The organism is Sphingomonas pollutisoli (genome assembly GCF_029167165.1).
Taxonomy (GTDB): domain Bacteria; phylum Pseudomonadota; class Alphaproteobacteria; order Sphingomonadales; family Sphingomonadaceae; genus Sphingomonas; species Sphingomonas pollutisoli.
Genome location: NZ_JARFNJ010000013.1, coordinates 1 through 98,816 on the forward strand (window position 1 = coordinate 1; position 98,816 = coordinate 98,816).

122 protein-coding genes and 2 pseudogenes are annotated in these 98,816 nt (G+C 64.9%); 73 read left to right on the plus strand and 51 right to left on the minus strand.

Features of this window, described 5'->3' with window-relative positions; all coding sequences use genetic code 11:
• The 3 genes and pseudogenes from PX554_RS21500 to PX554_RS21510 all read left to right on the plus strand — a co-directional run.
• Window positions 1-396, plus strand: a pseudogene (locus tag PX554_RS21500) (hypothetical protein); the annotation flags it as partial.
• Window positions 397-830: 434 nt separating this feature from the next.
• Entirely contained in the window at window positions 831-1,364 is a 534-nt protein-coding gene (locus PX554_RS21505) for a transposase (RefSeq protein WP_275504523.1), read from the plus strand.
• Between the two features lie 30 nt (window positions 1,365-1,394).
• On the plus strand, window positions 1,395-2,264 hold the full coding sequence (locus PX554_RS21510) for a transposase (protein ID WP_275504524.1): 870 nt from the start codon (window positions 1,395-1,397) through the stop codon (window positions 2,262-2,264).
• A gap of 23 nt (window positions 2,265-2,287) precedes the next feature.
• Here the strand turns inward: PX554_RS21510 and PX554_RS21515 are convergent, their stop codons facing one another.
• The 6 genes from PX554_RS21515 to PX554_RS21540 all read right to left on the minus strand — a co-directional run bounded on the left by PX554_RS21515 (window position 2,288) and on the right by PX554_RS21540 (window position 7,042).
• Window positions 2,288-2,932 (minus strand): recombinase family protein, encoded by a 645-nt coding sequence (locus PX554_RS21515; RefSeq protein WP_037477107.1) that lies wholly within the window; start codon window positions 2,930-2,932, stop codon window positions 2,288-2,290.
• Between the two features lie 351 nt (window positions 2,933-3,283).
• On the minus strand, window positions 3,284-3,994 hold the full coding sequence (locus PX554_RS21520) for a VIT1/CCC1 transporter family protein (RefSeq protein WP_066707260.1): 711 nt from the start codon (window positions 3,992-3,994) through the stop codon (window positions 3,284-3,286).
• A 173-nt stretch (window positions 3,995-4,167) separates the two neighbouring features.
• Window positions 4,168-5,487: a sensor histidine kinase gene (locus tag PX554_RS21525; RefSeq protein WP_211250653.1), complete on the minus strand. Its 1,320-nt coding sequence runs from the start codon at window positions 5,485-5,487 to the stop codon at window positions 4,168-4,170.
• 1 nt (window position 5,488) lies between these two features.
• Window positions 5,489-6,175, minus strand: coding sequence for a response regulator (locus PX554_RS21530; protein ID WP_066707257.1), 687 nt, complete (start codon window positions 6,173-6,175; stop codon window positions 5,489-5,491).
• Window positions 6,156-6,758, minus strand: a complete 603-nt coding sequence (locus PX554_RS21535; RefSeq protein WP_066707281.1) for a cytochrome b/b6 domain-containing protein — start codon at window positions 6,756-6,758, stop codon at window positions 6,156-6,158. The genes PX554_RS21530 and PX554_RS21535 overlap by 20 nt, the downstream gene beginning before the upstream one ends.
• A 2-nt stretch (window positions 6,759-6,760) precedes the next feature.
• Window positions 6,761-7,042: a PepSY domain-containing protein gene (locus tag PX554_RS21540; RefSeq protein ID WP_066707254.1), complete on the minus strand. Its 282-nt coding sequence runs from the start codon at window positions 7,040-7,042 to the stop codon at window positions 6,761-6,763.
• Window positions 7,043-7,235: 193 nt separating this feature from the next.
• On the opposite strand from PX554_RS21540, the gene PX554_RS21545 reads away from it, so the two are divergent.
• Window positions 7,236-7,715: an acyl-ACP desaturase gene (locus PX554_RS21545; protein ID WP_051693705.1), complete on the plus strand. Its 480-nt coding sequence runs from the start codon at window positions 7,236-7,238 to the stop codon at window positions 7,713-7,715.
• Window positions 7,716-7,942: 227 nt separating this feature from the next.
• Here the strand turns inward: PX554_RS21545 and PX554_RS21550 are convergent, their stop codons facing one another.
• From PX554_RS21550 to PX554_RS21560, 3 genes are read right to left on the minus strand one after another with little or no spacing between them, the layout of a single operon-like run.
• On the minus strand, window positions 7,943-8,488 hold the full coding sequence (locus PX554_RS21550) for a DsrE family protein (protein WP_476712853.1): 546 nt from the start codon (window positions 8,486-8,488) through the stop codon (window positions 7,943-7,945).
• Window positions 8,489-8,515: 27 nt separating this feature from the next.
• The gene (locus PX554_RS21555) at window positions 8,516-8,926 is read right to left on the minus strand and encodes an ArsR/SmtB family transcription factor (protein ID WP_454887961.1); all 411 of its coding nucleotides are present in this window, start codon (window positions 8,924-8,926) and stop codon (window positions 8,516-8,518) included.
• Complete coding sequence (locus tag PX554_RS21560; RefSeq protein ID WP_275504526.1) at window positions 8,923-9,546, minus strand: peroxiredoxin; 624 nt, start codon at window positions 9,544-9,546, stop codon at window positions 8,923-8,925. The genes PX554_RS21555 and PX554_RS21560 overlap by 4 nt, the downstream gene beginning before the upstream one ends.
• A gap of 85 nt (window positions 9,547-9,631) precedes the next feature.
• Between PX554_RS21560 and PX554_RS21565 the strand changes: the two genes are divergently transcribed.
• The 12 genes from PX554_RS21565 (at window position 9,632) to PX554_RS21620 (ending at window position 20,235) form a co-directional block, all read left to right on the plus strand.
• A complete protein-coding gene (locus PX554_RS21565; protein ID WP_275504527.1) occupies window positions 9,632-10,549 on the plus strand; it encodes an MBL fold metallo-hydrolase in 918 nt (305 codons plus the stop codon).
• Window positions 10,549-10,986 (plus strand): YeeE/YedE family protein, encoded by a 438-nt coding sequence (locus PX554_RS21570; RefSeq protein WP_275504528.1) that lies wholly within the window; start codon window positions 10,549-10,551, stop codon window positions 10,984-10,986. The genes PX554_RS21565 and PX554_RS21570 overlap by 1 nt, the downstream gene beginning before the upstream one ends.
• Window positions 10,986-11,411, plus strand: a complete 426-nt coding sequence (locus PX554_RS21575; RefSeq protein ID WP_008830449.1) for a DUF6691 family protein — start codon at window positions 10,986-10,988, stop codon at window positions 11,409-11,411. The genes PX554_RS21570 and PX554_RS21575 overlap by 1 nt, the downstream gene beginning before the upstream one ends.
• An 18-nt stretch (window positions 11,412-11,429) precedes the next feature.
• Window positions 11,430-11,864 (plus strand): protein tyrosine phosphatase family protein, encoded by a 435-nt coding sequence (locus PX554_RS21580; RefSeq protein ID WP_275504529.1) that lies wholly within the window; start codon window positions 11,430-11,432, stop codon window positions 11,862-11,864.
• A complete protein-coding gene (locus tag PX554_RS21585; RefSeq protein ID WP_275504530.1) occupies window positions 11,861-13,093 on the plus strand; it encodes an NAD(P)/FAD-dependent oxidoreductase in 1,233 nt (410 codons plus the stop codon). The genes PX554_RS21580 and PX554_RS21585 overlap by 4 nt, the downstream gene beginning before the upstream one ends.
• Complete coding sequence (locus PX554_RS21590) at window positions 13,090-13,872, plus strand: sulfite exporter TauE/SafE family protein (RefSeq protein ID WP_008830452.1); 783 nt, start codon at window positions 13,090-13,092, stop codon at window positions 13,870-13,872. Before PX554_RS21585 ends, PX554_RS21590 begins: the two co-directional genes overlap by 4 nt.
• Window positions 13,872-14,681: a TlpA disulfide reductase family protein gene (locus tag PX554_RS21595; RefSeq protein WP_275504531.1), complete on the plus strand. Its 810-nt coding sequence runs from the start codon at window positions 13,872-13,874 to the stop codon at window positions 14,679-14,681. Before PX554_RS21590 ends, PX554_RS21595 begins: the two co-directional genes overlap by 1 nt.
• On the plus strand, window positions 14,678-15,307 hold the full coding sequence (locus PX554_RS21600; protein WP_275504532.1) for a DsbA family protein: 630 nt from the start codon (window positions 14,678-14,680) through the stop codon (window positions 15,305-15,307). The genes PX554_RS21595 and PX554_RS21600 overlap by 4 nt, the downstream gene beginning before the upstream one ends.
• A 77-nt stretch (window positions 15,308-15,384) precedes the next feature.
• A complete protein-coding gene (locus PX554_RS21605) occupies window positions 15,385-15,951 on the plus strand; it encodes a DsbA family protein (protein WP_275504533.1) in 567 nt (188 codons plus the stop codon).
• Window positions 15,952-15,995: 44 nt separating this feature from the next.
• Complete coding sequence (locus PX554_RS21610) at window positions 15,996-16,862, plus strand: MBL fold metallo-hydrolase (RefSeq protein ID WP_338061618.1); 867 nt, start codon at window positions 15,996-15,998, stop codon at window positions 16,860-16,862.
• Window positions 16,863-17,279: 417 nt separating this feature from the next.
• On the plus strand, window positions 17,280-18,422 hold the full coding sequence (locus tag PX554_RS21615; protein ID WP_275504535.1) for a tyrosine-type recombinase/integrase: 1,143 nt from the start codon (window positions 17,280-17,282) through the stop codon (window positions 18,420-18,422).
• Window positions 18,423-18,456: 34 nt separating this feature from the next.
• Window positions 18,457-20,235, plus strand: coding sequence for a site-specific integrase (locus tag PX554_RS21620; RefSeq protein ID WP_275504536.1), 1,779 nt, complete (start codon window positions 18,457-18,459; stop codon window positions 20,233-20,235).
• A 19-nt stretch (window positions 20,236-20,254) separates the two neighbouring features.
• Here the strand turns inward: PX554_RS21620 and PX554_RS21625 are convergent, their stop codons facing one another.
• Window positions 20,255-20,632 (minus strand): hypothetical protein, encoded by a 378-nt coding sequence (locus tag PX554_RS21625; RefSeq protein ID WP_275504537.1) that lies wholly within the window; start codon window positions 20,630-20,632, stop codon window positions 20,255-20,257.
• Here PX554_RS21625 and PX554_RS21630 point away from each other — a divergent pair.
• The 6 genes and pseudogenes from PX554_RS21630 (at window position 20,603) to PX554_RS21655 (ending at window position 25,507) form a co-directional block, all read left to right on the plus strand.
• Window positions 20,603-22,048 carry a site-specific integrase gene (locus PX554_RS21630; RefSeq protein ID WP_275504538.1) on the plus strand — a complete coding sequence of 482 codons (1,446 nt, stop codon included), beginning with the start codon at window positions 20,603-20,605 and terminating at the stop codon, window positions 22,046-22,048. The genes PX554_RS21625 and PX554_RS21630 overlap by 30 nt on opposite strands.
• Window positions 22,026-22,490, plus strand: coding sequence for a hypothetical protein (locus PX554_RS21635; RefSeq protein WP_275504539.1), 465 nt, complete (start codon window positions 22,026-22,028; stop codon window positions 22,488-22,490). Before PX554_RS21630 ends, PX554_RS21635 begins: the two co-directional genes overlap by 23 nt.
• Window positions 22,491-22,592: 102 nt before the next feature.
• A pseudogene (locus tag PX554_RS21640) lies at window positions 22,593-23,222 on the plus strand (hypothetical protein); the annotation flags it as partial.
• Window positions 23,223-23,265: 43 nt separating this feature from the next.
• Window positions 23,266-23,625: a DUF3768 domain-containing protein gene (locus tag PX554_RS21645; RefSeq protein WP_242201752.1), complete on the plus strand. Its 360-nt coding sequence runs from the start codon at window positions 23,266-23,268 to the stop codon at window positions 23,623-23,625.
• A gap of 50 nt (window positions 23,626-23,675) precedes the next feature.
• Window positions 23,676-24,680, plus strand: coding sequence for a deazapurine DNA modification protein DpdA family protein (locus PX554_RS21650; RefSeq protein WP_275504540.1), 1,005 nt, complete (start codon window positions 23,676-23,678; stop codon window positions 24,678-24,680).
• The gene (locus tag PX554_RS21655) at window positions 24,677-25,507 is read left to right on the plus strand and encodes a Mom family adenine methylcarbamoylation protein (protein ID WP_338061619.1); all 831 of its coding nucleotides are present in this window, start codon (window positions 24,677-24,679) and stop codon (window positions 25,505-25,507) included. Before PX554_RS21650 ends, PX554_RS21655 begins: the two co-directional genes overlap by 4 nt.
• Here PX554_RS21655 and PX554_RS21660 read toward each other — a convergent pair.
• A complete protein-coding gene (locus PX554_RS21660; RefSeq protein WP_035386549.1) occupies window positions 25,495-25,743 on the minus strand; it encodes a hypothetical protein in 249 nt (82 codons plus the stop codon). The two genes, PX554_RS21655 and PX554_RS21660, sit on opposite strands and share 13 nt — an antisense overlap.
• A 127-nt stretch (window positions 25,744-25,870) precedes the next feature.
• Here PX554_RS21660 and PX554_RS21665 point away from each other — a divergent pair, with 127 nt between their 5' ends.
• The 21 genes from PX554_RS21665 to PX554_RS21765 all read left to right on the plus strand — a co-directional run bounded on the left by PX554_RS21665 (window position 25,871) and on the right by PX554_RS21765 (window position 41,926).
• On the plus strand, window positions 25,871-26,164 hold the full coding sequence (locus tag PX554_RS21665; RefSeq protein WP_275504541.1) for a hypothetical protein: 294 nt from the start codon (window positions 25,871-25,873) through the stop codon (window positions 26,162-26,164).
• Window positions 26,165-26,180: 16 nt separating this feature from the next.
• Window positions 26,181-26,495, plus strand: coding sequence for a hypothetical protein (locus PX554_RS21670; protein WP_024310662.1), 315 nt, complete (start codon window positions 26,181-26,183; stop codon window positions 26,493-26,495).
• Between the two features lie 64 nt (window positions 26,496-26,559).
• On the plus strand, window positions 26,560-27,069 hold the full coding sequence (locus PX554_RS21675) for a hypothetical protein (protein ID WP_275504542.1): 510 nt from the start codon (window positions 26,560-26,562) through the stop codon (window positions 27,067-27,069).
• A 45-nt stretch (window positions 27,070-27,114) separates the two neighbouring features.
• Window positions 27,115-27,831 (plus strand): hypothetical protein, encoded by a 717-nt coding sequence (locus PX554_RS21680; protein ID WP_016510269.1) that lies wholly within the window; start codon window positions 27,115-27,117, stop codon window positions 27,829-27,831.
• A 6-nt stretch (window positions 27,832-27,837) separates the two neighbouring features.
• Window positions 27,838-28,959, plus strand: a complete 1,122-nt coding sequence (locus tag PX554_RS21685; RefSeq protein WP_016510250.1) for a phosphoadenosine phosphosulfate reductase domain-containing protein — start codon at window positions 27,838-27,840, stop codon at window positions 28,957-28,959.
• Window positions 28,960-28,981: 22 nt separating this feature from the next.
• On the plus strand, window positions 28,982-29,530 hold the full coding sequence (locus PX554_RS21690) for a hypothetical protein (RefSeq protein ID WP_035386550.1): 549 nt from the start codon (window positions 28,982-28,984) through the stop codon (window positions 29,528-29,530).
• Window positions 29,527-29,721: a hypothetical protein gene (locus tag PX554_RS21695; protein WP_010409103.1), complete on the plus strand. Its 195-nt coding sequence runs from the start codon at window positions 29,527-29,529 to the stop codon at window positions 29,719-29,721. The genes PX554_RS21690 and PX554_RS21695 overlap by 4 nt, the downstream gene beginning before the upstream one ends.
• Window positions 29,722-30,548: 827 nt before the next feature.
• On the plus strand, window positions 30,549-32,369 hold the full coding sequence (locus PX554_RS21700) for a reverse transcriptase domain-containing protein (RefSeq protein WP_231729953.1): 1,821 nt from the start codon (window positions 30,549-30,551) through the stop codon (window positions 32,367-32,369).
• Between the two features lie 29 nt (window positions 32,370-32,398).
• Complete coding sequence (locus PX554_RS21705) at window positions 32,399-32,656, plus strand: hypothetical protein (protein WP_275504543.1); 258 nt, start codon at window positions 32,399-32,401, stop codon at window positions 32,654-32,656.
• 22 nt (window positions 32,657-32,678) lie between these two features.
• Window positions 32,679-33,197, plus strand: coding sequence for a hypothetical protein (locus tag PX554_RS21710; protein ID WP_016510723.1), 519 nt, complete (start codon window positions 32,679-32,681; stop codon window positions 33,195-33,197).
• 113 nt (window positions 33,198-33,310) lie between these two features.
• Entirely contained in the window at window positions 33,311-33,838 is a 528-nt protein-coding gene (locus PX554_RS21715) for a hypothetical protein (protein WP_275504544.1), read from the plus strand.
• Between the two features lie 165 nt (window positions 33,839-34,003).
• On the plus strand, window positions 34,004-34,525 hold the full coding sequence (locus PX554_RS21720) for a DUF736 domain-containing protein (RefSeq protein WP_275504545.1): 522 nt from the start codon (window positions 34,004-34,006) through the stop codon (window positions 34,523-34,525).
• A 321-nt stretch (window positions 34,526-34,846) separates the two neighbouring features.
• Window positions 34,847-35,299 carry a hypothetical protein gene (locus tag PX554_RS21725; RefSeq protein WP_275504546.1) on the plus strand — a complete coding sequence of 151 codons (453 nt, stop codon included), beginning with the start codon at window positions 34,847-34,849 and terminating at the stop codon, window positions 35,297-35,299.
• Between the two features lie 180 nt (window positions 35,300-35,479).
• Window positions 35,480-35,956 (plus strand): DUF736 domain-containing protein, encoded by a 477-nt coding sequence (locus PX554_RS21730; RefSeq protein ID WP_037447318.1) that lies wholly within the window; start codon window positions 35,480-35,482, stop codon window positions 35,954-35,956.
• Between the two features lie 139 nt (window positions 35,957-36,095).
• Window positions 36,096-36,407 carry a prevent-host-death family protein gene (locus PX554_RS21735; RefSeq protein ID WP_016510718.1) on the plus strand — a complete coding sequence of 104 codons (312 nt, stop codon included), beginning with the start codon at window positions 36,096-36,098 and terminating at the stop codon, window positions 36,405-36,407.
• Window positions 36,382-36,789, plus strand: coding sequence for a hypothetical protein (locus PX554_RS21740; RefSeq protein WP_035386729.1), 408 nt, complete (start codon window positions 36,382-36,384; stop codon window positions 36,787-36,789). The genes PX554_RS21735 and PX554_RS21740 overlap by 26 nt, the downstream gene beginning before the upstream one ends.
• A 688-nt stretch (window positions 36,790-37,477) precedes the next feature.
• Window positions 37,478-37,816, plus strand: a complete 339-nt coding sequence (locus tag PX554_RS21745; RefSeq protein WP_010409121.1) for a single-stranded DNA-binding protein — start codon at window positions 37,478-37,480, stop codon at window positions 37,814-37,816.
• A 138-nt stretch (window positions 37,817-37,954) separates the two neighbouring features.
• Entirely contained in the window at window positions 37,955-38,428 is a 474-nt protein-coding gene (locus tag PX554_RS21750) for a hypothetical protein (protein WP_275504547.1), read from the plus strand.
• A gap of 572 nt (window positions 38,429-39,000) precedes the next feature.
• Entirely contained in the window at window positions 39,001-39,993 is a 993-nt protein-coding gene (locus tag PX554_RS21755; protein ID WP_037447491.1) for an SLOG family protein, read from the plus strand.
• 585 nt (window positions 39,994-40,578) lie between these two features.
• The gene (locus PX554_RS21760) at window positions 40,579-40,746 is read left to right on the plus strand and encodes a hypothetical protein (RefSeq protein WP_275504548.1); all 168 of its coding nucleotides are present in this window, start codon (window positions 40,579-40,581) and stop codon (window positions 40,744-40,746) included.
• Between the two features lie 556 nt (window positions 40,747-41,302).
• Window positions 41,303-41,926, plus strand: a complete 624-nt coding sequence (locus tag PX554_RS21765; RefSeq protein WP_275504549.1) for a hypothetical protein — start codon at window positions 41,303-41,305, stop codon at window positions 41,924-41,926.
• Between the two features lie 177 nt (window positions 41,927-42,103).
• Here the strand turns inward: PX554_RS21765 and PX554_RS21770 are convergent, their stop codons facing one another.
• A complete protein-coding gene (locus tag PX554_RS21770; protein WP_037447303.1) occupies window positions 42,104-42,322 on the minus strand; it encodes a hypothetical protein in 219 nt (72 codons plus the stop codon).
• A gap of 524 nt (window positions 42,323-42,846) precedes the next feature.
• Here PX554_RS21770 and PX554_RS21775 point away from each other — a divergent pair.
• From PX554_RS21775 to PX554_RS21840, 14 genes are all read left to right on the plus strand, one after another.
• A complete protein-coding gene (locus PX554_RS21775) occupies window positions 42,847-43,137 on the plus strand; it encodes a hypothetical protein (RefSeq protein ID WP_016509826.1) in 291 nt (96 codons plus the stop codon).
• The gene (locus tag PX554_RS21780) at window positions 43,124-45,613 is read left to right on the plus strand and encodes a type IV secretion system DNA-binding domain-containing protein (RefSeq protein ID WP_035386410.1); all 2,490 of its coding nucleotides are present in this window, start codon (window positions 43,124-43,126) and stop codon (window positions 45,611-45,613) included. The genes PX554_RS21775 and PX554_RS21780 overlap by 14 nt, the downstream gene beginning before the upstream one ends.
• Window positions 45,614-45,616: 3 nt before the next feature.
• Entirely contained in the window at window positions 45,617-48,691 is a 3,075-nt protein-coding gene (gene mobF, locus PX554_RS21785; RefSeq protein ID WP_016509811.1) for a MobF family relaxase, read from the plus strand.
• A gap of 2 nt (window positions 48,692-48,693) precedes the next feature.
• Entirely contained in the window at window positions 48,694-48,930 is a 237-nt protein-coding gene (locus PX554_RS21790) for a hypothetical protein (protein WP_037447296.1), read from the plus strand.
• Window positions 48,927-49,253 (plus strand): hypothetical protein, encoded by a 327-nt coding sequence (locus PX554_RS21795; RefSeq protein WP_035386408.1) that lies wholly within the window; start codon window positions 48,927-48,929, stop codon window positions 49,251-49,253. Before PX554_RS21790 ends, PX554_RS21795 begins: the two co-directional genes overlap by 4 nt.
• Entirely contained in the window at window positions 49,243-49,974 is a 732-nt protein-coding gene (locus PX554_RS21800) for a type IV secretion protein (protein ID WP_275504550.1), read from the plus strand. Before PX554_RS21795 ends, PX554_RS21800 begins: the two co-directional genes overlap by 11 nt.
• Entirely contained in the window at window positions 49,961-50,722 is a 762-nt protein-coding gene (locus PX554_RS21805; protein WP_010409145.1) for a hypothetical protein, read from the plus strand. Before PX554_RS21800 ends, PX554_RS21805 begins: the two co-directional genes overlap by 14 nt.
• Before the next feature lie 91 nt (window positions 50,723-50,813).
• A complete protein-coding gene (locus tag PX554_RS21810) occupies window positions 50,814-51,023 on the plus strand; it encodes a hypothetical protein (RefSeq protein ID WP_010409146.1) in 210 nt (69 codons plus the stop codon).
• Between the two features lie 38 nt (window positions 51,024-51,061).
• Complete coding sequence (locus tag PX554_RS21815) at window positions 51,062-51,379, plus strand: hypothetical protein (protein ID WP_131818623.1); 318 nt, start codon at window positions 51,062-51,064, stop codon at window positions 51,377-51,379.
• Window positions 51,372-52,229 (plus strand): CsgG/HfaB family protein, encoded by an 858-nt coding sequence (locus tag PX554_RS21820; RefSeq protein ID WP_010409149.1) that lies wholly within the window; start codon window positions 51,372-51,374, stop codon window positions 52,227-52,229. The genes PX554_RS21815 and PX554_RS21820 overlap by 8 nt, the downstream gene beginning before the upstream one ends.
• Entirely contained in the window at window positions 52,226-53,380 is a 1,155-nt protein-coding gene (locus tag PX554_RS21825) for a nuclease-related domain-containing protein (RefSeq protein ID WP_010409151.1), read from the plus strand. Before PX554_RS21820 ends, PX554_RS21825 begins: the two co-directional genes overlap by 4 nt.
• A complete protein-coding gene (locus tag PX554_RS21830) occupies window positions 53,377-53,874 on the plus strand; it encodes a hypothetical protein (RefSeq protein ID WP_010409153.1) in 498 nt (165 codons plus the stop codon). The genes PX554_RS21825 and PX554_RS21830 overlap by 4 nt, the downstream gene beginning before the upstream one ends.
• Window positions 53,871-54,362: a hypothetical protein gene (locus PX554_RS21835; protein ID WP_010409155.1), complete on the plus strand. Its 492-nt coding sequence runs from the start codon at window positions 53,871-53,873 to the stop codon at window positions 54,360-54,362. The genes PX554_RS21830 and PX554_RS21835 overlap by 4 nt, the downstream gene beginning before the upstream one ends.
• Before the next feature lie 96 nt (window positions 54,363-54,458).
• A complete protein-coding gene (locus PX554_RS21840; protein ID WP_010409157.1) occupies window positions 54,459-54,863 on the plus strand; it encodes a hypothetical protein in 405 nt (134 codons plus the stop codon).
• Here the strand turns inward: PX554_RS21840 and PX554_RS21845 are convergent.
• Window positions 54,848-54,988, minus strand: coding sequence for a hypothetical protein (locus PX554_RS21845; RefSeq protein ID WP_231372554.1), 141 nt, complete (start codon window positions 54,986-54,988; stop codon window positions 54,848-54,850). The genes PX554_RS21840 and PX554_RS21845 overlap by 16 nt on opposite strands.
• A 465-nt stretch (window positions 54,989-55,453) precedes the next feature.
• Between PX554_RS21845 and PX554_RS21850 the strand changes: the two genes are divergently transcribed.
• Genes PX554_RS21850 through PX554_RS21865 form a run of 4 tightly spaced genes read left to right on the plus strand, consistent with a single transcriptional unit; the run spans window position 55,454 to window position 58,538 of the window.
• Complete coding sequence (locus tag PX554_RS21850; protein ID WP_082898374.1) at window positions 55,454-55,819, plus strand: DUF305 domain-containing protein; 366 nt, start codon at window positions 55,454-55,456, stop codon at window positions 55,817-55,819.
• A gap of 1 nt (window position 55,820) precedes the next feature.
• Window positions 55,821-57,260 carry a YncE family protein gene (locus PX554_RS21855; RefSeq protein WP_058733715.1) on the plus strand — a complete coding sequence of 480 codons (1,440 nt, stop codon included), beginning with the start codon at window positions 55,821-55,823 and terminating at the stop codon, window positions 57,258-57,260.
• Window position 57,261: 1 nt separating this feature from the next.
• Entirely contained in the window at window positions 57,262-57,771 is a 510-nt protein-coding gene (locus PX554_RS21860; protein ID WP_058733714.1) for an RNA polymerase sigma factor, read from the plus strand.
• Entirely contained in the window at window positions 57,768-58,538 is a 771-nt protein-coding gene (locus PX554_RS21865; protein ID WP_058733713.1) for an anti-sigma factor family protein, read from the plus strand. The genes PX554_RS21860 and PX554_RS21865 overlap by 4 nt, the downstream gene beginning before the upstream one ends.
• Window positions 58,539-58,589: 51 nt before the next feature.
• Here the strand turns inward: PX554_RS21865 and PX554_RS21870 are convergent, their stop codons facing one another.
• The gene (locus PX554_RS21870) at window positions 58,590-59,102 is read right to left on the minus strand and encodes an MgtC/SapB family protein (RefSeq protein WP_058733712.1); all 513 of its coding nucleotides are present in this window, start codon (window positions 59,100-59,102) and stop codon (window positions 58,590-58,592) included.
• The gene (locus PX554_RS21875) at window positions 59,099-60,166 is read right to left on the minus strand and encodes a molybdopterin-dependent oxidoreductase (RefSeq protein ID WP_275504551.1); all 1,068 of its coding nucleotides are present in this window, start codon (window positions 60,164-60,166) and stop codon (window positions 59,099-59,101) included. Before PX554_RS21875 ends, PX554_RS21870 begins: the two co-directional genes overlap by 4 nt.
• Before the next feature lie 146 nt (window positions 60,167-60,312).
• Between PX554_RS21875 and PX554_RS21880 the strand changes: the two genes are divergently transcribed.
• The 4 genes from PX554_RS21880 to PX554_RS21895 all read left to right on the plus strand — a co-directional run bounded on the left by PX554_RS21880 (window position 60,313) and on the right by PX554_RS21895 (window position 64,153).
• Entirely contained in the window at window positions 60,313-61,185 is an 873-nt protein-coding gene (locus tag PX554_RS21880) for a LysR family transcriptional regulator (protein WP_058733710.1), read from the plus strand.
• Window positions 61,182-62,333: a TDT family transporter gene (locus tag PX554_RS21885; protein WP_093008091.1), complete on the plus strand. Its 1,152-nt coding sequence runs from the start codon at window positions 61,182-61,184 to the stop codon at window positions 62,331-62,333. Before PX554_RS21880 ends, PX554_RS21885 begins: the two co-directional genes overlap by 4 nt.
• A gap of 89 nt (window positions 62,334-62,422) precedes the next feature.
• Window positions 62,423-63,658, plus strand: a complete 1,236-nt coding sequence (locus PX554_RS21890; protein WP_275504552.1) for a molybdopterin-dependent oxidoreductase — start codon at window positions 62,423-62,425, stop codon at window positions 63,656-63,658.
• A gap of 12 nt (window positions 63,659-63,670) precedes the next feature.
• Window positions 63,671-64,153, plus strand: a complete 483-nt coding sequence (locus tag PX554_RS21895; protein WP_058734567.1) for a c-type cytochrome — start codon at window positions 63,671-63,673, stop codon at window positions 64,151-64,153.
• Window positions 64,154-64,502: 349 nt separating this feature from the next.
• Here the strand turns inward: PX554_RS21895 and PX554_RS21900 are convergent, their stop codons facing one another.
• The 5 genes from PX554_RS21900 to PX554_RS21920 all read right to left on the minus strand — a co-directional run bounded on the left by PX554_RS21900 (window position 64,503) and on the right by PX554_RS21920 (window position 67,060).
• A complete protein-coding gene (locus tag PX554_RS21900) occupies window positions 64,503-65,213 on the minus strand; it encodes a S1 family peptidase (protein ID WP_156444654.1) in 711 nt (236 codons plus the stop codon).
• Between the two features lie 99 nt (window positions 65,214-65,312).
• On the minus strand, window positions 65,313-65,723 hold the full coding sequence (locus PX554_RS21905) for a hypothetical protein (RefSeq protein ID WP_037447418.1): 411 nt from the start codon (window positions 65,721-65,723) through the stop codon (window positions 65,313-65,315).
• Window positions 65,723-66,139 carry a hypothetical protein gene (locus tag PX554_RS21910; protein ID WP_125962616.1) on the minus strand — a complete coding sequence of 139 codons (417 nt, stop codon included), beginning with the start codon at window positions 66,137-66,139 and terminating at the stop codon, window positions 65,723-65,725. Before PX554_RS21910 ends, PX554_RS21905 begins: the two co-directional genes overlap by 1 nt.
• Before the next feature lie 3 nt (window positions 66,140-66,142).
• On the minus strand, window positions 66,143-66,724 hold the full coding sequence (locus tag PX554_RS21915) for a hypothetical protein (RefSeq protein ID WP_137787967.1): 582 nt from the start codon (window positions 66,722-66,724) through the stop codon (window positions 66,143-66,145).
• An 81-nt stretch (window positions 66,725-66,805) separates the two neighbouring features.
• Complete coding sequence (locus tag PX554_RS21920; RefSeq protein ID WP_275504553.1) at window positions 66,806-67,060, minus strand: hypothetical protein; 255 nt, start codon at window positions 67,058-67,060, stop codon at window positions 66,806-66,808.
• 91 nt (window positions 67,061-67,151) lie between these two features.
• Here PX554_RS21920 and PX554_RS21925 point away from each other — a divergent pair, with 91 nt between their 5' ends.
• Together PX554_RS21925 and PX554_RS21930 are read left to right on the plus strand one after the other, a co-directional pair.
• Window positions 67,152-67,658, plus strand: coding sequence for a zinc metalloprotease (locus tag PX554_RS21925; protein ID WP_066282988.1), 507 nt, complete (start codon window positions 67,152-67,154; stop codon window positions 67,656-67,658).
• A gap of 1 nt (window position 67,659) precedes the next feature.
• Window positions 67,660-68,139: a hypothetical protein gene (locus PX554_RS21930; protein ID WP_231376736.1), complete on the plus strand. Its 480-nt coding sequence runs from the start codon at window positions 67,660-67,662 to the stop codon at window positions 68,137-68,139.
• 324 nt (window positions 68,140-68,463) lie between these two features.
• On the opposite strand, the gene istB is transcribed toward PX554_RS21930, so the two are convergent.
• The 3 genes from istB to PX554_RS21945 form a co-directional block, all read right to left on the minus strand.
• A complete protein-coding gene (gene istB, locus PX554_RS21935) occupies window positions 68,464-69,300 on the minus strand; it encodes an IS21-like element helper ATPase IstB (protein WP_066278471.1) in 837 nt (278 codons plus the stop codon).
• 11 nt (window positions 69,301-69,311) lie between these two features.
• Window positions 69,312-70,799 (minus strand): IS21 family transposase, encoded by a 1,488-nt coding sequence (istA, locus tag PX554_RS21940; protein WP_066278423.1) that lies wholly within the window; start codon window positions 70,797-70,799, stop codon window positions 69,312-69,314.
• Window positions 70,800-71,355: 556 nt separating this feature from the next.
• The gene (locus tag PX554_RS21945) at window positions 71,356-71,649 is read right to left on the minus strand and encodes a response regulator (RefSeq protein ID WP_231738481.1); all 294 of its coding nucleotides are present in this window, start codon (window positions 71,647-71,649) and stop codon (window positions 71,356-71,358) included.
• A gap of 100 nt (window positions 71,650-71,749) precedes the next feature.
• Here PX554_RS21945 and PX554_RS21950 point away from each other — a divergent pair, with 100 nt between their 5' ends.
• The gene (locus PX554_RS21950; protein WP_275504554.1) at window positions 71,750-72,058 is read left to right on the plus strand and encodes a hypothetical protein; all 309 of its coding nucleotides are present in this window, start codon (window positions 71,750-71,752) and stop codon (window positions 72,056-72,058) included.
• Window positions 72,059-72,060: 2 nt separating this feature from the next.
• Here the strand turns inward: PX554_RS21950 and PX554_RS21955 are convergent, their stop codons facing one another.
• Window positions 72,061-73,320, minus strand: coding sequence for a Y-family DNA polymerase (locus tag PX554_RS21955; protein ID WP_007406368.1), 1,260 nt, complete (start codon window positions 73,318-73,320; stop codon window positions 72,061-72,063).
• A 5-nt stretch (window positions 73,321-73,325) separates the two neighbouring features.
• On the minus strand, window positions 73,326-73,739 hold the full coding sequence (locus tag PX554_RS21960) for a LexA family protein (protein ID WP_007406310.1): 414 nt from the start codon (window positions 73,737-73,739) through the stop codon (window positions 73,326-73,328).
• 116 nt (window positions 73,740-73,855) lie between these two features.
• On the opposite strand from PX554_RS21960, the gene PX554_RS21965 reads away from it, so the two are divergent.
• Window positions 73,856-74,305, plus strand: a complete 450-nt coding sequence (locus PX554_RS21965; RefSeq protein ID WP_007406364.1) for a hypothetical protein — start codon at window positions 73,856-73,858, stop codon at window positions 74,303-74,305.
• A 179-nt stretch (window positions 74,306-74,484) separates the two neighbouring features.
• Here the strand turns inward: PX554_RS21965 and PX554_RS21970 are convergent, their stop codons facing one another.
• From PX554_RS21970 to PX554_RS21990, 5 genes are read right to left on the minus strand one after another with little or no spacing between them, the layout of a single operon-like run.
• The gene (locus tag PX554_RS21970) at window positions 74,485-74,679 is read right to left on the minus strand and encodes a hypothetical protein (RefSeq protein WP_010409232.1); all 195 of its coding nucleotides are present in this window, start codon (window positions 74,677-74,679) and stop codon (window positions 74,485-74,487) included.
• Window positions 74,654-74,806, minus strand: a complete 153-nt coding sequence (locus PX554_RS21975; RefSeq protein ID WP_007406311.1) for a hypothetical protein — start codon at window positions 74,804-74,806, stop codon at window positions 74,654-74,656. The genes PX554_RS21970 and PX554_RS21975 overlap by 26 nt, the downstream gene beginning before the upstream one ends.
• Window positions 74,807-74,853: 47 nt before the next feature.
• A complete protein-coding gene (locus PX554_RS21980; RefSeq protein WP_010409234.1) occupies window positions 74,854-75,135 on the minus strand; it encodes an HU family DNA-binding protein in 282 nt (93 codons plus the stop codon).
• A gap of 44 nt (window positions 75,136-75,179) precedes the next feature.
• Window positions 75,180-75,845, minus strand: coding sequence for an SOS response-associated peptidase (locus PX554_RS21985; protein WP_275504564.1), 666 nt, complete (start codon window positions 75,843-75,845; stop codon window positions 75,180-75,182).
• A gap of 26 nt (window positions 75,846-75,871) precedes the next feature.
• Entirely contained in the window at window positions 75,872-76,228 is a 357-nt protein-coding gene (locus tag PX554_RS21990) for a hypothetical protein (RefSeq protein WP_010409236.1), read from the minus strand.
• 116 nt (window positions 76,229-76,344) lie between these two features.
• Here PX554_RS21990 and PX554_RS21995 point away from each other — a divergent pair, with 116 nt between their 5' ends.
• Window positions 76,345-76,599: a hypothetical protein gene (locus PX554_RS21995; RefSeq protein WP_029623254.1), complete on the plus strand. Its 255-nt coding sequence runs from the start codon at window positions 76,345-76,347 to the stop codon at window positions 76,597-76,599.
• On the opposite strand, the gene PX554_RS22000 is transcribed toward PX554_RS21995, so the two are convergent.
• The 21 genes from PX554_RS22000 to PX554_RS22100 are packed head-to-tail and all read right to left on the minus strand — an operon-like array spanning window position 76,580 to window position 97,015.
• Window positions 76,580-79,843 carry a conjugal transfer protein TraG N-terminal domain-containing protein gene (locus PX554_RS22000; protein ID WP_064312071.1) on the minus strand — a complete coding sequence of 1,088 codons (3,264 nt, stop codon included), beginning with the start codon at window positions 79,841-79,843 and terminating at the stop codon, window positions 76,580-76,582. The two genes, PX554_RS21995 and PX554_RS22000, sit on opposite strands and share 20 nt — an antisense overlap.
• 23 nt (window positions 79,844-79,866) lie before the next feature.
• Entirely contained in the window at window positions 79,867-81,309 is a 1,443-nt protein-coding gene (locus PX554_RS22005; RefSeq protein ID WP_126014079.1) for a conjugal transfer protein TraH, read from the minus strand.
• The gene (gene traF, locus PX554_RS22010; protein ID WP_275504555.1) at window positions 81,309-82,217 is read right to left on the minus strand and encodes a conjugal transfer protein TraF; all 909 of its coding nucleotides are present in this window, start codon (window positions 82,215-82,217) and stop codon (window positions 81,309-81,311) included. The genes PX554_RS22005 and traF overlap by 1 nt, the downstream gene beginning before the upstream one ends.
• Before the next feature lies 1 nt (window position 82,218).
• Window positions 82,219-82,626 (minus strand): hypothetical protein, encoded by a 408-nt coding sequence (locus PX554_RS22015; protein ID WP_275504556.1) that lies wholly within the window; start codon window positions 82,624-82,626, stop codon window positions 82,219-82,221.
• A complete protein-coding gene (locus PX554_RS22020; RefSeq protein WP_275504557.1) occupies window positions 82,623-84,767 on the minus strand; it encodes a conjugal transfer protein TraN in 2,145 nt (714 codons plus the stop codon). Before PX554_RS22020 ends, PX554_RS22015 begins: the two co-directional genes overlap by 4 nt.
• A 3-nt stretch (window positions 84,768-84,770) precedes the next feature.
• On the minus strand, window positions 84,771-85,514 hold the full coding sequence (gene trbC / locus PX554_RS22025; RefSeq protein WP_024310617.1) for a type-F conjugative transfer system pilin assembly protein TrbC: 744 nt from the start codon (window positions 85,512-85,514) through the stop codon (window positions 84,771-84,773).
• Window positions 85,515-85,523: 9 nt separating this feature from the next.
• Window positions 85,524-86,537, minus strand: a complete 1,014-nt coding sequence (gene traU, locus PX554_RS22030; RefSeq protein WP_024310618.1) for a conjugal transfer pilus assembly protein TraU — start codon at window positions 86,535-86,537, stop codon at window positions 85,524-85,526.
• Window positions 86,534-86,980 (minus strand): hypothetical protein, encoded by a 447-nt coding sequence (locus tag PX554_RS22035; RefSeq protein ID WP_007406338.1) that lies wholly within the window; start codon window positions 86,978-86,980, stop codon window positions 86,534-86,536. The genes traU and PX554_RS22035 overlap by 4 nt, the downstream gene beginning before the upstream one ends.
• The gene (locus tag PX554_RS22040; RefSeq protein WP_275504558.1) at window positions 86,977-87,264 is read right to left on the minus strand and encodes a hypothetical protein; all 288 of its coding nucleotides are present in this window, start codon (window positions 87,262-87,264) and stop codon (window positions 86,977-86,979) included. The genes PX554_RS22035 and PX554_RS22040 overlap by 4 nt, the downstream gene beginning before the upstream one ends.
• Window positions 87,261-87,920, minus strand: coding sequence for a type-F conjugative transfer system protein TraW (traW, locus tag PX554_RS22045; protein ID WP_066760152.1), 660 nt, complete (start codon window positions 87,918-87,920; stop codon window positions 87,261-87,263). The genes PX554_RS22040 and traW overlap by 4 nt, the downstream gene beginning before the upstream one ends.
• Window positions 87,917-88,510, minus strand: a complete 594-nt coding sequence (locus tag PX554_RS22050; RefSeq protein WP_024310620.1) for a S26 family signal peptidase — start codon at window positions 88,508-88,510, stop codon at window positions 87,917-87,919. Before PX554_RS22050 ends, traW begins: the two co-directional genes overlap by 4 nt.
• The gene (locus PX554_RS22055) at window positions 88,494-89,174 is read right to left on the minus strand and encodes a TrbI F-type domain-containing protein (RefSeq protein ID WP_024310621.1); all 681 of its coding nucleotides are present in this window, start codon (window positions 89,172-89,174) and stop codon (window positions 88,494-88,496) included. Before PX554_RS22055 ends, PX554_RS22050 begins: the two co-directional genes overlap by 17 nt.
• Window positions 89,167-89,541, minus strand: a complete 375-nt coding sequence (locus PX554_RS22060) for a hypothetical protein (RefSeq protein ID WP_024310622.1) — start codon at window positions 89,539-89,541, stop codon at window positions 89,167-89,169. Before PX554_RS22060 ends, PX554_RS22055 begins: the two co-directional genes overlap by 8 nt.
• Window positions 89,538-92,102 carry a type IV secretion system protein TraC gene (gene traC / locus PX554_RS22065; RefSeq protein WP_007406319.1) on the minus strand — a complete coding sequence of 855 codons (2,565 nt, stop codon included), beginning with the start codon at window positions 92,100-92,102 and terminating at the stop codon, window positions 89,538-89,540. Before traC ends, PX554_RS22060 begins: the two co-directional genes overlap by 4 nt.
• 5 nt (window positions 92,103-92,107) lie before the next feature.
• Window positions 92,108-92,893 carry a conjugation transfer protein gene (locus tag PX554_RS22070; RefSeq protein ID WP_010409254.1) on the minus strand — a complete coding sequence of 262 codons (786 nt, stop codon included), beginning with the start codon at window positions 92,891-92,893 and terminating at the stop codon, window positions 92,108-92,110.
• Complete coding sequence (locus tag PX554_RS22075) at window positions 92,890-93,702, minus strand: DsbC family protein (RefSeq protein WP_275504559.1); 813 nt, start codon at window positions 93,700-93,702, stop codon at window positions 92,890-92,892. Before PX554_RS22075 ends, PX554_RS22070 begins: the two co-directional genes overlap by 4 nt.
• Window positions 93,703-93,722: 20 nt before the next feature.
• Complete coding sequence (locus tag PX554_RS22080; protein ID WP_275504560.1) at window positions 93,723-95,042, minus strand: TraB/VirB10 family protein; 1,320 nt, start codon at window positions 95,040-95,042, stop codon at window positions 93,723-93,725.
• Window positions 95,039-95,851 (minus strand): type-F conjugative transfer system secretin TraK, encoded by an 813-nt coding sequence (locus PX554_RS22085; RefSeq protein WP_007406304.1) that lies wholly within the window; start codon window positions 95,849-95,851, stop codon window positions 95,039-95,041. Before PX554_RS22085 ends, PX554_RS22080 begins: the two co-directional genes overlap by 4 nt.
• The gene (locus PX554_RS22090; RefSeq protein ID WP_007406332.1) at window positions 95,848-96,435 is read right to left on the minus strand and encodes a type IV conjugative transfer system protein TraE; all 588 of its coding nucleotides are present in this window, start codon (window positions 96,433-96,435) and stop codon (window positions 95,848-95,850) included. The genes PX554_RS22085 and PX554_RS22090 overlap by 4 nt, the downstream gene beginning before the upstream one ends.
• The gene (gene traL, locus PX554_RS22095) at window positions 96,436-96,720 is read right to left on the minus strand and encodes a type IV conjugative transfer system protein TraL (protein ID WP_007406330.1); all 285 of its coding nucleotides are present in this window, start codon (window positions 96,718-96,720) and stop codon (window positions 96,436-96,438) included. It abuts the gene before it with no gap.
• A 40-nt stretch (window positions 96,721-96,760) separates the two neighbouring features.
• Window positions 96,761-97,015, minus strand: coding sequence for a hypothetical protein (locus PX554_RS22100; protein WP_371262956.1), 255 nt, complete (start codon window positions 97,013-97,015; stop codon window positions 96,761-96,763).
• Between the two features lie 231 nt (window positions 97,016-97,246).
• Here PX554_RS22100 and PX554_RS22105 point away from each other — a divergent pair, with 231 nt between their 5' ends.
• From PX554_RS22105 to PX554_RS22115, 3 genes are all read left to right on the plus strand, one after another.
• The gene (locus PX554_RS22105) at window positions 97,247-97,744 is read left to right on the plus strand and encodes a hypothetical protein (protein ID WP_126014072.1); all 498 of its coding nucleotides are present in this window, start codon (window positions 97,247-97,249) and stop codon (window positions 97,742-97,744) included.
• Between the two features lie 138 nt (window positions 97,745-97,882).
• The gene (locus tag PX554_RS22110) at window positions 97,883-98,215 is read left to right on the plus strand and encodes a helix-turn-helix domain-containing protein (RefSeq protein ID WP_066782291.1); all 333 of its coding nucleotides are present in this window, start codon (window positions 97,883-97,885) and stop codon (window positions 98,213-98,215) included.
• Window positions 98,216-98,313: 98 nt separating this feature from the next.
• Window positions 98,314-98,640, plus strand: coding sequence for a hypothetical protein (locus tag PX554_RS22115; RefSeq protein WP_051749592.1), 327 nt, complete (start codon window positions 98,314-98,316; stop codon window positions 98,638-98,640).
• Window positions 98,641-98,816: the final 176 nt, after the last annotated feature.

A 98,816-nucleotide genomic window follows, 5' to 3' on the forward strand; every position in this document is an offset into this window, starting at 1 on the left:
CCTTGCGGGAACGACTCGAATTGCCGGTTCAGTATAACTGCTTCCGCAAAGGGCGCTAATCGGTTCCGCTCAGAGCTGCTGATCGAGAAGCACGCGCGCGGCGAAGCGCCTGACCTCGTGCTGACCGCCGATACCTCGGTCGAGAAACCGGCGACCTACGAATATCTCGACGTGATCCGGCCCTGGATGCGCGACCGCGGTATCCGTTTCGAGCTGGTCAGCTATGTCCCGAAGCGATTCAAGCACTGGCCGCCCTATTACGGCATCCTCGAGATGTGCCTGACCAATGCCACGCTGCCGAGCAAGTCGCTCGGCGGGTCGAGTTGCAGCTTAGGTCTGGGTTCAGCCGGTGTCCCGTTAGCTCGTGAAGGAAGGACAGGCCGGGCGACACGCTAATCCAAAAAGCTGGTGGCGCCCGGCCTGTCCTTCCTTCACTCCAGCGCTACGATCTCTGATTGGGATCTGTGAGGTGAGCGCCCGACATCGAACAAGGGCCAAGCGATAGGATTGGCTGTGGCGGCGACGACTAACTGGCGCAGCGAATGCCTGGCACGTGGCCAACTTTGGGACAAATCTGCCCTTCCTTGCGGCTCAGTCATATGGCGGCTTCCGGCGCATGACCTGCCGGTCGGTTAGCGACCCAAAGACAGACGTATCAGAGGCAAGTTGCCGGTCTTGGAAGCTGACATTCTGAACCGGGGTTCTGACACACGCAAATGCCCGGAAAACCGTGGTCCCGTCTGCGGCGTCAAAACCGACCGGGCCTGTTGAAAAATGCCGGACATGCCGGGTTGCTCCTTCGTTTCACCCCTATCGAAAGGAGCGTCGCTATGATGGGACCAGCCTGTCGCAGTAAGCGGGAAGGGGCGTCCTTCCGCACCGTAGAAGCCATGTTGCCCACAGACCACCTGCTGCGTCGCGTCGATCGATGGCTCGACATCGGCGAGTTGAGACAGGCACTGGCCGGTCATTACAGCGCACGGGGAAGACCATCGATCGATCCCGAACTCCTCATCCGCATGACGCTGATCGGCCGCATCTTCGCGATCGCGTCCGAACGGCGGCTGTGTGAGGAGCTGCGCTACAATCTGGCCTATCGCTGGTTCTGCCGTCTCGCGCCGGGAGACAAGGTTCCGCACCACTCCACGTTCAGCAAGAACCGCCATGGTCGCTTCCGCGATGCCAACGTGTTCCGGATCCTGTTCGAGAGCACGGTGAGACGCTGCATCAGAGAAGGACTGATTGGCGGAAAAGACGCCGCGATCGATGCGTCGTTCATAGCGGCTGATGCGAGCTGGCAGCGCAAGACCGTTCCCGGCTACCTGCCGTATGTCGCCAACGCGTCGCGCGCGGTTAGGGAGTAGGTGCACGACACAGGAGATGCCGTCTTTGAAATGGCGCGGTCGAAAAGCTGCCAAGGCATCTCTCGAACGGACCCTGCCGCGGCCTGGTCGGCGCGAACGGTGCGTGGCCGGTTCGGCTACGCCTTGAATGCGCTGGTCGACACCCCGAGTGGCGTCGCGCTCGATGTCGAGGCGACACCAGCTCGCTTCGCGGAGGAAGTTGATGCGGGGCGCGTCATGCTCGAGCGGTCGGCCGATCGGTTTGATTATCGCCCCAAGCGGGTCGCGGCCGATAAAGCCTATGGCAGCGCGAACTTCCTCGGCTTCGTGCGGGATCACGGCGCAACCCCACACATCCCCGTGATCGACCGGACGCAGCAGACCAAGGGCAAGCTGCCGCGAACGGCCTTCAGCTATGATCGTGGCACCGACAGCTTTACCTGCCCGACCGGCAAGACGCTCCGGCACCATGCCTTCCATCCTCCCACCGGCGTACACCGTTACGCGGCGGATGTTCGGGATTGCGAGGCGTGCGTGCTTCGGAAGAAATGCACGACGTCGCGGCGTCGTACCCTGGTTCGACTGGACGATGAAGACGTTCGCGATCTTGCCAGAGCCGAAGTGGAAACCGGGCTCTACAAGCGGTCTATGCGGTTGCGGCGCGGGGTCGAACGGTTCTTCGCCGACGCCAAGGGCAAGCATGGCATGAGGCGGCTTCACCTGCGCGGCATCCGCGGAGCGGAAGAAGAGTTCCTGATCGGCGCGGCGGTAATGAACCTGATGATACTGGCGCGACCACGTCGGCTGATCGGCAAGCCGCGCAGAGGTGTCTGCGTTCCCGCAGCCCTCACCCCGGCCGCCATCTCGGCCCGGTCGATCGAACATGACGTGATCGTCTCGCCCGCTCGGCAATATGCCTGATCGCTGAAGCGCGGCGTGCTTCATCACGCGGCGCGCAGTCGTTCTTTGCGGTACGGCACACCGTCAAGCAGTGCCTGGCCCGGCGCCTTGGGCGTGCCGTCACCGTTCACGTACATATAGAGTGTCGTCGTCGTCATCCCGAGACGGCGCGCGACATCAGCTGCGATCGCGTTACGATCGGACATGGCGGCCATCGCCATCGCCAGCGTTGCCTTGTCCATCTTGCGGGGCCGCCCTCCCATGCGCCCCCGCGCGCGTGCCGCAGCAAGGCCGGCCTGTGTGCGCTCGGCGATAAGCTCGCGCTCGAACTCGGCGAAGGCGGCAAAGATGCCGAAAGCCAGGCGGCCGTTGGCGGTGGTGGTGTCAATCTGCGCGCCGGCGCCAGTCAGTACCTTCAACCCGATGCCGCGCTCACGCAGCGCCTCGGCGGTGATGACCAAATGCCTCAGGTCACGTCCGAGGCGATCCAGTTTCCAGAGCACCAGTGTATTGCCGGGCTGCAACGCCTTGAGACAGGCAGTCAGGCCAGGACGCGCATCATGACGACCCGACGCGAGATCCTCATAAATGCGTGAGGCATCGACGCCGGCGGATAGCAGCGCGTCGCGCTGCGGTGACAGCGTCTGCGATCCGTCAGCCTTGGATACCCTCACATATCCGATGAGCATCATCACCCCGCCAGAAAAGATATCTAACACCCTGCAATGTGCCGGTGGTTTCCGCAACGGGTATTCCGACCGCTAGGAAGCTTCGATGAGGCAAAAACCGCTACCGCCAGAAAACCGGTCGTTTTTCTGGCGGTTGGTGTGCGCTGTGAGTGCCCCGTCGCTTCACGGCCAAAGACAGTTACGGTGGAGGCTTCGGGAAACTTCGGCAACAAATTAGCGTGGTGCCGGATACGATCAGCTTTGCGAAAGGGGGGGCTGACCATAGGCGTGGGTGGCGATGCGTTTGCTTACTCGTTTTCGGGACGTAGCGGTGCGGACTAGTGTCGCATCGCCGCGGGCAACGAAAAGCTTTTAAACCACCGTCCCGGTGAAAGCCCCAATAAGGGCCGTCATCCCCATCGCAAGGACACCCAGTAAAACCACCCGGATCATGGCGCGCCCGATCGGGGCGCCGCCCGCCTTCGCTCCAAGCGCACCCAGCACGCCAAGCAGCACCAATGCCGTTGCTGGTACCGCATAAAGCACAGCGCTATGCGGTGCTAATGCAGCGATCACGGGTAGGATCGCGCCGGCGGCAAATGCCAAGGCCGAGGATACCGCGGCCTGCATCGGCTGCGATGCGCCGTCGTCAGCAAGGCCAAGCTCATCACGGCGATGCGCTCCCAGAGCGTCATGTGCCATCATCTGTTCGGCCACCTGAATCGCTAGCGACGGCTCGACGCCACGCCCTTCATAGATTGCGGCCAGTTCCCGCGTTTCGGTCACGGGCGAACGTTCCAACTCGGCCGATTCCCGCGCAAGGTCAGCGTTCTCGGTATCCGCCTGCGAACTGACCGAAACATATTCGCCCGCCGCCATCGCCAGTGCACCCCCGACCAATGCTGCTACCCCCGCAACAAGGACTGTGCTCGCAGTCGAGCCTGGCGCGGCTGCGACACCGACGATCAGGCTTGAAACAGAAATGATTCCGTCGTTGGCACCGAGCACCGCTGCGCGAAGCCAGCCTGTACGGTGGACGAGATGATGTTCTCCTGGCGCGTGATCGATGGCGTCGGTCGTCATTGGCTATCCTAAAGTATGTCGAACTCGGTGAGCCGCCGAGTGGGCGGGAATTGGATTGTATTTGGCTCCGGACAGCAGTGCAGGGATGATGGAGCGATGTAGCTACGCCAGGTGCGTTGCGGCACGGGCCTGACGAACAGCTGACGAAAGCGATGGCTCCCGTAATTTCAAGGCTAGACCTCGAGTCGGACGCGAAACGAAGCACCCCCGCCTGTCGCGTTTTCGACGCTGACCGTTCCACCATGCGCTTCGGTCAACCGTTGCACGATGCCAAGGCCTAGGCCCGCTCCGGTAGAGCTGCGGCGATCCTTGCGCCAGAAGCGGTCAAACACGTGCGGAAGATCGACCTCTGCAATCCCCGGCCCGTAGTCACGGACCGTCAGCTGTGGACCGGGTCCCGCGCTTACGTCGATGGGCGTGACGCCGGGCGCGTGTGACAGCGCATTGTCGATCAGGTTGCGATAGATGCGGAAGATCGCTTCCGGGTGCCCGATCGCCGCGGTGTCGCCGAAGCTCTCGAAACGTAGATCACGCTGCGCCGCGAACACCTTTGGCGCCATCGCGGCCACGACGTCCCGGCCGATGTCGGCGATATCGATGGCAACGTGGCCATCGAGGGCCAGCGCGTCGGCTTGGGCGAGATCGAGCATCTGTTCGACGAGACGGGTCAGGTGCCGCGCATCGGCCTGCAGTTCGTCCCGTTGCTTGCCTGCGGGGAGCCGATCGAGCGATAGCTGCATGATCGACAACGGTGTGCGCAGCTCATGTGCGGCGTTGGCAGTGAACTCCCGCAGAGTCGCCATCGCTGCATCGAGCCGACCGAGCGCCCGATTGACGGCACTGACGAGCGTGTTGACCTCTCGCGGCTCACTCGGCTCCGAAAGGCGAAGCAGGGTGTTGTCGGGTTCCAGCGCGTCCACTTCGCGCTCGGCATGGCGGAGCGGTTGGAGCACCCGGCGGACGGCGAAGACGTTGAACAGCAACAGCAACAGCGACAACGGGATCAGCGGCAGCATCACGTGCTGAATGATCTCGTTCACGATCACCGGCACATAGGGGCGGATGCCGTCGCCCTCGAACTGCATCGCCAGCCATCGCCGCTCCTCGCCGCGATCGATCGCGCGAACGCCCGATATCCGATAGCCGCGAGGAGTCTGTTCGCGCCGCGTCCAGTCGACCAGGGTTGACGCGCCGTCGATCCCGGTTTCCCCTACCCGCCGGAGTTCGGGTGATCCCGGTTCGACATAGCGCGCGGACCAGGATTCGGCCCCCGGCGGTCCGGTTAGCAGGTCGGGCGACAGCACGCCGCCTGCCTGAGCCTTCGTCGCTTCAAGCGTCAGCAATTCCTGCGCGAGCGATTCGGGCTGGCGACTGTAGGTGAACACGACGATCCCGACGTCGAGTGCTGCGAACAGCAGCGTGAACGCCGCCAGACGCGCCGCAATCTGTCGGAACAGCGTAGGGGGCCGTCGCCTTGGCCGAACCGCGTCCATCCTATTCACCAGATACGCTTGGCGCGAACAGCGCATAGCCGACGCCGTGCACGGTGCGGACCTGCACGTCCGCCCCGGCGGCGGTCAGGCGCTTGCGCAGCCGCGATACTGCCGCTTCCAACGCATTGGGCGTTACCTCGGCGTCCATCGCATATAGCGTATTCTCAAGCGCCGGCTTGGCGACGACGTGTCCGGCGCGGCGGAGCAGAACTTCGAGCAGGTTGATTTCACGCGGCGTCGCGTCGATCGCGACGCCGCCCACGTCGGCCGACCGTGAGGCACAATCGAGCACGACGTTGCCCGCGGCGAGCTGGGTGCCGAGCGACGCCCCGGGTCGTCGCAGCAGGGCACGACACCGCGCCGCGAGCTCGGGAATCTGGAACGGCTTCACCAGATAGTCGTCAGCGCCCGCGTCGAGTCCGGTGACGCGATCGTCGAGGCCACCTCGCGCGGTCAGGACAAGGATCGGCGTCGCATTCTTGTCCCGGCGGGAACGGCGGACGATGTCCAAGCCGTCTCCATCGGGTAAGCCAAGGTCGACCAGTAGCAGGTCATATGTCGCCACCTTCATCGCCAGCTCGGCGTCCTCGACGGTCTCGACCCAATCGACCGCGAAACCCTGCGGGATCAGGCCGTCCCGAACCAGGCTGCCGAGCCGGGCGTTGTCTTCAATCAGCAGCAGGCGCATGGTCGATGTCGGTCCCCGTTGGTGCACGTTTGTAGCCAGTGACCATCGCCAGCGGCAGGTTTTCCCGGTGCCGCACGCTCTCGACGATCGCACCGATGACATGCAGGGCTACCGCGCCGATCAGAACATTGGCGGCGGTTTCGTGCAACGTCTCGACCCAGCCCACACCCCAGAATTGGTCGAGCCCCATCATCCATCCGCTGGTCCCCACCGTCGCCAGCAGGACAAGGAGGACGACGATCATTGCGCCTCCGGCCGGGTTGTGCCCGATGTAGCGCGGCTCGCGCCGGGCAGCCATCGCGCGAAAATAGCGCAGCAACACGAACGGGCCTGGCACGAAGCTGGCGAATTGCGCGTAACGCCGGCCGATAACACCCCAGATCAGCCGGATCGCCAGCGCCGTGACGACAACGTAGCCGACATAGATATGCGGCGGCTCCTCATGCCGAAGGAACGTCAGGTTGGCGATCACACCTCCTACCACGGTCCAGTGAAAGATGCGGACGATCGGGTCCCAGACCTTGACCCTGCCGCGGTTGCGAGCAGGGTCTCGGGAAGGAGCCGCTGGAGCGACGTGGCTCATCGTCAGTCGACGTTGTTCTGAACGACCGCGCCGTTCACCGGGTTGAAATAGACCTCGGCGCGCTTGCCGTCCTTGGTGTGGGCGTAGATTTCGTAGCAGCTGCCGGACACCTGAAAGACCTTGACGTCGCGATAGCCCATCTTGGCGACGCGGCCTTTCATTTGTGCCGGCGTCATCCATTTGGCCTGAGGCGCCTTGGTGCAGACGGGCGACGCCATCGCCATCGGCGCAGCTGCGACGGCGGCGAGAAAGGCTGCGACCTTCAAGGGGGCAAATCGGATCATCGAACGAGCTCCTGTCAGAGGCGGGATAGCCTCGATGACCGGGAGATCGCAGCACCGCCTGACCGAAACCTGACGGCACAGCGAGTTTTTCCGACGGCTCGAGAATGCGGTTGCCGCGGACCTGTCAGGTCGTCGTCAGGACCGGGGTCGATAGCGGGGCAGCCGCACTTCCGGCGGCAATGGAGTATCGACCATGATGAAGTCCCTGATCGTCGCTGCCGCCGGTGCCGCGACCATTTTCGCCGTCAGCGTGACCGCCGCGCCGTCGGCGCCGACCCGCCCGCTAGCCGCCAGCACGCGGGCGAACCTCGAAGCCGCGATGCACGGGGAGGCTTATGCCAACCTGAAGTATCTGCGGTACGCCGACCAGGCGCAGGCGGCGGGAAAGCCCGAACTCGCCAAGCTCTTCCGCGCATCGGCCAACGTCGAGGCCAACGAGCACTTCGATCGCGAAGCGCAGGCGCTGCGGCTCGGCAGCAGCAACAATGTGAACCTCGAAGATGCCATGAAGGGCGAGCACTACGAGAATGTCACGATGTACGTGAATTTCGCCAAGGAGGCGGAAGCGGCCGGCGACAAGAAGGTGGCGCAGATGTTCCGCCAGATCGCGGTCGACGAAGGCACGCATTACGCGGCTTACAAGGCTGCCCTGGCAAAGCTCCCCCGTCGCTAAGCCAGCTGCAGGCGCCGGCCCGGCCATCCCCCCGGCGGGCCGGCGCATCAAATCGGGATCGTTCGATAGGTTTTTAACACACGCCCGCCGAATGGGGCCTGAAAGAGCGCTCAGTGCCCTAATCGCGCAACATCAATTCGAACGCGAGATTTTCAACAGCCACGACCGGTTATGACACCAGCAGCGTTACGGACTGGAATGATGAAACAGGAAACGTGTCGGCGCGATCAGTCTGGGATCAGCACCCAACCACGCAGCTGCAACGTCGCCATTGTTGTCAGCGCAGACACGTCGGTTTCGACACTTTTCCCTACCGTAGCGGGGTCAATCCCGTTTCCAACAAGAGCCTGGCTGCATACCCGAACGGATACACCCGCCTTTTTCAACACCTCAATTAAGGCAAGGTTGGGGTTCGCAGCTACTCCCGTCTTTGTCGCATAGGCGCGATCTTCGGTAACGATGGGCGTCGCCGGACCGTGGACGATCACGACGACATCGCCTTGTTCTGGACGAACGCCATCGTTGCCCAGCAGGTTCAAAAAGCGGGCGACCTTCTCCAGCGATGGATTGATTTTATCCGGCGTTGCCGCGGCCTTGGTCACATTGAACAGCACGCGATAGCGCAACTTGCGATCGGGCCGTTCCGCAGCACCTTCGACGGGTGTGATCGCGCCATACCCCGGTATCACCGCCTGCCTAGGCACGCCGGCTGAAGCACTGACGCTGCTCATGAGTGACAAGCATCCTGCAAGAGCAATGATTGGCATACGCATCCGCTTTTCCTTCTTCAGCCGAAATGATCAGCCAACTCTCGCAAAAACGGCCGCACCGATGTTTTGCGGTCGAACCACGGACCGCGCCTCACGCGGTCGCACTGGGCGGGGGGCCGGGGCCGTTTGGGGAGCCGACAGATCGTCGGCTCCGAACATCGCCTCCAGGGTTCGCACACACAGTGCGGCTGCATCGTCGGCAAGACGGTAGTGAACCTGCTTCGCCTCACGCCTGGTCTTCACCAGATCGGCGCGCCGCAACTCGGCAAGCTGCTGACTGAGCGCTGGTTGGGTCACGCCCGTGGCCGCCTCGATGTCCGCCACCTGACGTTCGCCACCCAGCAGATAGGACAGGATCATAAGGCGCTGCGGCTGCGCGAACACGCGCAGCTTCTCGACTGCAACGTCGGCAAGCGCGCGGGACTGGTAGATCGCCATCACCGGTCAGCCTTCGTCTGGTGAAACCAGTCGGCGCCTGCGTTCCCCGGCAAAGCGGGAGGCAGGAGCACGTCGTCGCCCGGCTGCCAGTCAGCGGGCGTATAAGCCTCGCCATCGGCCGAACGCTGCAACGCCCTGACCGTGCGAAGCATCTCGTCGATCGAGCGCCCGACATTCATCGGATACCAGCTGAGTGCGCGGATAATGCCTTCGGGATCAATGAAGTAGGTCGCACGCACGGTTGAGGCGTCGCCAGCCTGCTCGTCGAGCATGCCGTAAGCATACCCAACCGCCATCGAGGGATCCTCGATCACCGGAAACGGCACCTCGACACCAAAAACGTCGTGGATCGCGCGAAGCCAGGCGACATGAGAGTAGAGGCTGTCGACCGACAGTCCCAACAATACGCAGTCCAGCTCTTCGAATTGAGGGGCGGCCTTAGCCAAGGCCACAAACTCGCTGGTGCAAACCGGCGTGAAGTCGGCAGGGTGCGAGAAAAACACAACCCAGCGCCCGCGATACTGATCGAGCGCAATCTCGCCTTGCGTGGTGCGGGCGGTGAAGTTCGGGGCTGCATCCCCGATGCGCAGCGAGCGCGGCATGTTTGCATCCATCATTTCCATTCCTCCCAAATGGCACGAACACCCCGTTGACGCAATACGCTTACACAACTACATAAAACGTGAGATTGATTAAACGGAGATGGTCATGGACCCGGTTTTGAGCGAAGCCAACGCCCAGATCAGACGCGCAAAAACGGCCGGATCGCCGGTCGTTCAGTCCTTCTTTGATGAGCCTACCAACACAGCGACCTACGTCGTTTGGGACGCGGCGACGAAAAAGGCTGCGATCGTCGACAGCGTCCTCGATTTTGACGCCGCGGCGGGCCGGACCAAAACTGCGTCGGCGGACGCAGTGATCGCTTACGTGCGGGATCAGGGACTGACGGTCGATTGGCTGTTGGAAACCCATGCACATGCCGATCACCTGTCCGCGGCACCCTATCTTCAGCAGGCGCTTGGCGGGCAGCTCGCGATCGGTCGTGAGATCATCCGGGTCCAGAACGTATTCGGCAAAATCTTTAACGCCGGCACGGATTTCGAGCGCGATGGCTCGGAGTTCGACCGGCTGTTCGAGGACGGCGACCGTTTCGCCATCGGCAACATCGACGCCATTGCGCTGCATGTGCCCGGCCATACGCCAGCGGATATGGCCTATGTCATTGGCGACGCGGTCTTCACCGGCGATACGCTCTTCATGCCCGATTACGGCACCGCGCGGGCAGACTTCCCTGGTGGCGACGCACGCCAGCTATTCCGCTCGATCCGCCGGCTCATGCAGCTGCCGGACGAGACGCGCCTGTTCCTTTGCCACGACTACAAGGCGGTGGGGCGCGACCAATATGTCTGGGAGACGACTGTAGGCGCACAGCGTGTCGGCAACGTGCATGTCCACGAAGGGGTCAGCGAAGACGACTTCGTCGCGATGCGGACCAGTCGCGACGCCACCTTGTCGATGCCCAAGCTCATCCTGCCCTCGATCCAGGTGAACATGCGCGGTGGTCATCTGCCGGAGCCGGAAGCCAACGGCACCCGCTACCTCAAGATTCCGCTGGATGCGCTGTGATGCCGGGCTTTCCCCATGCCATGCCGCTCGAAGGCTTCATCGGCGGGCTGATGATCGGTGTCGCCGCGGCGATCATGCTGCTCGGAAACGGTCGCATCGCCGGAGTCAGCGGCATGTTCGCGAGGGTTTTAGGTCTTTCCGCTGGAGGTCCACCATGGGCAATCGCGCTGTTCTTCACCGCGGGTCTGCCTTTGGGCGCGGGTATTGTTGCAGCCAGCTTAGGCGTGAAGGCCAGCTTTCCGACATCGCTTTCGCTGATCGCCGTCGCCGGTCTGATCGTCGGTATCGGAACACGGCTCGGGTCCGGGTGCACCAGTGGTCACGGCGTATGCGGCCTGTCCCGCCTGTCGCCCCGATCCATCGCCGCGACCGTCACGTTCATGGCGACCGGCGTCGTCACGGTCACGATCATGCGTCTGTCCGGGGTGATACTGTGATGCGCCAGAACCTCATTTCACTCGCTAGCGGGACGCTGTTCGGCGCCGGCCTTGCCATCTCCGGAATGATCGATCCGGCGCGGGTGCGGGCGTTCCTCGATGTCACCGGCGCGTGGGACCCGACCTTGGCGTTTGTCATGGCAGGCGCGATCCTGCCGATGGCGATAGCCTGGTTCGTCGTGCGGCGCCGCTCGACCCCAATCGCGGCCGAACAATTCCACACGCCCGCCACCTCGCCGATCGACCGGCGCCTGATCGGCGGTGCGGCCTTGTTCGGCATAGGCTGGGGCATCGTCGGATTGTGCCCAGGTCCCGCCATTGCCGCACTGGCGATCCAGCCTCTGCCGGCACTGGTCTTCATCGCTGCAATGGCCCTCGGCGTTGCCGTCCACCGCTTTGCATTCACTTCCCGCCGTTCGGCCTGATCAGACAGGAGACATCACATGGCTTTCAAGCAGATCACCTCGTCCTTCTCTGCCGCCCCCCAGCTGACGCAAGACGACCTCGCCGCTGCCGCGAAGGCAGGATATCGCTCGATCATCTCAAGCCGCCCGGACGGCGAGGAGGCGGGCCAGCCAAGCGCGGAAGAAATGGCCCGAATGGCAGGCGACCACGGTCTCGCGTTTGCCCATGTCCCTATCGTACCGGGCAAGGCGACTGACGCCGATGCGGATCGCATGAAGGAGGCGCTAGCCACGCTGCCACAGCCGACGCTCGGCTTCTGCCGTAGCGGGACGCGCGCGGCGACCTTGTGGGCGTTGGCCGAGGCCGATCGTGCCGCCCCGGCGACGATCGTCGACCGAGCAAAGGCAGCCGGGTACGACCTTGCTGATCTCACGCCTGCGCTGAAGCGCCGTTCCGAAAGGGCTGATCAATGACCTACGACATCGTCATCATCGGGGGCGGTGCCGCCGGCATCGCGACCGCTTCCAGCATTCTGAAGCGCAACGCCAAAGTGACGATCGCGGTCGTCGATCCGGCGACCGACCATTATTACCAGCCCGGCTGGACGATGGTGGGGGCCGGCGTCTTCACTCCCGAACAGACGCGCAAGGCCGAATCCGACGTAATGCCAAAGGGCGTTAAGTGGGTACGGTTGCCCGCCGTTGCCATCGACCCCGACCGTAACACGGTCGAGCTCGAAGACGGTGACATATTGACCTATCGCGTTCTGGTCGTCGCGCCCGGGCTCCGCCTGGCGTGGGAGAAGATCGAAGGGCTGCCTGAGGCTCTCGGCCGCAACGGCGTCACCTCCAACTATCGCTACGATCTGGCACCCTACACCTACCAGCTCGTCAAGGAATTGCGGCAGGGGCGGGCGCTGTTCTCGCAGCCACCCATGCCGATCAAGTGCGCCGGCGCACCGCAGAAAGCAATGTATCTCTCCTGCGACATCTGGCGGGATAGCGGCGTTCTCCCGGCTATCGACGTCGAGTTCCATAATGCCGGCGCAGCCCTGTTCGGGGTCCCGACCTACGTCCCGGCGCTGATGGAATATGTCGAGAAGTACGGCATCGATCTCAGGCTTGAGTCCAACCTGGTCGCAGTCGACGCCGATCGTCGTGTCGCCACGTTCGAGCGCAAGCAGGACGGCGTCTCCGAGCGGATCGAACGTGAGTTCGATATGCTCCATGTCGTGCCACCTCAGGTGTCACATGCGGTCGTCGCAAATAGCCCGCTTGCGGCTGCGAGCGGCTTCGTCGAGGTCGACGAGACTACGCTGCGGCACAAGCGATTTGAAAACATCTTTGGCCTTGGCGATGCCGCTGGCACCAGCAATGCCAAGACCGCCGCTGCTGCTCGCGTCCAGGCGCCCGTGGTCGCGGTCAACGCGCTGGCCGCGCTCGACGGCAGACCCCCCGTTGCCGACTATAATGGTTACGGCTCATGCCCGCTCACGGTCGAACGCGGTAAGATCGTCCTCGCCGAGTTCGGCTATGGCGGAAAGCTGCTGCCCAGCTTCCCGTCATGGCTGTTGGACGGAACGCGCCCGACCCGCGCCGCCTGGTTCCTGAAAGAGCGGATGCTGCCACCGATCTACTGGCAGGGCATGCTGAAAGGCCGCGAGTGGATGGCCGCTCCACACGAGATCGGCAAGGCGGCATGATCCTCGAACCAATCCAGTATCTGCTTGGCGCCTTGTCCGGCAGCCTGGTCGGATTCACCCTCGGGCTCGTTGGTGGCGGTGGCTCGATCCTCGCCGTGCCGCTCATGGTGTATCTGGTGCGCGTTCCCGACGCGCACCTCGCCATTGGTACGAGCGCGTTTGCCGTGGCGGCCAATGCCGCGACCGGTCTGATCGGTCATGCCAAGGCACATACCGTCAAATGGCGGTGCGGCGGCATGTATGCGACTGCCGGCGTCATCGGTGCGCTACTCGGATCCACCGCGGGCAAGGCCGTCGATGGCGGCAAGCTCCTCTTTCTGTTCGCGCTCGTCATGATCGTCGTCGGCGTTGTGATGCTGCGCGGGCGGGGTGACGCTGGTAATCCCGGTGCAGAATGCAACCGGGAGAAGGCGCCCAAGGTGCTGGGTTATGGCCTCGGCACCGGACTGTTTTCAGGCTTCTTTGGCATCGGTGGTGGCTTCCTGATCGTTCCCGGACTGATTGGATCGACGGGCATGCCGATCCTCAACGCCGTCGGCACGTCGCTGATCGCCGTCACCGCGTTCGGGCTAACGACCGCTGCCAACTACGCGTTCTCCGGGCTTGTGGATTGGCCGCTCGCCTTCGCCTTCATCGGCGGTGGAGTTATCGGCGGGTTGATCGGCACGCGGATCGCTAAGCGTCTGGGCACGGGCAGTACGCTCACCACGGTTTTCGCAATGCTGATATTCGTGGTCGCAGCCTATATGCTCTGGAAGAGCGCAGGCGCGTTTCTGTGATGGGCAGCGCTATTGCCATCGGGCCGCTGATGATGGCGGTCGATCGCGGATTGGCGGTTCTGTGCGTCGCCGTGTTCCTCGGTTTGACGGCGCTGGCGGGACGGTTCCGCTTCCCGCGAGTGTCGATGGTCGCGACCAGTGCTATTGTCGTCGGGCTGGTGACGGCCCGGATCGGCTATGTCGCGACGCATTGGGCGAGCTACGCCGATGCTCCACTTTCCATCCTAGCTATATGGCAGGGAGGCTTCTCGGCCGTCGCCGGCCTCGCCGGCGCTGCGGTAACGCTGGCGTTCCGGCTCGGCCGAACGCGCGCTCTGGCGATAGGCTGGGCAGCGCTTGCCGTAGCTGGCGGCCTCTGGTTCACGCTTCAGGCGCTGATCCCGCCCGTGACCTACGGCCCCTTTCCCTATCATCTCGCCCTAACGACGCCATCCGGCGCTCCGCTCCCGCTTGATCGTTTCCGGGGTTGTCCCTTCGTGGTCAATCTGTGGGCGACATGGTGCGGCCCATGCCGGCGCGAGCTGCCAATGCTCGATGCTGCTGCGTCGCGCCGTGGAGAGGTTCCGATTCTGCTCGCCGATCAGGGTGAGGCGCCGGCGACCGTTACCCAGTTCCTTACCCGCGAAGGCATCGGTGCCGGCAACGTCGCGCTTGATCCCGACCGTAGGCTTTCCCGAGCCTTTGAAGTCGCCGGCTACCCCGCAACCGCCTTCGTCGCCGCGAATGGAACGATCGTGCAGCTCCAGCTCGGAGAGTTGTCGCGCGCCGCGCTCGCCGATGGAATTGATAAGGCAAGGAAACACCGATGAACCGCCGCAACCTTCTCTTTCGCGGCGTTCTAGCCGCGCTTGCTTTCGCCGTGCCGATGACACCTGCGGTCGGGCAGCAGCAGCCTGATTTGTCGCGCAAGGCAGTCGTCGACGATCCCATAGCCCCCAAGCGGGCCGGCACCGCCTATGACGTCACCGTTGTCGAGTTCTTCGACTACAACTGCCCCTATTGCCGTCGCATGGAGCCGGTGCTGAACGCGCTGCTTCGCTCCGACCCGAAGGTCCGGATCGTGTATCGGGATTGGCCAATATTCGGACCCGCCTCCCGTGAGGCGTCCCGGGCGGCCGTGGCGAGCCAGTGGCAGGGCAGGCATGCCGCCTTCCATGGAGCGCTGCTTGCCTCACCGGCGCGGCTCGACAGCGCCGGTATCAGGGCAGCTGCTGTGAAAGCCAAGGTGGATTGGCCGCGTCTGCAACGTGACCTGAAGACGCGTGGCGCGGAAATCGATGCGCTGCTCGCACGCACCAATGCGATTGCCGAAGCGATCGGGTTCAATGGGACGCCGGCGCTGATCGTCGGCTCGCAGGTCGTGGCCGGCGCGGTCGATCTGCCGGCGCTCCGCCGCCTCGTCGCCACGGCGCGCAGCAAGCCCGGAGGGCGTTGAGCGTGCCGGGGCCACTCAGTCGGAGGCAGGCGGTCGGGCTCGGCGCTGTAGTCGTGGGGGGCTGGGCGGTCGGACAGGTGCTGCGGCGCACCGCCCCGATTGGGCGTGACGTTGGTCCGACCGCCGACCTGATCCTGACAGGAGGCAGTTCGCCTGAGCACGGTCCTGCCGACGCGACGTTGCGGCTTGCCGTTTTCACCGATTACCGCTGCCCGGCCTGCCGTCATGCCTTTCACGCTTTGGAGGAGGCGGTGGAACGCGATGGCAAGGTTCGGGTCATCTACAAGGACTGGCCGATCTTTGGTCCACCGTCTGAACGTGCCGCGAGCGTTGCGCTCGGATGCGCCGAACAGGGCATCTACCCGGCCGTTCATCGCCGACTGATGACCGATAGTCGTATGATCGACGACGACATGCTGCGAGACGTCGTCACCGGCACTGACGGGGACTGGCTGCGCGCGACGACTTGGCTTGCTTCGCATGCACAGGCCGTCGCAGCGCGACTGCGTGCGAACGGCCAAGAGGCCTACTCGATCGGCTTGGCCGGCACCCCGGGCTTTCTTGCCGGACGCATGCTGGTGATGGGCGCGATCGAAGCGGCTGATTTCGAACGGTTGTTCGCGCGGGCGCGGGCAGAAAGCTAACGGAGCGAGAGGACGAAAACATGATAGAGTATAAGCACGATGGTATGACCGTTGCGTCGCTCCATGACGAACGCACTGGTAGCTTCCAATATGTTGTCGTCGACGACACTACTAAGACGGCCGCGATCATCGATCCAGTCCTGGATTTTGACCCGCGCGCTGGTGCGACCGCGACCCGCAACGCCGATCTTATCCTCGACTATGTGCGCGAGAGGGGGCTGACCATCGAATGGGTGCTCGACACCCACCCACACGCCGATCATTTTTCAGCCGTTCCGTACCTCGCCGGCAAGACCGGTGGCAAAACCGCGATCGGCAACAAGGTCGTGGAAGTGCAGAAGCTGTGGCGGGACATCTACTGCCTGCCCGATCTCGCCGTCGACGGCAGCCAGTGGGACCGGTTGTTTGCCGATGGCGAGCGTTTCCAGATCGGTACACTAGACGCTCAGGCCATGCTGTCCCCGGGCCATACGCTTGCCTCAATCACTTATGTCGTCGGTGACGCCGCGTTCGTTCACGATACGCTGATGGTTCCCGATAGTGGCACAAGCCGAGCGGACTTCCCGGGTGGTGATGCTCATTCGCTGTGGTGCTCGATCCGCGCCATCCTCGATCTGCCACCCGAAACCGCAACCTATGTTGGGCATGACTATGGCAAGGATGGCAGGGATGTACTTGGTCGCTCGACCGTCGCCGATCAGCGTCGCGACAACATCCATGTTCACGATGGCATCGACGAAGCCGAGTTCGTCGCGACCCGCGAGAAACGCGACGCATCGCTCCCACTACCCGACCTGATGCTCGCCGCGCTTCAGGTGAATATACGTGGCGGCCGGCTGCCGGATGCGGACAAGTGTGGGACGGCGTTTCTCAAGGTGCCTCTGAACCGGTTTGGACCTGGTGCTTCATAGCTCAGTCCGCGCTAGGGCAGCTGCTGTTTCAAGTGTCAGAACCGAACGGTTGTGACACCACGTACCGGCGGCTTTCGACCATTCCAATCCTGAAAGCTGACTGGCAGGAATGTCCCCAATGTCGGCCATTCCTCGGGCGCTGGAAAATCCGTCATTGGACGGCGGCTTCTGGCAGATCCGGACGTTCCCGGCGACATGGCTAAACGGCATATTTTGGTCGAACCTGTCGCCGGCCAGTTACGGAGCCTGCACCGTAGTGGGTCTGCTCGTTTGCTACCTCCATCGATAAGTTGGGTGGAATGGCCTGCGTAGCAGCGATACGACCCGAACGGCGACCGATCCGCCGAACTCTTTGCCGGCTAGCGCCCAAATGGCGGTATTGTTCGCCGTCACCCCAGCGCAAGGGGATCCAACAATATGGTATCGATCATTCGGGCTTTGGCGGGTGAGCCGGACATTCCTGGCGGCTTCCCAATCCTGTTCGACGCGGAAATGGCAATCATCGAGCCGGCCTTCGTCTGGCTCATAGAGCATGCCGAACTCAGTGGGCGCGCGCAGGCATCGGAAACCGCGCGGACTTACGGTGAGCATCTACACGACTGGTTCGACGCGCTCGAGCAATCTGGGATCGAATGGCGCGAGGCGGACGAGCGTGTGATCGCCGCCTATCGCAACCGGATGCTGGAACAACCTAGCACGCATACCGGGCGACCTTATGCCCGGACCACGATCAACGCGCGCGTCTCCACTGTCTGCCGCTTCTACGGTTGGGCGCTCGCTCGGGGACTGATCGACCATTGCCCGTTCCGATTGACTGAGAAGATGACGCTGATGCTCGAGGGTGCCTATCGTCCCGGATTGCAGCGGCGCCAGGTTAACGCACTAATCGTCTCGCGGCCCGAAAGGCTGCCGCGGCCACTGCGCGCCGCCGAGCTGGCCGGGCTGTTTGCGCATCTCAGGCCCACAGCGCGCCTTGCTGCGCAATGGGCGCTCGGAGCGGGCCTGCGCCGCAAAGAGCTTTGCGCGCTCGCCGTGGACCAGATCCCCGATAGCTGGCCGCTCGGCCTCGCCAGCGACCCGCTGGTCGGCGTGCCGCTGCATATCACCAAAGGCGACCGGCCAAGGACGGTTTATCCGCCGCTTCGGCTGCTGGATCATACCCATTGGTATATCGGCGAGGATCGTGCCCGGATCGTTCGCCGCGCTCGCCGTGCCAACCGGGGCTACCGCGCACCATCCAATCTCCTGCTGAACCAACATGGCCGTGCCATGACTCGCACGCTCCTAACGGCGCAGTTCGCGGAAGCGTTCGCGGCCTCAGGGCTTCACGGCACGTTGCACTGGCTGCGCCATACCTTTGCAATGGCAATGCTCGCCCGCCTTCAGGTGCAGGTCCGCACTAATCCCGATCTAAACCCGCTCAAGGTCGTGCAGGTGCTGCTCGGCCACGCCTCGATCGCGACCACGGCGATCTATTTGCGCTGCGTCGAGCTCCACGAGCGCGACCTAAGCGAGAGCCTTGCCTATCTCTATGGCGAGCTGATCCCCGCCGATGGCTAGGAGCCGCCTCGATCGGACGCTGCGGCTCGATCCAGTGCCGGCAGACCATCCGGCGGATGTCGCGGACGTCCAGTTCCGCGACGAATGGGGCGAGATCGTCCAGCGCTTCGATCCAGCGCTGTTCGGAATGCCGGACGACATCAGCGCAGCTATCGCCCAAGCCTTCCGCGATCATGACGTGGCATCCAGCGCCGCCACCCGTACTTCTCGCTGGTTCGCGCTGCGCGTGTTCGGGGGGTTCCTGGGTGAAGACGCGCAGGTCGGGTGCGCGGCCGACCTCGATACGGCAACGATCCGCCGATTCATCACGTGGCTGGCGAAGCCCGCCAATGGACGCAGGCGCGGCGTAAAGTCGCAAGCGGGCCAGCTCGGTATGGTCAGACCGATCCTAAATCGCGCGATCGCGGACAATCCGGGCCTGTTCGCACCCAACCTCTCGGTGCCGAACAATGCCATCCCGCTCGCTGGCAGCCAGCGACTGCCACAGAAGCGGTTAACGCCCGCCCAGATGCGGTCGGTGCTGGCTGCCTGCTATGCGGCAATCGATGCGGCTTGGGACAAGTTCCAGTATGGCCAAGCCGTCATAGCCCTGCCCGAGTTGCCGCCACGACCTTCGTGGCGCGGAGAAGGATTGGACCGATGGATATGGCGGCTTCACCGGGCCAATGATGGTCTGTCTCCGGGCGGCATTGGTATGCGGCGCCTAGGCTTCAATCCGAAGGGACTGCCGAAAGCACACCGGATCGCGTCGATCGAGGGCTATCTGCATATCACGACCGATGCTCTAACGGCGTTCTACATCGCGCTGCTGATTCAGACGGCGGCCAATGCCGGGCCACTGCGTCAGATCAAGCGGGACTGCCTTGTAGCCCATCCGCTCGAACGGCATCGCGTCATGGTCGAATGGACCAAACCCCGCGCCGGCGGTAAGGTGAAGCGCATGCAGCGGCGCTCATTCGACAATCGCCGCCCCTATGCAGCGCCTCGTCTAATAGAGAAGCTTCTTGCGCTGACGGCGCCCCTCCTGCCGCATGTGGGGCCGTCTCAGCGCGACCGGCTGTTCGTGCACCGCTTCCTCATGACGACCGGCCGCAACGAACGCGAGCATAACGCCGGCCAGATCGCGCAGGCCACGTTGCGATGGGCAATGTTGCGGTTCTACGAGCGCCAGAACGCCGCCATCGCCTCCTGGAACGAAGCTCATCCCGACAAACGCCGACCGTTGCTTCCCGACTTCTCGCCTAAGCTGTTCCGCAGCAGCATGGCGAGCGCCCACTATACTGCGTCTCAGGGCGATATCATGGCGGCCAAGGCGGTCCTCAACCATGTTAGTGTTGCTACCACAGACATCTACGTCGACGGCGAGGCCGTTCGCCGCCTCGAACGCGATACGATCGCACGGCTCCAGTCGCTGATGATCGCATGGGTGCGCGGCGAGTCAGGCTTGGATCGCCCAAAAGATAAAGAGCCAAGTACCGGTGCGCCGGTGACGGTGCTGTTTGGCCACGACTGTCTTCGTCCGACCGACAGTGGGCACGCGCGCCCCGGCCTCGTGTGCCCGAAACTGGGTGGCTGCCTAAACTGTCCAGGCTTGATTGTCCCGATCAACCCAGATCATCTCGCACGGATTGTCCAGACCATCCGGCATCTTGAATCAGCGCGCGAGCGTATCGATCCAATCCGGTTCGGGCTCTTCTACGCGCCAAGTCTTCAGGTGTTGACGCAAGACCTACTTTCGGCATTCCCGCCCGAGATGATGCCGGACGCGGAACGGCTCATTCCCGTTCTGCCGCCGCTGCCGGATCTGGAATAGCATTATGGCCTCCGTCCCGTCATCTTCGCTTGTCCAGATCCTGCCGCCATCGGTTGGAAACGAAGGCGTGTCCGCCACGATGACGTTTAACTGGCACTTCGAAATGCCGGATGGACGCCGGTTCAGCGACGATCAGTGGACGCGGCTTCGGCGCGCGGCGGAACTGTTCCTGCTCTCGCTGCTGCACGATCCACCTGAAGGCCGGATGCCACTTCGAAAGAACACAATCCGAGGCCACTTTAGTCACATCCGCTTCCTCGTTCGATGGATGGCGGTCGAGAATGTCCCACGCTTCAAGGATCTTGATGAAGACACAGTTGATCGGTTCGTAGCGATGCTCCGCGCTCGTCGCGGCAGGAGCGGAGCGTTGCTTTCGCTCAGCACCGCCGAAGGCCATTTGGGCACGATCCGCACCTTCCACATGCAGCGCGAAAAGCTGGAAGACGCACCGCCTGCGCCGCCACCCCGCGCCGCTTCAGTCGGGAAGCGCCACTGGAAACCACATGGCAGCCATCCTCACACCCCCGACGAGATCGCCGTACCGCTGGTCAGCGCGGCTATCGAGCTGCTCGGCGAAACGGCGGACCAGATACTCGCATTGCGCGACCATCTCGAAGATCTCTACGCACGCCTCCGACCGCACCACCAGGGTCGGAGCCTGCACTGGCATATCAGACGTGCCATGCTGGACGAATCGTGCCCCTGCGCCATTGGGTATGCACATCCCGAATGGCCGCTGCGCCGCCTGGCGTTCATGCTTGACCGGCTTGGCGATGCCTGTTTCGTCGTCATCGCCTACCTTGTTGGCGCGCGAGCTTCAGAGATCCTGAGGCTCGAAGAGGGCTGCCTCGAACGCCACGCGGCCGACGACAACGGAGAGGAGCACGTCTATCTTGTCGGCACGATCACGAAGACGTCCCTGACGGAGCACGGCCATGTCCACCGATGGCTCGCACCTGAGCCGGTTCAGCGGGCGATTCACATCCTCGAACGTCTCTCAGCTCCGCTTCGCGAACTCAGCGGCGAGAAGGATCTTTGGCTTCACCAACTCGGCAGGGGGCGATCGCCACTGCCGACGTCGATGCCCATTGCGCGGCTGCGGCCACCCATGGTCAACATTCGCTTGAACGAGCGGTTTGCGCCATTCCTCACCTTGCCGGACTACCAAGGGGGCACCTGGCACCTGACCACTTATCAGGGGCGCAAGACGTTCTCGCGATTCATCGGTCGGCGTGATCGTACCGGCCTAACGGCGTTGCAACACCACCTCGGCCACGTTCACCGCGCGATGACCGACCGAGCCTATGTCGGCACCGACTTCGAGCTTGCCGAGCTGATCGACGACCACACTGCGGGAGAAACCCGCAAGGCGCTTGAAGACCTGCTCCTGGCTCCGCATGTTGCCGGCAAGGCGGGCATCGTGCTCTCCGAACGATCACCGTTCCGCGGGCGAACGCGATCGGGCGACGTCGATGGCTATATCACCGAGATCCTGGCCGAAACGGATATGCGCCTTGGCGTCTGCGACTGGGGCTACTGCCTGTACCGCCGCGAAACCTCCGCTTGCCTTGGCGGCGAGTGCGAGCCGAACCCGGTCCTTCGCACCCAAAGCACTTGCCGGACCTGCGCCAACTTCGCCGTGACCGACCGGCATAGACACGTCTGGGAAGCGCGCCTCGAACGTAACACCATGCTGACCGAGCGGGATGATCTCGACGCCGAGAGCCGCGCGCTTGCCGAAGCCCGCATCCAGGAATCGCGTTGCATCCTCGACCAGCTCGACGAAGGAAATGCCGATGGCGTCCGAACCTGACGTATCCACTCCGCAAGCCCGTCGCTGGGCGAAGACCGATGCTCGTCTGCGCGAAGCTCTTGGCGCCTTCGCCAATGACCCATCCACTGCGCCGACGGTAGCCGCGCTCGCACGAGCTGCTAGGGTCGGCCGCAATATCATCTATACCCACCATGCCGGCGTTCTTGCCACTCTGCGCGGACTTCAGGCGCAGCGTGCAAAAGACCCAGAACGGATCGCAGGCCAAACGGATCGCACACGCACGGCTCTTCTCGATGCGGAAGCCCGCAACGTCGCACTCGCGACACATAACGCCAGCCTGCTGAAGCGCGCCGTCGAAGCCGAGCAGCGCGCGGAACGGCTCGAACGACGCAACGCGCAACTCGTGCAGGAACTCGATCGGCTACGCCGACCCGTCCCAATCCGCACCAGCGCTGAACCGCACGATCCCTCCACTGTCTGAGCCGGTCCCGCCCTAATCGGGCGTCTTGGAAGGGGAGGGGGATTGAGAGTGGTGGGAATGCGGGCTCTGGGAGGCCAATAAGACAGGTCGACCCAGACCTAATGCAGTCTCAAATACAAGAAGGCGCCGCAGGACAAATTCCTGTCGACCTGGCAACCAGCGGTCGACGCTTGGGCGCGCGGGCAGCGCGTCGTTCGCCTGATCGGCTATGACGCCGGACCGCGCGACACCGCGCGCGCCAACCATGCGCTGTCGATCGACGATCCGCTGTACGACTGCGAGTACCCCTTGCGCGAATGGCGATGGGACCGGCCCGACTGCGTCGCCCGCATCCAGGCCGAGGGTCTGCCGGTGCCACCCAAATCGGCGTGCTGGCTGTGCATCGCCAACCATCCGAGCGAAATCCGCGGCCTCCCGCAATGGTGCCTGCGACTCATCGTGCTGGTCGAGGCACGCGCCGCCCCGCGACTGCACACGGTCGAGGGCCTGTGGCGCAGATCGACCCGCGCGCGCCCGGGATCGATGACCGCCTTCATCCGCGACGAGCACCTCCTGCCGGCTGACGAGATCGACCGGATCATCCGCGATGCGCCGCTCGACCTCATCCGGTTCCAGGATGTCGCGGCCGTCATCCCGCTCGGCGAGCGCCCGACGATGGGCGACTGGCTCGACCGCTTCCATGCGGCCTTTCCCGAACGAGGCCGGGGACGAAGCGACGCGCTCGCCGCCTGAAGTCCCCGCCACCATCGCTATCGACCAAACGGAGGATCATCACATGATTTCGACCGCCACCGAAACGCGCCTCGAAGCCGTGGCCCGGCTCAACGACCGTTGCCGCCAGGGGTTCGACCGCACCGCGAAGATCGTCATGACGCGCGCGTGCCTCGCCGCGCTGTCGAACGGTACACTTGCCTCGGAAGCCGTTGCTCAGGCGCATGTCCTGCAGGCGCTGCGCCGCTACACTTTCCCGGCCGACTGCCCCGAGCGAGATCGCGGCCAGTTCGAAGTGTCGGGGGAGACGATACACTTCCGTATCGATTATTATGACGTGGCGCTGGAATGGGGATCGGAAGACCCCGCCGACGCCAGCATCACGCGCCGCGTTCTCACGCTCATGCTGCACGAGGATATGTGATGTCTGCTGTCAGGATGACCGCCAGCTATCCGCTAGCTGGCAGCTAGACGATGGCGATACAAATCATCCTCGGCCTGCCGCATCTCGCAAACGGGCCTATCCTTCAGCGCGCGGTCATGCTGCAAGCGCCGGTGCTGATCTCGGCCAATTGTCTGTCACGCTGGCGCAAGGCCGATGGCTGGCGCGAGTGGTCGGGATGGCGCACCGGCACGCTTGCCAATGCGGCACCGCTCGCCAGTGTCGACCTAGATTCCGCCGGTTACACCATGATGGTCCGCTATCGCGGACTTCCCTGGAGCATCGCCGATTACATGGCACTCGCCGCGTCATGGCCGTTCCGGCGCATCTCGTCGGCCGATTACTGCTGTGAAGAAGGCGTCGCCCACGACCGCGAGGAGGTGCTCGACCGCATCGCGCGCACCACCGCCACCAACCGCGAATGCTTCGCCCGCGCCGGCGACCTCGGCATCCGCGACCGGCTGATGCCCGTGCTGCAGGGCCGCGTGCCCGACGACTATGTCCGTTCGCTCGAAGCGATCGGCGGTCAGATCCTGCCCGGCACCGTGGTCGGAATCGGCAGCATGTGCCGGCGACCGATCCACGGTCCCGAAGGGCTGATCGCCGTCGTCGAACGCCTGACGCGCATCCTGCCGATCGGCGTCAAGGCGCACCTCTTCGGGGTGAAAGGCGCCGCGCTCCCATACCTCACCCCGTTCGCCCGCTGGATCGCTTCGATCGACAGCCAGGGATGGGGCATCGGTGTGCGGCAGCACGCGCTCAGGCATCGCATCGCCAAGACCGATGCGCTCGCCGCCGACTTCATGGAACATTGGTATCGCACGCAATGCGCGCGAACGCTCGACACAGCGCGACACCTGCCCGTGCCCGCGGCATCTGCTCCACCACCGCCAACCGCCGACCCCTGGGAAAGCGCGATCGCGCAGGCCCGCGCCGAAGTCCGCGCCCTGATCGAAAGCGGCGACCTCGATCACGATGAGATCACCACAGGGTGGATCGAGACCTGGGCGGCCGAGATCTACGCCGACGCGGCATGACGGAGATCACCATGCTCACCGACCGCTCCCAGCGCTGGCGCGACCGGCGCAGCCTGTTCGTTGCCGGGGACAGCGTCATCGACCCGCGCCGCTATGCCGTCGATGTCGTCGCCCACGATACCGCGCGCGCATTCCTCACCGACCATCATTACCTCCCGCGCTATCCCGCCGCCCAGCTCGCCTGCGGACTGTTCGGTCCCGGCGACGCGGGCAGATCCGCGCTGGTCGGTCTCATCGTGTTTGGCGTGCCGGCGACCGGCGCGGTCATCACCCGGCACACCGGCTATGCCGATCCCGCTCGCGGCTGCGTGCTGCAGCGGCTTATCTGCCTGCCCTCGGTCGCCGCCAACGGCGAGAGTTTCTTCACGTCGCGCGCCTTCCGCCTCCTGCGTCTCGCCAAGCCCGGGATCGACGCCGTCGTCAGCTTCTCCGACCCCGCCTTCGGCCATTGCGGCGTCGTCTATGCCGCATTGTCGGGCGCCTATCGCGGTCGCACGAGGCCGCGGACAGTGCTGCGCATCGCCGGGGAGACGATCTCGGAGCGAACGCTGTCGAAGATCCGCAACCTCGAATCCGGCCACGCCGGGGCGATCGATCAGCTGGTCCGGCTCGGTGCGCCGAGGCCGGAGACAAACGAACACACCGCCGACTGGCTGACGCGGCTCCGCGCCGACGACCTGCTTCAGGCGCATCGGCAAAGCCCGCTGTTCACCTATTGCTTCGAACTGACGCGCGACGCGCGCCGCACCGCGCGCGATCTGCCCCGGCTTGCCTATCCGCGCCGCAGCGAGGCAATCCGCGAACAACTGTCAGGTCAGTACCGATAGGAACGTCTTGCGGGTCGTTTGGACGGACAGCGCAGCTTCGGATCACGCGCGTAATAACTGCACCGACGCGCTGTTCGCTTTCCCGCCAGGCCCTGACGCTGACGCAGCCGCTGCTGCGCGGCAGCTCCACCGGCCCAGCCCGTCATGACGGTCGGATCGACCTGCGGATTGACCTGTGCCGGTGCCGGCGTCGCCGCCGCCATCGCCAGGCCGAGCAGGATCATCATCATCTTCATCGCGATCTCCCGAATCCGCCATAGCGGATCATCCGGGGTTTGGCATCGGCCCCGCGCCGAAAGGCGCGCACATGAGGGAAGCGGGAGCGGGCGGCATGTCACCGACATGCCGGAAGGAGCACCGCCCGTGGATATCCATCTCGCCATCGCCAGCGTCCGGGCCGACGCTGCCCGCATCGCGCGTTACACCGATCGACGCGACCGTTTCCTAGACGCGCTGGACTGGTCCGCGATCGACGAACAGACGTCACGCGAGGCCGCGATGCTCGACGATCTGCTCGCCGGCGATCTCGCCGATGCCGCGCTCTACATCCTCTGGCTGGAAGAACGCATCGCCAGCGGCGAAACCGATGTTCCCGGCGTTCTTCGTTTCTACCCGCACCCGCGCCCCTGGCACGCCGAATGGATCTCGCTGCACTGACGTTGAGAGGACCGCCATGAGCCGCCACCAGTTTCCCGGCATCGAACCCGGCACCAGCGTCAGCATCGGATGGGATCGCCCGCTCGCCACGTTCTTCGTGCAGGTCCTGCGCCCGCACCCCCATCTCGAGGGCGAGGACGAAACCGTCGCATGGCATGGCGCACACCCCGGCGAGCTGACCACAGCGGCCGCGGCCGTCACGATCGCGTCGCGCTGGGCCGATCTTCCCTCCGATCTCGCGATCACGCTCGAGACCGACCGGCTGATGACCCTCGGCCAGTCCGATGGCGAGGCGCAGATCGCCATCAAACGCCGCTTCTTCGGCGACTGAACACCCGACAAGAAAGGGGAGGGGGATGGGGCGCGTCGATCAATGACGATCGACGGAGAGCCCCATGCCTTATTTCATCGATCTCGGTGCCGGTCCCGCCGAGGAAGACTGCGCGCAACTCGGGCAGTCGCCCGACTTCGACAGCCTCAACCGCCTCGAAATCGCGGTCTACAAGTCCGCGCTGATCGCACGCTACGGCCCGCCACCCCCGGGATGCCGCCTCGCCGGTCTCTCCAACGCCCACGACTTCGGACGCTATGTCGAACTCGTCCTCCACATCGAGAACGAGCTCGACGAGGCCGTCGCCGACTATGCGACGCGCGTCGAGGAGGGGCTCGCCACCTGGCGCGAGGCGGGCTTCACCGCGCCGGTCGAGTATAACGGCGGGACGCCTACCATCGTCCATGCCGATCCGGCCGATGCCGTCATCAGCGCGCTGCTGATTACCCGGCCCGGGCCGAACGGTGTTTTCCCGATCCCGGATTTTGCGTTCCTGTACGGCAATCTCACCCAGGCTTACCCCGCCGAGGCCGCGGCCGCGCTGGCGCGTCTCGGCGAGGCCGCAGACGCCTGAGCGCGACCGCGTGCCACCATTTTCCCACCATTTCGGAGCAATCCCATGGCGAATACCTACACCAAGGCCGCGTTCACCCTGACGGTAACGATCGAGGAAGCGGCCATGCTGCGCGCCGCCGAACAGGCGGTAGATATCCTCGACAGCAACGGTGACGACGCCGATCTCGCGCTCGGCTATGACAGCCTCGGCACGCGCTTCCACAGCCTGTTCCCGCCCAAGGGTGCGAGCCGGTTCGAAAACTTCCTAGCGCTGTTCGATGACTGGATTTTCCCGTACCTCGACTGCCGGATCGACATCACCGAGCCGGACGACGCGGGCAATTGCCGCGCCACCTTCTGGGGCGATCAATTCGGCATCGAGCCGGTCGCCGGCCTGATCCGGATCGTCTGCAAGTCCGCGCTTCCCTGCGGGTTCGCATGGATCTCCGACTGCGACAGGATGCGCCCCGGCGAGTTCGGGGGCGGCTGCGTCCTCATCACCGAGGCGGGGCTGACATTCCACAGCACCCAGAACATCCTCGATCGCGCCGCGCGCAACATCACGCTCGATACCGCCACGGATGCCCATAAGGGTCGATACGGCTTCGTTCTCGCCTCCCGCGATCAGGATGGACACGCTGCCTTCTGGAACACTGACGACGGCTTCGGGGCGCTCGCCAGCGCAACCGTGTTCTCGGAAGCCGAGGCGCGCGCGCACGACCCGGTCATCGCCAGCGACGAACCCGAGTGGCTGGCGCTGCCGGCACCGCTCGCGGCCTGACGGCCCATGTTCATCGACATCGGACGCGGCCTGGTCGCCGGCCTTCCGGCCATCGCCCTGCCGCCCGCCATCCTCGACGCGGTCGAACGCGGCGCGTGGATCGTCTTCAACCTCTCGGGCGGCAAGGACAGCTCGGCCGCGATGTTCGCGGTCAATCTGATCCTCGATGCGCTCGGCCACCCGCGCGAACGCCGCATCGCCATCCACGCCGATCTCGGCCGCGCCGAGTGGGACGAAACGCCCGCCACGGTCGAGGATCTCGCGACCCGCGCCGGCGTGCCGCTGACGATCGTCCGGCGCAGCGCCGGGGACCTGTTCGACCGCTGGGCCACGCGCTTCGCCAACGGCAAGGCGCGCTACGAGGCGCTCGAAACCTACAATCTGATCGGCCCCTGGTCATCCTCCGCGCTGCGCTTTTGCACGTCGGAGATGAAGGCCCATGTGATCGGGCCGCATCTGGCGCGGCTGCTGCGCGGTCAGATTGTCATCAACGTGCTGGGGCTGCGCCGCGACGAGAGCATCGCGCGAGCGAGCACCCCCGAATGGAAAGCGGACACCCGCTACGCCGCCGCCGGCAATCCCCACGGGACCGCGATGATGCTGTGGAACCCGATCGCACACTGGACGACGCCGCAGGTCTTCGCCGCGCACGATACGCTCGGCATCCCGCTGCACGTCGCCTACACCTGCTACCAATCGTCACGACTGTCGTGCCGCTTTTGCGTCCTTCAATCGCTCGGCGACGCCCAGGCATCGGCTTCGGCACCGGCGAACCGTCCCGCGCTGCTCCACCTGGTCGGCCTCGAGGCGACCTCAACCTTCTCGTTCCAGCCCGCACGCTGGCTCGCCGACGTCGCACCGCGTCACATACCGGGTAATTTGAGGAACCGGATTTCCCTCGCCAAGGCCGATGCCGCCGAGCGGCGACGGCTCGAAGCCGCGATGCCGCCCGACCTGCGCTACGTCAAAGGCTGGCCGCCGCGCATTCCCACCATCGAGGAGGCCGGCATCATCGCCGCGTCCCGCGCACCGATCCTCTCGCGGCACGGTCTCGCCGATCTCTATCCCAATGCCGGCGCGGTGCGAGACCGCTTTTCCGACCTGATCGCGCTGAAGCGTGCCGCCTGATCCAGAGCAAGGAGCTTTCATCATGCCCGATATCACCGATCTCCCCGTCATGACGCGCGCCGACGCGATCGCCGCGGGCTTCGCCGGCTACAACGACGTGCCGCACAAACCAATCGACGTGCCCGACGGCGCGTTCACGATCACGGCGAAGACCAGCGAGGGTCGCCGCGTCACCTTCTGCTTTCTCGAATCCACTTATGGTGGCCCGCCCCGCTTCATCGACATCCAGTTCCACGACCGCGGCACCACGATCCCCAACGCCGATAACGGGGTATCACCCACCTTCAACGCGTTCGCGATCACGCGTGGCGGCAAGTTCGTCGCCGACAGTCGACCGCTCGACGAAGAGATCAAGCCCTCGATCCTCGTGCTGATGCTCGACAAGGCCGGGGAAGAACCCGCGCGATCCGCGACCAACCCGGCGCCGATGTCGGACATTGACCTCGCTGCGCTGCTGACACGCGCGGCCGAAGTCGTCGCTGCGCCCGACAGCCGGATCGCGTCGCATCGCAACACGCTTGCCGGCCAGCTCATCGCCGAGGCCGCGATCAGGCGGGCGCGCCCGTCATGACCACCCCCTCGCGCAGCGACGGGATGCACGTCGCCCATACCGCAACGGGCTGGGTCGTGTTCGACAACAGCTTGTCACACCCCTCTCGCCTCTCGGGCGCCTATCCGTCGCGCGCCGCGGCGACCGCCCGCAAGCGGGCGCTCGCGCGTGCGCTGCGCCACCAGCGTCCCGACGAAGCACCGGACGTCTGAGGAAGGGGAAGGGGGACCGGCTGTTATGAACCGGGAGGATCATCCGACCCGGTGACAACCGGAGCCGACCCCATGCGCAGCATCCTCGCCTTCTACGAAATCGACCGTGCCTGGGGCGGCCCCGAGGAAGGGGGATGGTGTGCGCCGTTGTGGCGCGAGAAAGGAGTGCGTCTGATGACGTGATGCTTGTTGGCAATGGCATCTGCCCACCGAGCTTACCGGTGCCCTCGGGCTGAAACTTCGAAAGGAGAACGGGACCATAGCATGCTCGGAAAAGGCCCAAAGTGAATAGTCGCATTGAAGCAACGGGTCAGGGCAAGACGGTTATGGTGAACGCTACACTGCGTGAAGCCCAATCTCTCGCGGCCTAAACCCTTGGCGGCGAGGAAAGCGACTGAAACCCCGCACCGACGCGTCGGGTCCACTCTACCAGCTCGGACCCGAGAAGCGGCCAAGTCCGTACCATCGACTTGACCGGCCAACCTTGTCGGCGTGACCTCCTTCGGAGGACTAGAGATGAAAAGGCCACCTAAGACCGTTAGCTTATCTCCTTTCACGCGTAACTACGGGACCGCCTGTAGCTGGTCGAGTTATCGACCTGTATGGCGGCGGAGCCGCAATATTACCCGAACACCCGGCGTAATTGCCGGGACAGCCCTTGCCTCGGTGAGGGACGGTCGGCCGTATAAGTTCGGGGTGACCCGAGCGAAAGCGCAACCGAGCGGGGGAAGTGCGGCAGCTTCGATCCAGCATCGAACCAGGGCGGAGGTCTGCTGATGCAACCCTGTGCCGCCTTGAAAAGGCTGGAATCACTTGGAACGATTGCCTTGACCGGCAAACGTGTGAACGGTGTGTTCCGACTGCTGCTATCCCGCTCCTTGTGGGTGGAAGCTTTGGGCCGCATCCAACAGAACCGTGGGGCAGAGACCCCCGGCATCGACCGTGAGGCCGTAACCGATCTCGACGAAAGCCGGATCGATGCGGTGATCGCGCAACTCTCGGCGGGCACGTATCGCCCGCAGCCGGTCAGGCGCGTCCACATCCCCAAGACCAACGGTAAAACAAGACCGCTCGGCATCCCGACTGCAACCGACCGACTGGTGCAGGAAGTGGTCAGGATGATCCTGAACGAAGTCTATGAACCGATCTTCTCTGATCGGTCACACGGCTTTCGACGGGGGCGGTCGTGTCACACGGCGCTCGACCATGTCCGCAAGACATGGAAGGGCGTGAAGTGGCTGATCGAAGTCGATGTCGAAGGATACTTCGACAACATCTCTCACGAGAAATTGTTGAGCCTGCTTGAACGTCGCATTGATGATAGGCGGTTTACCGCTCTCATCAGTGCGATGCTGAAGGCAGGGTATCTGGAGCAGCAGCGTTTCCACGAAACCTATAGTGGCACGCCGCAAGGAGGCATCGTCTCGCCTCTGCTCGCGAACGTCTACCTGCACGAGCTTGACCATTATGTGGAAGGGCTCGTCGCTGGCTTCGACAAGGGTGCCCAACGTCGCAAATCGGCGGAATACAGGCACCTTCAGCGCCGTTCCGAGTACGCCCGGAAGCGCGTGGCTGCGCTGCGTGACAAAGGGCAGGTTGATGAAATCCAACCATGGCTGGACCGAATAAAGGAGACGCTCGCGGCGATGCGCAAGCTACCCGCGACGGACCCGTTCGATCCAGACTTTCGACGCCTTCGCTACGTCCGGTACGCCGACGACTTCCTTCTGGGGGTTATCGGCAGCCGGGCCGAGGCCGAAGAGATCAAGGCCGCCATCGAGGGCTTCCTCGCGAGCGAGCTTGAGCTCCGAACGTCCCCGTTGAAAAGCGGGATCCGCGAGGCTCGGAAGGGAGCAAGGTTCCTTGGCTACGACGTGCGCACTCGCACGGCGTCCGACCGGCTCGTCAAACAACGGGCACGGACGGGCATCGTCGCAGTCAAGCGGACGGTGACGGATCAAATTCAGTTGCTGGTCCCGCGCGACAAGGTGCAATCGTTCAGCCAGAGGCACGGCTATGGTCAGTTCGACTTGGGACGGGCTGTGCACCGTCCGGGCCTGCTTCACATGGATGATGCGGAGATCGTCAAGGTCTACAACGCCGAACTTCGCGGCTTTGCAAATTACTATGCCTTGGCCGTGGATGTGAAAGGCGCACTCAACAAGCTCGAGTTTCTCTGGCGCGGTAGTCTGTTCAAGACGCTCGCGCACAAGCATCGGACAAGCCTAATGGCTTCGCTCCGGCGCCTCAGGGTTGGCCCGGGCAGGTACGTAGTGCGTATCGGCGTTGGGAGGGATGAGAGGAGGATCGCGGTTTGGCGACTGGCGGAACTCGATCGTAGGCCGGTGTTCTGGCCGTCGGTCGACAACACGCCTCGCACGGAAGCTCTTCGGTTAAGCAGGACCAACCTGACTGACCGAGTGCTCGCCCAAGCATGCTCCGCATGTGGCGGCACCGATGGACCGTTCCATCTTCACCACAGCAACCCCGTGCGTCGCATGAGGGATGGGCCGGTGTTCCGGAGGCTTCACGCCGAACGGGCCCGGAAGACGAGGCCGCTTTGCGCGCCCTGTCATCAACTCCTTCATGCAGGGAAGCTGCCGGACTTTCGTTCTACAGTGCCCGGAGCGGAGAGCCGGATGCAGTGAAAGTTGCACGTCCGGTTCGGAGGGGGGCAGTGGGGTGTTCTCTCGTAGACGCCACCCTGCCTACCCTACGGTACGACACCGGCACCTTCGTCCGCGTGATCGCCCTCCATTACCACGACGAGGCCGCGATCGCGGCGATGCGCCGCGCCAACCGGCTGCTCGAGCGCCTGCAGCGGCATCGCCCGCCGGTGGATTCGGCTGCCTACACCGGCGGACGCTTCCGCGCCTTCAGCTTCTCCGGCCTCCCGCCCACGCGGTTTCCCGCACGTCGCCCGGAATATTCCTGACCCAGCAGAAAGGGACCAGCCCATGTATCGCGTCCATTATTTCGACACCAGCGAGGCCGCGCATGACGCCTGTCTCGATGACGGTCCCTGCATCGAGAAAGGAGACGTTCTCGCCATCCTGTCGGAAGGCGTGATCGGCCTTGCCTCGACCGATCCGATCGCCGTTACCCTCGACCCCGGCGCGCTGAGGATTGTCCGCCCGATGGCGATGGACACGCTACTGACGGAACTCGTTCACGACGCCTGCCAGATCCGCCGCGCGGTCGCGATCGCCCTGCTACACCACCTGCCCGTGCAGCCGCATTTCCTCGCCTTCGTCGCGCCGGCGCTGCCCTATCCCTATCCGCAGACCGTCGTCGCGCTCTCGTTCGACGATATCATGCTGACGATCGATGCGATCGACCACCGTATCACGGCGCTCGAACGCCGGTTGGGGACACTCGAATCCGACAGCGCGCACGCCTTCTTCCTGCAACGCTCGATCGATCATCTGTCGGCCGCCCGGAAGCGCCTCATGCGACATCCGCGACCGCCTCGCTGAACGGCACGGCATCGCCTCGCGACGATGCCGGCACCGGCTGCGCCGGAAGGAGAGAGGGACCGGATCGGCATCCTGGACATGGGGTCCGGGCATTTTGCCGAAAGGTCACGATCATGTGCATCGATCCAAACGCCGAGCCCGTCGCCTTCGCGCTCGACACCAAACTCTGCCACCTCCTCCCCACGCTGACCGAGCCGCACCGCGAGGCCATCGCCCAGGATCTGGCGCGCACCGCCATCTTCATGGCGACCGCGATGGCGGCCGACATGGCGCAGGACGCCGTGAACGGCCTCGTGCCGATCCCGAAGATGCCGTCGCTCGGCAAGCCGCCCGCACCCGCGCTGGTCCCACAGGCGCAAACGCCGCGCGATCCCGTGCTGCTGACCCCCGCGGTCGCGCCCGTCGTCACGATCAAGGCCAAAACGACCGACGTCACCGTCGCCGGCTTAGACCAGCGTCACGGCTACACCTTCGGGATCGACAACAAATCCGACCGGCTGATCGACATCCGCCACGCCGGCAAATGCTGGTGCATCGATCCGAGCGACGAGGCGACCGACGTCGTCAGCCGCGCGATCGGCGCGCTCGCCGCGGCACACGCCGATATCGGCACCGCCCTGACCGACAAGATCGGCCGATGATCGGCAGGCCCGGTCCGCGTCCCGCACGATCCACCGTCCGCGTGAAGACGCGGTCGGTGAGGGGCGCTCATCGCGCCCTGCCCGGCCGAAGGGCCGGGGAGGGGAGGAGGATTGAAGATCGGTGTCGAGGACATCGGGTCCAGCACGACATCAGGAGACGTTACGATGAACATCGGTCAGATCAAGCAGAACGACGCGGGCATTTTCATGGGCCGCATTTCCACACTCGCCGTCGCGATGACGATCGCACTGAAGCCCGTCCAGTCGTCCAACCCGCGCGCGCCGCGCTACGAGATCCACGCGCTCACCCCGGGCCGGACGTGGGTGCAGGTCGGGGCGTTCTTCGAACTCACCTCGAACAACACCAGCGAGGCGTTCCTCAACGGTCGCATCGACGATCCGTCGCTCGCCGCGCCGCTGCAGGTCTCGGCCTTCCGCCAGGACGACGGCTCGTACAACGTCGTCTGGCAGCGCGCGCAGAAGCGCCGCGACGTCGGTGCCGCGCTCGGCGTCAAGGCGGATGACGATCTGTCGCCGCCGTTCGGCGCCGATGGCGGCCCGGTCGACAACGGTCCCGGCCCCGATGCGGCCGCCACCGACACCGGACTGGGCGAAACCACCGCCCCGGTCGAGGAGCCGGTCGGCAAGGGCCGCGGTCGCCGCCAGCGCGTCGCCGAGGACGCCTGATCCACCCCCGGTGCCGTGCACTCCCTCACGGCACCGCATGGCGCACGGGCGCGCCCCCTTTCGCTCCCGCACGCCGAAACTCGGGGCGACGCCGGCACACGGCGTCGCCCTTTTTTTGCTTCATGGGCTCCAGTCCCGATTCAACACCGTATCGGATCGATAATTTAGCTATTCCTTCGCTTTATCGCCGTATAAGCACAGGATATCGCAGTTCGAACCTGGGCCACGCTCAAGGGAAGGGGGTGATGAATGGATAGCCGGGCGAATGGTGATGACACCGCTCGCGGGACCGGCACGTCCACTTCATCACGAGGTCCCGACATGGCCGACCGCGTCTCCGTCTCAATTACGATCGGGGGAAATCTGCCCGCCGACCAAGTTCCCAAACTCATCGAACTGGCGAATGCCTCGGGCCTCACTCTTGAGTGGGAGGGCGAAGCACTCTCCGACGACGACATCAAATCCGGCGAGCATCTCCGAATGCGGGCGCACGATGTGACAATCGGAGATGTCGACGAGATCGGGGAATTCTGCTGCACCAACGATCTCCCTTTCGTGTGCTGGACCGACGGATCAGCCGGGTCATTCAACCCTGAAACCATTATCTGGGTCGGCGAAGGGCCACGACACTCCTTCAACGCGACCGGTGACGGCAAAACGCTCATCAGCGAGGAAGAAGCCCGCGAACTCGGCTCCTATGAGGCGATCTTGAAGCATTTCGCCCTCGGATCGTTCGAACCGCCCGTACTGACGATCGTCCCAACCAACTCCTGAAGTTGACAACCTCCCAATCAGGCCCGGTCCGCGTCCCGCACGATCCACCGTCCGCGTGAAGACGCGGTCGGTGAGGGGCGCTCATCGCGCCCTGCCCGGCCGAAGGGCCGGGGAGGGGAGGAGGATTGAAGATCGGTGTCGAGGACATGGGGTCCAGCACGACATCACAGGAGACACGTCATGAACATCGGTCAGATCAAGCAGAACGACGCGGGCATTTTCATGGGCCGCATTTCCACCCTCGCGGTCGCGATGACGATTGCGCTCAAGCCGGTCCAGTCGTCCAACCCGCGCGCCCCGCGCTACGAGATCCACGCGCTTACCCCGGGCCGGACGTGGGTGCAGGTCGGGGCGTTCTTCGAACTCACCTCGAACAACACCGGCGAGGCGTTCCTCAACGGCCGCATCGACGATCCGTCGCTCGCCGCGCCGCTGCAGGTCTCGGCCTTCCGCCAAGACGACGGCTCGTACAACGTCGTGTGGCAGCGCGCCCAGAAGCGCCGCGACGTCGGTGCCGCGCTGGGCGTCAAGGCGGATGACGGCGAACCCGCGCTGCCCTTCACCGCCGATGGCCGTGACGTGGCGACCTCGGGCGCCGGCGATGACACCGGCGACGGTCTGGGCGCCAGCACCGCGCCGGTCGACGAAACGGTCTGACCGGCATCGGGCGGCGCTGATGCGTCGCCCGTGTCGCCACCCCGACGGGGATCGCTTCATCACCGAAGCGGTCCCTGTTGTCGTTTCTGGCTATTCCGCGCATACCGCGTATAATGCGCGTGATCCACAGGAGGCACTGATGGCTGCTACCGCCAGTGACGAGACCGTCAATCTCACCGATTTCCACAAGACCCCGGGCGTCTACGTCGACAAGAGCCAGCTCGCGCCGGTCATCCTGACCAAGCGCAACCGGCGCTTCGCCGCCGTCGTCAGCGCCGATTACCTCGACCGCGCCGAAGCTGCGCTTCGCGCGATCCACGGCAATCGCCGGGTCTATACCGAAGGGACATTCCCGGATGACTTCGCGGCCCGTCTTGAAGCCTCGCTCCCGACAGAAGCCGAACTCGCCGACGATCGGTGGGAGCGTGAGCGCGTCGACACCGCCGCCTGAACCCGGCGATGTCATCAACTACATCTATCTGTTTGCCCATGAAGCGGCTGCCGGTCGTGACGAGGGCGTCAAGGAACGCCCGGTTCTGGTAATCGCGTCAGATGCCAGAGGCGTCGCGGTCGTACCCATCACGACGAAGGGGGAGGCGCGATCCTCTCGCAGCGACCGGATACCCGATCCGGTCGCCAAGGCTATGGGCCTGCCGCGCGCCGGCGAAAGCCACGTCGTCGTCAACGACGTCAACGATTTCGACTGGCGCGGCCATGATGTCATCGACCTGAGGACCGGCAGCTTCATTTATGGGCGGTGCCCCCCGACGTATTTTCAGAAGATCGTTCGTGCCGTCCAGGCAAGCGCCGTCCGGGTAACCGATCGACGCTGACCGTTGGTTACGCCAACCCGAAGGACGACGCCCGCAGACGCCGCCCGATTCGCTGACCGGACGGATAGATCATCACAATCGGCGATGATCTCGCAGCCGGGCGGCGCGTAAAGCCGTCGCTGTCCTGCCAGCGGGTATCGGCAGGCGTTTAACCCCGATGGCGATGAGGACGCCCAGGTCCGATGCGGTTGCCGGCGATCGCCCTGGCGAGGGTCGGCCGTCGGGCGACCTTGCGGCATCCGGTCTCCTTGCCGGTGCGTCGTCGCCCGGGCGCGGCCGTCCTTGTCGAGCTTCGGAGCGGCACCACGTCGGTCAGCGAGCGACGCTGGCGGCACGCCTGCCTTCGCGCCGGGTCGTTCGGGGGTACGGGTCAGGCGACCGACATGAGCGGTTCACGAGGTTTGTCCATGGCAATGCCTGCGGGAACCTTGGGCTGATCGACGGCCCATCCGCCGTTTCGTGTCACCTGCGCCGCGCCCCGGGGCCTCGCAACCCCTTTGGCAGGGCCGTGTTGCCGCGCTTCGCGCGGCTGCCCGCACCACCCCTGCAAAAGGGGTTCCCCTCCGGTCGACCAGGCCCGCCGCCTGCGCGCCGGCCCAGCTCGCCCTCCGGTGCGACGCCCCGAACCGCGACGCCCTTCAGGTGACACCGGCGGACGGACCGCCGACCAACCCAAGGAGGCAATGCCATGAACAACGTGAACCTCGTCGGCCGCCTGACCCGCACCCCCGAACTGCGCGAAGTCAATCGCGCCACCAGCGTCGCGACCATCTTCGTGGCGACCGATCGCCCGAAGCTCAACAAGGACGGCCACACCTACAAAGGCGACGACGGCTTCACCGTCAAGGAGACCGAATACCACAAGGTCACCTGCTTCAACGGCCTCGCCAAGGCGATCGCCGGCAACCGCAAGAAGGGCGACCTCATCGCCATCGAGGGACGCCTGCACTACACCCGCTGGCAGGACAGCGACGGCAACGACCGCTACGGCTGCGAGATCATCGCCGATCGCGCCGAGTTCTACTGACCGGCCAGCGAACCGGGCGGCGTCTGCGGGCGTCGCCCTTCGCGCATGCTTCATCATCGCCCGCGCAGGACGCCTCGCCCACGGTGCTTCGCACCGCGGCCTTGCGCCAGCGCGCGCTCACCTGAAAGGTCCGGCACCATGACCGTCCAGCGCGACATGTTCGACGGCGACCCGTTCGCGCCCGAGCCGATACCTGCGGCACCGGACCCGGTCGCTCGGGTCGACGAGCCGGCACCCGCCGGCGGCGACCACGACGGCAATGCCGTCGCGCTCGCCCCGCTGGCGGTGCCGTGCGGCTTCCGCAACCGTCGCAATGAACCCTGCCGGCGTCTCGCCGAGCGACCCATCCTGATGAACGGCCAGCCCTTCGTCCATCTTGGTCACCAACTGCTCCAGTGTCCGCGTTCCTGCTGGCTAGACGATGACAGGGCGGTCGAGCCGGACATTGCTGACCGGATCGGTGAAGATATCCGGTTCGCAACCGAACCGGATATCCAGACCGACCCGCACGGCGAGGACCCCGATGCCAACCGCGATCCAGACGACCCGGGAATCCAGGAGATGCCGGATTACGATGCCGGGGATGACGGTGGCGAGTATGAATGGGACTGATCCTGCTGGTCCTGCTGTGCTGGCTGTGGGACGGCCGTAGAGGGGCAGGGCGGGGCGTCCCGCCTTGTGGGCGGGACCGGGCTCTATTCGGCCCTGGCGGGCCTCACGGAGCCCCCTGGCGGGGTCTCCGCCCTGCGGGTGACGATCCCTATGCCGGCGCCGGGCGTCCTGCGCGCGGGCGGCGGCAGCTGGCTCGCCCTCCCGGGCTCACTGGCGCTGCCTTTGCGGCGCTGCGCCTGGCGGCGCATCACCGCCGCCCGTGCTCGGTCCGACCCGGCGTGCCCACCACAACATAATATTTTCTCTCTCTGTGATGAGGAAGTCTGGCATGCGGGGTTGGCGGGCCGTCAAGGACGCGCGGTCCCCCCAATTTTCACGCACCCTTCCGCCTCCGCTTCGCTCCGCCTCCAGGGCACGAGAAAATCGGCTCCCCCGCGCGCGAGCGTTAACCGGGGTCCGCGACCCTGCGGGCCGCGGCTTCCCGGTTAACGTCCCTGACCGCCCTGACCGCCGCATGCCGGATGAGATTCCTCACCGAGAGAAGGTGAGATTTTCAACTCATGGAGGCTATCATGACCAAGTACAGCAACTTCAACGACATGGGCCGCGCGATCAACGAGCGCCGCGCCGACGAGGACACCACCGAGACCTATCAGGGGGCGTTCATCGAGGCGAGCGAGATGGCCAAGCTTTCCATCGTCAGCGAAGCCGAGAAGCTGGACATGCCCGACCCGGAGCAGGCCGCGCACGCCGTCGAGCAGATGCTGGCGACGATGTTCGACGTGTTCCGCGACACCCGCATGGAAGAATTCGCCGCCGATCTCGCATGGGGTTTCGTCAACAGCTTCCACATGGTGGCCAAGCGCATCGAGGGGCGGGAGGATGACGCCGCCAAGAAGCTGGGCGACCTGGTGCGCAGCTACGACCCCTCGGAGATCTACGCGGTGGAACTCGAAGAAACCCAGCTGCTCTGCCAGACCCTCGAGAATTGCGCCGAGGCGATGCGCTGCATGCGGGACCACGCCGGGAACGTGTATCGCGTCGAGACCGGACGGCCCTTCTCGACCGTCCGCGGCAGCAGGGTGTCGTCCAAGCTGACCGCCTCGATGATCGACGGTGCCGACTATCTGGCGGCACGCGCGGCAAAGCGTCGGGACGAGCACAACCCGAGCGGCCCGATTGTCGCCTTCTCGGGCGGCATGGAATGGCACGACCACGAGCAGCTCTTCGAACGCCTCGACCAGATCAAGCGTCGCATCCCGTCGATGGTCCTGATGACCACCGCCATGAACAAGGGTGCCGACGCCATCGCAGCGTCGTGGGCGGCCTCGCGCGAGGTCAAGCTGGTGCGCATGTTCCTCGACAAGCGCCACGGCAACCGGGGCGGGTTCCTGCGCAACGACCGCATCGCCTCGCTGCGTCCCGTCGAAGCGATCGTCTGCGAAGGATCGGGCGTCCAGATCGACTTCGCGCGCAAGCTGCGAACCGCCGGCGTACCGCTCCACGTCTTCCGCAAGGACGGACAGGCGCCGGTGCAGCCCAGCCAGCGCGGCCGTCGCGCCTGACGCACTCACGGAAGGGCTCCGGGAAACCGGAGTCCTTCCCCTTTTTTACGTCGCCCTGGGCGGCGCTCCGGGGCATCGAGCCCCATCGCGCCGCGTGGGACTGACCTTGCGGTCGATCGCACCGCGTTGCCGGATCGACACGGCTCGCTCGCGGCAGGGCAATGCCGTCGCATTGCCGCTGCCTGCCACGCCTCGCCGGTGCCGGGATCGATCTGTCGCTCCGTCGCATCGCCTCGCTCGCTTAGCGGTCATCGCTGAGTGCGATGACCAGCGCGCTACGCCTCGGCCGATGCGACCCTTGGAAAACCCCGGTGCGACCCCGAAAGGGCTATCCTTTGCTCGCCTCACTACAGAATGGCATGCGGGTATCACGGGCCGTCGAGACTTCGCGGTCCCCCAAATTTTGCGCTGCCCGTCCGCAATCGCTCCGCTCAGCGGACCGCCAGCACAAAATCGGCTCCCCCGCTCTCGAGCGTTGACCGGGATCCCTGCCTTCGCTGCGCTCGCCACGGCTTCCCGGTCAACGGCATCAACCGCCCTGAACACCGCATGCCGGACGGTTCGCGTCAGCAAAAGGAGAATGACATGACCGACCCCACCCCGAACGACGACTACGCACTCTGGGCGGACGGAACATGCGCGACGATCGGCGAGGTTCGCAGTGGCCACTACACCCACATGTCGGACGACTATGAGATCATCTCGTGGACCGACACCGCACGCCTGATCGAAATTGACGCGGTCGATCCCTGACGGAGGATCGGTACGGCTCGCTCGCGGCAGGGCAATGCCGTCGCATTGCCACTGCCTGCTACGCCTCGCCGGTGCCGGGATCGATCTGTCACTCCGTCGCATCGCCTCGCTCGCATCGCGGCCACGCCTGCGCGTGTCACGCTCGCTACGCATCGACCGTCGCGGCTCAGCCGGCGTCTCGACTGCGGCATCGGCACGGCTCGCTGGCGGGCGCGGCGATGCCGTCGCATCGCCTGCGCTGCCGCTGCGCATCGCGCCGTGCCGATGCGATCGAGTATGGGCTGACCGGCACGGCTCGCTCGCTTCACAACGATCCCTTCGGATCGCCGGTTCGCTACGCCTCGCTCGTGCCGATCGCACCCGCTTATCGACCGCGCCCGTCTCGCTCGCATCGCGGCCACGCCTGCGCGTGTCGCGCTCGCTACGCATCGACCGGCGCAGTCCGACCAATGCCCGGCTCGCTCGCGGTGCCGCAATGCCTGCGCATTGCGAGCACCAGCTACGCATCGCTCGGGCACCCGGTCCTGCGGACCGACCCATGACCCCGTGATCGGCCATGCCGATCCTGACGGATCGGAAGGGGAGGGGAACCGGGGATGATGGTTCCAATGGGAGACAGACCATGTCGATCACCTTCTTCCTCAGCGTCGATCGGAAAGCCGATGCCGCGCCCGCCGTCATCACCGCCCGCCAGCTCGCCGCGTTCCGCGCCTTCGCCCGGGAGCGTGGCCAGCTTCTCGAAGACGAGGACGATGACCCCCTGGTGTCGTGCTCGTTCGAAGCCCGCGTGTGCCCCTGGTCGCTCGCATCAATCTGCGCGATCTTCGATCACGACGTTGGTGTCATCTCCGTTGTCGAGGAAGCCCAGTTTCGTGGACTCAACGTCCGCTTCTGGCGCGACGATGCAACCCGCACGATCACCATGCACGTCGCCACCACGCCCGACGGCGCATCGGAGATCAACCTCGCCAACGGCAACGCCTATCGCGTCCTCGACGCGCTCCGGCTTGCCGACGACAATCGCGGCAGCATACCCATTACCGAATTGCGCGATACTCTGGGTCAGCCTTACGTCCGCCGCGATCTAGGCCACCTCAATGATGGCCGTTACCTCGAGCGGTTCGACTCGCTCGCGGCTCAGGTCGCTACCAGTGACGAGATACGCATGGTCTGGGGATAGCCTCCCTCCAGTCACCATCGCGTCGGGGGGCATCGGGCTTCGCCTCGATGCTCCCCATTCTTTTGCCTCAATGGACCGAAGCATCGCCAGCTTCGGCCAGGCATTGAAAAGGGGAGCGCCTTACGGCTGCTCCCCTTTTTTGCTTGATGGGCTTGAGCCCGCTCCTGCGCTGACCCGCTACGCGGTCAGGCGCTTCACGGTCTCGTCGATCCCGAGCTTCTTGATCGCCCCGATGATGGCGCTGAACTGGGCTGGATCGGCCTTCATCAGCCCCGACTTCTCAACCTCCTTCAACAACCCCGATCGCTCGCGATCGGCGAGTTGCTTGCGACGCTCGTTGAGCCGCTGTTCATCGGCCTCAAGCTGCGCCCGTTCCTGCTCGATACTCCGTGCCATTCGACATGCCTTTTCTGATCGTGAACCAGCCTCCATGTTGTACGATGCCAGCACCTACCCAGCTGCACAATAGCGACAACCATACTCGCTCGCTGGTCCGGTTTTACCGGACCAGCATGGGGCGACGGACACTGACCTGCGGCCAGGTCCGTCGTGGGGCGGGATTGCTCCGCCCAACCCCCTTCGGTCCTGCCCGATGATCGCCTGCCTGCGGCGCTTTCCCTCCCGGAGTCCGGTCCAATGATCGGACATCCAGCCATGATGCCACCACCACCGCGACAGTCCCTAAGGATTTGCACACCGTACGCGGCACGCCGCAGGTTAAGTGCCTGAAATACGGTCTGTTCACAGGGTGTGTCGTGTTCTCATGGTGGAAAAGCCTAGCCGGAGTTCGCTAACCCGTTGAAATAGCGTCTAGTTCGACGTTCTCGGCATGTAATACGTTTTCTATGGCGATGTCTGAAATCGCGTGTTAAACCTCCGGCTCCGAAATCCCCACCATCCACCAGTTGAGTGGATGGATCATGACTACACACCACGTCGGCTTCAGGCTTTCGAGTCAGGCTGTTGCGACCCTGGACAGCTTCGCGAAAGAGCGTGGATGCTCTCGCTCGGAGGCGTCCCGTTTAGTCTTTCATTTCGGACTTCCACTGGCGGTCGCGAGCCATTCATTCAACGTCAGTCGCGTCCTGCTCATCCTAGAGCAACTGTCGGCTTCGATGGACCTCATCGTTACCCGCGAGCATCCCGACTACGCGGAGAAGATCATCGACATCGCCCAGGAGCGCGTGGAGGTTCACCATGCGCAGCGGTGATATCCGGTTCAACGGTCAGGCGGCGACGGTAAAGCACCATTCAGCGCGGGGGCGGATCACCCGCAACTCCGGCAATTTCACCCGCGGTTCGCAGCTGCTTGCCAGCCAGTACAAGATGACCTGGGCGGGCCTCCAGGTGCCGATCTGGATCTGGCTCGGGACGTTCATCGTCCTGTTCAATATCTTCGTCTGGCTGGGCCTCGCCGAGCATGAGTTCCAGCTCGACCTGATGAAGCTCTACTCGGCGATCTGGACATGGGTCGGCGCGGACAGATTCCACCTTATCAACCTGACCCTGCCCAACGGCGTCGTGACGAAAGTTCCGATCGGTTACGTTCCCTACGAGCCCCATGTCGTTCACGCCTGGGCTAAAACCGTCAAAATCTTCCTGACGACGCTCGTCATGTCGGCTTTCATCGCCGCTCCGCTCATCATGTGGTTCATCATGTGGGCCAACAAGCGCGGCAGCGACATGCTCCAGGAACGCCATAACCGCGGCGCCCTGCTGGTCGAGCGAGATGTCCTCGTCAAAACCGTCAGCGGCCACAACCGGCGCAGGTTCCGAACCGAGTGCGCCGAGCACGAGCCCCCATACGTCCCGGAGCTGGTCGCCAAGGCTCCAATCCTCGATCGCATCGACCGGGGCATCCACGTTCCCTATACGATCGCCGGCATCCCCTATCCGTGGCGGCTCGAACAGAGCCATACCATGCTCATCGGCACCACCGGCACCGGCAAGACGACGCAGCTGCGCAGCCACGTCTCGCAGCTTCGTGCGCGCGGGCATCGCGCCGTCATCTTCGACCTTACCGGGGTGTTCGTGGAGACATTCTACAACCCCGAAACCGACGTTATCCTCAACCCGATGGACGAGCGTTGCGCGCCGTGGACGCTGTTCGACGAGTGCCGCAACTATGCCGACTTCGTGTCGGCCGCCTCGGCCCTCATCCCCTCGCATCCCGACGACAAGGAGCCGTTCTGGCAGAACGCCGCACGCATGCTGTTCATCGAGATGTGCCTGAAGCTTCAGGAGATGGGCGAGGCCAACAATGCCGCCATCGCGCATCACCTGATGCAGGCTGACCTGAAGTCGATCAACGCCAAGCTGGACGACACGATCGCGGCCCCGCTGACGACGGAGAAAGCGGCCCGCATGGCGGAGTCGATCCGATCAGTCCTGAACGTCAACGGACAGGCGCTGCGCTTCATGCCGGACCCCGTCCCGGGCGGCCCGCCCGCCTTCTCGATCCGCGACTGGATCGCGACCGACAATCGTGACGGCTCGATCATGTTCATTACCGGCTCGTACAATGACCTGGAGATGACCCGCGGCCTGTTCACGCTGTGGATCGACCTCGCGGTCAACAACCTCATGCGCCTGCCCAAGACGCGCGATCTGCGCACCTGGTATCTGTTCGACGAGGTACACGCGCTCCACGCGCTGCCCGGCATCGAGCATGGCCTCCAGTCGGCGCGCAACTTCGGAGGCGCGTTCGTCCTCGGCATCCACTCGTTCGACAAGCTGGTCGCGACCTATGGCCTGCAGAACGCGACCGCGCTCACCGGCCTCGCGCGCACCAAGCTGATCCTCGCCACCGCCGATCGCACGACGGCCGAGAAATGCTCCGAGTTCATCGGCAGCCGGGAAGTCCGTCAGATGGATGAGGCATACAGCTACGGCTACAACAATACCCGCGACGCCTCGACGCTCACACCGCGTACCGCGATCGAACCGCTGGTCATCCCCGACGACATCAACAACCTGCCGTCGCTCCACGGCTTCGTGAAGTTTCCCGACGGTTTCCCCGCTGCGCGGATCGAACTCAAGTACCGGTCCTATGCCGAGGTCGCGCCGGGGGCGGTTCCCCGCAAGAACTTCAAGCCGACCGAATACGTCTCGCCGGAAGACCGGCGTCGTCAGACCGCCCGGAACAAGGTCGCGGATGAGGGGGGTGAGGGCGGCCGGGAACATACCCCCACGCGGCCCGTGGGAGGCGTAGACGCAAGGGAACGAGAACAGCCGGACCTGACCGCCGCTCAGCCCGAGAAGCCCCGTAGCGAGGCGGAGAAGGCGGCTGCGGCGATGGAGGTCACCGGGTCGCTGCCGGTGGTTATCGATCAGGTAACCGGGAAGGGCGTCACGACCAGCCCAACCGGCGCCGATGCCGTCCGCGCAGCGGAGCCAGCGGTTCCCGTCGCGTCCGAAAAGGTGCGCGACGCGCGGATCGGTCTGAGGCTTCCCGATCCGGGGGCGTCGCCAACGCTCACGGCAGGCCCGAACGCGCAACGATCGGACGCCGAACGACCAATGAGTGGCTCTGATCTCGGTCGGCAAGATGGCAACCGCCATGAGGACCAAGCGACCCGTGAGTTGCGCGATGGGTTTGCGACGCAGCGCGATCCCGATCACCACCATCGTCATCATGGCCCGGATCATTCGCCGGAGATCGATGACGACATGGACATGGGGATGTAGCCGATGCTGTCGGTCGCCTCCGTCAAATCCGCCTCCGGCGCGGCGCAGTATTTCGCCAAGGACGATTACTACACTGCCGAGCATTCGTCCGAGGCGACCGCCTGGGGCGGGGTGGGCGCGGCCGATCTTGGCCTCAAGGGCGAGGTGACCAAGGAGGACTTCGAGAAGATCCTCAACGGCGAGATGCCCGATGGCGAGAAGGTCGGGCAGGTCGAGGGTCGGCGGTTAGGCGTCGACCTGACATTCTCGATGCCGAAATCGGCGAGCGTCATGGCCTATGTCGCCGGCGACGCCCGTGTGCTCACCGCGCATATGAACGCGGTAAAGGCGACGATGGGCTGGGTCGAGAAGACCTTCGCCGAAGGCCGCACCTACGATCAGTCCAGGTCAGGGGATGCGGTGCGTACCGGCAACCTCGTCTATGCGCTGTTCCAGCACGACACGAGCCGCGCTCTCGATCCGCAGGGCCACATCCACGTCCTTATCGCCAACATGACCAAGATGGCGAACGGGGCATGGCAGGCGCTCCACAACCAGCAGCTCTGGAAGAACAACACCACGATCGGCGCGGCCTATCACGCCCAGTTTCGCGCCGAGCTGGCAAAGATCGGCTACGAAACAAGCGTCACCGGCAAGCACGGCCAGTTCGAGATCGCCGGCGTGCCTAAGGAGGTGATCGACACCTTCAGCCAGCGGCGCGCCGATATCCTGGCGAAAGCCGGCGAGCTCGGTGTCACCTCCGCCGAGGCGTTGCGCAAGGTGACCAACAATACCCGCGACGCCAAGCTGAACGTCGAGGATCGCGATGCCCTGCGCCAGGAATGGCGTGACCGGGCGGCCGCGCTCGGATTCGACGGCAAGGCACTGGTCGATGCCGCGCGCGAGCGTGCCGGCACTAGCGGCCTCGATGCCCAGCCACGACCGATGGAGCGCCTCGGTGACGTCCTGGCCAATATCCGCGAAAGCCTGGGCGAGTGGTTCCGATCCGCCGATCCGCTCGTCGCCAGCGGTCTCGACCGACTGCGCATCGCGCCGGTGGATCTGCGCGCCCAGCACGCCGTCGCCTCCGCGATCCGCATCCATGCCCAGCGCGAAGCCGCGTTCGCCGTGCCCGACATCACCCGGACCGCGCTCGACCTCGGGCTGAAGGGTGTCACCGCCGCGCATGTCGACGCGCGCGTCTCCGAGCTCATCCGCAACGAGAAGCTGATCCCGGGCAAGGAGGACCGGATCGACGGCGTCGTCACCCATGTCACGACGCCCGAGGCGCTCGCGACCGAGCGCGGTATCCTTGCCGAGATCGAGCGCGGCAAGGGGGAGGGGCGGGTGATCGTCTCCGCCGACACCGTCATCGAGCGGATCAACGCCGCATCGGGCGACAAGGAACTCAACGCAGGCCAGATGGCGGCCGCGACGATGGCGCTGACCTCCGCCGATCGTATCGTCGCGGTCCAAGGCGTCTCGGGCGCCGGCAAGTCGACCATGCTGGCGAGCGTCGCGCGCAACGTCGAGCAGGAGGGCGGCAAGGTGGTCGGCCTCGCGCTCATGAAGGCGACCGCCGATCGCCTCGGCGCGGAAGCCGGGATCGAGAGCCGCACCGTCTCCTCGTTCGTCCACAGCTATGCCCGCCACGCGCTCGCTGGGAAGGGAGCGGGCTATGACGGCGCGCGCGACGCGCTCGCCGGCACGACGCTGATCCTCGACGAAGCCTCGATGGTGGGTTCCGACCAGATGAAGCACCTGGTCGGCATCGCCAATGCGCTCGGCGTCGATCGCTTCCTGATGATCGGCGATCGCCAGCAGATCACCGCGGTCGACGCCGGCAAGGCGTTCGCGCTCGCGCAGGCCGGCGGGATCACGATGGCGCGGATGGACGAGAATCTGCGCCAGCGCACCGAGCAGCTGCGCACCGTCGCTGCGCTGACCAACCGTGGCGAGGTGCGCGAGGCGATGGCGATGCTCGGCGACAAGGTCACCGCCAACCCCGAGCATGTGAAGGCCGCGGCCGAACACTGGCTGGGCCTAACCACCGAACAGCGCGAGACCACCGCGATGTTCTCCTCGGGCCGCGTCGCCCGCGCCGAGCTCAACGTGCGCATCCAGGACGGCCTCGCCGCAGAGGGGGCGCTGAAGGGCGAGGGCGTCGTTACGCCCGTCCTCGACAAGGTCAACGTCACGCGTGAGGAACTGCGCTACGCGCATACCTACAAGCCGGGCCAGGTGATCGACCTGCGCCATGCCATGCGCGAACTCGGCCTCAGCCCCGGCACCTATGACGTGCTCGGCGTCGACGCGAAGGGCCGCGTCCAGGTCCAGATCGGCAACCGGGTTCGGACCTTCGATCCGCAGAAGATATCGCCGGTCGACAAGACCGATGCGATGCAGCTCGCGCAGCGCGAGGAGATCCGGCTGCACGAAGGCGACAGGATCCGCTGGACGCAGAACGACAAGGACCGCGGCCTCAACAACAACGACATCGCCCGCGTCGTCTCGGCCGACCCGTCGGGGATCAGGGTCGAGGCGAGCGACGGCACGCTCCACGAGCTGAAGGCGGGCGATCCGATGATGGAGCGGATCAGCCTCGCCTACGCGCTCAACATGCACGCGGCGCAGGGCATCACCACCGATACCGCGATCGCGGTGATGAGCCACAAGGAATCTAACCTCTCCAACCAGCGCCTGTTCAACGTCACCGTTACGCGCGTCCGCGACGACATCCAGCTGTTCACCGACGACCGCGAGAAGCTGACCGCCGCGATCGAGCGCAACGAGGGCAACAAGACCTCGGCGCTCGAAACCACCGGCGCGCTGACGATCGATCCCGATCGCGGCGCTGCCGGCACAGCGGCGAAAGCAGGCGCGGGCGAGACGTTCAACCCCTCGCTGCCGCCCGACCTCGATCGCGGACCGGAGAAAGTTGGGGGCGAGCCGAGCGCCGACGTCAGCCAAACCGTCGAGCGGCAGCCGCCCGATTTCAAGAACGATCCCTCCCTTGCAGCCGCATCGCTGCGGATCGGCGTCGAGAAGCCGGAAATCGAACTTCCCTACCCCGAAAAGGACATCGGACTGGAGCTATGAGCATGACCACGTCGCCACCGACCTGGGATCAGGTGATCGCCACGAAACATTGGCACGCCTGCGATCTCGACACCCATACGCTCGCGCAATGCAGCCAGCTCGCGCGGCGCGACGATGCGCTCGACTGGGGCGGCGAAACGCTCGCGATGGCCGCGATATTCGGCCTGACCTACGTCTTACTCCTGCCGCTCACCCGCGCGCTGCGTGCCCTCCGGGTCCGGCCCGAGCCAGCACGATGAGCCTCGCCGACCGCGACTATATGCACGGGGCTCCCCGCATCGGCCGGACCTCGCGGCTCGACACGCCGCCCTGCGATGCGATCGAGGGCGCGTCCGAGCATCTCCAACAGGCCCGCAGGAAGCCCGTGGAGCCACGGTCAACCGCGCCGCGCGTGCTCGTCCCCCTGACGCGCCGGCTGCGTCAGGCGGGGCTCCTGGCGGCCGTGGTGGCGGCTTTCACCTTCGCCTGGGCGGTCGGATGCGGAATCGTCAGCGCGTCGCTCCACACCGATGGTGGAATTTTCGTTCCGCCCGCAACCCAAGGTACGCCCGGTGGACGGTAGTTTCCCTTTTCGCTTCCGGCGCCAACCCGAGCCGACGCACGCGACCCTCACGATCGCCGAAACCGCGGATCTGACGGCAGCGGCGCTTGAAGCGCTCCGCGCCGGTGACGGGGGCCGGCTCGCGGTATTCGGCGATGGCGACGCGATCGCCGAACTCGCCGACCAGGTCCGCGACCAGCTGATCGACCCCGCGCGCGGCAACTGGGACTTCTTCGCAGACCATCCGAGCGACTATGCACGCTCGTCCGCGATCGAAGCGTTCCTTCCCGACGATCCTGACGTATGCTCGGGCTACACCTGCGCTTCGCGCTATGTGCTGCTCCGCGCGATCCAGCATGCCGGCGATGAACCTGGTGCGACCCTTTCGGCCGTCCGCGATCTGATACGGGATCTCCCGCCGGAAGCCGTCGCAGAGGCGGCGGGACACGATTCTGGAAACGGTCACGCCCTGCGTTGGGGAATGACCGTGCTGGCCGGCGTGCGACGAGCGACCCACGCTTTCGCCGACCACGACCGGCTGATGCCCAGGATCTCCATCGCGCGCTGGCTGGCAGGATCGGCGTCGACCATCCTGTTCGTACGACGCGAACCTGGACTGACTTCGAGCGAGGTTGTCGCCGTCGAGGCCTCGCTGCGCGATCACGCGATGCTGTCCAGAATGGACGTGTTTCCCCTGGCTCTCCCCTCGCAGTCGATGGAGGTGGTCGATGGGCATCGATGATCGCGACTATATGCGCGATCGCTACCGCAAGCGGCAGGGGCTCGATCCCGGTGCGACGCAATGGAACGATCGCAAGGCACGGGTCGAGCTGAACCGCTTCGGGTTCAGGAAATCGGTGCCGCTGGGGAGCGCGAGCTGGATATCTGGCGGATCGAAAGGGTCGTGGTTCGAAGCCAGGAACAGGGGCCACGATTATCAGCGCGGTCGATGGCGGCCCCGCCCGCGCTTCACGCCGGCCCCTTACTGGCAGGCGCTGGGCGTCGGTGTTGCCATCGCACTGGTCCTTGCGGCCTGGGCCGGGCAGGGCCAGATCAAGCGCGCAACCTCCAGCCTGTTCGCGTCAATCGTGGGGACGAACACCGGTTTTCCGGAATCGGGAACGGTCGCCGTCTCCTCCAGCGTCGACCTGCGAACCGTCAGAAGCCACCTGACCATTCAGGGTGCGGCAGACAATAGCATCGTCCAGCTGCTCGATCCGGCGACGGCGAAGAACCGGCTGTCGGTCTATGTCCGCGCCTTCGAGCGTGTCACCGTGCCAGCCCCGCTCGGCCAATATCGCGTCCGCTTCATCCACGGCCGCGAATGGGCAGATTCTCGGACCTTCTTCGGCAAGGGCACGCTGCACGACGAGGTTGCCGGCGTGATGCTGTTCACGCGACGGGTCGGGCACACGCTCGATCTTCGTCTGGGGGCCGACAGCAATCTCGTGGTCCGGCGCATCGCCGCCAAACCGGCCTCGATCCAGTGACACTGTCCTTCATCCACGCGCGGGGATTTCGCATCGCACCGCCAGGACCGGCCCCCGCGCGCCGGCACGGCGATCAACCGGGACAGGAGACATGAGCAACTGGGATTTCGAGGAAATGGGCGAGTTCGGCTCGGATGCCGACGCAGACCGCTGGGCGAAGCGCAACAACATCGCCCCGCAGGATGTCCGCATTCGCCGCAAGGGGGACGGGGTTGAGCTGGAGGTCCGGCGCTCGGCGCTGGGCGACAGCAGCGCCCGCCACGATGACCGTCGCGACGGCCGACGCAACGGTTTCTTCTGAAAACGGCCAGGGAAGGAGTACACACGATGAAACTGAAGATGATCGCCGCGCTGGGGCTTGCCGCCCTCTCCGTGGCCTTGCCGTCGGCCGCCAGCGCGCAGTCGTCGGCGCCGGTCCTGCTCGCGATGGCGAGCTTCGCCGGAAGTCATGCCGGCACCGATGCCGCGCGCGAGGTCGAGGCGAAGAAGGCGCGCTATCGCGCGCACGCGCTTCACAACGGCAAATGCAAGGACTGCGCGGACTGTCCCGACTGCAAGGACTGTGACGAAGCCGCGAAGAAAGTTGCGGCGGACGAGGAGCGTGCCGGGATCTGCGATCCCGCAGCGCATGCGAAGAAGGCGGGCGCCGGTGCTTGATCGCACCCGCATGCTCGTCGTGACGGCCGCGCTCGCGGCCGTCACACCTTCAATGGCCCACGCCCAGAAGCTGGGGCAGGGCGGCACCGGCGTCGACGAGACGACCGCCGTGCCGCAATGCCAGGTGCCGCTCGGCGTTGCCGCGCTGGTTGAGGAGAAGGCCGCCAACCCGGCCGATGGCCTGTCGCCGCAACTGCAGGCGCTCATGCGCATGGCGGAGATGCAGAACGGCGGTTCGACCGCGCGCGTCGACGCGCTGCCACTGGTCAAGCTGATGATCGCGCGATCCAATTGCTTCCGCGTCGCCGATCGCGGCGAGGCGTTCAGCGCGCTCGAACGCGAACGCGCGATCAATGGCGGGACTGCCACAACCCGGCCTGTCACCAAGGCGGATTATCTGATCGAGGTGAAGGTGGTCTATTCCGACGCCAAGTCGCGTGAGAGCGGGGGCGGGGTCGGCGGTGTGTTCGGCGGGGCGGTCGGGCTCAAGTCGAAGACACTCGAAAGCCAGGTGCTGATGACGCTGGTCGACGTGAACACCGGCATCCAGGAAGCGGTCGCCAGCGGGTCGGCGCGCAAGAAGGATATCGGCGTCGTGGGCGGTGGGCTGTTGCTCGGCCTTGGCGTGGGTGCGCTCGGTGGAAGCTACGCCTCGACCGACATCGGCAAGATCACCACGCTGGCGACGCTCGATGCGTTCCGCAAGCTGATCGAGGATGCACGGCCACGGCTCGAGGCGAGGCTGGTGCCGGCCAAGCCGCCCGCAATGGTGCCTCCCGCCTCCGCGCCGCTACCGGCGCAGGCGGTTCAACCGCTGCCGCAGCCAAATCCGGGAACGCCGAAACGATGATCCGCAAGAAATCGACCCGCGCGGCCGAGATCGCATTTGCCGACGAAGTGATGGCGTCCGACGAGTTCGCGGCTCTCCCCGAGCGCGTGCGATCGACGGTGCGGAACCATCGCCAGGGGATGCGGGGCGAGCGCGAGACCGCCTATATGCTCGATCACCAATTCGGGCCTGACAACGACCGCAACCTGCTTATCCACGATCTGCGCCTGCCGGACGGGCAGGGCGGGTTCGCGCAGTTCGATCATATCCTGCTGTCGCGGGCGTCGCGCACCGCCTCGATCTTCGAATCCAAGAACTACTCTGGCCGGATCTCGAAGAACGAGCATGGCGAATGGATGGTCTGGTATCGCTCGCAACGTCAGCCGCAGAACATCCCCAATCCGGTCGAACAGGCCAAACGACAACGCAAGGTGCTGCAGGCGTGGCTGAAGCGAAAAGGGCATGACAGGGCGTTCGCGGAGGTCGGCGTATTCGTGTCCGTTCCGCCCACCGCGATGATCGACCGTTCCAAAATCGGCAGCGACGAGCCGATCTACAAATGCGACAACCTTTACAAAGCCTGGGTGCCGTTCGGCGGGTCATCGCCCCTGGGACGAATGTTTTCGACCGGCGTCACCGCCGCGCAGATGGTCGAGATCGCCGACCAGCTCATCGCCGACCATGTCCAGGAGGGCGATATCTATACCCGCCTCGGCATCGTTCCTGACAGCACGGACGCCGCCGATACGTCTCATACCGGCGACCCGTCTGGGCCGATCAACATGCCCATCGTCCAGGCCGCGTCTGTGCCGGAATTGCCGCCGTACGTCGAGGCAGAGCCTGTCACTGTTCATCCGGCGCAAAGTCCCTCCACATCGGTAGCGGTTGAATGCACCGTTTTGGAGGTATCGCCCCCTGCCAAGGCGGTTCCCGTCAAGGCGGGCGCACCTATCGAGGTATGCGCCGGGATCGTCGAGCGGACACTGCCAGATGGCCGCATCGCATTCCGGGCCGCGCGCGACGATGAGATCGGCAGGGAGGTTCTTTCCGCGTTGTGCAAGGGCAAGGCGATCTGGAACCCGAGATTCTCCAACTGGATCTGCGTGCCCGACGTCGCCGACGTGATCCGGGCTGCACTTCCCGATGCGATCAGGGTCGGCCACGTCGCATGAATATGATCAGCCTGCCCCGGCCCGAATGCCCGTATTGCCATGAGGCGATGCGCCGCTGGCCGCTGGGGCAGCACATGCTGGTCTGCGACACCTGCCGCCGTCCGATCGTGCGCTACCTCGCTGCGCCCTCGCGTCGGATCTTTCGGCTGCGCCCGCTCTACAGCGTCATCAACGCCATCGCGCTGTTCATTCTGGTCGCGACCTTTCTCGCCATCGTGATCGCCCGCGCCGACATCCGGCATATCATGCTGGCCGTCGCGATCCCCATCGCGATGTTCGGCGCGAGCGATATCGGCGATGGCTGGCTGTCCTGGCGTACCTCGCTCGATCGAGGGTGGAACCACCTTCGCAAGGGTCGCAAGGCGCGGCTGATCGGGCTGGCACGCGCAGCGTTCGGCATCGCCGGCTGTGCTGTCGCCATCTTCGGGCTACTTGCCTACGGCGACATGACCACTCCACGAAAACCGCTTGCCCATCAGGCTGGTCGGCCATGATTCCCTTCTGCCTGATCCTGGGCGACAGCACCGCGGTCGGCACGGCGCAGGCATTGGCAGCACAGGGCATACGCTGCGAGGTTCATGCGCGCGTGGGTGCCGGTTCGGCCGAGATCGAGCGGCGGGTGAGGGGCGCTTCGGCCGCCACCGTCGCCCTCATCGCACTCGGGTCGAACGATGCCGCCAGTCCGGCGCTCCCAACCAACCTTCTTGCGCTCAGGCGGCGAACCACCGCCGTCAAGGTGGCCTGGCTTGCCCCCTACGACCTGCGCGCGTCATCCATTGTCACGTCGATCGCCGCACGTTTCGGCGACACCGTCATCCCGCTGCGGGCGCAACCGAGCCGGGATGGCATCCATCCGGTCAGCTATCGCCCCGTCGCCAAGTCGCTGCGGTGGGGGGCGGTCGCCCCCTTCAGAGCCGGCGTAGCGCCGGCGCCGATCGCGCGCGCGACCGTGCTGGTGATGAGCAGCCCACTCGGGTCGTGATCGCCATCTTCATGCCGCGAGCATCGGTCGCCGGAACCGAACGGCTCGACTCAATCCCGCTGGAACAAATCCGGCCCATATGACAGGCTGAACGTCATGGACCATCGCATCACCCACACCTGCGGCCATGAGCAAACCCATTTCATTGCCGGGTTCGCGTCGCAGCAGGAGCGCAAGGCCACCTGGCTGCGCACGACGGTCTGCGGCGCGTGCTACCGCAAGCAGCGCCAGGAAGAGAACGAGCGCGACGCCGCGGCCTCGCAACAAGCCGTTGCCCATCTGTCGCTGGCGCCGCTCAACGGCTCGGAACGACAGGTCAGCTGGGCAACGACCATTCGCGCGAAACGGATCGCCTTGCTGCGCAAGGATCAACCTCTCGATAGCGTCGAAACCGGCGCGGCGCTGCTCGGCATCGCGGACGCCAAATGGTGGATCGACAACCGCGACGCGACCGACGCGCAGTTGCTCGCCTCGGCAGGGGTGGCTCAGGCTCCCGGCTGAACCGGCGTCGTCACCGCATTCTTCAGCGGCGCGGGCTTCTTGCCGTCAGGCAGCGTCCTGCGGAGGTGCTCGTGGACGATCGCAGCCGAGAAGGGCTTCGGGATGAACGTCGCCTTCTCGGGCATGTCACCCGGATTGGGACGGATATTTGTAGGGGCTTGCAATCGTAGCGGTGTCTGCTCGCCAACAGCGCTATTTCCTGCTCACGCTATCTGCCACTGGCGCGTGGCACCGTGCTCGAATTAGCTGCCAATGTGCTCGCCATCATCCGGCGCTGCTCGCAAACGAGGCGTCGCACTCACGTTATCTGCCAACAGCTTCGACCGCCAAGGGGAGGTCGATCAGACGGCCATAGGTTGTCCCGTTTCTCCATCTGCACCGGGCAGTTTCGGGAAAAGCCAATCGGGAACACATTTCGGGAAAATGGCGCCCTCGTTGCCATCGAGCGCGCCTTCCCGCCGTCAGCCGTCCCACGCGACCTTCCCAATCGGGAAGGCTGATAACCGGCTCACCCATGGAATAAACCCGGACGAGCGTCGTCTATGCTTTCAGGACTGATGCGCCGGAGGCTTATGCATAGACGAAACTGGATGCTGGGTCTGACTGCTCCGGCCCTACTTACAGGCGCAGCCGCGGCCTCCCCTGCCGATGGCTACGCCAGCATAGTGTCTGCCGCGATGGACCGGATGATGGCGGGCATGATGGTCAAGCCGTCCGGCGACGTCGACCGCGACTTCGTGGCGATGATGCTCCCGCATCATCAGGGCGCCATCGATATGGCGGTGGCGGAGCTGCGCTATGGCCATAACGAGCAGCTCAAGCGCATCGCGCAGGAGATCATCATCGACCAGCAGCAGGAGATCGCCGCCATGAAGCTGGCGATCGGTCAGCCGCTACCCCCTTCGACGCCAGCCCCGACGCAGGGCGGCGACCACCATAGCCCTATGGAGCACTGACATGATCCGGACCATCCTGCGCTCGGCCGCCTTGCTGATGAGCGCCGCACCGGGCCTCGCCATGGCCCAGCAGGCGCCGTGGAACGCTAAGGACATGCCCGTCAGCCACCGCGACCGCGTCTATGCGTCTGAACAATTCTCCAACACGGTGTCGGTGACGGACCCGGCCGACAACCGGCTGCTCGGCGTCATCAAGCTCGGCGATCCGCAGCCGATGAACTTTTCGCCGCTCTACAAGGGACAGGTGCTGGTCCACGGCCTCGGCTTCTCGCCGGACGGGAAGACCTTGGCGGTCGTGTCGATCGGATCGAACGCCGTGTCGTGGATCGACACCGCCACCAACACGGTCAAACACACGACCTATGTCGGGCGCAGTCCGCACGAGGCGTTCTTCACGCCAAACGGCAAGGAGGTGTGGGTCACGGTCCGCGGCGAGGATTATATCGCCGTGCTCGACCCCACGACGTACAAGGAGACGGGGCGCATCAAGACGCCCGGTGGTCCGGGCATGACGATCTTCTCTCCCGATGGCCGGTACGGCTATGTCTGTTCGTCGTTCAATCCGGTGCTGGCCGTGTTCGATGTCGCGACCCACGCGCAGGTCGGACAGGTGGCACAGCCAAGCCCGTTCTGTCCCAATATTGCCGCGACGCCGGACGGCAAGCAGGTGTGGTTCACGCTGAAGGACATCGGCAAGACGGTCGCATTCGATGCGAGACCACCCTTCGCGATCCTGAAGGTGCTGGATACCGGGCCGATCACCAACCATGTCAACTTTGCCCGCACGGCCAAGGGGCAGTTCGCCTATGTGACGGTCGGCGGAGAGAATGCGGTGAAGGTGTTCCGCACATCCGACTTCGCGCCCGTCGCCACCATCCCGGTCGGCAAGATGCCGCACGGTGTCTGGCCATCGGGCGACGGCCGGCGCATCTACGTCGGGCTGGAGAATGCCGATGAGCTCGCCGCGATCGACACCGCTGGCAACACGGTCGTTGCCACCGTGCCGGTCGGACAGGCACCGCAGGCGATCGCCTATGTGTCGAACGCAGTTCCGACAGGCCCCGGCACCGACAATCTCCAGCCGCTCGGCACGGCCGGCAAGGCGTTGCATCTGACCATGGGGCCGATCGGCGGCAAAGGTACAGCAAGCAGCATCACCCTCTTCGACCAGGGCATCATTCAGGTCGTGCAAAGTGCCGTTACCGGTTTGCAGCCCAAAAAGCCTTACATGCTCGTGCTGACCGCCAATGCGGACGGCAGTGGTGCGGTAGAGCCGCTTGCGAACTTCATGAGCAACCCGGCAGGTGCGGCGATCGTCAACGCATCGGGTCCGATCCGGCAGATCGTTCAGGGCAGCACCGCGACGCCCCGCCGCTTTCTGGCGGTGGCGGAGGTGGTGAACGGCGCGCCTGGACGCATCGTGCAGGTGCAGCGCGACTGAAATGGACCCTCTTGCCGCCGCGATCGAACCCCTGATCCCCGGCCTGCGCCGCTATGCCCGGTCGTGGCTGCGCGATCGGGCGATGGCGGACGACGTGGTGCAGGATTGCCTCGAGCGCGCGGTCGGGCGATGGCGACAGCGGCGCGGGGTGGAGGTTCGCCCATGGGTCTACGCGATCCTGCACAATCTGTTGGTCGACCATCAGCGGCAGCGTAGCCGGCGAGGCACAGCGGTTCCGCTCCACCTCGTGGACGACACCGCGCTCGGCCGTCCGGCCGATCAGGACACAGGCCTGCACCACCGCGACCTGCTGCGCGCGCTTGATGCGTTGCCTGAAGAGCAGCGAACGGTGCTGCTCCTCGTATCGGTCGAGGGTCTGCCCTATGCGGAGGTCGCTGCCGTCGTCGGCGTGCCGCTGGGCACGGTGATGTCGCGCATATCGCGGGGGCGCGACCGTCTGGCGACCCTCCTCCGGGAGGGTGAACGGCCGCGATTGAGGAGCGTGCAATGACCAGCCCGATCGGCGAGGACGATCTGGCCGCATGGATCGATGGCAGGTTGTCGCCCGAGCGGCAGCGCCTGGTTGACGCCTACCTTAAAGGCCAGCCGGATCTGCATGCCCGTCTGCGGGAGCAGGCGGAGCAGGCGCGAGCCCTCGCATCCCTGTTCACCACGATCGCGGACGAACCCATTCCGGCGACGATGCGCGTGGCAGCGATCAGGGGACGGCAAAGGCAACCGCGTTGGCAACTCGCCATTGCCGCGTCACTTCTGCTGGCGTTGGGGTTTGGCGGGGGCTGGTCGAGCGCGCGGTGGAGCGGTGAACCCCGCGCGGGCATCGCGGCGCTGGCCAACGAGGCGAGTGACAATTTCCGTGTCTATGCCGCCGACCGGATACGACCGGCGGAAATCGGCCCCGACCAGCGCGCCATGCTGATCCGGTGGACCTCCGCCCGACTGGGTGAGCGCGTCACCATCCCGGACCTCAGCACAGCCGGCTATCGCTATGGCGGGGGGCGATTGGTCGCGACGCCTCACGGCCCTGCGGCACTGCTCCTCTACGACGGACCGCAAGCGTCGAAACTCGCGGTGCTGACGAGGCCTATGCAGATCGACAAGACCGCGAGCATGACCAGCACGTCCAGCGGGACCATGGGCCGGGTCACATGGGCGGTTGATGGGATCGGCTATAGTGTGGTGGGCGAGCGACCCGCGGCCGAGTTGCATCCGATCGCCGACGAGGTCCGGCGCCAGGCCGATGCGGCGCTGGTGTCCTGATTGCACCTTGCCGCTTCCCGACGCCGACAGGCACCGGGCGATCCAGCGGGATCACGGCTTGCGCTCGACGTCCTTCCTGTCGGCCTCGGCCGGCGTCCGGCGAGCCCGCTCGCGGATGCGGCGTTCCAGCGGCGCACCGACGAACAGGACGAGCATTGCAAGGCTCACCCCGCCGATGATGAGCGGCCACACTGCCAACCCCGCTGCCGCGCCGATCGTGGCCGTCACCCAGATGCACGCGGCGGTCGCCAATCCATGCACTTCCTGACCCTGGCCGACCCGCAGCACCGCGCCGGCACCGATGAAACCGACGCCTGTCAGAATGCCCTGCATCGCCCGCCCTGCGGCGTCGGCGTTTACATTTGGCAGGCCACTATGCACGACCGCCTGCACGGCGATGCAGCTCGCCAGACCGACCAGACCCAGCGTTCGCAAGCCCATGATCTGCCGGTTCTCGCGCGAGCGTTCCCAGCCGAGCACCATCCCGGCCGCGGTCGCCACCACCAGCCGCCCGATCGCATCGATCCAGAAGCCGATGTCCGATGCCGCTGACGCTTCGATCATTCGACCAGCACGTGGACGTGATGCCAGGCGGTGCACAGATATCCGGCGAAGTTCCACATCGTGTCCGGCCGTTCGGGCTGTCCCTGTCCAGCCCCGTCGAAGGCGCGCACGACAAGGTGCTGGCGACCTTTGGCAAGCGTGGCGTCGAGGGTCCAGCGCCGCCAACCCCAGTGCGTCTCCGGATCATCGGCGAACGTCGCCTGTTGCCACTCGCGACCACCGTTTACCGACACTTCGACCCGAGAGACGCGGCGATCATAGGCGATGGCATAGCCCTCGATCCGCACCTCCCCGGCCGGCAGGCTTTCGCCAGAGCCGGGCACGCAGATCGCGGCGTTGAGCGGCATGGCATTGATGGTCAGACCCCGGCTCCAGTCGACGGTGTCGCTCGTCACATCGGCGGGAAACAGCTTGTAGTCGTGCGCCTGGATCGGTGCGTCGGAAGGCATGTCTCGCACCTCGATCCGTGTCAGCCATTTGGCGCTGCGCACGCCGGCATAGCCCGGCACCACCATGCGGAGCGGTGCGCCGTGTTCGGGCGTCAGCGGCTCGCCGTTCATCGCCCAGACGAGGAGGACGTCGGGCTGCCGCGCCTTGCTCATGGCGATCGATACCCCGAACAAGGCTTCCTCGCCCTCCACGTCCACCTCGTCCGCGCCGGTGAACGCCACGAACAGGTCGGACGCATCAGGTGCGCCGACCGCATCGAGCACATCGGCCAGGCGTACGCCGGTCCACTCTGCATTGCCGATCGCGCCGACATCCCAAGGATCACCCGACGTTTTTCCGACCTGCTGGAGGTCAGTGCGCCGGTTGCCGGCGCACTGGAGAACTGCCGTCACCGTCCGCGTGGGGAACGTAGCTTTCAGTTCCTCTACCGAGAAAGAGCGGCTCGCCATGCCCGTCCCGCTCACCTCGATCCGATGATTGGCGGGCAGATCCGGCACTGGCCCGTGGCTGCGCACGTAGAACAGCGCCTGCGGCGTCAGGAACCGCTCGATCAACGCACTGGGCGTCGGCTCGGCGTTGTAGGGATCGGATTTGCGCGCGATCATATCGGTCATGGACGAACAAACGCCGCAAGCGCGCGGATCGCTTCAAGTCTTCAAGACCATCACAGACGAAAGGCTGCCGATCGTTCCGATATCCAGATTGGAATGAGCAGATCAAACGGTTGGTCGTATCGATCAGATTGCGCGATATAAGCTGCATGACCCTGGAGCAGCTCAGAATATTCGTCGGTGTCGCGGAGCGCGAACACGTCACCAAGGCAGCGGAGGTGCTGAACGTCACGCAGTCTGCTGCCTCCGGCGCGATTGCTGCCCTCGAAGCGCGCTACGGGGTTCCTCTGTTTCACCGCGTCGGGCGTGGCATCCAGCTGACCGAAGCAGGCCGCGGCTTTCTGGAGGAAGCGCGCGCGGTGCTGGGGCGGGCAGCGCATGCCGAGACGATGCTGGCGGACTATGCCGGGCTTGCCCGTGGTTCATTGCGGATCGTCGCCAGCCAGACGATCGCGAGCTACTGGTTGCCGGCAAAGCTCGCCGCCTTCCACGAACGCCACCCGCAGATCGCGGTTGAGCTCGCGATCGACAACACCGAAGGTGCGGCAGCGCAGGTCCTGAGCGGCGCGGCGGAACTCGGCTTTGTCGAGGGCGAGGTGGACGAACCGGCACTCGCCCACTGGACTGTCGGGCGTGATCCGATGGTGCTGGTCGGCCGCGAGGACGCCGAACGTGTCGACGAGGCCTGGCTGCGCACTGAACGCTGGATCGTCCGTGAGCTGGGATCCGGTACGCGCTCGACCTTCGAGGACGTGCTGCGAACGCGCGGGTTTGATCCGGCCCAGCTGACGATAGCGATGACGCTGCCGTCCAACGAGGCGGTGCGTACCGCGGTCGAGGCCGGTGCCGGCGTTGCCGTCTTGTCGCGATTGGTCGTAGCTCGTGCGCTCAAGGCCGGTGACCTTGTCGAGCTGCCGCTCGGGCTGCCCGACCGCGCCTTTCACGCGCTGCGCCACAAGGAACGCTATCGCACCCGCGCGGCCGACGCGCTGACGGACCTCATCAAGGAGCAGGTCGCATGACTGCCGACACGCACTCCGTTCTGAGCGGCCTCAAGCCGCTCAGCCGGCTCGATCACCCCCGCGAGATGATCCGCCAGTTCACGCCCAACTGGTTCGCCGCGACGATGGGCACGGGCATCCTCGCGCTCGCACTGCCGCAGGTACCCGGCATTGGACCCTCGCTGAAGCCATTCGGCGAGGTGTTGTGGTTCTTCAACATCGCACTCTTCGCGCTGTTCGCCGGCCTCTATGGCGCGCGCTGGGTGATGTTCGGGCATGAGGCGCGGCGCATCTTCGGGCACAACACCGTGTCAATGTTCATCGGGACCATCCCGATGGGGCTGGCGACAATCATCAACGGCTGCCTCGCCTTCGGCATCGCGCGGTTCGGGAATGGCATCGTACCGGTCGCGCAGGTCTTGTGGTGGATCGACGTCGCCATGTCGCTCGCCTGCGGCGTGCTGATCCCGTACCTGATGTTCACCCGCCACGAGCATAGCCTGGACGGCATGACCGCGGTATGGCTGCTGCCGGTCGTCGCTGCCGAAGTGGCGGGTGCCAGCGGCGGGCTGCTCGCGCCGCATCTGGCCGATCCCCACGCGCAGCTAGTCACGCTTGCGACCTCCTATGTGCTGTGGGCCTATTCGGTGCCGGTCGCGTTTGGCATCCTCGCCATCCTCATCCTGCGCATGGCACTCCATAAGTTGCCGCATGAAAGCATGGCGGCATCCTCCTGGCTGGCGCTGGGGCCGATCGGCACGGGTGCTCTGGGCATGCTGGTGCTCGGGGCAGATGCGCCGGCGATCCTCGCGGCGCACGGGTTGGCCGATGTCGGTAGCGTCGCTCAAGGGATCGGCGTTGTCGCCGGACTCTGCCTGTGGGGTTTCGGCCTGTGGTGGCTGGCGCTCGCGACGCTTATCACCATCCGCTACTGGCGCGCTGGTGTGCCGTTCAACCTGGGCTGGTGGGGCTATACCTTTCCGCTCGGCGTCTACACCGTCGCCACCTTCCGCCTCGGCACGACGCTGAACCTCGGCTTCTTCGGCATAGCTGGCACGGTGCTGACAGTCGCGCTTGCGGCGATGTGGCTGCTGGTCGGTGCCAAGACGCTGGCTGGCGCATGGCGGGGCAACCTGTTCGTCTCGCCCTGCATCGCCACCCCGAACTGATCCGCCGTGGTGATCGGATCAGTCGGTTCGATCACTTGCAGAACGCCCCTTCGATCCGCCAGCGTGGCTGGCCACAGGAGAGCCTTGTCATGGACAATTTCGACGCCGGGCTGGCGAGTGAGACCAGCCGTCGCCGCTTTCTTAGGCATGCCGCGCTCGGCAGCGCCGGCCTTGCCGCAGCACCTGCGCTGGCACAGCAGCTCGTCGACCTGAAGCTGCCTGGCGGCAATGCCGAACGGCCGATGACCAGCGCCTTTCCCGGCAAGGGCAGCATGATCCTCCAGCGTGTCCATCCGCCTTTGCTGGAAACGCCGATGGACGTGTTCGACAAGTCGGTGTTCACGCCCAACGACCAGTTCTTCGTCCGCTGGCACTGGGCCGATATCCCGACCTCGATCGATGTCGAGACTTTCCGCCTCAACGTCTTCGGCCACGTCAACCGGCCGCTGTCGATCAGCCTCGCTCAGCTGCTGCGCCTTCCACGGGTCGAAATGGCGGCGGTCAATCAGTGCTCGGGCAACAGTCGCGGGCTATTCCAGCCGCGGGTCGCCGGTGCCCAATGGGGCAACGGCGCGATGGGCAACGCCAAATGGCTCGGTGTGCGGCTACGCGACGTGCTCGACCTCGCGGGGGTCAAGGCAGGCGCGGTACAGGTGCGCTTCGGCGCGCTCGATCAGCCGGTCGTGGCGGGCGCCCCTGACTTCGAGAAGGCACTCGACATCGACCATGCCCGCGACGGCGAGGTGATGATCGCCTTCGGCATGAACGGCGAGCAACTGCCGCTCCTCAACGGCTTTCCCTGCCGGCTGATCGTGCCGGGCTGGTATTCGACCTACTGGGTCAAGATGCTGAACGCGATCGAGGTACTGCCCGGCCCTGACGACCAGTATTGGATGGCCAAGGCCTACAAGATCCCCGCGACACCCGGCGCGAATGTCGCGCCCGGTGCCAAGGACTTCCCGACTGTCCCCATCAACCGGATGATCCCGCGCAGCTGGATGACGAGCCTGCCCGATGGTCAGGCCATCGCCTATGAAGCGTCGATCCCGGTCGGCGGGATCGCGATGGGCGGCGATTGCGGCGTCGCCAAGGTCGATGTGTCGTCGGACGGTGGCCGCACCTGGTACAGGACGAAGCTCGGCGCGGACGAGGGCAGGTACAGCTTCCGGCGCTGGGATGCTCGCGTGCCGCTGCGACGCGGGCCCAACCCCATCATGGTGCGCTGCTGGAATACCAACGGCGTCGCCCAGCCGATGAAGCCGATCTGGAACCCGGGCGGGTTCATGCGCGGCAACATTGAGACCACCACCATCATCGCGGCTTGAGGAGCGAGTAGCATGAAGACCCTCTCCCCCGGCGTGCTGGCCGCTGGCCTGATCGGCCTGACCGGCATCATCCTCGTCTCGATCGGCGCGCCGAGCAGCCGCAAGGCGCCCGTTCCGATATCCGAGACGTCCGAGCCGGCGCCGCCCGCCAGCGTGTCGGCGCGCGGCTTTTCGCTTGCCTCAACTAGCGTTGACCTGCCGGTCGACGACGCGACCTATCCCGACGGCCCGCACGCCGACGTTATCAACGCCAACTGCACCTCGTGCCACTCGGCCAGCATGGCGCTGACCCAGCCTGCGCTATCGGCGGACCAGTGGAAGGCGACCGTCACCAAGATGCGTGAGGTGTACAAGGCGCCGGTGGCCGAGAAGGACGTTGATGCGATCGTTGCTTATCTCACCGCTATGCCGAGCCAGAAGGTGGCACCCGCGACCGGCAAGGCGCAGGACCCAGACCCCAAAGTGGCTCCTGATGTCTCAGGTGGAACCGGCTAACCGATCTACTTCCATAATCCCGAAATACCATCCCATGCGAGACGGGATCGCTATGCGTTGGGGTGTCATTCCGCCCCCAACCGGACCCGGCCACCAGCGGCGCATTTTTCAACAGCCCCGGTCGTTTTTCTGATTACTTTGTAGCGTGCCACAAGCCTGATGGACGCCTTTCCCGGAACGGCCTCCTCACAGGTCATTTTGGTTGCGGCAACTCGTCGGCAAGTTTTGGGGCTGCCGCTATATACTCATGCGTGGGCGGGCCTTAATAGCGCGCCGCTTCCTCGCCTATCGAGAAAGCGGCGCCAGTCTCCGCCTGTTTAATCTTTCAACGACGGCTCAATTTGGAGCGTCAGCAGTAGCAGGTAACACCGACCGTCACGTTGTTCGGTGCCCAAGCCGTCAGCGGGGTGAAATACATGTTAGTGACAGGGCCGGGCGTCGGATTTCCCCCGTCACGTCCGTGAACCTGTCCGAGCGCAATCGACCCGGTGAAGACCGGGCCACCACTATCGCCTTCAAGGCTCTGCCGCGGATAGGTCGAGTTACTGTTCATTCTATAGAAGGCACCGTAACTATCCGTATAGGTGTATGGGTCGGTGTAACCGCATGTCTGACCTGTCGATCGGCCATACTTGCAAATATACTGCCCTTGCGCGACACCTTGCGCTCCAGTGACGGTAACGACCCCAGCACCGTTATAGAACTTCGGAACAACCAGATAGTTGTTTCCGCCGGAGAATGTGTGCCACTGGCTATCCACGCCGTTTGACACCCATTCTTGGCGAAATGCGAGTGAAACCCCGGTGGTTTCATCCCTGCCATTATTCTCGCAGTGGCCTGCGGTCGTCACGCCATAGAGCGAGCCGTTGGTTTGTTTGACGTTAAAGCCTCGCGTACATTCATTGATGTCGCCGTTAGAGAACGTGCCGCGATAGTTCTGGCCGCCCGGAACCTCCGTTGCCGTGAGAGCAATGCCGTCGAATTGCTCTATCTGCGTTCCAGGCGCCGCACGAAATCGTCCGCCAACAATCGCCGCGAGGGCGGAAGTGGGATCTTTCACCAATAATTTGATTTGCCCCGTTCGCGCATTGGTGGCGATCGTAGCGTTTGAGCCGAGCGATGAGAGATATCCCCGCGCCTGCGCCCCTATCTCAGACTCTCATACTGGTGCAGTGCGAACATCGAGAACGCTGGCGAGTTCACCTTTGCCGGCGAACTGACGTGCGGCGTTACCGATCGCTTCGAGGTCCGCAGCTACACCATAGATAGCAACACGGAAGTCGGATCCCGTAGTCGCTTCGGCCCCAGCGAAGCCTTTGGGAAAACGTGCCGAGAGCGCGGGCGCCAGACGCCCCAACTCTCCCATGATCCGCAAACGTCGCGACGCCTCTGCAACAGTAAGGCCCTCCGTCTTCGAGAGCTGTTTGGCAGTCGCATCGTCAGGATCGTTGAACGGTTCGTCAAACGTTGCAAGTCGAATGGTTTTCGTGTTCGATACGGCATGCGCTGCCGAAATCGCGACCGAGGCGAGGACGCAGGCTGCGCCAAGCCGAAAAGCACGCTTCTTCATCACCCTTCTCCTTCAACATAGCTACTGGTTACGTACGGACCTCCACATGCTTGGAGCTGCTGATATGCCTCTGGATCGCCTTGCAGGAACTCGATCGACCCATCACCGCCGCGGATCGTAACCTGCATTCCACTTTTGAAGAGGCGGCCATCGGGTGCCTTCACTGCCTTCGCGGTGCTGTCCCACACATGACCATGAGGCCAGATCAGCGTCCGCTTTGATCCAGAAACCATAAGGTAGGTACAGTTGCCGCGGTACGACAGCCGGCCATTTAAATGTTCCGGGATCACGATATCGGTAGGTGGAGATGCCGCTACGTACGGCGCTACAGCTGAGCATGCAGAAAGTTGAATGCAGCCGGTAAATACAAACAATCCCTTGAGAGCCACGGATCGTATGATAAAGCGAAACGGCATCTCTTATCGCTCCACCTGAGCGATATCACGCGAGACGACTCTGCTAAACGATACCCTCACCGGGTCGTTTGAAATAATGCTGTATGTTGGACTTTTGTCTGGCGTCAAGCCGCTTGCGCGCAAAGCTTTGTTGACTGGTTCGCCAGCGATCCGATTTAACACTTGCGGCAAGTTTGAGCTGCTAAGGCCCGAAAGCTCACCCTTGATTTCGCATCCGGCTGATCGACAATCTACGGAAATTTGCGTGGGAGCGCCAGCCGAGGCAAATACTTCTCTGATCTTGCCTTCGGTACCCGGTGCCCATGCGAGATCGCGGCTTTGGCTGTGAAGGGAACGCCGGACCCGTTCCGGATCGCCTGAAATATCGAATGCGCTACTCTTCTCCTCTGTGGTATCGGCCACGCGTGAGGAGATAGCGCTGGGGGTCAGGGAAGGCAATGCAGAGGAGCCGGTGACCACCTGGACCTCGCCGCGCTTATCGCTATAGGATCCAGATTGACGAAGAACCAGGGAACTGACAACGCCAAGCGCCGCCAAGGCAATAGCCAAAACGCCTAGTAGCCGAGGTGACTTGCGCCTTTCCATCACCGCAGGCTCCGATTAGCTTTGATATTAATTCCAGGCTTTAACATGCGATGTGTACAGCACGTTTGCTTCAAATTGATGTCACAGCAGTTGAAGATCGCTGAAAAAGGCCTTGGTGGAGGTTGACCCGATTTGGTTTACACCAAGCTCGCCGAGCTCCGAAAGCTGCTGCATGGTGGCCTCGACCCGGTGCGGACCCGTGAACTCACCGACGAGATGAGGGCGGCAGGGTTGCCGCTGTGATGGCGCCAAACCGGCATCCTGCGTCAGCGTATCAGCATTGTGCGTCCGTCTCACCGATCGTGCGCTGCGTCTCACGCAATGTGCGTCGAGCAACGCCATCCGTCTCAACTAATCTGCGCCGAAAACTCCCCTCTATTGCGCGTTTGGTCGAGCATCATTGCAGGCCGCTATAACTACCAAGTCGGTGTACCTGCACATCGCCATGCCGGCGGGCTGCGACCCTGCCCTCGGGCGAGCGGTCAGCAACTGGAACGCTCAAGGGTCGCGCTTCTACTATCAGTGGGACGCGGCGAATAACCTGACCACCACGCGAGGGACCGAGACCACGGCTCAGATCGTGACCGTGGAGGACGGCTATCCCACCAACTCGACCGCCCTCGCGTCGACCAACCTGTGGACCAGCGGATCGACCATCACCCAGGCAGACGTGATCGTGAAGGCCGATTACCTCTGGTATTATGGCGATGAGTCGGGTGGGCGGTTCCATTGCCCGTCTACTCGGTCGAGCCCTCCTTCCGGCTCGTTTGATTATGAGTCGACCATGACGCATGAGCTCGGCCATGCTTTGGGCTTCGGTGAAGCCAACAACACGGCGTGCGTCATGCACTATAGTCAGCCGGCGGGCGTGGTGCGTCGCACCCCGTGCTCGACGGAGACGACAGCGCTTCGCAACGCCTACGGAGTGCGGTGATATGAGGGTCGCGGTGTGGTCGGTAGCGGGATTGCTGCTAGTGTCCTGCTCGCCGAACGCACCGCAACCCGAGGTCCCGGCCGGCTGGAAGTCGGTCGGGATCCCTTCGTGCTGCACGGTCGCCATTCCATCAGATGCGACTCTGAAGGCGGGAAAGGACCCGGTAGACGATCCGGTGTTCCTGCTGCGCGGGCCGGGCTACGAAGGCATGTTCACAGTGACAGGCCGAGGATCGGCGCTGCCGATCGCGAGCTCCGGGACCAACTACAAAGCGGATCAGCTCACGCTCGACGGCCGCCCCGCAGGCGTAGCTTCCTACCGTGTCGCCGACCCGAACTATCCCGAGCGCCGCAGCCTTCTGTGGACGTTTGCTGGGCGGAACGACGGATCGGGGAAGAACCTGGTGCTTGATCTTTCCTGCAAGGAAACGGGTTGTGCCGTATTCCTGCCTATGATCGGCTCCCTCGACGCAAAACCATGAATACTCGCTGCCTTATGGGTCAATGCCGACCGGGAAGCCGATCCGGCTTGTCGGCCGGCTGGAGCGTTCGTTATGGGGCGACGACGACTTTGGCCGGTTCCAGCTAGACGACGCCGCGGTCATCGCAGTCGACGGGCCACGTTGAGGCGGGCCCGGCTGGGCCGAAGGTCGAGCCCACGGGTTGGGTAGGCGGGATGTCAACGGCGGAGCAAAATCCGGCCACGGTGGCGGTGTAAAAGTAGGCCAGCGGTCGAGGCGTGATGACGACATGGAAAGGGCCCCGATCGGGGCCCTTTCCATGTCGTCGCGACCGTTTTCTCCCGGCTATGTCGGCGGGATCTCTCCGGTGTTCGGGTCGGCCGACACAGTGGCCTGGTTTTGCTCCGCCCTTCTGGCGGAGCGCCGGCCGGCGGACTGTTTGAGGCGGTAGCTGTCGCCATTCATGGTGAGGATGGAGACGTGGTGCGTGAGGCGGTCGAGCAGCGCGCCGGTGAGCCGCTCCGAGGCGAGCACTTGGGTCCAGTCCTCGAACGGCAGGTTCGACGTGATGATGGTCGAGCCGCGCTCGTATCGCTGCGACAGCACCTCGAAGAGCAGTTCTGCGCCGGTCGCCGACAGCGGCACATAGCCGAGCTCGTCGACAATGAGCAGCTTCACGGCCGCCAGTTCCCGCTGGAGTTTGAGCAGACGCCGCTCGTCGCGCGCCTCCATCAGCTGGTTGACCAGCGAGGCCGCGGTCGTGAAGGCGACGGTGAAACCCTTCTGGCAAGCCGCCAGGCCGAGCGCGAGGGCGACGTGCGTCTTGCCCGTGCCGCTGTTACCCAGCGCGATGACGTTCTCCCGGCGCAGGATATATTCCGAGCGGGCGAGTTCGAGCACCAGCATCTTGTTGAGGCTGGGGATGGCGGTGAAGTCGAAGGTGTCGAGACTCTTCACCGCCGGGAAGCGGGCGGCGCGGATCCGCCGCTCGACCGTGCGCCGCTCCCGGTCGATGAGCTCAAGCTCGATGAGACGCAGCAGGTAGCGCGGGTGGTCGATACCGTCGCGGGCGCATTCGCGCGCGACCTTCTCATATTCGCGCAGCACGGTCGGCAGCTTGAGCTGCTTGAGGTGGTGGGCGAGCAGCACCTGGGGTGTCCCGCCGGTCGTGCCGGTCGGCATCTTGTCGCTTGTCATGCCGCCAGCACTCCATAGTCCGCCGCCCGGGTCGTCTTCACGTCCGTCCGGGGCAGGTGCGGATAGGCGGCCAGATCGAGACGGGGCGGTCGCCGTTCGATACGCGCCAGCGCGATGAGCTTCACCGCGTCGAAGCCGATGGCGCCGAGCTGCACGGCCTGTGTCACCGCGTCGGTGACGACGGCGAGCGGCAGGGCTTCGAGCAGCCGCAGCACCTGGATGAACTCCCGCTTCCCCTTGTTGCCCATACGGGCTTCCAAAAGGTGGCGCAGATGCTGGAAGATCTCGGGCAGATCCCAGCCCTGCAAGGCGGCCGCCTGGTCGAGCGCGCCGGGCTTCTGCTCGATGAGCGCGAGATAGTGCAGCGGGTTGGCGACGAAGGCGCCCTCGCCATAGCTGCGCGGATGGCGGGCGATCTCCTCGCCGGCGATGCTGATGACGACCTCGTCGACGAACCCCTTCACCAGGACGTCGCGGAAGCCGTAGGCGGTCGGCACCGAATAGTCGTTGGTCCGGTAGCGCACCAGCGCGGTCGACGACACGCGCGCCGACCGCTTCTCGCACGGCTCCAGCGGCACCGCCGGCAAGGCCCGGAAGACCTGCCGGTCGGCGGCAAGCCGCTCGGCGATGGTGTCGGCATGGCGTCCGGCATGCCCGTTCTGTCGGGCCAGGCAGTCCTTCGCCAGGCGCTCGTTCAACTCGTCGAAGCTGGCCGCCACGGGAATGGGCACCATGAACATCGCGCGGGCGTGCTTTACCAGCGCCTCGACCTTCCCCTTGTCGTTGCCCTTGCCGGGCCGGCCAAACCGGTCGGCAAACAGGTAGTGGCTGACCAGCTCGGTGAAGGCCCGCGTGCGCTCGCGCTTGCCGTCGCCGCAGATCCTCGCCACCGCAATCTTCAGATTGTCGTAGAGAATGGACAGCGGCACGCCGCCGAAGAAGGCGAAGGCCGAAACATGGCCGTCCAGGAACGCCTCGGTCGTCTCGCGCGGATAGGCCTTCACGAAACACGCATCGGAATGCGGTAGGTCCATGCAGAAATAATGAACCTTCTGCCGCACGCCGCCGATCTCGGCCCACGCCTCGCCGAAGTCGACCTGGGCATGGCCCGGCGGGTGCGCCAGCGGCACGAACGTCTCCCGGCTGCGGGCCCGACTTAGCCGCACATAGTCCTTCACCACCGTGTAGCCGCCGCCATAGCCATGCTCGTCGCGCAGCCGCTCGAAGATCCGTTTGGCGGTGTGCTGCTGCCTGGCCGGCGACAGGCGGTCCTCGCGCAGCATGGCGTCGATGACCGGCAACAGCGGCCCCAGCTTCGGCTTCTCCGGCGGCTTCGCGCGCCGGTAGCCTGGTGGCAGCGAGAACGCGCACATCTTCGCCACCGTGTCCCGGCTCAGACCGAACACCTTCGCCGCTTCCCGGCGACTATGACCTTCCACGAACACGAAACGCCGAACGGCCGCGTAGCTCTCCAAGGCAAACATCCTCGCCGCCCCAAATGGAGCAGCTTACCACTGGCAGGATTTCTCTCCGCCGCACCGGCACCTATGCCGGCGCTCCCGTGGCCGGGTTTGTCACCGCCCTACACACGGGATAACGACGCAGCCGCTACGATCGGGGCGGTTCCTTTATACCGGCTGGGGCATGAAGAGAATCCTATCCCGACCATTGATCCCATTCGGGACGGTCGCGGCCAGCGCGCTTCGACTGGTTCAGTCGTAAACGTATATCTGTGCCCGCTCTATGCGCCACCCGCTGTTCGCAAAAGCCTTCCTTTCTGACGACCTTGCCGGCGGGCCATGACCGCACCGCATTTCTGCTGCCCGCCGCTTGTCAGAACTGTTCTGAAAACGTGCTTCGCAAAAGCGTCTGCCGGCGACGGGTTTGGAGAACCCACTGGTAGAAAGCGTGAGCACGACGCCTCGTTTGCAAGCAGCGGCGGATAATGGCGAGCACACTGGCAGATAATTTGAGCAGGTTGCCACGCGCCAGTGGCAGATAGCGTGAGCAGAAAATCTGGCTGTTTGCGAGCAGGCGCCGTTATGATTGCAAGCGCCTACAGATATTGCCGCTGGCGATCACGATCTCGATCCAGGGCCAGTGCTGTGCGACATGACGCGCCAGCGCAAAGCCGTTGATCGATCCCGGCATCTCGACATCGGAGAACAGCAGGATGGTGTTGTCGGCCTGCTCCTCCAGCAGCACGATCGCGGTATCGCCGTCCATCGCCTCATGACAGCGAAAGCCGGCGTCCTCCAGGATCAGCGTCATGTCCATCAGGATGATCGGGACGTCATCGACCGCGAGCGCGAAAGGTACGGTCGACGTGTTCATCACCTCTACAACCGCCTGTATCCATAATCGCTCCCGCGACCGGCACGATGCTGCCGCCAAATCGTTGATGGCCTGACGGAAATTCGAGGGAGAACATCGAATGCGTAGCCTGGTTGCTGTGTTCACGGTCGGGATATTCGCGATCGCGACCCCTGCCGGCGCGCAGGACATGCCCGGCGCAGTCGATCTGGGCGCGCAAGCGCGCACCCAGGTTCAGTCAGCGACTGCTCGTGGCTATGCCGAACGGGGCGGGGCGGCGACCGCGCGAGGTCCGAACGGGGTGCCACTGTCCGCTCGCGCGAAAAGCTATTGCGACAGCTATTCCGCACGGTTGCGCCGGTACGGCGCGAAGGATGGGCGAGTGATGAAGCTGGCAGCGGCCTGCCGGCAGGCAGGCTATCGCTATTGATCTCACCGCGCGATCGGCACCTGATCGATCCGCGTGGTCCAGGACGGGCTCTTGAAAGCACGCTTGGTGTCGTAGCTCTTCTGGCCAAAGCCCTCGGAGGCAAGCCGCATCGTGTTGCGGCCGAACCGCCCGTTGAGCCCGTCGATCGCGGCGAGCAGGGCAGGGGATCGCGGATCGGGCACCGCGAACAGGTCGGCCTGGTGCGCGGTCATCGGCTCCAGCCCCTCGAGCATGACGCCGCACTTGGTGTAGACGCCGCCAGTTTCGTACATGACATCCGCCATGCGGCCCGCCATACCGCCGATCACGCGCGGATCATTGGTCGCCGGCGACAGCCGCGCTATGCGCGAGGCGGACGGCGCGTTGGGCTTGAACCGGCTTCCGTGGGCAAAGGCGATCAGGCGGGTGGCAGCGAGATCCTGCGCGCGGATCTTCTCGGCCGCGCGGACCGCGCGGCGCACCATCGCCTCGCGCAGCGCCGCGACCTCGCGCACCGGCTCACCGAAGCAGCGGGTCACCGCGGTCGCCTTGGACGGGGGCGGCTCCGGCTCGAAATCGGTGCATTCGACGCCGTTCAGCTCGCGCACGAGCCGCTCCAGCACCACCGTCCCCACGTCGCGCGCGACCTCCGGGGGGAGGGCGGCAAGATCGGCCGTCGTCCTGACGCCGAGCGGTCGCAGCCGCTCGGTCATCGCTCGCGCGATGCCCCAGACCTCCTCGACCGGCCATTGCGCGAACAGGCGCCGCCGCAGCTCGATGTCGTGCAGGTCGACCACGCCCTTCCAGACCTTCTCCGACGCCTTGGCGAGGGCGTTGGCAACCTTGCTCAGCGTCCGGGTCGGGCCAAGCCCGATGCGGATCGGCAGGCCCGTCGCACGCTTGACGGCCGCGATCACGCGGTGCGCGGCCGCCACGTCGCCCAGGCCGTTCGGGAGCACCGGCAGGCGAAAGAACGATTCGTCGATCGAGTACACCTCGACCGTGCAACTGTGCTCGGCGAGGACCTGATTGAAGCGACGATTCATGTCGGCATACAATTCGTAGGAACTGCTGCGGTATTGGATGCCATGCTCGCGGACGATATCACGAATCTTGAACATCGGCGCACCCATCTTGATGTGCAGCGCCTTGGCCTCCTCGGAGCGCGCGATGGCGCAGCCGTCCCCGTTACTCAGCACGATGAGCGGTTTATCGCGCAGCGACGGGTCGAATACCCTCTCCGACGAGCAATAGAAGTTGGAGACGTCAGCGATCGCCCACATGGCGGTCAGCCCTGCAGGTTGCGCACGGAGGCGCGGACGACGCCCCACACTTCGACACTCTCATCCGCGATCACCGCGTCGTAGCGCATCCGCGCGTTGCGGGCCTCGAGGACCGGCTTGCCGTCGCGCCAGACCAACTGGCGGATCACGAAGCCCCCGTCGACCACGGCGATGACGATGCGGCCGCTAACCGGCGTGGCGTCGCGATCGACCACCACCACGTCGTCATCATAGATTCCAGCGTCGATCATGGACTGTCCGCTGACCCGGAACACGAAGCTGGCGGCGCGGTCGAGGCGCAGCAGCGCCACGAGATCGATCGCGGTTTCCTCCCAGTCCTGGGCAGGCGAGGGGAAGCCAGCGCCGGCCGCGCTCACCACCCTCAGGCGAAACGCTGGCGGCAGATCGGCGATCGGCATCGGTTGGGACAGGGGAATCACACACGCGGACATGCGCGCATGATATGCTGGATAAGAACATGAAGGGAACGAGATTTTCCTTTTGTTCTCATTTCGCATGACTCATAGAGTCATGGATGCCGATCCGCCCCGAAAACCGCTGGCTGTACCCGATCGACTGGCCGCTGCTGTCGGACCAGATCCGGTTCGTGCGGGCAGGAGGGCGCTGCGAACGCTGCCGGCGACCGCATCTTCGGCACGTCGCGCATCTGGGCGATGGGCGCTGGTGGGATAGCGAAGCGCGATGCTGGCGATCGGGAGAGGGGCGACGGGTGAAGGTCGGCGACCTCTTCGCGCTCGACGTCGTGCGGATCACCTATGTCGTGCTGGCCTGCGCGCATCTGGATCATGATCCTGGCAATAGCGCGCCGCGCAATCTCGCCGCGCTATGCCAGCGATGTCACATGCTCCACGATGCCGAGGAGCATCGCTGGCAACGCTGGTGGAATGCGTTTCGGCTGCGCGCGCTGCAGGATCTTTACGAAGATCCGCGACACGCTCGCGCGCGAGAACGACGGCGCGGCTAACTCGCGACTGACTGGCAAGCCTTAGCTGCGAAAAAGCCACGTCAGTCTCTGCAAGAACGATGCCGGAAATCTGCTAAGCCATTGATTTAACATAAGATATATTATCGAACAAAACAGGAACGTGGCTTGTGCCGGCTTGGCAACAGCGGCTTAACCAGCGGCCGAACTCTTAACTTGGCTCAATAGTCGAGGTTGCGTTTTTCCATCTGTGCGGCCGCGAGGTCCGCGACCGGACCAGCGCCTTCGGCCAGCTCGTAGATCGCTATCACAGCCCTGTCGTCGAGACGCTCGACCATTGCCTGGACCGCTGACCAGTTAGCCACGTCGAGCGCGACCGTCGTGCTTTCGTTACCGGACACGGCGATCGGCCGCATCAGCCATCTTCGACCAGCGATCGGCCGAATGCAGCATACGGTCCCTAGCATGGGGCAGAACGAGCTGCTGGGCCTCGGCAAGGTCGGCCGCTGCCCTCGCGCGGTAGTCGGCTGCGGTATCGGCCATGAAGTCCCCTCAGTTTAGGCCAGCGTTCTAAAACCCTGGCCCGTTTATCACTTGCCGTTCATCCGATCGCGGACCGCCTTCGCCGGCGCGAACGTCAGCTTGCGTGACGCCGCGATCGTGATCGCCTCGCCCGTCGACGGGTTGCGCCCCTGGCGCTCTGGGGTGTCCTTCAGCTTGAACTTGCCGAACCCGTTGAGGCTGACTTCCTCGCCGGTCGCGACAGCCGCGGTGATGTTCGCAAGGATCGCATCGATGACCTTCCTGGCGTCCGCCTTTGCGAGGCCATGGGTATTGGAGAGCTGTTCGGCCAGATCGGATGTCGTCGTCATGAACACGTCCCGGTGGTGAATGATTGGACCGGCCTTAGCCCGGTTCACGTCGCGCCGCCATCGGGAGTTGCCTCCTGCGCGCTCATCTCGCCCTCATAGGGGCGGACGAGCTTCAGGGCGTCTTCATAGCTGCCGTCGAGCCATGCCGTGTAATCGCGAGGGTGAAGGATCGCCGGCATTGCCTTGGGATGCCAGGGATCGACGGTGGCGTTGGGAGAGGTGGTGCAGATGGCATAGGCATCGCCGCGCTCGGTCGGCCGCCACAGACCGGCGAAGAAGGCGATGGGCTGGTCGGGCAGCGAAAACCACATCTGGCGGGGTTTGCCATCGTCGCCCGTCCCGCCGTCGGGATGCGGCTCGGCGAAGTGCGTGAACGGGACCAGGCAGCGCCGATCGGGATTCGCGATCGACGGCTTCCACATCGACGATGCGAGATTCCGCGCATTGGTGACGAACTTGTCCAGCTTGACCGCCGGGTCGCGCTTGCTCGCTACCTTGGTCGGGAAGCCCCATTCCATCGCGACCGGTTCGAGCGGACGGTTACCCTCCCCTGCCCGCCTGACGACCAGTCCGTAGCGCGCTGTCTTCTTGCCCGTCGGGAAGATCTCGCGCGGCACCGGGTAGGTCTCGTCCTCGGGATAAGGCGGCTCGAATCCGACCGCCCGCATCACCGCGGCCTGTTTGGCGCTCAGGCGATATCGGTTGCAGATCGATCGGCTCCTTCATCGTGCCCAGGTTAGAAGAACTCCCGGCCACCACGATACTCGCGCCAGGCATTATCCCATTTCGTGCCGACGTCGCCACTAACCGGCCGCGCGCCGACGTCGAATCCGGCCATCACGTCGTCGATATGCGGTGCCGGCGCCGGCGTGTTGAACGGCGCGATCCCGCGCGCCTTCAGGTGCCAGACATAGGCGCACTCGTGATCGGTGACCGGCGCGGCCTTCCCCCACGCCACGTCCTGGAACTGGCGCTGCGCCGCGCTCCTCGGCCGGCGCTCGCGCAGACGCAGCGCATCGTAGAACAGCAGATGCTCGCGCAGCAGCGCCTCGTAGCGTTCGATCGTGCGCGGGTTTTCGCCGTCCTGCTCCACCGTGCCCACTCCGTCAGTACGGGTGAAAATCCTCGCCAAACTCAATCCGATATGCTAGGCTTTGCAAGCCTAATTCTGACCAGCACGGTCAGCCACGGATTGAGGAAGGAGCGGCCATGTTGAACCACGAACCTGGCCAGATGGACTGGGATCGGTTCCCAATCGGTGGCTCGTCTTCAAACGGATATATCAATCCTAGCAACATGTACGATCAAATGACGCATGTAGGCCGGGAGGCATTGGCTGAAGCCACTAGACACGATGAATTTGAGCCACCCGAAGTGAGCGACAACTCACATGCAAAGCTTTTCTTTGTGTTTATTGCAATAGTAATGGCTTTCGCCTTCATCTTCACTCCCGGCCATTCCTAAGCTGGAACCGCCTCGGATCGACCGGAGCGCCATCCTTCCATAATTCATAATGAAGGTGCGAACCGGTCGATTTCCCGGTGCTGCCAACACGCCCGATCACCGCCCCAGCTTCGACCGTGCTGCCGACCTGGAAGCCAGACCGATCCTGCATGTGGAAGTATTTGCTCTGCGACCCGTCGCCGTGCTGCAGGACCACATAATTGCCGGCCCCGTTGGCCTGGAAGTCGTTTCGGATGACCTGGCCCGATGCAGGTGCGCGGATCTCCGTCCCTGCTGGCGCGGCAATATCCACCCCTCGGTGATGCCGTCCGGGCTCGCCAGTGACCGGGTCGATCCGACCACCCATTCCCGAACTCAGCCGCCCCGAAATCGGCAGCATCGCACGTTCACCGCGCGGGACTTCGTAAACATGGCTGGTGCCAGCTCCGATCCCGAGATTGTCACGGACCCAGTTGCGCGCGCCCTCAACACCGGGAAGTGTCGTCGTGATCCACGCATCATTGCGCTCTTGGACATGGTCACCTAGCTGACCCGCCGTCCCTCTCGCCTCGTCGACACCGTTGCCGACCTCGAATGCACCACGGGTGATGCGCGCTGACGCATTCGGGATCGCGTCTGCGACATTGCCGGCCAAGTCGAGATCGCGCGAACTTTCGCGGATCGACACGTCCGGTCCTTGTGCCCTGACACCGGCTGCGCGCTGGTTGCCCCATTGGTTTACCGCACCCGGGGTCGCCGATGCGGGGCCATGCAACTGCCCCGACAGACGCTCAGGCACGCTTACACCCAGTTCGTCGCGGACCGATGCGACGCGGCGCTCCATGAATTCGCCAAGCAGGATATCGCGCACCTGTTCCTGTTGCGGCGTGCGCGGCATGACCATGCCTGGCGTCCACCCGAACTGCGACAGCGTGTCGTCGCCGAGAAGCCGCTCCTGGGCATACACGACAAACTCCTGGCTCTCGTTCCGATTGAGCGACCAGCCCCGCGCCGAGGCCTCCCTGACATCGTTGCTGACCCGCTGGAACGTCTCTTCGGCTCGAGTTGCTTCCAACGACGCCGACCGCGATTCCCCGACGCTGACGCCCAGCTTCTGCGACAGCGACCGAACCTCGCTATCTCCGCTCGTGCTAGATTCACGCATGAATTCGTCGCGTGCTGCCCGGGCCTGCGTCGAGTTAGTTTCCTTTGTAATGTAGTCTTGTAATTCCCCGTAGGCGTTATCGGCCGACAGCGTCCTGTTCGTATTTTCGGTCGCGATCGATGCGATTTTACCGCTGAGGCCAGCCCTTCCGGTGACGCCCCACAACTTCTTAAGAACTTCTATGCCGGCGTTCGCGTCGCCTGTGGTCTGCGAAGCACGGGCGACTTGCTGTGCATCGGACTCACTAAGACCAAAGCGATTGCTCAGTCCGGTGGAAAGGCTCCGAGATGCCTCCGTCATTCTGGTGATGCTGTTATTGAACCCCGACCCCGTCTCGGTCGAACTACCACGCCGATGCTCAGCGGCCGTCAACAGATCCGTCGCCGTCGTCGCCGTCGCGTTCCAGGATTGCGATGCCGCGCTGCGGAGCGACTGGGTGTGCGTCTGCCCGTCCGAGAGCGCCCGGCTCATGCTGCTGTCGAACCCGGCGGTCCGCGTCGGCGTGAATGCGAGGTTCGAGATGCCCTGGCGGGTATCGAACGCGTTGGTCCCGTCCGCGAAGCCGTACGTCACGCCACCGTCGGCGTTGGTGAACGTGCCGACCGAATAGCCCGAATTGAACTTGGGCTGATCGTCGAACTTGTTCGCCTGGGTCATGCCCGACGTCAGGTTCTGGAATGAGGTATTGCCGTACGAGTAGTTGCCGGTGGTGCGCTCGGTCGCGGCCTGTTCGGCCGCGCTGTGCGCCGGTTGCAACATCGAGGTCGCATGCCCCGCGATCGCCATCGCGCCGCGCGCCATCCCGCCGGCGATGAACGGCACGCTCATCATCAGGAAGCCGGCGAGCGTCGAGATCGATTCATTGACGCTCGCCATGCCGTCCGAAACCAGCAGCGTCGGCCCGATCGGCGCCGCCGCGTGATAGAGGCTCGCCGCCCTGCTCATCACGAACATGTGCAGGATGACGTAGAGCGGCCCCCAGGAGGCGAGGTAGAAGAACCCGGTCGCATAGCCCTTGAGCGTCTGCAGGCCGGTCCTGGGGAACAGGAACAGCGGGAAAAGCACCGGGAACATCGCGTAGAATACGACCGTCAGGACGATGCCGAGAAGCGGCACCCAGGTCATCGCCTGCGTAGCGATCGAGGTGTAGGTGTTCTTGGCCTGGGCGTCCGCGCGCTGCGACGCATAGGCGTCCCACCCGGCGTCTGAGAAGCTCTCGCGCGCGGCCAGGAACGCGTCAATCATCGAGATCTGTTTCAGGTACGAATAGGCATCGGTCGAGGTGCCGTGCATCTGCGCCGCGACCACCGGCAGGTCATCGCGAATGCGCTGCGCCGCGATCGTGTCGGCGATGCCAGGATAGGCGTTCCTGGCGAACGGGATCAGATCCTTGTCGTAGGCCGTCTGCCACTGGGCATCCATGCGCGAATAGGCTTCGTTGCACGGGATTATCGAATTTTCGGTGGTGCCGGGACCGGTCGAACTGATCCAGCGCTGGCTGCGCGCCGGCGACCCCGGCCCGATCGACTCCCACAGGTTGCTGGTCTTGGTCAGGTCGTCCATCGCCTTGAAGCCGAGCAGCACGTCATAGAAGGTGCATTGCTTCAGATGCTCATCGAGGTTGGCGCGGAACACGCTGTCGGTGATCTGGAACGTGCGTGCCTTGTCCATCAGCCGCGCGCCGTAGATCATGCCGTTGTTGGTCAGCGCGAGCGCGTTGGGCATGACGAACACGGTCTCGGCCGAGCGCGTCATCCAGTCGCCGACCTGGCTCGTAAACGAGGCCATCACGCCCAGGCCCAGCGGCACGTTGTCGACCACCGAGGGCGCGAGCGCGGGGTTGATCCGGTCGGTCACCTTCACCGTGACGGTCGGGACCATCAGCATCATGTAGATGAGCGTCGACTGGAGGAACCAGTTGAACCACGCCCGCCAGTCGAGCGAGAAGGCGACGACGAACAGCGAGTAGATGAAGCCCATCACCATCACGACCTGGAGCATCGAGCGGTAGCCCCCGCCCCCGGTCCATGCCGCGACCGCGTTGAAGACGTTGACGATATATTCGCCCCCGCCGATCGTGAAGACTTCGAGCCCGCCCATCGCCGTCGCTCCCTTGCCGCCGTTTACCGCAAGCCCTGCGCGCTGAGGCCGCGTCCGAACCGGAGCGAAGCCGACAACTGCGGGCTCATGGTGTTCTTGAGGGTGGATTCCATGAACTGGGTGTACTGGATCACCCGGTAGGTATTGGAGATCTGCCCGGCCATCTTCTCGCTGCGCCGCGACAGCTCGGTCTTCACGCTGTCGACCTGGGCGCGCCACGCCTTGAACTCGTCGGTCGAGACGAACTTCGCGCCCGCCTGCGCCTGCGAGATCGTGTCCAGCATCCGGTCGAGCATCGACATCAGCATGTCGATCGCGACCATCTCGGCGAGCGTCGCGCGATCGCCGCCCGAGAGGCCCATGTGCGCCGCCTCGTTGACGACGAGGATCTTGTAGAGCGGGATCGACGTCATGCCCAGCAGCGCGATCTCGTCACCCGACAGCGCGGCGTTGGAGCGGATCTTGCCCGACATGCTGTCCATCGCCTTCAGGACGCGCGTACGCAGCGCCTCGTTGGTCGAGATGCTCAGCTTGGTGGGCGTGGGCTTCAGACACCCCTTGTCGTCGGTCGTGTCGCACTGCCACACATCGGTCGGTGCCGAGGCGGTGCCGTCGAGCAGCGCCTGATAGGTGTCCCAGCTGGCCGGCGCGATGAACTGGAACGCGCCCATGCTGTCCTTGGCCTTGGTCGCGTCATAGATGATCGTGCCGACCATCGTCATGAGGAACTCGGCATATTCGCGGGACGGCTTGGTCGCGCTTTTGGCGTTCAGCGCATACCAGGTGTAATTCTTCGACTGGACCAATTCGGCATCGTCGCCGGCACGCGCGATCGTATCCTCACGCTCGCCCTTGTTGGTGCAGCCGTGGCGCGCCGCAGCCGCGTCGGAGAAGAACCCCTTCGCCCCGCCGACCTGCTGGCAGATCGTCGAGGACGCCCCGTCCATCGCCGGCCACAGCGAGCCGACCGCCTGCTGCGCCGCTTCGCACGAGGACATGTTGAACGCGTTCAGCTGCTGCACGCGCTGGCTCATGTCCTTCATCACCCCGCCGATCTGCGCGGAGATGCTGTCGATCGCGAGCTGGAAGGCGAAGCCGATCGCGTTGTTGGCGGTCGCCTTGAGCATCGCCACGATCTCGTCGGCGTTGATGAACGAGAACGACCCGGCGAACAGGTCGATGCCGCCACAGCCGCCGCGCGCGCTGGGGAGCGCGACGCTGACCGGGTTGATCGACTTCTGCGGAAATCGGCTCCACAGCGAACCACCCGAGTAATAGCCCGCCGACTGCCCCTGGAAAGCGGTCGGGCCGGTCACGTTCGCGGCCGCGCCCGACTTGTTGAAATAGCTGTTCATCTCGCCCTGGACGTCGGCCATCGCCGGCGTCGCGACGAGACCTCCAATCGCGAGGATCATGCTGGCCTGCGCGAGAACCGCGGCGCAGAAGCGGACGATCGAGCGGACCATCAGAAGTCACTCCCGGGCTTGACGCTGGTCAGTGTGAAGATGCGGTTCATCACCTCGTCGGCGGCCATCACGCCGTAGCCGATCGGCATCGGCTGCTTGGTGACGGTGTCGAACAGGACGAGCGCGGGCACCTGCTGGCCGCGCATGCCCATCGCCTTGTACTGGCCGGTGTCGACCGTGTAGTTCGGGAAGGCCCGGGTCGGCCCGCCATCGAGCGAGATCGCCATGACGGTCAGACCAAACCGATCCGACACGCTGCGCATGATCGGCCCGAAGGTCTCGCAGGCGGCACACGCCGACGAATAGAAATAGAATACGCCGTACCGCTGCGAGATCTGCGACAGGACGCGCTCGCGATCGGCGTTGCGCGTATCGAGCCAGGTCCGCTTGCCCAGCTGGCTGACGGGGCGCTGGAGCGTGTAGTCGAGATCAGGGTTCTGCCACACCGTGCGCTGCCACATGTCGGCGAACGACGAGGCGCGATCGAGCTGCTCGCGCTGGAAAGCGATATAGTGGCTGATATTCTCGGGCGTCGGCTCGAGGATCGCCCGCGCCTTCAGTTCCTCGAGCTGTTTGGAGATCGCCGCAAGCTGCTCGGCCGACGACCGCGCGGGCTGCGCCGATCGCTGCTCGGCGGGCCTGGCCTTCGGCTTGTCGCAATAGAACCAGGTGCCGAGCCGCCGCTCGCGGCAGTAGAAGTCGTCGCCGGTCTGTGCCGCGACGCGGTCGGCCGAGCCGAGATCGTCCGCGCTGCCGTAGCTGTCCTGGCCGCCATCGCGGCCGTCTTCACCGGCATCGCGGGTGGACGACACCGAATCCGGCAGCGGCGTCAAATCCTGCGCCGTCGCCGGCGTCAGCACGGGCGACGCGACCGAGAGGATGAGAGCGAGGGTCAGGGCCTTGCGCATGTCAGTCGTCCTTCTGTTTCTGCTTTTCGCGATCTTCCTGTTCGCGGCGGGTGAGGTAGGATTTGAGCGTCCCGAGGAGCGACGGCTCCTGAAGCGACACGAGCTGCGCCATGTCGTCTGCGAGGATGCGGAACAGGTTGCCGTACACCCCGATGATGAGGTTGCGGGCGTGCCGGCGGGGATACAGCGTCTCGCCCCGGCGCAGGATGAGGTTGGCGCGGATCAGCCGCGCGATCGTCGGTTCGAGGTCGGCGACGCAGAGCTTCGTATCGAACCAGCTGTCGAGCGTCGGGATGAGGAACCCGGCCTGGTGCGGTCCGGCGCGCAGGAGCGCGATCAGCACCGCGAATTCCGCGACCGAGAGGTCGGGAAACGGACGATGGTCCGACAGTTGCGTCACGCCGGTCATTGGCTTTTCTTCGCCTCGTAATAGGCCTTGATCCGTTCCTGGATCTGGCGCGAGGTTTCGATCTCGTCGGGCAGCTTCGCGGCGTCGACGAACTCGGCATAGACCTCTGTGAAATCCATCACCGACAGGTCGAGGCGCGAGAATTCATCGAGCGTGAACCCCTTGCAGGTTTCCTTCTTGGCGCTGCCCCACGGCTTGTTGATCTGCGGGCGGCCCTGTTCCTGCAGGATGCGCGACAGCTTGCTCTCGAAGCAGCAATAGGCCGTCTTCTTGGAGGTGCAGATGCCCAGCACCTTGTCCGAGCAATATTCGCCCAACTTGTGGCACATCCCCATCCGGTCCTGCACGTCGAGCAGCTTCTCGTCGTTCGAGCACATGAACATCGTGAGGAACGGCGTCGCGAGCGCGGCGATCGCCACCGGCCCGCCCGCGATCGCGGCCGCGCCGGCAGCGGTCGTGATGAGGCCCGAGGCCTTGCCCGCGCAGCAGTTGACCAGTCCGAACACCGGCTTGTGGCAGGTCTGCCGCTTGCCCGAGAACAGGGTAAGCGTATCGGGATCGAACTCGGCATTGGCCTGGCCCAGCGCGTGCAGCCCGACCACGGCGTCCTTGAACTCGGTCGACGCCTCGCGCTCGACCGGTTCGCATTCGCCGTCGATGCAATAGACGTCATCACCGCAGATATATTGCTTGGGATCGGTCGAAGGCGGCGTCGGGACCGGGCATTTGTAGACCTTCGTCGTGACCTGGCACGGACCGGACTGCGGATCGTCGAGGCACTCGTCACGCAGGAAGGTGCATTTCCCGCCGTTCTCCAGATCGCTGCAATCGGACGCCTGGGTGATGCGCTGACAGGTGAACGGGCGCGACCACGCCCAGCACGATGCCGTGACCGACACACCGTCGATGATCCGCGTCTCAGGCCCCTCGGTGCAGACCTCCGGGCCGGTCGCGATGCAGGCGGTGTCGGACACCAGCGCCGGACAGCTTCCCTCATTGCGCGTCAGCGTGACCTCGCGCGTGCCCTCCTTCCTGAGGTACACCGTGCCGGTCGCGTAATTCTGGTGCGCCGGGATCTCGGCCTGGGGGATTTCGGCCGAGCAGGAGTAAAGCTGCGCCGTGGTATTCATCGACGACTGCTTCTTGCACCACTTGCGATAGGCCTCGACGTTGCCGCCGCCCGCCCCCAATTCGATCTGCGCATCGCAGATATGCGGCGTCCCCGCCTCGACCCGGCAAATGCCGGCACTGACCTTGGCCTGCATCACGCTGTTGCGGGCGAACCCGTTACCTTCGTTCTGGTCACGTACGCCGTAGTAGAAGTACCGCAACGTATCGACGATCACCGGGTCCATCCTGCCGGTGCAGGTCGCCGGCGTATCCTCGACCTTCGCGCCCTTGTTGCAGGTCGCCTCATAATAATCGGTGGTGCCATTGGGTGGCAGTGGCTTGCAGCTGCTTTCCGTGCCGCCCACCGACTGACCGGCCAGATAGCTGTTTGGGTCCTTCTCCACGTCCTGCGCGCGCGTGAGGTCGCCGGCGGGCACGGTCACGACCTTGCGGCCCGGATCGGTGACGATCTGCCATGCCTCGTTCGCGCCAGCGGCAGACCCACCCGCCGCGATCAGCGCGTCGGGATCGTCGGCATAGGCTTCTCCGGGCTGGGTGCCGCTGCTGAAGCCCGGGATCGTCGAGGGAAGGTCGGTCGAGGAGATGATGCCGCCCGATGCCTGTCGCGCTGGGGTCGCCAGGGCCTTCGCCTCGGCGCGCGCGCCCGCCATATCCCCCTTGGGATAGGTATAGGTCGAACTGCTCGACTGCGCGCTCGGCTCGGCCGCGACCGCATTGCTCGATGCCGCGGGCTGCACCGTGCGGGCGGTGCTGGCGGTGGTCCGCGCGGGAGCCGCGCTCGGCTCGGCGACACTGGTCACCGTCGTCTTTGCAACCGGCGCGGATGAGGGTGTGGGGGTCGGGGTAGGCTTGGGGGTCGTGTCGCTGAAGTAGGTGTAATCGCCCAGGCCGTAGAAGTCGCCGGTGCCCTGCTGGCCCTGCTGGCCCTGCTGGGTGGACTGGGCCTGGGCGAGCGCCTGCGCTGCCAGGACCGGCGCCAGGAGACCGATGAGGAGGCGCCCCCCTCGCATGGCTCAGGGATTCCGGCCGAGGTTGGCGAGCGCGGTCCGCGCGACCAGCGCGCCGGGGCCGTTCTCGCCCGCGAACGTCTCCAGCGCGTAGCGCACGGTGACATTGCCCTCGATGCGATCGAACGGAGGCGGCGTCGTCTTGCAGGTGAGCCCGTCGCACGGCGTGAAGTCGCTCGACGAGACCACCATCGTCGGGACCGCGGTGACGTCGAACGCTCGGAACAGGCGCGGGTCGATCCCGATCGAGGCGAACTGCTGGTCCTTCTCGACCACCTTGGAGAGCGCGGCGATGAACGCCTTCCCCGAATTGCCGGGGAAGCCCCGGAACACCACGACGCCGCCAGCGGCCGAGGTATCGGCGATGATCCGCTTCAGCGCCTGTTCGGGCATCGAGGTGGACACGAACACCATGAACTGCGGCGCGGTGCCTTGGGCCTCCTTGAGGTTGGCCGAGGCGGCCTGGATCATCTCGTCGAAGTCGACCGCGCCCGCCGGCCCCCTGGGCAGGTTCGCCTTGTCGATCGTGCGCATCTGTTCCAGCGCGACCGCCTGCACGGTCTGCGCATCCTTGCGGAACGCGTCGCCGCGGCGCTCGACCTCATTCACGAGCGCGGTCGCGTCCTGTTCGGACTTGGCCGATCGCGCGCGGATCGCGTCGAGATCGAGCCCCTCGACGGTCTGGGCGAGAACGGCGCAGCCGGTGCCGATCGAGGCGATGGCGAGCGCGGAAAGGAGGAACTTCTTCATGTCAGATCCTCACAGCATGCAGCAGTTGCGCTTGCGCCAGAGCAGGTAGCCGAAGTCCTCGCCCTTGACGGGGAAGGCCCGGCCCGCGTCGGGCGGGAGCGTCGTCGCGCCGATCGGCGAGCAGGCATATTTGCCGCTCACCGTGGGCGTCGGATTGGTCATCTGGATGCGGTATTGCGACTTCTTCAGGATCGGCATGACGTACTTGTTGCAGAGCGCCTTCGATCCCGCGGTGCCCCACGCCAGCCCCTGCCGGTGCATCTTGAACAGGAGCCGCTCGGCCGCGAGACGCGACGACTGGACCGGCGAATTGTGCGCCGCGATGTTGCCGTTCATCGGGAACATCGAGCCGTTGCAGCCCGAGCACCAGAACATCGGGTCGATCGGCAGCTTCGCGCTCGCCGCGACGCAGTCGGCCGCGCAGGCGGCGACCGCGATCGGATTGTTGAACAGTGCGACCTCGGGGTTGATGAGCGTGGTCAGCACGTCGTCGTTCCACAAGGGATCGATCTCGGTCATGTAGGCGACGTCGAACGACGCCTGTTCGAAACACAGGAAGTCGGTCAGGATCTCCATCCAGTAGAGCAAGGGATAGACGTAATAATGCGCCTGCCAGTTGGCGCTGGCCTGGGTCGCGCCGCCCTTGATGAGCGGGCCGGTATACTGCCCCTGCCCGATATCGAGCCCCGGATTGAGGCGAAGTCCGCCGAGATTCGGGAAGCACCACGGCTTGGTGGTCACATCGACGAGCCGCGCCGGTTCCCAGAAGCCGATCGAGATGCCGATGCGCGGGATCGGCGAACCGCACGCACAGACCGGCAGGCTTGGGTTCTTGGTATCGGGTCGGCTCCCCGGCCAGATGTGCGCGCCGCCCACCGACAGCGGGAACAGGCACGACCAGCAGACGTCGGTGATCGGGTTGACGAACTTGCCGGTGCAGTTGGCCGGGAGCGCGCTCGCCGGCGCCGGCAGCAGCGCGAACGCGGCGATCATGCCGAGCAGGGTGAGCAGGCGGCGGATCATGCGCCGGGCTCCTCGGAGAAAGCGATGACCAGGGGCACCATCCGGGCGCGGTCGCGTCCATCGAAGCTTATCGACTGATCGGCCAGCGCGCGCACCAGCGCACGGCGTTTGCCAACCGATATCGTCCGCCCGCTTTCGGCAAGGACGACATCGATTTCGTTTCCGATCGACGCGGCGGTCACCGGATCGGCACGGCCCCCGAGAAGCCTTCGTACGAGGGACTCGATCTCGCAATGCACGCGGGACAGGAACAGCAGCGCAGGGACGCTCGAGAGCAACGCCACGGTCGCGATCGATACGACCATCGACAAGGCGACGACGGGAAAGAACATCCAGGCCGGGAACAGCGCGAATATGGCGAGAACATATGTCCACCCGAAGCCGACTGCCGCGACACACAGAAGCGCGTAGCGCGCGATCAGGCTGATGCGCTCAGTCGTCATGCCCTGCCCTCCCCGTCCGGCTGCGCCGCGAGGCTTGCGTCAAGGAAAGCGTTATCGGCCCGGTTCTTGGCGATCACATACACCGGCACCAGCACGACCAGCGCCAGCACCAGTCCGGCAAGCGCGCCCCCTGCCCCGGCGCCGAGCACCGCGCGCAGCGGCTGCAACGCGCAGATGGCGATCGCCAGTTCGATCGCCGACCACAGGATCGCGAGCCGCATCGCCTTGAGGGCCGGCGTCTCGGGCGCGGCCATCGGCGTCCTGAGAATATCGAGCCACATCATGCGCCCGCTCCCGACATCTCGATCTCGCTGATCTTGAGCACCTGGCCCGCCGGTTCGACCACGGCGGGGACGCGCGCGATCCCGAAATGGCTGGTGAGCTTGCCCTGCTGGTCGAAGAAGAAGCGGCGCTTCTTCTCGCCCATGCGGTTGAACGGCGAGCCGGCGACGAAGATGATCTTGGCATTCTGCGCGGTCCACCGCTTCAGCGCCCAGTCGACCTGCGCATCGTCGCGGCCGTCGATAAACACGAGGTCGGTCTTCATCGCGACGAACGACAGCGGATTGACCCGCTGCCCGGCGCGCGCGACGAGCCGGCCCTTCTGGTCCTGGATGTCCTGATCGAGCACGATCGTCGGGTCGAACGTCCAGCTGCGGCTCTCGCGCACCGCGCCGATGCCGGCGACGGGGATCGGGTTGCGGACACGTTCCTCGGTTTTTTCACGCAGCGCCGTCTGCATGCGCTCGATGCCGCCATTGGCCTGCAGCGTCTTCAGCCGGATATCGATCGTCGCCAGCAGATCCGGCTCGGCGATCGCCCAGGTCTGGCCCATCACGCCGTGATCCTTTGCGAGCGCGCCCTGCACGATCGGCCAGGACGACGAGGCGACCAGCGCCACGCCCAGGGTTCCGCCGAAAAGGCCCGCGCGCCGGATCACAGGATCGGCGTCCCGGTGCCGATGATCTGCTTCGCGCAGGCAAAGCCGATCTCGCCGTAGCGGCTGTCGAACCCGTCGGGGTGTGCGGTGCCGACATAATAGCAGCCCTCGGGAACGCGCCCGACCGGTCCCGGCGTCAGCACCTCGCCGAAGCGCGAGCGCGGCTTCATGTGCGCGACGCGGACGCCGTCGACATAGACCCATTTCCCGCGATGCTCGACCAGCGCCCCGGCCTCGCCGATCACGCGCTTGCCGAACGGTCCCGAATCCGGTCCGAAGTGGCGGCGCACCAGCTCGCCCTCGGGCGGCGCGAAGAACACATAGTCGCCCTTGGCGGGCACGCGGCCGCGCTGGATGAAGAACGCCCAGTTGGGGAGGCTCTCGCTCGCGTTTATCATGAAGGCGTGCGTCTCGCGCCACGCGGCGATCGAGTTGTAGCCGCCCCACACGATCCCGAGCAGCGCGACCGCGCTCCACTGGCGGACCCGCTTGACGATCAGCGCCTTGCGGGCCGCGCGGTCCCCGGCGACGTCAACCGCCGTGGGAGCCGCATGACCGACCCGCGCCAGCGCCTCAGTTGCCGCTGCCATCGACCCCTCCCGGCGCGGACTGGGTGACCGTCGCCTCGACCGGCGAGACCGGCGCAGGCCCGAACGGCGAAGCGGTCGGGACCGCCGCCCCTGGCGCGGCCGGCGCGACGTTCCCGGAGGCTTGGGGAAGCATCGCACCGACCGCGGGACCGGCCGGGGTGTTCGGCGCGGCCGCGGGGAGCGGCACGCGCGCGAAGACCGCGCGGCGGATCTGGTCGGTGATATCGGGGACGTTCTTCGAGAGGACCGCCTCGCCGACGAGGACGGTGGTGCCGCTCGCGCCGACCTTCTTCATCTCGTCGTCGAGCGCGGACATGAAGGCCTGGGTCTGCGCGGCCACCTGTTGGGGCTGGCCGTTACTGTGGCTCTGCGCCTGGACATATTCCGAGACGATGCCTTCGAGCCGGACGCTCGCCATCGGCACGGTCGCGGGCGGGGCAAGGAGATGCTTGGTCACCCACGCCCCCCAGAGCAGTACCGCGACCGCCAGCGCGACCGCGACATAGGCGATGACGGGCAGGCCCTGCGGCTTGCGGCGATCCACCTTGTCCGCGACCGGACGGCGCGGTGCCGCACCGGCAGCGTCATCACGGGGTGCCGGGGCCGGAGCGGACGGTTGCACCGCCGCGGACGCGACCTCGGGACGATCGAGAACATCAACCATGACGGGGGCCTTTCGTGGAAGTGATGATCGCGCCGAGCAGGCGCACGCGGGTCACGGCGACGATGCCGAACGCGACCAGCCACACGACGAACAGCTGGTCGCCGAACGCCGCGCGGCGTGCCTGGTCGGCCGCGACGAAGCGCGTGCCGAGGTTGGCGACCTGCGAGAAGAAGCCGAGCGCGGTGAAGTCGCCTAGCATCAGGAAGAACAGGATCGCGACGCCGAAGGTCGCGAGCAGCGTCATCGCCATCCAGCCCGACACCCGCAACAGGATGTAGCAGGCGTCGCCGATCGCGCGCGTGCCCGTGCGTTTCCAGTCGGTCGCGGTCGGCGTACGCCAGTCGCGCTCGTGCGTGAAGGCGTTCATTCCGCCGCCTCCACCCAGGGCTCGCCCGGAGGATTGTCGCGATATTCCTCGGGGAAGGCGACGCGTTCGATCGCCTCGTCCATCGAACAGCCGAGGTCGATCAGATGCTCGATATCGGCGAAGGTCTGCGGGCTGGAGGAATAGAGCGTCGCCGAATATTTATCGAGGACGAGCCGCCCGACCGCCATCGATTCCGGCCCCTTGATGAGGATGTCGGAATATTCCGCGCCGTTGCGCTTCAGCGAACGCAGCAGGCTTTCGGTGTAGGGGTCCATGTCGAAGCGGCCGTGCTTCTGGAAGTCCGAGATCGTGTCGGGCTTCTGCATCAGGATGACCGACCAGTCGGAGTTCTCCAGCGCCGCGAGGCTCCCTTCCGACTTGTAATAGTCGTTGAGGCTCTGCGTCGCGGTGATGAGCGAGGCGCCATATTTGCGGCAGGTTCGGCTGTAGGTCTCGACGAAATCGGCCATCGACCCACCGCGCAGCATCTGCCACGCCTCGTCGATCAGCAGCGCCTTGGGGATCTGGCGGTCCATGCGGCGCATGGTCTGCGACGACATGAACATGATCGCGGTCAGCACGACCGAGCGCAGTTCCTCGCGGCTCGACAGGTCCGAGAGTTCGAACACCGTTAGCGCGTTCGACATGTCCACCGACGCCTCACCGGTGAAGAAGCTGCCGTAGGTGCCCTTTCCCGAGAACGGGAACATCGCGATCGCGAGATCCGTCCCCTGCACAGAGCCGTCGGAGCCGAGCGCCTCGATCACGTCGTCGACGCACCCTCCCCTGCCCTTGGCCTCCCACACCTGGTTGACCGCACGATCGATCAGACCGCGCTCGGTGTCGTTGAGCTTGTCGATGTGACGGCCCATCTGCCCGATGATCGACTTGAGCATCGCCAGCGCGTCGACGAGATAATCCTCGTCCTGCGCCACCAGCGTCTCGTCGATCATCGAGAACGGATTGAGGCTGAACCCGTCGCGCAGGCGAAACTCGACGAAGTTGCCGCCCAGGCTCTTGGCCATATGCTCGAACGAGCGGCCGTCATCGATCACGATGATCTTGGCGCCCACGCCGGCGAACGCCGCGCACAGCTCCTGCAGCGCGACCGACTTGCCCGAGCCGGACTTGCCGAACACCGCGACATTGTGGTTGCCGGCCTTGTTCTCGAACGGCGACCAGAAGAAGGGCTGGCCGCGCCGCCCGATGAACATCAGGTGCGGCAGATGCCCGCCGAGATACTCGCCCTGGATCGGCAGCATATTCGCCGCGGTCGAGGTCAGCATCGTGCGCAGCCGCTTCATGCGCTTCAGGTCGCTGTCGAGCCCGTTGCCGAGCGTCATCGGCAGACACGACATGAACGCCATGATCTGGAGGAACCGCTCGTCGAGCAGGTCCCACCCGGCCGCCTTGTACATCGACTTGACGGTGCGCTCGTTAGCGTCCCCCTGCCCCTTCGGGCTGATGATGCCTACCGCATAATAGGCCTGCACCAGCTTCTTGCCGAGACGCAGCTCCTGGGTGACATGCTCCCATTCGCGGCTCTGGTCCTTCAGCTGCGGGAGCAGCCGCGCCGACTTCGAGTCCGCCAGGCTCGACGTACGCATGAACTTGTAACCGGCCTTAGACGAGGCGGCCTGTTCGTCCTGGTAGCACAGGCATAGCGACGTGAGAGTCGGGCACCCCGGGCGCAGCTTGTCGGAGAACATGTCGCCGATCAGCTTCTGCACGTCCCACGGCGCCCAGCGGTTCGGCAGGTTCCTGACCGAGAAGAAGCGATAGTCGAACGTGTCGGGCCGGATCTCCTGATACTGCGTCTCGCCCGACAGGTTCGTCACCGCGCGCAGCGGCTCGACCGATACCAGCAGGCGGTCGGCCTGGACGACGGTCTGGACGTCGCGCCGCACGCATTGGTCGGCGATCGGATCGAGTTCTGAATATTCCGAGACGTGGTCGGAGACGTCGAACGCCGGCGCGGTGATGTCGTCGATCAGCGCGATCAGATCGACCGGCTTCAGCCGGGTTGCCGGCATGTCGATCGACTGCAGCGTCGAGACGATGCTGTCGCGGACGCCGGTCAGCTCCTCCGGTGTCGCCTTCCCGCTACGGATCGAGACCGACAGGAAGATGCGATGGTTGCGGACGTGGAACGGTCCGTCCTTCGACATCGATACCCATGCGCCGTGACGCAGGAACGCCGACCGCCGCTCGGCGATCTTGCGATGGATGCCGCCCGCCTTGTAGCGCGGCAGCGCATATTGCGCGATCAGCGCGCCCACACGCGGGCTCTGGAATGCGAGCAGCTGGACCCGCGCGCTGGGCGGGACGCTCTCGGACAGCATCTGCGCGATGATCTCCCCGGTGCGCTCGTCCGCACCCATGAGCGGCGCGAGTTCCAGCGCGAACGCGATGCTGTCGGTCTGGTAGAACAGGTCGTGCCGCGCGTCGTAGCTGCGATACGGCAGCCACTGCGACAGCATCGGCGCGCCATGCGAGGGTGTTCCCTGGTCGGGTGCGCGCGTATCGCCGAGCAGGCGGGCTATGAAGCCGGTCTTCGCCATGACGATCAGTCCTCCACGCGCGGCGAGAAGGTCGCTGGGCGGTTACCCGGCGTGCTCGACGCGAGTTCGGGCGAAGCCGGCTTCTGCGTCGCGGCGATCGGCACACCCTTGCCAGCAGCCGCGTCGCGCGCCCTGGCCCGCGCGGCCGCGACCGCTGCCGCACTTGGTGCGCCGACCGCGCTCGCCGCACCTGCGGCCGCTGCCGGGGCGGCGACCTGCGCGACCTCGGCGGGCACCGGGGGAAGCGCGGCGATCGGCGCGCCGAGCTGCGAGAGGATCTCGGGGCTGACGTTGAGCGTCTGCGTCGCGGCAAGCGCCGAACCGTGGCCGTCGGTCGCCGCCAGCCACTGGCCGTTGTCGACCACCGCCTGCACGACCGCGGTCTCGTGGAAGCGCCCAGCCGCGTCGACATGCGAGGGGAACACGATCCGCAACACCTTCTGCGGCCCGACCCCCGCCGCCTGCGCCGGCACCGGCGTCGAGGCATAGGCGATCCGCTGCGTTCCCCCGCTGTTGCGCGCGGGTGCCTGGTACGGGCCTGCCGGATGATAGCCGCTGTCGCCGGTGATCTCGGCCAGCGCCTTGTCATCGATGACGGTCGCCGGCGAGCAGCTGCCGCCCTCGGGCGCGCCGCACGCGAACTTGCCCGAGATGTTGGTCCCCAGCGTGGTGCAGCTGGCGAGCAGTCCCAGGCTCGCGGTCGTCGCCAGCGCCGCAATACGCTTCGCGCGGGCGTGCGGGCGATAGTCGGAAACCGGGCAGGCCGGCAGGCGGATCACGGATCGGGTCACGACTTGGCTCCCTTCAACCATTCGACGAGCTGGGCCTTGGGCTTGAAGCCCTCGATCACCGCCCCGTCGGAGCGGACGATGACGGGCGTCCCGTTGATGCCGTGCGCCTTGGCGAACGCCTCGTTCTCATCGAGACCGCTGGTGTCGCACTTCGCGCCTGCCGGGACCGGGTTCTGCGCATAGGCCGCGCGGACCGCCGCATGACGATCGCGGGCGCACAGCACCTGGTCGGCGATCTCGCGGCTTCCCAGCACCGAGATCGGGCGCTCGATGACGCGCACGTTCATCGTCTCGAGCGCCTGACTGAGCGCGCGGCAGTAGCCGCAGCGGAAATCGGAGAAGACGGTGACCGTCTGCGTGCCCGAACCCCACGCGATCGCACCCTTGCTCGACAGCCGCGTCACATCGAGCGTGCGGGCGACGGCGGGCTGGGTCGTGACTCGCGCACCCGCCCGCGCCGCGCCGGCCTCGGGCGCATCGGGCGTGGCATTGGCCTTCGCCGCGCCGCCCACCAGCATATCGGGATTGAGCGCGAGCAGCTTGGCGGCGGTCAGATCCTGCCGCGTCTCCATGTCATAGACGCGGCCGATGACGAGATAGCGCGCCGACTTGTCGACGTAGAACAAGTTCGCACCCGCCACGACCTCGCACAGCCCGTCGACCTTGGAGCAGTCGATCGCATCGACCTTGGTCTTGGGAAGCCGCTTCTGCAGCGCGACCTGAACCTGCGCGCCGATCGGCGCTTCGGCCGAGCCGGTCAGCAGCATCGCCGCCCCCGCCATCGCGCCGATCATGATAGTATTTGCCATGTGACCGCCTCCTTCCGGGCTCAGTTCTGGATGAAGACGCCTTCGAGGAAGACGATCTCGACATCGATGCCGGTCGGCATCTCGATGATGGGCTGGTACTGTTCGGCGCGCTCGATCAGGTATTTGCTGACCATGTCGGCCGACTGCGCGACGCCGTTGCCGATCCCAGCCTGGGCGATATCGCCGATGCCGAGTTGCTGGCGCTTGCCGTTGACGGTGACGTTGGTGCCCTGGAGCAGCATGTCGGTGTTGGCCGAGAAGCCACGCCCGAACCCGCCCGCTATCCCGGCGATGAAGGCCTGGGTGACGAGCCCGCCTTCGCGACTGACGACACGGCCGCGCACGCCGGTCTTGCCGGCGAAGCTGATGAAGCCCTTCACGTCCGACACCGCGAACCGACCATTGGCCTGCGGACAGGTCATCCGCTGCAGCTTCACATAGACCTTCTCGGAAGAGAGATCGCCGCGCGCCGCGCCGTTGATGACGCAGCCTTCGATCCGCGTCGTGAGCAGCTTGCCGTTCTGGTAGACCGAGCGCGCCGGGCCGGTGATGCGCAGGATCACCGGCAGCGGATCGGTCTGCGACTGCACCCCCGCCGAGGCGTCGACGCCGACGATGACCTTCGCCTTCGCGATCGAGTTGGGCGGCAGGTAATTGGGGCTGTCGGTGTAGCTGGTCGTGCCACCCGAGATCCGAGTCGCGGTGCCCGAGGGGCCGCCCTCGAACGACACCAGCTTGATCGAGCGCGACTGCGACACCGCAGCCGCTGCCGCCTCGCCCGCCGTCATCGGCGCGCCGGGAGTGCGGTAATTGGGCTGGCCGGGGCCATACATCTGCGTCGGAGCCGGCGCGGCCGGCGCGGCGTTACGCTGCGCGATCTGCTGGCGAAGCTGGTCGTTCTCCTGCTGATAGGCGCTCATGACCCGCTGGCCATCGCTCGCCATCGACTGCTTCTCGCCCTGGAGCGCGGCGATCTGCGCCTGCAACTGCTCCATCTGCGCGCGCTGGCCGTCGACGCCCTTCAGCTGATTGTTGATCGACTGCATCTGCGCTTCGGATGCGGCCTGCCATTCACGCTGCGACATGTTCCGGTTGACCATGTCGTCGGTGGTGATCTTCACCTCCTTCCCGTCGGTGCCGACCGGCTTCAGCTTGGCATCGTCGCCCATGACGTACCAGGAGCCCAGCACCAGCGCGACGGCGCCACCACAGCCGAGGTAGAGCAGCTGCTTCTTGCGGACGGCATCGTTGCCGGCCATCAGCTCCCTGTCCCCGCCCTCCTCCGGCTCGGTATCGAGCTGCTTGGCACGGTTACGCTGGAAGATGTCCTTGAGGCTCATGGCCGCACTCCGTTGGCGAGGCCCGAAGGCGTGACGATATAGGCGGTGGTGGCTTCACCGGGCTTGAGGTTGGGGTTGGCGACCGAGACCGCGATCGCGTTCGACGGTGCGATCGTTCCCTCGCCCAGCGCGACCGGAACCTTGCCCCGGTTCTCGATCCTGAGCGTGCGGCCTGCGAGGCTGGCGCCGCGATACTCGGCGACCATCTGGACCTTGAGCGAGCCAATCATCACCGGGTCGGTGACCGCGGGCCTGACCTCGAACCCTTCGAGCGGCGCGGACTGGAACATCGCCTGGACCAGCGTGGCGGACGCCTCCTGCGGCGATGCCGCGACGGCCGCGACCTGCGTTTCCGCGGCGCCACCGATATCCTTGTTCTCGACGAACACCTGCTGCGCGTCGTCGCCGGCGAGCCGGCACGAGAATTTGTACACATAACCCTTCGACGTCGTGCCGAAGAACGACACGTTCGGCCGCGAATAGGCTTCCGGGACCGACACATAGATGTCGCCCCGGGTCGGTTCATTGACCACGGTGAAATCGTCGGTATCGACCCCGGTGGTCAGCTTCGAGACGCTGGCGAAGCGATCGTCCTTGAGGCTGACGCGGGTCAGCCCCGACTTCGACATCGTGCAGGCGACCTCGCTGTTGTCCTTTGCCAGCACATGCTCGTCGGCGAAGGCCGGCGCGGCGAGGACCACGCCGCCCGCCACGATCATCCCCGCCCCGATCAGGCGCGATAGCGAACACAGGCGCGATGCGAAGGCGGTCCCGCCCCCGATCAGCCCGACTGCGACCCAGGCGGTCATGCGTCGTCTCCGATCGTTGCCGCGGCGTCCTTGTCGGCCTTGGTGACCATCCCGAAGCCCTTGAGCTGGAGGGTCAGGCCGCGATACGCCCAATAGAAGCGGAAGGTCTTCGGCTCGGCGGTGACCGACTTCGAGCCGACGACGGTGTGCAGCGTGCCGGTCACTTCCGAGGTCAGTTTCTCGGGATCGACCTTCATGCCGGCGAGCGTGAAATACTGGCTGATGCTCGATCCGCGCTGCTCGTTGAGGATCTTCATCAGGTCGCGCTTGAGCGAACCATGTGCTTCCGGCGTGGCGATCGCCAGGATCGAGTCCATCCAGTATTCGAGATTTTCGGGCGAGCGGTTGAGCGTCATCAGCGCGGTGTCGCGCGTGACCATCTCCAGATACTGCTCGCTGACCCCGCTCGACGAGAGCGTCAACGGGGAGCGGACGATCGGCTGCAGGACGATCTCCCGGTCACGGGTCGCGCCGACTAGGAACAGCAGCACCACGAGGCCCGCGAGGACCAGCGCGACGATGCCGAGCATGTTGCGCTGCTTGAGGACGCGCTGCGACTGCGCGAGACCGACAGAATAATCCATTTAGCCCACCATCACGCGAAGGTGGGAGGGCGGCGTCGCCTTCAGCCCGGTAAAACTCGACGGCAGGTGCCAGTAGGCCATGTGGAGAATCCACGACGTGGCCTTGCCGGCTTTGAGTTTCCGAAATCCCCACCATCCGAGCAACGAGACCATCAATCCGATCACGACGTGCTGCGACAGGATCCCCCAGATGAAGGGGATCGCCATCGCGAGGAACTCGTCCAGCGTCCAGAAGCCGATCAGCTCCGGGTCGTCGAGATGCGAAGGGATGGTGTACCGGTCCATAAGCTAAGCCGCCCTCCCAGCGGTTGATCCAGCCGACGCCTCAGATCGTCGCGGTGACGGTCGAGGTGACGATCGGGATACCCGTGCCCGCGCCGACACCGACGGCGACGGGAACGGCCACCTGGCCGAGGCTGAAGCGGCCCGACGCCAGCGCGACGATGCCGCCGGCCAGGCTCATGACGGTGATGATCTTGCCGCCCGAGCCCTCGAGGAAGTCCGTGAACTTCGTCAGCGCGGTATTGAACGTCGTATCGGCGCCGGCGAACGCCGCCGACGCGCCCAGGACCATCACCATCGCGATGATCGCCAGGCCGAGAAGGACGCCATTGATCTGGCCACCCTTCGGCATTGAAAGTGCAGACATGCTCTTTCCCCTTGAAAGACGAAGCGGATTGCTGCGTCACCCTTAAAAGGGAGGAAGAAACTGACTCCCGCAAGATGGAAAAAAATTACACTATTTGTCTCGCGCCAAGTACATCTTGGTCGCCCGGAACAACGCCCCGCCTACTGCGGATTCTAAGGCGGTATGACTTGGATCAGTGTAAAAAAATTACACTATTTGTTGATGCGCCTTGCCGGAGGAGATCCGGTTACGCATCGTATCGCATCTGGTCGGCTTTATGCGGCCGATGGCGACACCCGCCGCTTTGTCGTACGGTCCGATATGCCCCAGGCGCTTTATACCTTCAAAGTGGATCACTCGCTGTTCCGCCTCGCCGTGGATGCGATGCGCATTCATTCATTGGCCACATGCGGATTTGAGACTGTTTCCGCTACCTCTATGAAAGGGTTGGAGAATTTCGTCGTTTGCCGTGATCCTGCCCCCTTTGTTCACGAGGCGCGAGATGCCGACATCCCCGGTCCGATTCGGGTCACGTTACGCATTCAGATGCACCAGAATGACCTGTTTCAGCGCGCGCGTGCCCATGCTGGCGACGCATCCGGATCGCTTGCGCCAATTCGGCTCACCTTCATTATCGGGCTACTCGCCGCATTTCATGGAACATTTACGGAGAGTTCATGAATCGCGCTGCGTGGCGGTGGTTGACAACGTGAACGGATAGATGCGTATTAGACCCCTAACGGGGGTCGCAGTATGTACCACCAGTCTACAAAGGCTTCAGTCTGCGAAGATCGGCAACAACGTCTTCACGCGTTGTTCATGGCTGAGTGGCGTCTGAAGAAAGTGACAAATGCCGAAATGGCTCGCCGCCTCGGCAAGAGCCTTAGCCTCGTCAACAAAATCCGAGCCGGCCAAACGCCCTTCACAGGGCGACTGATCGACCAGTTTGTTGATATCCTGCAGATCGACCCTGTCCGCGCCTATATCGCCGTCGACATCCTTCACGAGCCGATGGTGTACTACAGCCCGAGGTTCGCGACCGCAGTTACCGAAAGCCTCGAGTATTTCTCGGCAATCCTTTCCGATCCCGACATCCCCGAGATAGTGACTGGCTCCGAACGCGGCATCGGTCGAACTGGGCTGACCGGCTGAAGTCGGTCGTCGACACTACCAGTCTCGAAATGTACCGCCCCGTCTTACCGTCACATCACCTTGCGCTAAGCGTCCGAGTGGCAGAATGACGCTTGCTTATGCCCAGCGACCCATCCGAGATCAAAAAAAGCACGCGGTCCATGCGCCTGAAAAAGGAGCGGGAAGACAATGCGGGGTACCGGCGGTCGACCGTGGCGCTGTCGCCCGTAGCATTAGCGATCGCAGAGCGACTTCAGGATCGTCTGGGCCTCGGCTCCAGGGAAGCTGTCATCAACGCGGTTTTCGAGCGCATCGACTCCGATCGATATCTCAAATACGAATTTCTAGGGCCAGAGGGCTTCCGTTCGCCACCATCGCTGGCCGAACCCGAGGCTTCAAACCACGAGACAGCGGACCACGGACATGCGGCAAAGGCCACCAGCTGACGAGTCGGGTCATGCCATTGTCGATTTTCTCGACGAGCATCGACTGCCGCACAGCCCCGAGAATTACGGCTTCGCTCACACCTATTTCGAAGGTGCTGACTGTCCGTCGTCAGAACATTCGGCACAACTCGCGGCGTAGATTAGCGGAGTGCGGACCTCGTCAGGGGGTTGATGTT

Coding starts and splice junctions, on each gene's coding strand:
- trbC (WP_024310617.1), bottom strand. CDS start 85,514: ATGAAGAAGTTCCTCCTTTCCGCGCTCGCCATCGCCTCGATCGGCACC.
- traU (WP_024310618.1), bottom strand. CDS start 86,537: ATGATCCGCCGCCTGCTCACCCTGCTCGGCATGATCGCCGCGTTCGCG.
- PX554_RS21875 (WP_275504551.1), bottom strand. CDS start 60,166: ATGACCGATATGATCGCGCGCAAATCCGATCCCTACAACGCCGAGCCG.
- PX554_RS21540 (WP_066707254.1), bottom strand. CDS start 7,042: ATGATCCGATTTGCCCCCTTGAAGGTCGCAGCCTTTCTCGCCGCCGTC.
- PX554_RS22040 (WP_275504558.1), bottom strand. CDS start 87,264: ATGATGTGGCTCGATATTCTCAGGACGCCGATGGCCGCGCCCGAGACG.
- traF (WP_275504555.1), bottom strand. CDS start 82,217: ATGCGCAAGGCCCTGACCCTCGCTCTCATCCTCTCGGTCGCGTCGCCC.
- PX554_RS21515 (WP_037477107.1), bottom strand. CDS start 2,932: ATGCTCATCGGATATGTGAGGGTATCCAAGGCTGACGGATCGCAGACG.
- PX554_RS21510 (WP_275504524.1), top strand. CDS start 1,395: ATGGCGCGGTCGAAAAGCTGCCAAGGCATCTCTCGAACGGACCCTGCC.
- PX554_RS21560 (WP_275504526.1), bottom strand. CDS start 9,546: ATGGAAATGATGGATGCAAACATGCCGCGCTCGCTGCGCATCGGGGAT.
- PX554_RS21615 (WP_275504535.1), top strand. CDS start 17,280: ATGGTATCGATCATTCGGGCTTTGGCGGGTGAGCCGGACATTCCTGGC.
- PX554_RS22100 (WP_371262956.1), bottom strand. CDS start 97,015: ATGGTGATGGTCCTGGGCGCGTCGGCGGCGTTCGCCGGCGCCGATACG.
- PX554_RS21535 (WP_066707281.1), bottom strand. CDS start 6,758: ATGAGCCACGTCGCTCCAGCGGCTCCTTCCCGAGACCCTGCTCGCAAC.
- PX554_RS22055 (WP_024310621.1), bottom strand. CDS start 89,174: ATGGTTGATGTTCTCGATCGTCCCGAGGTCGCGTCCGCGGCGGTGCAA.
- PX554_RS21765 (WP_275504549.1), top strand. CDS start 41,303: ATGCCGATCCTGACGGATCGGAAGGGGAGGGGAACCGGGGATGATGGT.
- PX554_RS21685 (WP_016510250.1), top strand. CDS start 27,838: ATGTTCATCGACATCGGACGCGGCCTGGTCGCCGGCCTTCCGGCCATC.
- PX554_RS21850 (WP_082898374.1), top strand. CDS start 55,454: ATGCTGGGTCTGACTGCTCCGGCCCTACTTACAGGCGCAGCCGCGGCC.
- PX554_RS21595 (WP_275504531.1), top strand. CDS start 13,872: ATGGGCAGCGCTATTGCCATCGGGCCGCTGATGATGGCGGTCGATCGC.
- PX554_RS21980 (WP_010409234.1), bottom strand. CDS start 75,135: ATGACGACGACATCCGATCTGGCCGAACAGCTCTCCAATACCCATGGC.
- PX554_RS21550 (WP_476712853.1), bottom strand. CDS start 8,488: ATGCGTATGCCAATCATTGCTCTTGCAGGATGCTTGTCACTCATGAGC.
- PX554_RS22035 (WP_007406338.1), bottom strand. CDS start 86,980: ATGACGACTGAGCGCATCAGCCTGATCGCGCGCTACGCGCTTCTGTGT.
- PX554_RS21840 (WP_010409157.1), top strand. CDS start 54,459: ATGGACCATCGCATCACCCACACCTGCGGCCATGAGCAAACCCATTTC.
- PX554_RS21845 (WP_231372554.1), bottom strand. CDS start 54,988: ATGCCCGAGAAGGCGACGTTCATCCCGAAGCCCTTCTCGGCTGCGATC.
- PX554_RS21635 (WP_275504539.1), top strand. CDS start 22,026: ATGCCGATGGCGTCCGAACCTGACGTATCCACTCCGCAAGCCCGTCGC.
- PX554_RS22090 (WP_007406332.1), bottom strand. CDS start 96,435: ATGGATTATTCTGTCGGTCTCGCGCAGTCGCAGCGCGTCCTCAAGCAG.
- PX554_RS21565 (WP_275504527.1), top strand. CDS start 9,632: ATGGACCCGGTTTTGAGCGAAGCCAACGCCCAGATCAGACGCGCAAAA.
- PX554_RS21520 (WP_066707260.1), bottom strand. CDS start 3,994: ATGACGACCGACGCCATCGATCACGCGCCAGGAGAACATCATCTCGTC.
- PX554_RS21745 (WP_010409121.1), top strand. CDS start 37,478: ATGAACAACGTGAACCTCGTCGGCCGCCTGACCCGCACCCCCGAACTG.
- PX554_RS21975 (WP_007406311.1), bottom strand. CDS start 74,806: ATGGCCGATACCGCAGCCGACTACCGCGCGAGGGCAGCGGCCGACCTT.
- PX554_RS21870 (WP_058733712.1), bottom strand. CDS start 59,102: ATGATCGAAGCGTCAGCGGCATCGGACATCGGCTTCTGGATCGATGCG.
- istA (WP_066278423.1), bottom strand. CDS start 70,799: ATGTTTGCCTTGGAGAGCTACGCGGCCGTTCGGCGTTTCGTGTTCGTG.
- PX554_RS21965 (WP_007406364.1), top strand. CDS start 73,856: ATGCCGATCCGCCCCGAAAACCGCTGGCTGTACCCGATCGACTGGCCG.
- PX554_RS22115 (WP_051749592.1), top strand. CDS start 98,314: ATGCCCAGCGACCCATCCGAGATCAAAAAAAGCACGCGGTCCATGCGC.
- PX554_RS21885 (WP_093008091.1), top strand. CDS start 61,182: ATGACTGCCGACACGCACTCCGTTCTGAGCGGCCTCAAGCCGCTCAGC.
- PX554_RS21570 (WP_275504528.1), top strand. CDS start 10,549: ATGCCGGGCTTTCCCCATGCCATGCCGCTCGAAGGCTTCATCGGCGGG.
- PX554_RS21675 (WP_275504542.1), top strand. CDS start 26,560: ATGCCTTATTTCATCGATCTCGGTGCCGGTCCCGCCGAGGAAGACTGC.
- PX554_RS21830 (WP_010409153.1), top strand. CDS start 53,377: ATGAATATGATCAGCCTGCCCCGGCCCGAATGCCCGTATTGCCATGAG.
- PX554_RS21860 (WP_058733714.1), top strand. CDS start 57,262: ATGGACCCTCTTGCCGCCGCGATCGAACCCCTGATCCCCGGCCTGCGC.
- PX554_RS21960 (WP_007406310.1), bottom strand. CDS start 73,739: ATGCCGATCGCCGATCTGCCGCCAGCGTTTCGCCTGAGGGTGGTGAGC.
- PX554_RS22110 (WP_066782291.1), top strand. CDS start 97,883: ATGGCTGAGTGGCGTCTGAAGAAAGTGACAAATGCCGAAATGGCTCGC.
- PX554_RS21660 (WP_035386549.1), bottom strand. CDS start 25,743: ATGAAGATGATGATGATCCTGCTCGGCCTGGCGATGGCGGCGGCGACG.
- PX554_RS21730 (WP_037447318.1), top strand. CDS start 35,480: ATGAACATCGGTCAGATCAAGCAGAACGACGCGGGCATTTTCATGGGC.
- PX554_RS21760 (WP_275504548.1), top strand. CDS start 40,579: ATGACCGACCCCACCCCGAACGACGACTACGCACTCTGGGCGGACGGA.
- PX554_RS21805 (WP_010409145.1), top strand. CDS start 49,961: ATGGGCATCGATGATCGCGACTATATGCGCGATCGCTACCGCAAGCGG.
- PX554_RS21755 (WP_037447491.1), top strand. CDS start 39,001: ATGACCAAGTACAGCAACTTCAACGACATGGGCCGCGCGATCAACGAG.
- PX554_RS21795 (WP_035386408.1), top strand. CDS start 48,927: ATGAGCCTCGCCGACCGCGACTATATGCACGGGGCTCCCCGCATCGGC.
- PX554_RS21650 (WP_275504540.1), top strand. CDS start 23,676: ATGGCGATACAAATCATCCTCGGCCTGCCGCATCTCGCAAACGGGCCT.
- istB (WP_066278471.1), bottom strand. CDS start 69,300: ATGCCGACCGGCACGACCGGCGGGACACCCCAGGTGCTGCTCGCCCAC.
- PX554_RS21525 (WP_211250653.1), bottom strand. CDS start 5,487: ATGGACGCGGTTCGGCCAAGGCGACGGCCCCCTACGCTGTTCCGACAG.
- PX554_RS22005 (WP_126014079.1), bottom strand. CDS start 81,309: ATGGTCCGCTCGATCGTCCGCTTCTGCGCCGCGGTTCTCGCGCAGGCC.
- PX554_RS22075 (WP_275504559.1), bottom strand. CDS start 93,702: ATGGCAAATACTATCATGATCGGCGCGATGGCGGGGGCGGCGATGCTG.
- PX554_RS21955 (WP_007406368.1), bottom strand. CDS start 73,320: ATGTGGGCGATCGCTGACGTCTCCAACTTCTATTGCTCGTCGGAGAGG.
- PX554_RS21895 (WP_058734567.1), top strand. CDS start 63,671: ATGAAGACCCTCTCCCCCGGCGTGCTGGCCGCTGGCCTGATCGGCCTG.
- PX554_RS21930 (WP_231376736.1), top strand. CDS start 67,660: ATGAGGGTCGCGGTGTGGTCGGTAGCGGGATTGCTGCTAGTGTCCTGC.
- PX554_RS21735 (WP_016510718.1), top strand. CDS start 36,096: ATGGCTGCTACCGCCAGTGACGAGACCGTCAATCTCACCGATTTCCAC.
- PX554_RS21915 (WP_137787967.1), bottom strand. CDS start 66,724: ATGGAAAGGCGCAAGTCACCTCGGCTACTAGGCGTTTTGGCTATTGCC.
- traC (WP_007406319.1), bottom strand. CDS start 92,102: ATGGCGAAGACCGGCTTCATAGCCCGCCTGCTCGGCGATACGCGCGCA.
- PX554_RS21600 (WP_275504532.1), top strand. CDS start 14,678: ATGAACCGCCGCAACCTTCTCTTTCGCGGCGTTCTAGCCGCGCTTGCT.
- PX554_RS21575 (WP_008830449.1), top strand. CDS start 10,986: ATGCGCCAGAACCTCATTTCACTCGCTAGCGGGACGCTGTTCGGCGCC.
- PX554_RS22015 (WP_275504556.1), bottom strand. CDS start 82,626: ATGACCGGCGTGACGCAACTGTCGGACCATCGTCCGTTTCCCGACCTC.
- PX554_RS21655 (WP_338061619.1), top strand. CDS start 24,677: ATGACGGAGATCACCATGCTCACCGACCGCTCCCAGCGCTGGCGCGAC.
- PX554_RS22060 (WP_024310622.1), bottom strand. CDS start 89,541: ATGAACGCCTTCACGCACGAGCGCGACTGGCGTACGCCGACCGCGACC.
- PX554_RS21590 (WP_008830452.1), top strand. CDS start 13,090: ATGATCCTCGAACCAATCCAGTATCTGCTTGGCGCCTTGTCCGGCAGC.
- PX554_RS22050 (WP_024310620.1), bottom strand. CDS start 88,510: ATGGCAGCGGCAACTGAGGCGCTGGCGCGGGTCGGTCATGCGGCTCCC.
- PX554_RS21950 (WP_275504554.1), top strand. CDS start 71,750: ATGCGTAGCCTGGTTGCTGTGTTCACGGTCGGGATATTCGCGATCGCG.
- PX554_RS22085 (WP_007406304.1), bottom strand. CDS start 95,851: ATGACCGCCTGGGTCGCAGTCGGGCTGATCGGGGGCGGGACCGCCTTC.
- PX554_RS21865 (WP_058733713.1), top strand. CDS start 57,768: ATGACCAGCCCGATCGGCGAGGACGATCTGGCCGCATGGATCGATGGC.
- PX554_RS22020 (WP_275504557.1), bottom strand. CDS start 84,767: ATGCGAGGGGGGCGCCTCCTCATCGGTCTCCTGGCGCCGGTCCTGGCA.
- PX554_RS22080 (WP_275504560.1), bottom strand. CDS start 95,042: ATGAGCCTCAAGGACATCTTCCAGCGTAACCGTGCCAAGCAGCTCGAT.
- PX554_RS21670 (WP_024310662.1), top strand. CDS start 26,181: ATGAGCCGCCACCAGTTTCCCGGCATCGAACCCGGCACCAGCGTCAGC.
- PX554_RS21645 (WP_242201752.1), top strand. CDS start 23,266: ATGATTTCGACCGCCACCGAAACGCGCCTCGAAGCCGTGGCCCGGCTC.
- PX554_RS21995 (WP_029623254.1), top strand. CDS start 76,345: ATGTTGAACCACGAACCTGGCCAGATGGACTGGGATCGGTTCCCAATC.
- PX554_RS21695 (WP_010409103.1), top strand. CDS start 29,527: ATGACCACCCCCTCGCGCAGCGACGGGATGCACGTCGCCCATACCGCA.
- PX554_RS21750 (WP_275504547.1), top strand. CDS start 37,955: ATGACCGTCCAGCGCGACATGTTCGACGGCGACCCGTTCGCGCCCGAG.
- PX554_RS21945 (WP_231738481.1), bottom strand. CDS start 71,649: ATGAACACGTCGACCGTACCTTTCGCGCTCGCGGTCGATGACGTCCCG.
- PX554_RS21505 (WP_275504523.1), top strand. CDS start 831: ATGATGGGACCAGCCTGTCGCAGTAAGCGGGAAGGGGCGTCCTTCCGC.
- PX554_RS21880 (WP_058733710.1), top strand. CDS start 60,313: ATGACCCTGGAGCAGCTCAGAATATTCGTCGGTGTCGCGGAGCGCGAA.
- PX554_RS21580 (WP_275504529.1), top strand. CDS start 11,430: ATGGCTTTCAAGCAGATCACCTCGTCCTTCTCTGCCGCCCCCCAGCTG.
- PX554_RS21725 (WP_275504546.1), top strand. CDS start 34,847: ATGGCCGACCGCGTCTCCGTCTCAATTACGATCGGGGGAAATCTGCCC.
- PX554_RS21680 (WP_016510269.1), top strand. CDS start 27,115: ATGGCGAATACCTACACCAAGGCCGCGTTCACCCTGACGGTAACGATC.
- PX554_RS21780 (WP_035386410.1), top strand. CDS start 43,124: ATGCGCAGCGGTGATATCCGGTTCAACGGTCAGGCGGCGACGGTAAAG.
- PX554_RS21715 (WP_275504544.1), top strand. CDS start 33,311: ATGTGCATCGATCCAAACGCCGAGCCCGTCGCCTTCGCGCTCGACACC.
- PX554_RS21530 (WP_066707257.1), bottom strand. CDS start 6,175: ATGCGCCTGCTGCTGATTGAAGACAACGCCCGGCTCGGCAGCCTGGTT.
- PX554_RS21855 (WP_058733715.1), top strand. CDS start 55,821: ATGATCCGGACCATCCTGCGCTCGGCCGCCTTGCTGATGAGCGCCGCA.
- PX554_RS21585 (WP_275504530.1), top strand. CDS start 11,861: ATGACCTACGACATCGTCATCATCGGGGGCGGTGCCGCCGGCATCGCG.
- PX554_RS21720 (WP_275504545.1), top strand. CDS start 34,004: ATGAACATCGGTCAGATCAAGCAGAACGACGCGGGCATTTTCATGGGC.
- PX554_RS21815 (WP_131818623.1), top strand. CDS start 51,062: ATGATCGCCGCGCTGGGGCTTGCCGCCCTCTCCGTGGCCTTGCCGTCG.
- PX554_RS21710 (WP_016510723.1), top strand. CDS start 32,679: ATGTATCGCGTCCATTATTTCGACACCAGCGAGGCCGCGCATGACGCC.
- PX554_RS21775 (WP_016509826.1), top strand. CDS start 42,847: ATGACTACACACCACGTCGGCTTCAGGCTTTCGAGTCAGGCTGTTGCG.
- PX554_RS21835 (WP_010409155.1), top strand. CDS start 53,871: ATGATTCCCTTCTGCCTGATCCTGGGCGACAGCACCGCGGTCGGCACG.
- PX554_RS21625 (WP_275504537.1), bottom strand. CDS start 20,632: ATGGCCTTCGGCGGTGCTGAGCGAAAGCAACGCTCCGCTCCTGCCGCG.
- PX554_RS21910 (WP_125962616.1), bottom strand. CDS start 66,139: ATGCCGTTTCGCTTTATCATACGATCCGTGGCTCTCAAGGGATTGTTT.
- PX554_RS21690 (WP_035386550.1), top strand. CDS start 28,982: ATGCCCGATATCACCGATCTCCCCGTCATGACGCGCGCCGACGCGATC.
- PX554_RS21890 (WP_275504552.1), top strand. CDS start 62,423: ATGGACAATTTCGACGCCGGGCTGGCGAGTGAGACCAGCCGTCGCCGC.
- PX554_RS21790 (WP_037447296.1), top strand. CDS start 48,694: ATGACCACGTCGCCACCGACCTGGGATCAGGTGATCGCCACGAAACAT.
- PX554_RS21825 (WP_010409151.1), top strand. CDS start 52,226: ATGATCCGCAAGAAATCGACCCGCGCGGCCGAGATCGCATTTGCCGAC.
- PX554_RS21970 (WP_010409232.1), bottom strand. CDS start 74,679: ATGCGGCCGATCGCCGTGTCCGGTAACGAAAGCACGACGGTCGCGCTC.
- PX554_RS22105 (WP_126014072.1), top strand. CDS start 97,247: ATGACTTGGATCAGTGTAAAAAAATTACACTATTTGTTGATGCGCCTT.
- traL (WP_007406330.1), bottom strand. CDS start 96,720: ATGGACCGGTACACCATCCCTTCGCATCTCGACGACCCGGAGCTGATC.
- PX554_RS21770 (WP_037447303.1), bottom strand. CDS start 42,322: ATGGCACGGAGTATCGAGCAGGAACGGGCGCAGCTTGAGGCCGATGAA.
- PX554_RS21610 (WP_338061618.1), top strand. CDS start 15,996: ATGACCGTTGCGTCGCTCCATGACGAACGCACTGGTAGCTTCCAATAT.
- mobF (WP_016509811.1), top strand. CDS start 45,617: ATGCTGTCGGTCGCCTCCGTCAAATCCGCCTCCGGCGCGGCGCAGTAT.
- PX554_RS22000 (WP_064312071.1), bottom strand. CDS start 79,843: ATGGGCGGGCTCGAAGTCTTCACGATCGGCGGGGGCGAATATATCGTC.
- PX554_RS21905 (WP_037447418.1), bottom strand. CDS start 65,723: ATGAAGAAGCGTGCTTTTCGGCTTGGCGCAGCCTGCGTCCTCGCCTCG.
- PX554_RS21810 (WP_010409146.1), top strand. CDS start 50,814: ATGAGCAACTGGGATTTCGAGGAAATGGGCGAGTTCGGCTCGGATGCC.
- PX554_RS21545 (WP_051693705.1), top strand. CDS start 7,236: ATGATGAAGTCCCTGATCGTCGCTGCCGCCGGTGCCGCGACCATTTTC.